Below are 113273 nucleotides of genomic sequence, written 5' to 3' on the forward strand. Positions count from 1 at the left end.
TGTCCAGCGTCGGCTGGTCGCCGGTGTAGGAATGGATCGTCGTCATCATGCCCTTTTCGATGCCGACCGTCTCGTGCAGCACGGCGGCCAGCGGCGCCGGGCAGTTGGTGGTGCAGGAGGCATTCGAGATGACGATGTGGTCCTTGGTCAGCTTGTCGTGGTTGATGCCGTAGACGACGGTGAGGTCGGCGCCGTCCGACGGAGCCGAGACAAGCACGCGCTTGGCGCCGGCGGTCAGGTGCGCGGCGGCCTTGTCGCGGGCGGTGAAGATGCCGGTGCATTCAAGCGCGATGTCGACGCCCAGTTCCTTCCACGGCAGCTGCGTTGGGTCCTTGATCGCGGTGACCTTGAACTTCTCCTTGCCGACGGTGATCTGGTCGCCGGAAACCGAAACCTCATGCGGGAAGCGGCCGTGCACGCTGTCGAAGCGCAAGAGGTGGGCGTTGGTCTCGACCGGGCCGAGATCGTTGACGGCGACGACGTCGATGTCCTTGCGGCCGGATTCATGGATGGCGCGCAGGATGTTGCGGCCGATGCGGCCGAATCCGTTGATGGCAACTCTGACGGTCATTTTTCTCTCCCTGAGAGCTGGAAGGCTGACGATGGGTCCGCAGCTTCATAGCGGCGGACGGGCAAAGAATCCAGCCGCCGCGACGTGGATTTAAATCGATTAGGTTGGGCCAGTCCCGCGAAACCGCTGTGCGCGGTTTCGCGGGAGCATTCTTGTTCGTGCATGTCGTTATCCCAAAACCGCGATGCATTTTTGGGCGACATGCATGGGCCTTACTTGCCGTGCAGGCGGGCTTCCGCCGCCTTGGCCGCCGCTTCGGCAGTGATGCCGAAATGCGGATAAAGCTGTTCGATCGTGCCCGAGGCGCCGAAGCCGGTCATGCCGACGAAGATGCCGTCGGAGCCGATGAGGTGATCCCAGCCTTGGCGGATGCCGGCTTCGATCGCCATCTTCACCGGCGCGTTACCGATCGTCTTCTTGCGGTAGTCGTCGCTCTGCTTGTCGAACAGTTCGAAGCAGGGCACCGACACGACGCGGGTCGGGTGGCCGTGCTTTTCCAGCAGCTCGCGGGCAGCAAGCGCGATCTCGACCTCGGAGCCGGTGGCGAAGATCGTCACCGCCGCCTCGCCGCTGGCAGCGGCCAGTTCATAGGCGCCCTGGCTGCTCAGGTTCTTGGCAACGAACTCGGTGCGTACCGTCGGCAGGTTCTGGCGGGTCAGCGCCAGCGTCGACGGGGTCTTTTCCGACTCGAGCGCGATCTGCCAGCATTCGGCGGTCTCGACCGCGTCGGCCGGACGGAAGACATTGTGGTTGGGAATGGCGCGCAGGGCCGCCAAGTGCTCGACCGGCTGGTGGGTCGGGCCGTCTTCGCCCAGACCAATGGAATCATGGGTCATGACGAAGATCGAGCGGATGCCCATCAGCGAGGCCAACCGCATCGAGGGACGGGCATAGTCGGAGAAGCACATGAAGGTGCCGCCATAGGCGATGAGGCCGCCATGCAGTGTCAAGCCGTTGAGCGCTGCGGCCATGCCATGCTCGCGGATACCGTAGTGGACATAGCGCTGGCCATAGTCGTCGGGCGTGATGTTCTTGGTCTGGCTGGTCTTGGTGTTGTTGGAGCCGGTCAGGTCGGCGGAGCCGCCAATGGTCTCGGGCACGGCGCCGTTGATGACTTCCAGCGCCATCTCGGACGATTTGCGGGTGGCGACCTTCGGCTTGTCGGCCGAGAGCTTCTTCTTGTAGTCGGCGATGACGGCGTCGAAATTGGACGGCAGCTTGCCGGCGAGGCGACGCTCGAATTCAGCCTTCAGCTTCGCGTCGGCCTTGGCGAGGCGGCCTTCCCAGTCGGTGCGCGCCTTGACGCCGGCCTTGCCGGCCGTGCGCCAGGCGTCGAGGATGTCGGCCGGAATTTCGAAAGGCGGCGAATCCCAGTTGAAGAACTTGCGCGCACCAGCGATCTCGTCGGCGCCGAGCGGTGAACCGTGCGCCTTGTTGGTGCCGGCCTTGGTCGGCGCGCCGAAGCCGATGGTGGTCTTGCAGGCGATCATCGTCGGCTTGTCGGAGTGGCGGGCGGCTTCGATGGCATAGGCGATCGCTTCCGGATCCGTGCCGTCGATATGGCTGGCGTTCCAGCCGGAGGCCTGGAAGCGGGCAACCTGGTCGGTGTTGTCGGCAAGCGAGACCGGGCCGTCGATCGAGATGTTGTTGTTGTCCCAGAAGACGATCAGCTTGTTGAGCTTGAGGTGACCGGCAAGCGCGATGGCTTCCTGGGAGACGCCTTCCATCAGGCAGCCGTCGCCGGCCAGCACATAAGTGTAGTGATCGACGAGGTCGTTGCCGAAGGCGGCGTTCATGATGCGCTCGCCGAGCGCGAAGCCGACCGAATTGGCGAGACCCTGGCCGAGTGGGCCGGTCGTCGTCTCGATGCCGGTGGCATGGCCGTATTCGGGGTGGCCGGCGGTCTTCGAGCCCAACTGGCGGAAATGCTTGATCTGGTCGAGGGTCATGTCCTCGTAGCCGGTCAGATGCAGCAGCGAATAAAGCAGCATCGAACCATGGCCGGCCGACAGGATGAAGCGGTCGCGGTCGGCCCAGTGCGGGGCCTTGGGATCATATTTCAGGAAGCGCGTGAACAGCACCGTGGCGATGTCGGCGCAGCCCATGGGCAGGCCGGGATGGCCGGACTGAGCCTTCTCGACGGCATCCATGGAGAGAAAACGGATCGCATTGGCCATCCGGTCATGTTGTTCACGCGACGTCATGGTACCTCCGGGGTGGGGGTTTGGGGCCTTGGGAGAGGCCTTGAAAGGGGTGCGCGACACATAGCAGGCGCGGGCTTTTAGTCAACAAACCGGTGCGCATTTGCCGGCCTTGCAATGCCGCTGGCGGGTCTACATTAGCGTTAGCGGGGGACAGTCGCGAGAGCTTTGTTGACGTTGCCTTCACCCGGTGCCTAATGTTTCTCATATAACGCGTTCTGAACGCGAACGATTCGGTGATGGGCAGGGCACAGGACGAAGCCATGACCGGGGAAGCCACGCTCAAGGAAGTGATCGCCAGGCTGGGTAAAGCCATCGAGGGCCTGGAAAATGCCGTCGCGGCCAAGCTCGAGCACGAACGCGACTACTCGGAAGCCGAGGCCGAGGTGCAGCGGATGAATGCCGACCGCTCCCGGCTTGCACAGGAACTCGACAATTCCGAAGCGCGCGCCGAGCGGCTGGAAGACGCCAACAAGGAAGTGTCGCGACGGCTGGTGACCGCCATGGAAACCATCCGCGCCGTGTTGGACAGGTAGGGGCTGGACAGGTAGGCCAATGGCACAGGTCACGGTTTCAATCGACGGCAAGCAGTATCGGATGGCCTGCGACGAAGGCCAGGAAGAGCACCTGATCGACTTGGCCGAACGCTTCGATCGCTACGTCTCGCATCTGAAGGATTCTTTTGGCGAGATCGGCGACCAGCGGCTCACCGTGATGGCCGGCATCATGGTGATGGACGAACTCTCCGAGCTCCAGAAGCGCGTCAAGGGCATGGAAAGCGAAGTTCTGACACTGCGCAAGACGCGCGACGACGCGCTGACCAAGGCCGACAAGAACGACAGCGTGCTGACCACTGCGCTCGGCGCGCTGGCGCAGCGGATGGAAGACCTGACGACGACGCTGGCCGTGAAGTCCTAGGCTTCACCGCTGCCGGTAGGTAAATTTCCGCATTCTCCAGCAAAAGGCGAAAATTTTTCGCGGGCCGCGTCGCAGCCGGCGGCCTCGGCGTTTGAAGGTCGCCGCCGGAGTGGTAAAAGGGTCCGAACCCGCCAGCCGGCGGCATTTCACAGGGGTAGGGACCATGAGCCTTCGTATCAACGACATCGCACCGGATTTCACCGCCGAGACCACGCAAGGGACGATCAAGTTCCACGAATGGATCGGTGACGGCTGGGCGATCCTGTTCAGCCACCCGAAAAACTTCACGCCGGTCTGCACGACCGAGCTTGGCACGATGGCCGGGCTGGAGGGCGAATTCAAGAAACGCAACGTCAAGATCATCGGCATCTCCGTCGACCCGGTTGCGAGCCACGACAAGTGGCAGGCCGACATCAAGACGGCGACCGGCCATTCGGTGCACTATCCGCTGATCGGCGACAAGGACCTCAAGGTCGCCAAGCTCTACGACATGCTGCCCGCCGGTGCCGGCGAGACTTCGGAAGGCCGCACGCCCGCCGACAACGCCACCGTGCGCTCGGTCTACGTCATCGGGCCGGACAAGAAGATCAAGCTGGTGCTGACCTACCCGATGACCACGGGCCGCAACTTCGACGAGATCCTGCGCGCGGTCGATTCCATGCAGCTCACCGCCAAGCACCAGGTGGCGACGCCGGCAAACTGGAAGCAGGGCGAGGACGTCATCATCACCGCCGCCGTTTCAAACGAGGATGCCATCAAGCGTTTCGGCGCCTTCGAGACCATCCTGCCCTATCTCAGGAAGACCAAGCAGCCGTCCGCCTGAGCGCTTCGGAACGGTTTTTGGCTTTCTTGCCCTTGTGAGCCAAGGGATGCTTGACTGAGCCACCCGAGTGGACAACCATGCTCCTCTCGGGTGCCGCCAGAGAAAATCATTCCTGTCGGCCGGGGCGGTCCATCGTTTCGCGGAACCGTGGAACCACTCCAGCCCGTTGTTTCGACGCAATTCCGGACGGAAAACCGTTTCACGCTTTTCCTGGAATTGCCTCAGGGGTTTGGGGAAGCCGAAATTGGACGTAGCTTTGGCCAGGCCGCAGGTCAGCGGCTTCTATGACAAGCCGACCGGGGCCATCCAGTATGTCGTCGCCGACCAGGCGACGAAGCGATGCGCCATCATCGATCCGATCCTCGATTTCGACGAGAAGTCCGGTGCGACCGCTACGAAGAACGCGGACGCCTTGCTCGATTTCATCCGGGACAACGGGCTCGAGCTCGAGTGGATTCTCGACACCCATCCACATGCGGATCATTTCTCGGCGGCGCACTACCTGAAGCAGAAGACCGGGGCACCCACCGCCATCGGCGACAGGGTCGTCGAAGTCCAGAAACTATGGAAGGCGATCTACAACTGGCCGGATTTTCCCGCCGACGGCTCGCAATGGGACAGGCTGTTCGGGGAAGGCGAGACGTTCCGGATCGGAACCGTTCCAGTCAAGGTGCTTTTCTCACCCGGGCACACGCTGGCCTCGATCACCTATGTGGTCGGTGATGCCGCCTTCGTCCACGATACGCTGTTCATGCCCGACAGCGGGACGGCGAGAGCGGATTTTCCCGGCGGGAGCGCCGCGCGGCTCTGGCACTCGATCCAGGGCATCCTGGCGTTACCGGACGAGACGCGCGTCTTCGTTGGCCACGACTATCAGGCCGGTGGGCGCGAACCCCTGTGGGAAAGCACGATCGCGATGCAGAAGGCCACCAACATCCACCTCGTTGCCGCGCGTGTCGAGGCCGATTTCGTCGCCCTGCGCGAAGCCCGCGACAGGACGCTGCCGATGCCGAGGCTGATTCTGCATGCGCTGCAGGTCAACATGAATGGCGGCCGGTTGCCGGAGCCGGAAGCCAATGGCCGGCGATACCTGAAGTTCCCGCTGGATTCACTTTGAGGGTACGCCGTTGCTGAAACTGCCAATCTCACACGCAAGAGGGGGAGATCGGCTGTAGCCTCGCCTTCGCCAACCGCCAGCGCCGACGCTAAGACGCAAAAAAGCGGCGCCAGTTTCCTGACGCCGCCGTTCTGTTTCGTGCCGAAGCTGGCTTCAAGCCGCCGGCTGTGCCTCGATGGTGCGCAGCGCCTGGGTCTGGCGCTTGGCGGCGGCCTTGACCGCATCCTGCACCTTCTCGAAGGCGCGCACCTCGATCTGGCGCACGCGCTCGCGGCTGATGTCGAACTCGGCCGACAGCTCTTCCAGGGTCAGCGGCTCTTCCGCGAGGCGACGGGCCTCGAAGATGCGCCGCTCGCGCTCGTTGAGCACGGCAAGAGCGCCTGACAGCATGCCGCGCCGGTTTTCCAGCTCGTCCTGCTCGATCAGCATATCTTCCTGGCTTTCGTGGTCGTCGACCAGCCAGTCCTGCCATTCGCCGGACTCGCCCTCGCTCGCCCGGATCGGCGCGTTGAGCGAGGCGTCGCCCGATAGGCGGCGGTTCATCGACACCACTTCGGCTTCGGACACGTTGAGGCGGGTGGCGATCTCGGTGATCTGGTCGGGCTTCAGGTCGCCATCGTCGAGCGCCTGGATCTTGCCCTTCACCTTGCGCAGGTTGAAGAACAGACGCTTCTGGTTGGCGGTCGTACCCATCTTGACCAGGCTCCACGAGCGCAGGATGTACTCCTGGATCGAGGCCTTGATCCACCACATGGCATAGGTCGCGAGGCGGAAGCCGCGCTCGGGTTCGAATTTCTTGACGGCCTGCATCAGGCCGACATTGCCTTCCGAGATCACTTCGCCGATCGGCAGGCCATAGCCACGATAGCCCATGGCGATCTTGGCGACGAGCCTCAAATGGCTGGTGACGAGCTTGTGCGCAGCAGAAGTGTCTTCATGCTCGGCGTAACGCTTGGCGAGCATGTACTCTTCCTGCGGCTGCAGCATGGGAAAGCGGCGGATTTCTTCCAGGTAGCGGCTGAGGCCGCCTTCGCCGGAAACGATACTGGGTAATGACTGGGCCATGATAGCGCCCCCTCTCTATTGGAGTGATGCCCCCGAAACGCGGCGGGCATATGACACGAGCACCAAAAGGCTCGCTCGCGACGTCAGGTGTTTATACAGGAACAAAACCAGAAAAGACAGACGTTTGTTCAACACGAAACAGTGTGTCACGTTGAAGTGAACAATGCGGGTCAGGTTTTGAAGGTTAGCCTTGAAGGGTGTTGTTGACGGGGTTCAAAGCTTGCGGAAGCCGCCGACGAGTTCCTCCATGTCCCCCGGCAACGGCGCCTCGAACCTCATCGTTAGATGGGTAGCCGGGTGACGAAATGCAAGGAGCCAGGCATGCAAAGCTTGCCGGGAAAATGCCTTGACCTGGCTTTTCAGCGGTTCAGGCAGCCGGTTGGCCTTGGTGCGGAACGCCTGGCCGTAATCCGGGTCGCCGATCACGGGATGGCCGATATGCGCCATGTGGACGCGGATCTGGTGGGTGCGGCCGGTTTCCAACCGGCATTCAACCAGGCTTGCCGTGGCGAATTCCTGCTGTTTGTCGCCGAAACGCTCCTGCACGGCAAAGTGGGTGACGGCATGGCGGGCATCGTCGCGGCCTTCCGGCACCACGGCGCGGCGCACCCGGTCGGCGGCGCGGCCGAGCGGCGCGTCGACCGTTCCCGCCGGCCGCTGCGGGATGCCCCAGACCAGCGCCAGATAGGCGCGTTCGAGATCGCCGGTCAGGCCGTGATCGGCGAAGGCTTCGGACAGCGACTTGTGGGCGCGGTCGGTCTTGGCGACCACCATGACGCCGCTGGTCTCCTTGTCGAGGCGATGGACGATGCCCGGCCGCCGTACGCCGCCGATACCCGACAGGCTGTCGCCGCAGTGATGGATCAGCGCGTTGACCAGCGTGCCGGTCCAGTTGCCGGCGCCCGGGTGCACGACAAGCCCGGCCGGCTTGTTGATGACGATCAGTTCGCCGTCCTCATAGAGCACATCGAGCGGGATGTTTTCGCCTTGCGGCTCGGCCGGCTCCGGCTCCGGCATGGCGACCGACACGCTTTCGCCCGCGGTCATCTTGCGCTTGGTCTCCTCGACAGGCTTGCCGTCGACCTTGACCGCGCCCTGCCTGATCAGCATCTGCACGCGGCTGCGCGACATGTCCGGACCGAGGTTGGCCGCCAGCCACTGGTCGAGGCGCTGGCCGGCCGCATCCGCACCCGCGACCAGCACGGTGGGTACTGCCCCTATGAATTGGTCCTCTATCAATTCGGGGGCCTCTTCGCTATGAGCGCTCATCGAAAATCGTTCCGGAATGCTTTGCCATGGCCATCGCCGAGGAAGACCCAGTTGAAGGTCGGGAGAAGCCGCTCGACCCGGAGGTCGAAAAGGTGCGCAAGAAACTCGTCCGCTTCGTCGGGATCAATCTCGGCCTGCTGTTTCTTGCCCTTATGGTGGTGATCGGGGCCCTTGTCTACAAAGCGCGCAACGCACCGCCCGCGACCCCACCACTGGCCGGCGACATCCAGGCGCCTGCCGGCGAGCCGATCAGCGGCGACATCGTGCTGCCGGTCGGCGCCAAGGTGGTCAGCCAGTCGCTGTCCGGCAATCGCGTCTCGATCGACGCCGAGCTTGCCGACGGCAGCCGCACGATCTTCGTCTACGATATCGCCGAGCGCCGCCTGATCGGCCGTTTCGCGATCCGCAACAAATGAGCCGGCCGCAGCAAATGCGTGAACCTCGGGCATGACCGGGTTCGCCGAACATCGCCGGGTCGCGACGGTAGCGCTAGTCGTCGCCAGCTATGACGAGGCGATTGCCTGGTATGTCGAGCGGCTCGGCTTCCTGCTCGTCGAGGACGTCGATCTCGGCGGCGGCAAGCGCTGGGTGACGGTGGCGCCGGCCAACGGGCAAGGCGCCAGGCTGCTTCTGGCCGAGGCTTCCGACGAGGCTCAGAGCAAAAGCATCGGCAACCAGACCGGCGGCCGGGTGTTTCTGTTCCTCGAGACCGACGACTTTGCCCGCGACCATGCGGCGATGCTGGAGAAGGGCGTCGAGTTCCGCGAGGCGCCGCGCTTCGAGCCCTATGGCACGGTGGCGGTTTTCGCCGATCTGCACGGCAATCTCTGGGACCTGATCGAGCCGAAACGGTAGGCCTGCAGCCGACTTTTCCTCGATGCGGGAAAGCCGCCGAACCCCAGTTGCTTTTTCCCAGCCGTCAGCCTATATCGCCGGTTCTTGAACGCGCCCATCGTCTAGCGGTCAGGACACCGCCCTCTCACGGCGGGAACAGGGGTTCGATTCCCCTTGGGCGTACCAAGTGATTTTCTGCCAGATGTGATGCTTGCGCAGCAAGGCCTGTTGCAGCAAGTTGGCCGCATGAAACAACTGGCCTTGACCCTCCTCGTCTCCGTGTCCGTGATTGCCCAGTGTAACCCGTCGTTCTCCAAGGACAGGAAGATCGCGGGTACCATTCGAGGCTTCGAATGTGGTGACAATTGCTATCTGACCATTGTTGATCGCAAGAAGGCCGAGCAAGTTGGCCTGTGTGCTGCACCCGAGTGCGAAAGCTGGAACGAGCAGACCGTGATGCCGTCTCGCTACAAGGGAAAACGCGTGACCGTTACGGTCGGGCAAGGGCAGCAGGTCGATGACAGCGGCAACGTCATGGGAGAGATGATGGCGTTCAAGAAAATCATCTTTCTCGACTGACGATTGTGCTGCGCGGGCGAAATCAAGATTTCGCTCACGATTCGCCTATCTACCGGAGGCAATTCGCTTTCGGCGCGACCAGATGTACCGGTGCAAATGTCGAAAGAAAATGGTCGGCTCAGTGCCGGCCTTTTTGCTTTTGGTGCGCTGCGCCTTGGGCGCACCTCTTTCTCAGAACTCTCCACCAATCGTCCAACCCAGGTCGCATTCGCCGCTTCTGGCGCAGCGGGGCCGATTGGATTAGCATCGCGCGTCATGGATGCTCAGGCTGGGCTAGAGCGGCGCACAGAACGCCGTTGCCCGAGCAGATCCGGACGGGCAGTCGATGCCTCGGGAGGGAGACAATGCAGAAACTGCAATCGCAAGGCGTGCATCACATCACCCTGGTCGGCGCCGGGCGCCAGACATCGATCGATTTCTGGGAAGGCGTGCTCGGCATGCCGTTCGTCTTCGAGCAGCCCAATCTCGACAAGGCGAGTGAAAGCCACCTCTATTTCGATCCCGGTGACGGCCGGCTGATCACCATCTTCACCGACGAGAGCCGCACGCCGGAGAAACGGCGCACGCCGACCGACCCGGGTTGCGTCCACCACATCGCCTTTTCGGTGTCGCGCGTCACCTTCCTGCAGGCGGTCGCCCGGCTCGACGAGCGCGCCATCAAGCACAGCGGCGTCAAGGATCGCGGCTTCATGGATTCGATCTATTTCGAGGACCCGCTCGGCCTGCTGATAGAGCTCGCCTCCTACCGCTTCGAGCCGCCGGCGGGCTTCACCCATGCCGACGTGCTGATGGAAGCGCACGGACTGCGTGTCGCGCGCGGCGACTATAACATCGCGGAAGTGCATCTCGCCGATGCGATCCAGGCGCTTGTCGAGCGTTCCCGCGCAACCTTGTCGGACGACCGGGCGCCGAAGAACCCATACTGACGATAGCCAAAACAAAAGGGAGGAACACAATGGCAAAGACAGCGATCAAGGGTGTGAAGAAGCCGGCGGCCAAGGCAGCCGCAAAGCCGGTGGGAAAGGCTGCGAAGCCAGCAGCCAAGCCAGCGCCACAAGCTGCCGCGAAGGCGGCGGCAAAGCCTGCGGCCAAGGGTTCCACCAAGACGTCCGCACCGAAGGCGAAGGCGAAGTCGGCGAAGAAGCCGGTGCTGAAGCTCAGCATGCTGAAGCCGAGCGTCAACAACATGACCGTTCGTGTGTTTGCGAGAGCGGCCGGGTTCGATCATGCCGAGACCGACGCCTGGGGCAACACGCGCTCGCCCGAATACATGGCGCGCAACCCGGCGCATCTGACGCCAATGATCGAGGACAAGAGCCTGCCACGCGGCGTTCTGTGGGAAAGCTGCGCCATCATGCAGTATCTCGCCAACAAGCATGGGCTGGAGAAGTTCTACCCGAAGGCACCGGCCAAGCGGGCCATGATCGACAGCGCCATGTTCTATCTGATCGGAACGCTCTACCCCTATGTCGCACGCGCCACCTATCCGGCGCTTGGCTTCCCGCAATATGCCGGCGAGGTCGGCCATAGCGACGCCCACCCCGACAAGAAGTCCGAAGCCCAGAAAGCAGCCATGGCCGCGATCGCCGAGCCGCTGGAGGTGTTCCACAGCTTCTTCAGGGACGGCAAGCCGTTCATCGGCGGCTCGAACCCTTCGATCGCCGACATCCGCCTGGCGGCGACGCTCGAATTCCTGGCCGTCATCGACTACCCCTTGCCCAAATGGGCGAAGGATTATGTGGAGGCGATCGAGAAGAAGCTCGGCAAGGCCTACGCCGAGCCGGCCGCCGACGTGCGCGGCTACATCGCCTATGTGAGGTCGCAGGCCAAGGCCTGAGGTTAAGGATTCGTTAACCAATACCCTGTCTACTGCCGGTAATTCACCCCGCGACCACGGATGTACTGGCGCCGAGGTGAAAGGAAAGGTCGGCGCAATGCCGGCCTTTTTGCTTTTCACACGCCATCGCCGGCGGTGAGACGAGCAGGCGGTGCAAGCGTTTTTCGGCATCAACTTTTTATCGAGAGATATTGTCATTGCCGGTGTTGGCCTTACCATCCATTCCGGCAGTCCGGCAGGGATTGTCGGTTGACGGTGAAGACGTGGGGATTGCGATGAAAAGCGTGGCCAAGCTTGCGATTGCGGGCGTGATGTCGGCAGGCATCGCCTGCCCGTCGTTTGCCGCGCCGCTCAACACCATGAACGAAGTGAGGGCCGCGATCCAGGCATGCTGGACGCCGCCGGCCGACGCCGGAAATGCCAGTGTCACCTTGAGCTTCAGCTTGAAGCGCGACGGCACGCTGATCGGTCCACCGAGGCCGACGGCAATCAAGGTGGACGGCGACGCCAAGGCCAAGAAATCATTCGTCGATGCCGCCACCACGGCCTTGCAGAACTGTCTGCCCTTATCCTTTTCGCCGACGCTGGCGCAAGGCATGGCAGGCAACGTGTTCACGTTGCAATTCACCTCTCCAAAAAAATAGGCCGAAGCCGGCATGCACCGGTGGGCAGGCGCGACCCTTTGACCCATTCGGGCTCGGTGATGACTACGCGGGCTCAGTGATGACTGCGCCTGGCATCTGCATGGCGCGCAAGATCGGGCGTCTCGAAGACATAGTCATTCCAGGCCGATTCCGGAATCTGGCCAGCCAGATAGCATTCCAGCAGCAGCTTGTGCTCGGGGCTGAGAGGCCTTGGCGCGCGTTCGTGATCCAGCCCAAGCGAGTGAAACAGGTTTCTTGTCAGGTCCGAGACCGTGAAATGGATCGACATCTGCGTTCTCCTTCGACCATCAACGCCGAAGGCCGGGCAAAGGTTTCGGGAGGGCAGCCGGTAACGATGGTTTGATCGCGGCTTCGTGGCACTGCCAGCCACCGGCTCTGTGTGGTCGGCGCGGCCTTCTTCCTAAAGCCGTTCCGAAGTCGACGGCTGACCGGTATCGGCAAGCCTGCCGGAAGCGGGCACGCGATACGCCTGGAACGCAGGGGCGCTCGCAGCGTTGTCATCGACATCAGCCAGGAGAAACGCCATGGCCACATTCAGGGAAATGAGGGTGCTGGAGATCGTCGAGGACGATGCCCTGACATCCGAGCAGAAGATCGCTGGGCTGCGCGAGATCGAGTCCGAGGCGCGGGGATTGCAGCGAGCCGCGTCGGAAAGCCCGATGAACGACGATGACGGCTGGCAGGACGATTTGCGCCAGGTTCGGCTTGCGCTCGACAAGCTCGGTGCGGCAGAGCCCAAAAAGGGTGCGGCCTCGCTGTAAGGCAATTGCCTTGAAAGGGCTTTTCCGGGCGTCAGTCGCAGACCATGCGAATTCTCTTGCCGGGTTCGCTGACATTCCTGCATGCCAGCGGCTTCGCCGGGGCGGAAGACAGCGAGGGCGGCGTCGAAACCCTGGTCTGGTGCCGTCTCGGCGCGGTGCCCTCGGAAAAGCGCCTCGGCGGCTGCGGCGCCACCGGAAAAGCGCCGCTTTCAGCCTGCGGCTGGGCGTATTCGACATTTGGTGGCGGCCGATCCCAGAAACGCCGGACATCGAGCGGCCTCGGGATGACGACGGTGCCATCATAGGTGCGCGAGCAGCCACTGCCAGAAAGCAGCGACACGCCCACGAAAAAAGGCAAAATCCGTCCGAACATTAGCAACACCCCTGGGTGCTTATATAGCGGCTACGAGCTCGCCGACAACCGGGCGGAATAACGCAGGCCGGACCGGCCGATCGCTCTCTAACCAGCCGTTAAGGTTAGCGGATCGTTAATGCTTCTCGGGCACATTCCGCCGACGAACCACGGAGGGGGTTCGACCTTGGTTTTCGGGGTGGGATGGCATGGCGGAAGCGGACGAAGCAACGCGCGGCAAACGTGGGACTCGCAAATCGACGTCGCATGGCGACGGTGCACCATCGTGCGCCGCCGACATGGATTCGGCCGACGCGCTTCGCCAACTGGTCGAAGCCAGTTCGGACTGGGTCTGGGAGACCGACGCCGAGCTGCGATTCTCCTGGCTGTCGCAAAACTACCAGGCAGCCACCGGCATCGATCCGGCCGATGTGCTTGGCCGATTCCGCTTCGATTTCCTCAAGCAGGTCCTGAACGGCGACCGCAGTGCCGCCGCACATCTGGAGGATCTGCAGGCGCACCGGCCGTTTCGCGACTTCGTCTATGAACTGAAAGGTGGCCGCGCCGATTGCCGTTGGGTGTTGACCACCGGTTTTCCGAGGTTTGACGACACGGGACAATTCATCGGCTATCGCGGCATCGGCCGCAACGTCACGGCGCTGGCCGGCGCCTTCGAGAAGCTGGAGCAGGGGCCGCCGGCAAGCGGCGAGCCGGCCCAGCTTCTTGCCGATCTCGAGCGCACGATGGACGCCATGCACATGGGGGTCGTGTTGCTTGACGCCGTGCTCGACACGTTGATCGTCAACAAGGCCTATCGCGACCTCTCCAGGATTCCGGAAGGCGCAGTGACCGTCGGCGCTCCGTTCAGCCTGTTAATGGAACTCAACCGCCGCAACGGCATCTACGGCGACCTCGACGAACAGCAATGGCAGCGCTACCTCGCCACCCGCATCGAGGAGATTCGCGCCGGCTCCGTCGCGCCACGCGAGTTTTCCCATGCCAATGGCAGGACGATGATGTTCTCGGTGACGGCGCTGTCCGGGGGCAAGCGGCTATTGACCTATTATGAGGTCACCGAGGTCAAGCGTCGCGATGCCGAGATCGAGAGCGCCAACGCCAAGATCGCCGAAACCTTCGCCAATCTCCGCACCATGGTCGATCAGATGCCGATCGGCGTCCTCGTCCTCGATGCCGACATGCGCGCCGAAGTCATCAACCGTGCTTTCTATGATTTCTGGCAGATCGACGCCCGGCGCGCCGAGATCGGCTGCAACTTCCGCGATCTGATGAACGCCAGCCGCGACGTCGACCCGTACGGCTCCGAGGACGCGACTTGGCAGCAGCATATCGCCGATCGCGAGGCGGAAATCAGGGCCGGCACGGCCGGATCGCGGCAGTTCCCGCGCAATGACGGCCGCACGCTGATTTCGTCGATGGCACCGCTGGCCGGGGGCAGGCGGCTGATTTCCTATGTCGACGTCACCGACATGAAGAACCGCGAAGCCGAACTTGCCGACGCGCTGGAGAAAGCGCGGCTGGCGGAAGCGGTCATCAACGCCGTCAAGGATCCGATCTTCGTCAAGGACGACAATCTGCGCTTCGTGTTCGTCAACGAGGCGTTCGCCACCTTGTTCGGCCAGACGCCTCGGGCCATGCTCGGCAAGCCCGGCGGCGATTTCCTCACGCTGAACGATGTCGCGCTTTTCGAACAGAGCGAACGGGACGTGCTGGCCACCGGACGGCCCTACGAAGTGGAAGAAAATTTCGAGGCCGAGGGCGCCAGCCGCTCGCGCATCGTCAGGAAGAGCCGCGTCGGCATGGCCAGCGGCCGCAACTATGTCGCCGGCTTCATCTTCGACATTTCCGACATGAAGCGCCGCGAGACGGAAGCCGAGGACGCACGCAAGAACCTCGCGACCGTGCTGGAATCGCTGCCGGCCGCCGTCATCATCTATGACCGTGACGACAAGTTCGTCTTCGCCAACCGCAAGCTGCAGGACACGCTGCCCGAACTGAAGCCCGTGTGGCAGGCAGGCCGCACCTTCCGCGAGGCCTTGGCGCTTGGCCATTCGGTCGGCTATTTCCGCCTTAGTGGCGACCCCGAAGTCGACAAACTGTACGACAGCGATCCCGAGCGCTGGCTCGACGGCATTCTTGCCCGCTACCGTTTGCCCAACTCATCCTATGAGCGTCTCAATCCCGATGGCCGCTGGTATCAGGTCTACGACATGCGGACCGAGGATGGCACCTTCATCGGCGTGCGCGTCGACATCTCCGAGATCAAGAGCCGCGAAAAGGCGCTGCAGGAAAGCATGCGCCAGATCGATCTGTTCCGGCACGTCATGGACGAGCTGCCGGTGGCCGCCTTCATCAAGGCGCAGGATCTGAGCATCGAATTCGTCAACAAGGCCTGGTGCGCGCTGACCGGCATTGCCAAGGAAGACGTCATCGGCCTCACCGACCGCCAGCTGTTCGGTGCCGAAGAGGCCGAAAGCTACAGCCACGACGACACCGAGGTCGTCGTCACCGGTCGCGTCAGGGAGATCGAGGAGCCCGTCACCCATCGCGACGGCACGCTGCGGCAGTTGATGACGCGCAAGAGCCGCCTGGTGGCGCTGGACGGATCGGTGCATCTGGTCGGTTCGAGCACGGACATCACCGAGGTCAAGGCGCGCGAGCGTGCGCTGGAAGAGAGCATGCGCGAGAACGAGGTGTTCCGCAGCCTGATCGACAACGTGCCGGTCTCGATCTACGCCAAGCGCTCGGACCTCAGGCAGTTCTACGTTAACAAGGGCTGGTGCGATCTCACCGGTCTCAGCAGGGAAGATGCGCTCGGCAAGACCGACATCGAGATTTTCGGACAGGATGGCGAAGCCTTCGTCAACAGCGATCTCGCCGTGCTGCGCACCGGCGAAACGCAGGAGGTCGAGGAAACCGTGACGCTCGCCGACGGCAGCGTGCGCCACCAGTTCGCCCGCAAGGGGGCGATGATCGCGTCCGACGGCTCGCTCTACCTGATCGGGTCGACCACCGACATCACCGAGTTGAAGCTGCGCGAGGCCGAACTGCGCGAGGCGCGTCAGCGCGCCGTGCTCGCCGACCGCGCCAAGTCGGAATTCCTCGCCAATATGAGCCATGAAATCCGCACGCCGATGAACGGCGTGCTCGGCATGGCCGAACTGCTGGCCAAATCGAACCTCGACCCGAAGCAGAAGACGTTCACCGACATCATCGTGAAATCGGGCAACGCGCTGCTCACCATCATCAACGACATCCTGGATTTCTCCAAGATCGATGCCGGCCAGCTGGTGCTCGATCCGGCGCCCTTCAACCTTGCCGAGGCGATCGAGGATGTGGCGACGCTGGTTTCGACCCGCGCCAAGGAGAAGGACCTCGAGCTCATCGTGCGCGTCGAGCCTCGTCTCGAAAGCATGTTCATCGGCGATGTCGGCCGTATCAGGCAGATCGTCACCAATCTTGTCGGCAACGCGGTGAAGTTCACCGACGAAGGCCATGTGCTGGTCGACGTCACCGGCGAACGGGTTCCGACGGGAACGAAACTGACGATCTCGGTTACCGATACCGGCATCGGTATCCCCGAGGAGAAGCTGAAACTCGTGTTTGAAAAGTTCAGCCAGGTCGACACCTCCTCGACAAGACGGCACGAGGGAACCGGCCTCGGCCTCGCCATCACCTCGCGGCTCGTCGATCTGATGGGCGGCGACATTGGTGTCGAGAGCGCCGAGGGCAAGGGCTCGACCTTCTGGTTCACGGTCACGTTGCCAAGGGCCGGGCAGCAGGACGGGCAACGCATCATGCCCGTGGACGTGACCGGCGCGCGCGTGCTGATCGTCGACGACAATGCCGTGAACCGCGCTATCTTGACCGAGCAGATGACATCGTGGACCTTCGATTCCTGCGCGGCCGAAAGCGGCGCCGAGGGCCTCAAGGTGCTGTTCGCCGCCGCCGCCTATGACGTGCCGGTCGACTGTGTCGTGCTCGACTATCAGATGCCGGGCATGAGCGGCGCCGAAATGGCACGGATCGTGCGCAACACCGCCGGCCTTGCCGACACGCCGATCATCATGCTGACCTCGGTCGACCAGTCGCTCGCCAACACCAGCTATCGCGATCTCGGCATAGATGCCCAGCTGATCAAGCCGGCGCGGTCGTCGGTGCTGCTGGAGACGCTGGTCGCCACCATCCAGCGGCATCGCCACGCGACCGGCAGCGAGGCGGAGCCGCTCGCCACCGATGGCGCTCGAAACGACGTTCCGCAGCCACAGCGGTCGACGCCATCGGCACAACGGGCGCTGCTGCAGCCGCCAGCGGTTCGCCCCCGGTTGCCGGCGACCGGCGGTGGCGGGGACAGGCTGGACATACTGGTGGCCGAGGACAATGAGGTGAACCAGATGGTCTTCACCCAGATCCTGGGCGAGACCGGTTATGGTTTCGAGATCGTCGGCAATGGCCGCAAGGCGCTCGACGCTTTCGGCAGGCTCAATCCATGCATGATCCTGATGGATGTCTCGATGCCGGAGATGAACGGGCTTGAGGCGACCGCCGCCATTCGCCGGCTGGAGGAAGAAACCGGCACCCATGTGCCGATCGTCGGGGTCACCGCGCATGCGCTGAAGGGCGATCGCGAACGCTGCCTGGAGGCCGGCATGGACGATTATCTGCCCAAGCCGATCAGTCCCAGGGCCCTACTCGAGAAGGTCGAGCGCTGGATCGGCGCTGGTCGCCAGGTTCAGCGCAACGCCGGCTAGCATCGCATCCGCTCGTTCTGGGGGAATCAACCGGGATTCGCCGCAACCCCTGGAGGCAAGACTATGGTGCGATCGCACCATAGCAAAGGCGGCGCCCAGTCGAGACAATGGCCATATTCGAATTCCGCTCTTCCAGTTACGGGCGGGAGCAGCGACCGCCGGCATGAAACAGCGTCAATCTACCCCAACGGACCTGTTTTCGGCGATGGCCCGGCCAAGACATCCTCTGGCTGAGAGCAACGCGCTCCCGTCCGGATTTTCTTTACCAGGGCAGCGATCCGGAAACGGCAGGCCGGCTTCGGTCTGAAACGGCGCAAGTGCCTGATTCCGGGAGCAAAGCTAGGCTCCCCGGCGAGCGCCGGTTGGCTGGCGCCTTCCCTTCCCCAGTGACGCGTTACCGGGGTGACATCAAACTGTCATGCGACTGTAATAATCGAAGGCTATTGGCCTCAGCGGGCGCCGAGAGGAATGGCGCCGAGAGACCATCTTCCGAACAGGAGCAGGCCACATGAGACATTTCATCCGCTCGGCGGCCGTTGCGATTGCAATGGCTACGGCGTCTACCTTCACCCTTTCCGCGGCAATGGCAGCTGATCTTTCCGGCGCCGGCTCGACCTTCATCTATCCGGTGTTCGCCAAGTGGGCCGACACCTACAAGAAAGACACCAACGTTGGCCTCAACTACCAGTCGATCGGCTCGGGCGGCGGCATCAAGCAGGTTATCGCCAAGACCGTGACCTTCGGCGCCACAGACAAGCCGATGTCCGATGCGGACCTGGAAAAGAACGGCCTCGTCCAGTTTCCGATGGTGATGGGCGGCATCGTGCCGATCGTCAACCTCACCGGCATCAAGCCGGGCGAACTGGTTCTCGACGGCAAGACGTTGGCCCAGATCTACCTGGGCGCCATCACCACCTGGGACGATGCCGCGATCAAGGCGCTGAACCCCACGCTCACCCTGCCGTCGACCGCGATCGCCGTCGTGCATCGCTCGGACGGCTCGGGCACGACCTTCAACTTCACCAACTACCTGGTCAAGCTGTCGCCCGACTGGAAGGACAAGATCGGTTCCGATACGGCGGTCGAATGGCCGGTCGGCGTCGGCGCCAAGGGCAGCGAAGGCGTTGCCAACACCGTCAAGCAGACCGACGGCGGCATCGGCTACGTCGAGTATGCCTACGCGTCCCAGAACAACCTGTCCTACTCCAAGATGTTGAACGCTGCCGGCAAGGTTGTCGAGCCGTCGCTCGAATCCTTCGGTTCGGCTGCTTCGAACGCCGACTGGAAGGGTGCGAAGAACTTCAACGTCATCATCACCAACGAGCCCGGCGACGCCACCTGGCCGATCGCCGCGTCGACCTGGGTGCTGATCCACAAGACTCCCGAGGATGTCGCCGCCACTGGTGAAGCGCTGAAGTTCTTCGCCTGGGCCTACAAGGACGGCAAGGACATCGCCAAGGGCCTCGACTACGTTTCGATCCCCGACAACGTCGTCGACCTGATCAAGGCTTCGTGGAAGTCGGATATCGTCACCGACGGCAAGCCCGTCTACGCCGGCGAGTAACATCCTCCAAAGGAGCGCCGCGCCGCGGCGCTCCTTTTTCCTCAACACAAAGAGCCGAGCTTCACATGAGCGCTGTCCAGGAAGCCTTGCCAGCCATTCGAGGTTCGCGCGATGCCACTGTCAGGCGGTTCGCGTTGACCGACGCGATCTTCCACGGGCTTACCCGCGCCGCCGCCATATTGGTGCTGGTCCTGCTCGGCGGTGTCGCGATCTCGCTGTTTGCCGGTTCCTGGCAGGCGCTGTCGACCTTCGGCTTCTCCTTCCTGACCAGTGAAAGCTGGAATCCGGTCACCGAAAAATTCGGCGCGCTGGCGCCGATCTACGGCACCATCGTCACCTCGGCGATCGCCATCCTGATCGCCGTTCCGCTCGGCATCGGCATTGCCATCTTCCTCACCGAACTTTGCCCGCGCCCGCTTCGGCGCCCGATCGGCATGGCGGTGGAACTGCTCGCCGGCATCCCCTCGATCATCTACGGCATCTGGGGCCTGTTCGTGCTGGCGCCGTTCCTGCAGACGACCGTGCAGCCCTTCATCATCGGCGCGTTCCACGGCATTCCCGGCCTCAACAGCCTGTTTGCCGGCCCGCCCTATGGCATCGGTCTTTTGACCTCGTCGCTGATCCTGGCCATCATGGTGCTGCCCTTCATCACCTCGATCACCAAGGACGTCTTCGACACGGTGCCGCCGGTGCTGAAGGAATCCGCCTACGGTATTGGCTGCACGACCTGGGAAGTGACCCGCCGCGTTGTCATTCCCTACACAAGGATCGGCATCATGGGCGGCGTCATGCTTGGCCTTGGCCGTGCGCTCGGCGAAACCATGGCGGTGACCTTCGTCATCGGCAACGCGCATCGGATCAGCACCTCGCTGTTCGCACCGGCGACGACGATCTCCGCGACCATCGCCAATGAATTCACCGAAGCCGTCGGCGATCTCTACACGTCTTCGCTGGTGGCGCTCGGCCTGATCCTGTTCGTCATCACCTTCCTGATCCTTGCCATCGCACGTTACATGCTGATGCGCATCGACGCCCGCACGGGAGCCTGACCGATGTCGACAGCCTCATCGCTTCACCAGAGCCGCAAGAGGAAGAATGCCGTGATGATGACGCTGTGCGTCATCGCCGCGGGCATCGGACTTGCCTGGCTGGCGCTCATCCTCGGCGCGCTGGTCTACAAGGGCACCGCCGGCCTGTCCCTCGACGTCTTCACGCAGATGACGCCGCCGCCCGGCGACGCCGGTGGGTTGCTCAACGCCATCTACGGCAGCGTGGTGATGACGGTCATCGCCGTCATCGTCGGCACGCCGATCGGCGTGCTTGCAGGAACCTACATGGCCGAATACGGCCGCTTCTCAAAACTCACCACGGTGGTGCGTTTCATCAACGACATCCTGCTGTCGGCGCCGTCGATCATCATCGGCCTGTTCGTCTACGAGCTGATGGTGCGGCCGATGGGGCATTTCTCGGCCCTTGCCGGTTCTGTCGCACTCGCCATCCTGGTCATTCCGGTCGTCGTGCGCACCACCGAAGACATGCTCAACCTGGTGCCGAACGCCTTGCGCGAAGCCGGCACTGCGATCGGCGCGCCGCGCTGGGTTGTCATCAAGTCGGTGGCCTACCGCGCCGCTCTTTCCGGTATCGTCACAGGCATATTGCTGTCGATCGCCCGTATTTCGGGCGAGACCGCGCCACTGCTCTTTACGGCGCTCAACAACCAGTTCTGGTCGAGCAATCTCAACGCGCCGATGGCCAGCCTGCCGGTGACCATCTTCCAGTTCGCTCTCAGTCCTTACGAGGAATGGCAGCAACTGGCCTGGACCGGCGCACTCATAATCACATTGACGGTTCTCGCGCTCAGCATCTTTGCTCGCAGCCTGACCGGACGCAGAGAGGACAAATGAGTCAGATGTTGTCTCCAGACATGACGATCGCCGCCGAGGCAACCGCCAAAGCCAAGATCGAGGTCAAGAACCTCAACTTTTACTACGGTCAGAGCAAGGCGCTCAAGGGTATCACCCTGTCGCTGCCCGAGCGCAGCGTCACCGCCTTCATCGGGCCCTCGGGCTGCGGAAAGTCGACGCTGCTGCGCGTCTTCAACCGCATCTACGAGCTCTACCCGAAACAGACCGCCGAGGGCCAGGTGCTGCTCGACGGCCAGAATATCCTTGACCGGTCGCAGGATCTCAACCTGCTGCGGACCAAGATCGGCATGGTGTTCCAGAAGCCGACGCCATTTCCGATGTCGATCTATGAGAACATCGCTTTCGGCGTCAGGCTCTATGAGAAGATCAGCAAGTCCGAGATGGACGGCCGTGTCGAGCAGGCGCTCAAGCGCGCCGCGCTGTGGACCGAGGTCAAGGACAAGCTCAACGCCAGCGGCCTCAGTCTTTCGGGCGGCCAGCAGCAGCGGCTCTGCATCGCCCGCACCGTGGCGGTGAAGCCGGAAGTCATCCTGCTCGACGAGCCGGCTTCGGCGCTCGATCCGCTGTCGACCGCCAAGATCGAAGAGCTGATCGACGAGTTGCAGGCCGACTACACGATCGTCATCGTCACCCACAACATGCAGCAGGCGGCACGCGTCTCGAAGCAGACCGCCTTCATGTATCTGGGCGAACTGGTCGAATTCGACCGCACCGAGAAGATCTTCACGTCGCCCCGCGAGAAGCGCACGCAGGACTACATCACCGGCCGCTTCGGCTGAGCTCAGACATACGAGGACTAAGATCATGGGCGAACATACAGTCGCTTCTTTCGACGAGGATCTCGGACAGATCAGCAGGCTCATCAGCGATATGGGCGATCTCGCCGGCTCGATGGTCGGCGGCGCGACCAAGGCGCTTTTGAATTCCGACAACGCCCTGGCACAGCGCGTTGTCTCCGACGACGCGATCATGGACGCGCGCCAGCGCGAACTCGACGACCGCGCCATCACATTGATCGCCAAGCGTCAGCCGATGGCCGACGATCTGCGCCATGTCGTCGGTTCGATCCGCATGGCCGGCGACCTCGAACGCATCGGCGATCTTGCCAAGAACATAGCCAAACGCGTCGGCACCGTTGGCCTCAGCGTCACGCCTCGCGACCTTTCGCACTCGATCGATGCGATGGCGCAACTGGTGCTGATCCAGGTGCAGGGCGTGATCGAGGAATATGCTGCCGCCGACGCGGCGGCGCTGGCCAAGCTCAGGAACGACGACGAACGCATCGACGTCAAGTACACGTCCGTGTTCCGCGAACTCCTGACCTACATGATGGAGGATCCGCGCAACATCACCGCGTGCACGCATCTGTTGTTCTGCGCCAAGAACCTCGAACGCATCGGCGATCACGTGACCAACATCGCCGAGAATGCGTATTATGTTTTGACCGGCACACAGCTGCCCGCCAATCGCCCGAAGCAGGACGAGACGGCAATGTCCGCGCCGGCGGCATGACGACAGGGGTGAGCAGCCGATGATCGCGCCACGCATCATGGTGGTGGAGGATGAGGAGCCGCTGGGTGTGCTGCTCCGCTACAATCTGGAGTCCGAGGGCTATCAGGTCGAGGTGGTGACGCGCGGCGACGAGGCCGAGATCCGGCTGCAGGAGAACGTTCCCGACCTTCTGGTGCTGGACTGGATGGTGCCGGCGGTTTCCGGCATCGAACTCTGCCGGCGGCTGAGAATGCGCCCCGAGACCGAGCGGCTGCCGATCATCATGCTGACCGCGCGTGGCGAGGAGAGCGACCGCGTGCGCGGCCTTTCCACAGGCGCCGACGATTATCTGGTCAAGCCGTTCTCGACACCGGAGTTCATGGCCAGGGTCAAGGCGCTGCTGCGCCGCGCCAAGCCGGAAGTGCTGTCCAGCGTGCTCAAGGTTGGCGACATCGTGCTCGATCGTGAGTCGCACCGGGTCTATCGCAAGAAGAGCGAGATCCGGCTCGGACCGACCGAATTCCGCCTGCTGGAATTCATGATGCGCCACCCTGGCCGCGTTTTCTCGCGCAGCCAGCTGCTCGACAATGTCTGGGGCGAGACGATCTATATCGATGAGCGCACGGTGGACGTGCATGTCGGCCGGTTGCGCAAGGCGGTCAACAATGGCCGCATGCCCGATGTCATCCGCACGATCCGCGGGGCGGGTTACGCGATCAGGGAAGACTAGGGACAGTCCGGGCTCAAACCTGCCGGACGACGGTGCCGATCACATTGACGAGAAGGCGCGCCGCGGTCAGGGCCGACAGGCCGTCAATGTCGGCGGGAGGATAGAGCTCGACAAGGTCGAATCCTGCGATCCTGGCCCGCCTGCCGAGGCCCGCGATCAGATCGATCACCTGGGTGTAGGCGAGGCCGCCGGGCGAACGCGCCGCCACGCCCGGCATGATGCCGGGATCGAGGCCGTCGCAGTCGAGGGTTACGACGACCCGCGCCCCTTCCGGAATATGCCGGAGAGCGGCTTCGACGCCCTGGGCGTGAACCTCGCGGGCCGTTACAAGGCGGCTACCATAGCGCCGTGCCGCTTCGATTTCGGTGAGGCGCGCGCTGCCAACGCCACGGATGCCGACCTGCACGATGCCGGCGACATGCGGCATCTCGCTCGCGCGGCGCATCGGGTTCGAATAGCCGTAGCGCTCGCCATGCACCTCGTCGCGCCAGTCGATATGGGCGTCGATCTGCAGGATCCAGACCGGCCCGTGATCCGCAAAGCCGGCGAGGAAGGGGATGGGCACGGAATCGTCGCCGCCGAGCAGGATCGGTACGGCCGGCAATGCCAGAACCTGACGCGTTTTCGCCTCGATCCGCGCCCTGTTGCCGGTATTGTCATGCATGGTGGTCGGGATGTCGCCGGTGTCGATGCAGCAGACCGGCTTGCCGTCGAACAGCGGGCCGCCGAGATCGAAATCCCAGTGCTCGACGAGTGTGGCATCGCCCTGACTCGCAACGCGGATGGCGTCGGCGGCCAAGGCATAGCCGCGGCTGTCCTCGCCGGGATAGGTGCTGCCGTGGCCGGCTCCGAAGATCACCGCGCGCGGGATACGGCCATCGGCAAGCCGATCGGGAAAGCCGAGAAAGGGAGGCGAGGCGGTCATTTCTTGGTGGTCCTGATGATGGTTTAGCTGAAATTTCAGTGTTGAGGGTGCGGGATGATGAGCATTGGCTGGGCGCGTCGAATTAGACAGCATCCTAACAGTTGGCGCGCCTAACTGACATCATACCCATCGTGAGGCCCGGTTCAGGTCGACCGGTCGTTCAGAATATGCGCTGATCCTCAGGCAACGTTCTTTCCGGCGCCCGTTCGTGCTTGCGCGCCCGGTGCGAAAATCTCCTGGTCGACGAAGGTCAGCGCGCGCATGGCGCAGCCTTCGCGGATCAGCGGCAGTTCGTTCGGCTCGGTGTCGAAGGAAATCGATTCCGAATGCTGGCCGCCGGCGGTCTGGGCTATGGCCTCGCGCAATGCCGGCTCGATCAGGTCGAAGGCCGCGGCGCTGACACCGACCATGGCGACGGGTGCCGGATCGATCAGCGCGAACAGGCTGCCGAGGCCGTAGCCGAGCGCTTCGCCGGCCTTGCGATAGGCTTCACGCTCGGGCCCCGCGCTGTCGCGGGCCGCGGCTGCCAGAGCGCGCATGTCTGCGTCGCTGACATCGGCAACCGGCTCGGTGTCCTCGCCCAGCTGCCTTGCGTTGCGCCAGATGGCGTAGTTGCCGGCATAGGCCTCGACGCAGCCGCGTCGCCCACAACGGCAGAGCGCGCCCCTCGGCTGGTGGATCATGTGACCGAACTCGCCGCCCGAGGAATGGGTGCCGGTGAACAACTGACCCTTCAGCACCAGTCCCATGCCGATGCCGTGCGAGAGCAGGATGGCGATGAAATCATCACGGTAGCGCTGCGGATCGCGCCAGCGCAACGCCACCGCCATCATGTTGCAGTCGTTCTCCATGGTGGCGGGGATGCCGAACTCGTCCTCGAGGATGTCGGCGAAGGCGATGTCGGTGTGCGGCGTGATCGGCGACCACAGCATGGCGCGAGCACGGGTGTCGGTAATGCCTTGGATGGCCAGCGCGATGCGGGCGACGCTGCGGACATCAAGATCGGGGTCTTCGAGACGGCGTCGCACGATGGCGACGCATTCACCGATAAGCGCGTCGCGCGACATCGTCAGCGTCTCCAGCCGGCGCTGTTCCTCTGATATCACCTGGCCGGCATAGTCGATGACGGCGACGGACAGGAAGTTCAGAGACAGCACCACGGTCATCACCGCCGCGGCTTCCGGATTGAGGCTGAGGCCGACCTGCGGCCGGCCGCGTTTCAGCGAAGCGGGCTCGCTCGGCTTGCTCTCGGCCAGGATGCCTTCGCCGATCAGGTCGGAGGAAATCGCCGATATGGTCGAGTGGGAGAGGCCCGTGGTCGCGGCGATCTCGGTGCGTGACGGCTGTCCGGCGCGGCGCACGGCCGCAATCACCATTGCCCGGTTGCGCCGGCGCAAATCGTCGTGGCGGATTCCGACCGACATGCTTTCTCACATCCTCCCGGTCGCCGCGGCCTTTCGTGCCCTCCGAAGGCGTCGGCGAAGCCTGAAGCGCGTCGCGCCCCAGGTCGTCATTCCCGCGCCTGTCGTTGTCCCGAAACCGCTGCCCACCCTTGGGCGACATGCGCCAGCCAAATACTGGCAGAAGCGAATTATCCTGTCATTATTTATTCCGAGGCTCGAAAAAAATTCAGAGAGACATCAAAATCCATCAGAATCGATGTTGACAGCGTTCCGGTGTTGGATCAGTATTTTTTCGAGGCTCGAAAAAAGAGCCTGTGTGCCGGCCTTCGGGTCAGTTTGGTCGCGCCATACGCGGCGCAGGGAGGATAACATGAAGAGATTCACAGCCGCCATCCTGGCGGGTGTCGCCATGTCGCTGACGCTCGCGTCGGTCGCGCAGGCGAAGGACAAGGTCATCGGCGTTTCGTGGTCCAACTTCCAGGAAGAGCGCTGGAAGACAGACGAGGCCGCCATGAAGGCGGCGATCGCGGCCGCCGGCGACAAGTATATCTCCGCCGACGCGCAGTCCAATCCCGGCAAGCAGCTTACCGATGTCGAAAGCCTGATCTCGCAGGGCGCCAACTCGCTGATCATCCTGGCGCAGGATGCCTCGGCCATCGGCCCGGCGGTGCAGAAGGCACTGGACGAAGGCATTCCGGTCGTCGGCTATGACCGTCTGATCGAGAACAAGGATGTCTTCTACCTGACCTTCGACAACAAGGAAGTTGGCCGCATGCAGGCCCGCGAAGTGTTCAAGGTCAAGCCGGAAGGCAACTATGTCTTCATCAAGGGCTCCGGTGCCGATCCGAATGCCGACTTCCTGTTCTCGGGCTCGATGGAAGTGCTCAAGGAAGCCATCGACAGCGGCAAGATCAAGAATGTCGGCGAGGCCTATACGGACGGCTGGCTGCCCGCCAACGCCCAGAAGAACATGGAACAGTTCCTCACCGCCAACGACAACAAGGTCGATGCCGTGGTCGCGGCCAATGACGGCACCGCCGGCGGCGTCGTCGCGGCGCTGACGGCGCAGGGTCTGGCCGGCACCGTGCCGGTGTCGGGTCAGGACGGCGACCACGCCGCGCTGAACCGTATCGCGCTCGGCACCCAGACCGTGTCGGTCTGGAAGGACGCGCGCGAGCTCGGCAAGAACGCCGCCGAGATCGCATCGCAGCTGGCCGACGGCAAGAAGATGACCGACATCGCCGGCGTGAAGGATTTCACGACGCCGGGCGGCAACACCGTCAAGTCGCTGTTCCTGACCCCGGTTGCCATCACCAAGGACAATCTCAACGTTGTCATCGACGCCGGCTGGATCAAGAAGGATGAGGTCTGCGCGGGCGTTGCCGCCGGCACCGTCGCTGCCTGCAATTAAGCCGGGCCTGTTCCTGCTCGATATCAACGCCGCGGCCCAAAGCCGCGGCGTTTTCTCAAAAAGATTTGTGTTTCCGCATCGTGCGGATAGCTTCTAGGCTGCTTACGGCATCCGCGTCAGACGGCCAGCCGGTGGGAGGAAATCATGACCGACACGACGTCCAACCCGCAGGCCGACATCGCGCGTGCGTCGGAGCTCGGCGTGGTCGCCCGGTTTCTCAAGGCAACCGAGATCGACACCCGCATGCTCGGCATGATCGGCGCCCTGCTGCTGATCTGGACCGGGCTGCATGTCATTTCCAGCCTGCGCCTCGGCGTCAATCCGCTCGATTTCGACAGCCGTACCTTTCTCACGCCGCGCAATCTGTGGAACCTGTCGGTGCAGACATCGGCGGTCGCCATCATGGCCTGCGGCATGGTGCTGGTCATCGTCATGCGTAACATCGACCTGTCGGTCGGCTCCGCCGAGGGCCTGATCGGCATGGTGATGGGCTTTGCACAGGTGCATTTCCTGGTGCGTTTTGTCGGGCTCGAACTCGGCAATCCCTGGATATGGGTCCTGGCGCTGGTCATCGGCCTGGCGCTCGGCCTGCTGATCGGGGCCTTCCAGGGTTTCATAATCGCCTATCTCGAGGTGCCGGCCTTCATCGTCACGCTGGGCGGCCTGCTGGTCTGGCGCGGTGCCGCCTGGTGGGTCACCAGCGGCCAGACGGTGGCGCCGCTTGACGCCACCTTCCAGCTGATGGGCGGCGGTCCGGCGGGATCGATCGGCGCGACCTGGAGCTGGATCGTCGGCATCGTCGCGTGCCTTGCGGTGGTGTTTGCGCTGTTCAACGGGCGGGTGCAGCGCAAGCGGTTTCGTTTTCCGCTGCGTCCGATCTGGGCCGAGACGCTGCTTGGCGTGGTCACCTGCGCCGTCATCATGGGCGCCGTGTGGCTCGCCAATTCCTATCCCTGGCCGATCGGCATCGTGAACAGATACGCGGCCGCCAACAACATCACCGTTCCCGAAGGCGGCCTGTTCATCGCCCATGGCATCGCCATACCGGTGCTGATGGCGATCGCCGTCGGCCTGATCATGACCTTCATCACCAACCGCACCCGTTTCGGCCGCTATGTCTTTGCCATCGGCGGCAATCCCGAGGCCGCCAACCTCGCCGGCATCAACACGCGCTGGATCACTATGAAGGTTTTCATGATCATGGGTGTGCTGGCGACGGTTGCCGCGGCGATCTCCTCGGCGCGACAGAATTCATCGACCAACGTGCTCGGCACGCTCGACGAACTGCTGGTCATCGCCGCTGCCGTCATTGGCGGCACGTCGCTTGCCGGCGGTTCGGGAACGATCATCGGCGCCATGCTTGGCGCGCTGCTGATGCAGTCGCTGCAGTCCGGCATGGTGTTGCTTGGCGTCGACTCGCCGCTGCAGAGCATCGTCGTCGGCGCCGTGCTGGTCATCGCCGTCTGGCTCGACACCGTCTATCGCAAACGCGTTTAGGGAGGAGAAGCGACCATGGACAAGACCGCTCCCGCCGGCACGCCGCTGATCGATATGCGCAACATCTCGATCGCCTTTGGCGGCATTCGCGCCGTCGACGACGCCTCGATCGATCTTTTCCCCGGCGAGGTCGTGGCGCTGCTCGGCCACAACGGCGCCGGCAAGTCGACATTGATCAAGATCCTGTCCGGCGCCTACAAGCGCGACTCAGGGCATATCTTCGTCAATGGCGAGGAGGCATCGATCTCCAACCCGCGCGACGCCAAGAGATACGGCATCGAGACGATCTACCAGACGCTGGCGCTGGCCGACAATGTCGACGCCGCCGCCAATCTGTTCCTTGGCCGCGAGCTGATGACCGCCTGGGGCACGCTCGACGACGTTGCCATGGAAGCCGAGGCGCGCAAGGTGATGGGCCGGCTCAATCCCCGCTTCCAGCGCTTCAAGGAGCCGGTCATCAAGCTGTCGGGCGGACAGCGGCAGTCGGTGGCGATCGCGCGCGCGATCCTGTTCAACGCGCGCATCCTGATCATGGACGAACCGACGGCGGCACTCGGTCCGCAGGAAACCGCGCAGGTCGGCGAACTGGTCAAGCAGCTCAAGTCCGACGGCATCGGCATCTTCCTGATCAGTCACGACATCCACGATGTGTTCGACCTTGCCGACCGGGTTTGCGTCATGAAGAACGGCCAGGTCGTCGGCACCGCCCGCACCACCGACGTGACCCAGGACGAGGTGCTTGGCATGATCATTCTGGGCAAATGCCCTCCCGGCGCCATTCCCGGACCGGGCGCGTTGAAGATCGCCGCCTAGAGCCGGTCCCATCCGCGGCCGGCCGATGGTTGCCGCACACGTGATGTGCCAGCCGTCAGGATGGCTTGGCCCTGCCATTGTGTTGGCAGGACGACTTGCCCATAAAGGTCCGATATTGCTCAGGGACCGCGTCATCCGTTGAAGAAGCTTTTCCCAATCGTCGCGTTCATCGCCGTTGCGCTGATCAGCATGACGATGGCGGGGTTTGCCTATTTCGCGACGCAGGAGGCCGCCCGCATCAAGTTCGAAGCGGCGGCCGACGACGCACTCAACCGGATCGAGAGCCGAATTGACCTGCACCTGTCACTGCTGCGTTCGACGCAGGCCCTGTTCGACGCCCGCAACGGCGACATCTCGCAGAACGAGTTCAAGGCGTTCTTCAACGCGCTGGATGTCGACAACAATTTTGCCGGCTTGCGTGGCATCGGCTTTCTCAGACTCGTCAAGGCGGGCGACGAGGCGGCGATCGAACGCGACATGCTGCACGACCATGGCGTCAGCCATCCGGTCTATCCGGACACGACCCAGCCCTGGCGCGCACCCATCGTGCTTTTCGAGCCGCTTGATCCGTCCAACCAGACCAGTATCGGCTACGACATGTTCACCGAACCGGTGCGGCGCGAAGCGATCGAAAAGGCAATGTCCGACGATCAGCAGCACGCCAGCGGGCTGGTGCAACTGGGCCAGGGTACGGGCGCCGCACAGACCTTCACCGGCTTCCTGGTTTTCGTGCGGCTCAATGTCGAAACCGCACCCGATGTCATCAATGCGTCGAGATCCTCCACTGCCGGCTTTCTCTACGCGGCGTTTCGGGCCCGTGACCTGTTCCAGATCGCGCTCAGCCGCTCGCCGCTGCTGCCGGTCAACACCGAAATCTATGACGGCGCGGCGGATGGCGACAAGCTCTTGTTCCGCTCGGAGACGCCGCCGGCTTCCTCCTTCGGCGACAGATTGCTCGTCACCCGCAAGATCGTGGTGGCCGGCCGGCCGTGGACCGTCCTGTTCCGGCCGACAAGCGCCTTCTCGCAGCCGTCGTCGCGTGCCATTCCGGTGATGCTGGGACTGTTCGGCCTGCTGCTGGCGGGCGCCATCGCGCTGGTGGCGCGCTATCAGGAGCGAGCCTATGAGGCGGCCTCGCGCCTGCACGAAACGACAGAAAAGAGCCTGATCGAAAAAGACCTCATGCTGCAGGAGATGAAGCATCGCATCAAGAATTCGATCACCCGGGTGCTGGCGATCGCGCGCCAGACGGCTTCGCGGGCCACAGACGTCAACGAGTTTTCATCATCCTTCTCGGCCAGGCTGCAGGCGATGGCGGCGTCCCAGGACATGCTGACGCGCTCGCGCTGGCAGAAGGCCGATCTCGGCGATCTGCTGCGCATCGAACTTGGTCAGGTGTTCGGCAAGGAACTGCCCGAAGGGCTGTTGTCGGGGCCGGAGGTGCTGCTCGACGAAACCACGACGCAGGCGCTCGGCCTCACGTTCCACGAACTGGCGACGAATGCGTTGAAATATGGCGAAGCCGGCAATTCGGTTGGCGCGCTCAAGGTCGACTGGTCACTCGAAGGGCGCGGAAGCGAGAGGGTTCTTGCTCTCAACTGGCGGGAAACCGGGCACAAGAAACTCGAAGCGCCGGCCAATACCGGCTTCGGCACCAAGCTGATCGACCTGAACGTTACGCGCGAGCTGCGCGGCACGATCAAGCGCGATTTTCAAGCCAATGGGCTGAACGTGGAAATAAGAATTCCACTAACGGGTTGAAACCTGTTAGCCGGCATTGACGACTATGGCGTCCGGCCGTGAAAACCCGGAGACGGCAAGGCCGGTCTCCGGGTCGACGTTTCGATGATCGCTGAACTAGTTGCAGCGGGCTCGGTAGGTTCCCCTGCCGTCGCGGTAGCGATACACGCAATAGCCATTGCGCAGGTTGCGCACCAGCAGACCGGACCCGGCACCGACAGCCGCTCCGATCAGCGCGCCCTTGCCGCCGCCGACCAGGCCGCCGACACCGGCGCCGATCAAGCCGCCGCCAACCACGTCCTGCTCGGTCGTGGTGCAGCCGCTGAGAGCGGCCACCGCAACCATGGCAATAATCATCTTCCGCATAGAGTCACTCCTCACTTTGTGTCCTCACTTTAGCAAGTGCCAGCCGCCATTTAGCACGAAATATCGGCCTTTGCTGCTGGAATTTATTGTTGGCGAAGATAGTCTTTTTCTGGGCGCGCTCCGTTCGACGCCATCACCAGGTCGGAAATTGCCAGAGAAGCGTCGAGCGTGCCGTCCGGACGCACGTTCCAGACGATCTGATCGTAGTCGTCTTCCAGCGCCGGATCGACGGCAAGGCATTTGGCGATGATGCGCTCAGCCTGCCCTTGCACGTCGCCCATGGCGAACGGCCGCTCGGCGACGCATTGGTCGGCTGTTGCGAAAACGCTTACAGGCACCGGCAATTCGTGGCACTCGGCCATCGTGTTCGAGCAACCGATGACCAGCAACAATGCAGCGATGTGTTCCATGGCGACATGTCCTCTCGCCATAGTAACGGTCCATGGTCGCCAAAGTTCCTGTGCCATCGGGCTGTCCAGCGAATTAAGAGGTGCGCCGGGCCGTGGGCGCCGCCGCCACCGCAGGGTGGCGGATTGGACCTTCAGTAGGCCAGCGGGAGAAGGATGACCGCGACGATCACCGCGGCCAGAACCAAAGCGACAAGGCGCAGCGAGACGGGAGGAGCAGGAGCTAGCGGCGGCGCGGATGCTTCAGGGTCCTGAAACTCGCCCATCGAAACACGAGCGGCCTGCTCCAGTCTGTTCATGTCGCCAACCGTCAAGGCATTCCTCCCACACCATCATGCAAGTCCTGCTGCGGCAATGTTCGGCGACGCTGCAGGTTCCAGCGGTCTCTGGGAAAAACAGCATCTGCTTTCATGGTGAACAGCCGGTTAACCAACTGGCGAGCGCCGACGCTCATTCCGTCTCGAAATTGCCGTGCGGAACGACAAGGCGGTATTCGAGGCGGCCCGGCTCTATCTCAAGGGTCGCCGTTCCGTTCAGGGACGCGGGCACGACACGCTCGAGCGCGACGCTGCCGAAGCGCTTCTGGTTGCGCTCGGTGTCGTTGGCTCCTATCGCTTCGGCCCATGTCAACGCCAGCGCGGTGCCGCCGGCCGCGGCCGTCAGATCGGCCGTCACTTCGACGAAGCCGTTCGCCCGCGACAGGGCGCCATAGCTGACCGAATTGACGGCGAGCTCATGCATGGCAAGGCCGATATGGAGAGCGGCGTTGGGGTTGAGATAGGGATTTGCCCCGCGGAAGCGCAGGCCGTGCGACGGATCCACCCCGTTCCGGCCGACTTGGCCCGACACCAGTTCGTGAAGTGCCGCGCCTCGCCAGTTGGAGGAGGTTACCAGATCCTGGGACGAGGCCAGCGATTGCAGCCGGCCGCGAAAGCGTGTCAGGAAATCAGTGATGCCGTCGGAGTAGCGCCCGGTCTGGGTGGCTATGCTCTGAATGATCGCCAACAGGTTCTTCGAACGATGACTGACTTCGCGCAACAGCGTCGTCAGGGTCTGCTCACGGCGTTTCTGCTCGGTTGTTTCGACCATGGTGGTGACGACACCTTGCACCGAGCCGCCATCGCCGTGGTCGGCGTCGACCCACACTTGAAACCAGCGAAAGCCGTCTTCGGCGGGAACACTGATTTCGAGGCGTTGCGGGTTGCCGGATGCGATGACATCGCGCTTGGCGGCGCCGATGCGATCGGCCTGCGCCGCCGGCAAGGCGCCGCTGCCGTCTGCGGTTTCGGAAACCCAGGGCGCGCGCATGTTGCGCGCCCATACCGTTTTCATCTCGCGATCCTGATAGAGAACGGAAATGGCGGCATTGTGCAGCGCGTGGAGCAGAGCCCGGCCAAGCTGCATGCCAGTCTCGGCGGGATGCAGGGCGATGACGTCATTGCCCTGCGCGTCGTCCTTCACGTCTCCGGTCTTGGAATGCATCGGTCAACCTGTCCACCCAGTCAGGCTGAACGGCTCACCGTCAAATGGGTTCCCAAAAGAGGTTTCCCGAAAACCCGCCCGCAAAAAGCAGTCCGCCGAGCGGTGCCCTTTGCAGGATACCGCCCGGCGGTGGCTGGAAGCCGTTTGAGGGGTGCGGCTTCCAGTGTTCGGTCGCCCTCTCGTTATGACGCCCGCTTGAACAGGCCGGCGAGAAGCGAGATGATCAGGAAGGCGAGAAAGATGAAGAACAGTATCTGGGCTATACCGGCCGACGTGCCGGCGATGCCGCCGAAACCAAGCGCGCCGGCGATGATCGCCACGACGAGAAATACGAGCGCCCAGTAGAGCATGATCCATCTCCTTCGAATGGTGCGATAAAAACGTGGATAGATGCGGTTTGTTCCACCATTTGCCGAAAAAGACGACCCCCGAGGAGCCGTCGCGCCGAGATAAAGATCATACGCGGGTTCGCACGACCACACCGCCACCCGCTGCCTGGCTTCGGCTGCGTGGCTCGCTGTTACGGGTGGCCGGCAAACGGGGGCGTTGCGGCGGGCAACGCCCTGCGCGCTATGCGGCGGCTTTCGCCTGGCGATCGAAGAAAAGCGCCTGGCTGATCAGCGCCTTGACCATATCGGGATTGAACGGCTTGGTGACCAGGAAGGCCGGTTCTGGGCGCTCACCGGTCAAGAGACGCTCGGGGAACGCGGTGATGAAGATGACCGGGACCGATGTCGACGACAGGATTTCGTTCACGGCCTCGATGCCCGAACTGCCGTCGGCAAGCTGGATGTCGGCCAGCACCATCTTTGGCCGCATCTTGCCGAACATCGTCACCGCCTCGGCATGGGTGCGCGCCGTGCCGACGACGCGATGGCCGAGGCTCTCGACCATCTCTTCTATGTCCATGGCGATCAGCGGTTCATCCTCGATGATCAGCACGTCGGTTGCCACCTGACGGGAAATCTCGTTGCTTGCCTGGGCAAGCAGCTCAGAAAACTCCTGGTCGCCGACATCGAGGATCTCGGCTGCCTCGTCCTCCGTGAAACCCTCGACGGCCACCAGCAGGAAGGCCTGGCGGGGCCGCGGCGCGAGCGCATTCAGATTGGCAGCGGCGCGCTGTTCCCATGCCGATTGCGCCTGCTCCTGCGGAACGCGAATGGCCACCGATGTAAAAAGCTTGGCGAAAACCTTGTATAACGCGATGCGGTCGTTCGATGCCTCGGGAAAAATGTCGACATCGGCGATGATGGCTTCGAGCATCGCGGCGACCAGCGCGTCACCACTCTCCTGCGATCCGGAAACAGCCCGCGAGAAGCGGCGCAGAAACGGCAGGTTTGGTGCGATGGTGGCGGATAAGCTCATGGTAAGACGTCTCCCTCAGAATGACGTGATTGCATAGGTTGCAGGTCAAGCTGATTGCAAGCCCCGAGCAAACAACGCGGATTGCGCGAGAAAGTTCCGGCCTTGCATGGAACTAATGCGCCGGGACGGCGTTTGAGGTCGGGATGGGCGACCAGACGATGATGCCGCTGGCGTTGTGTTGAGTAATGATATGAGCGGCTTGGGTGCTGGGAATACAAGGGCGAAATGAAGGATATGACGAAAGATATTCTGGCTGGCGTCGCGGGCAGGCGCCGGGATGGTTCCGGCGACCCACTTGGGCCGAACTCCGAAATCGGACGCAAACTCAAACAATACTACGACGAGCTGGTCTCCGACGATGTGCCGGATCGCTTTGCCCAGTTGCTCAGCCAACTGGAACAGGCCGAACCCGCACAGAAGAAGGACTGAGGCATGGCAGCGGTCTCCCAAGGCTTCAAGACCGATCTGCTTGGGGCAATCCCGAGCCTGCGCGCCTTTGCCGTCTCGCTGGCGCAGAATGCCGACAAGGCCGACGACCTAGTCCAGGAAACGCTGGTCAAGGCCTGGGACAAGCATGAGAGCTTCCAGCCCGGCACCAATATCAAGGCATGGCTTTTCACCATCCTGCGCAATGAATTCTATTCGCAGATGCGCAAGCGCGGACGCGAGGTGCAGGACAGTGATGGCATCATGACGGCCAGGCTCGCCGTTCATCCGGCCCAGCACGGTCAACTCGACCTGAAGGATTTTCGCGGCGCCCTCGAACAATTGCCGGAAGACCAGCGCGAAGCCATCATCCTCATCGGAGCGTCGGGCTTCTCCTACGAGGAGGCGGCCGAGATCTGCGGTTGCGCTGTCGGGACGATCAAGAGCCGTGTCAGCCGGGCTCGCACGCGATTGCAGGAGATCCTGAAGATCTCCGGCGAGGATGAGTATGGTCCGGATGCGATTTCGGCCCAGGTAACGGGATCGCCGGCTCACTGAGCTGGGAGGCGGATCAGGTTTCAATCAGCGGAGCTTAGCCTGCAGGCGGTCGCGACCGCTTGCACGAGGTCTTCACCCGAATAGGGCTTGCCGACCAGCCTGACGCCCGGAAAGGATGCCTTGATCTCATCGGCATCCGAATAGCCCGAAGCAAACACGAACGGGACGCCCGCCGCGCGCAGCCCTGAGGCGAAATCGAGTGTCGAGGTGCCGCCCACCATGAGGTCGACGATGGCCGCGTCGAATTGCGTGGCGACCTGCCGGTCATCGATCTCGGCCAGATCGCGGGCGATCACCACCTCGCCCGCGCCATGGTCGCGGCAAAGCTGCTCGACATCCATGGCGATGAGAAATTCATCCTCCAGGACCAGAATCCGCAATCCGTCAAGCAAAGGGGGCACAGGCAAGGACTCCTTGAAACACACGGAGTCATGATCGTTATTCGGCGAGCTGTCATTTAAAAAAGACATGTGGTCGAGAGCGGAACCTCGATCCTTGCAACGCGTTTGAAACTCAGCCCTTCTCTGTTCCAAAGAGCGGGCTTTCGAAGAGGGGTCGAAATGTCGGGCCAGAACGGTCGCGCTGTCTCCAGCCGCCAGTATCCTTGCGAGAAATGCCCGTTGCGGCCATTGCCGGTTTTCCGCGAGTTCGAAAAACAGGAACTGGCCTTCATCAGCACATTCAAGAAGGGCGAACTCTCCGTCGACAAGGGTGCCACGGTGCTGGTGGAGGGCAGCCATAGCGCCCATCTCTACACCGTGCTCTCCGGCTGGGCGTTCCGCTACAAGCTGTTGCGGGATGGTCGCCGCCAGATCCTCAACTATCTCATGCCCGGCGATCTGATCGGCCTGCAAGGCAGCGTGATGGGCGAGATGCAGCATTCCGTCGAAGCCCTGTCGCCGATGCTGCTTTGCGTTTTCGAACGCGAGCATCTCCACGAGCTTTACCGCAATCACCCCGGGCTGGCCTACGACATCACCTGGATCGCATCGCGCGAGGAGCGCATGCTGGACGAGAACCTGCTCAGCATCGGTCGCCGCAGCGCGATCGAGCGTGCCGCCTATCTCATCGCCTTCATCAGCAGTCGGGCCAAGGTCGTCGGGCTGAACGGCAAGCAATCCATTCAGATACCGGTCACCCAGCAACACATCGCCGATACGCTTGGCCTGTCGCTGGTTCACACCAACAAGACGATCCGCAAGCTGATGGATCGCAAGCTGGTCGTCTGGCGTGACGGCGGTTGCGAGGTCATCGACAATGAAGGGCTCAAGAGGCTCGCCGGCTGGGACGGGCTGGGCGAGGTGCGCCGGCCGCTGATCTGACGAAGCACCCTTTTTTGCCAAGGGGTTGGCGCATCAGGTGCGCGCGCTCGCGTTTTCAGCTACTTTGTCCTGGTCTCGGAACCTTGAGACGTGCGGTGCGTTTGAAATCAAGCAATCACAAGGAGTTAAGCAATGGCAGCTACCGCAGGGAAGACCGCAAGCGAAGGCCAGGCGAGTGCGGATCTCGAAGCCGATATCAGGCAGTTGAAGGCAGATATCGAAAAGCTCACCAAGCAACTGGCCAAGACCAGCGAGCACGGTTATGGCACTGCCCGGCGCGCGGCCACCGAAGGGGTCGAGCAGTTGCGTGCCCAGGGCGAAGCCGCGTTTGACAGCCTGCGCAGCAACGCCAAGGATATCGAAGCACAGATGATGGCAAGCGTGCGCGAAAAGCCGGTAACGTCACTGGCAATCGCCGCCGGCGTCGGCTTCCTCTTCGCGCTTCTCGCTCGTCGCTAGTCCCGCCGATGGGACTGCTGGTATCCCTGATCTCGGGTTTCGCCTCGGGTGAAACCGCAGCCGCCATGCGCCGTGCGCGCACGGCGGCCCTCATCTATGTGCTGGCCACGCTGGCAGCGCTCTGCGGTCTCGGCTTTCTGGTCGGCGCGGCCTATATCTGGGCGGCGGCCCGCTACGGATCGCTGGCGACGGCGCTTGGCTTCGGCGCCGGCTTTCTGATCATCGCCGGGCTGATCCTGTTGATCCATCAGTTGATGTCTGGCGCCCGCGCCCGCCGCGAGGCGAGACGACGCAACGCCGACATGAAGATGATCGGCATCACGGCCGCGCTCGCCGTGCTGCCGGCGCTGCTCAAGGGAAAAGCCGGTCTCGGCCTCATTCTGGGGCCGGCGGCGGCGCTCGTGGCCTACGCCATCTACCGCGAAAACGTGAAACCCGATGATCCGGATGACGGCGAACGGAGATAAAGCCACCAGCTTCTTCGTTGACCACGATCTTTCCCGAAAGCCGGTTTCCACTTTTCGGGATGAAGGTCTGTCATTTCGACAGATCTTCCAACGGCATGGATATTTCGGCAAATACGCCTTCCGGCCGGAACTCATGCGTCACTTCGCTCGAGATGACCTTGGCAAGGCTGCGGCGGATCAGGATCGAGCCGAAGCCGTGTCGCTCGGGCGGGGCAACCTCAGGGCCCCCGCTTTCGCGCCACGTCAGCACAAGGCGTCTGTCCCCCTTCCTGCCTTGCGTCTTCCAGTTTAGATCAACCTTGCCGGACGCCACCGACAGCGAGCCATATTGCAGCGCATTGCTGGCCAGTTCATGCAGGATCAGGCCAAGTCCGACGGCCTGGTCGGGCGACAGCAACAGGTCGGCGCCGGAGATCGTCATGCGCGGCTGCTCGGCGGTGTCGAAAGGCTTCACCTCGATCTGGACGAGTTCGCGGATGCCGATGCCGCGCCACTCGCGGTCGGACAAGAGGTTGTGGGCGATGCCGAGGGCCTGAAGCCGGCCGCTGAAGGCCTCGAGGAACTCCTTCGGTTGGCGGGCATGGCGCACGGTCTGCGTCGCCAGCGCCTGGACGGTCGCCAGCGTGTTCTTGACGCGGTGGTTGAGCTCACGCAGCAGCAGCCGTTGTCGCTCGTCGCCAAGCTTGCGCTCGGTGATGTCATAGTTGACGCCGAAAATCAGCGTCGGCTTGCCGTCGCCATCGCGCTCGATGACACGGCCGCGCGTGGCGAGCCACCGCGGCGGATGAAAGCCCTTCACCCGGTATTCGCCGAAATAATCGTCGCTGCCGCTCAAGGCATCGCGAAAGCGTGTTTCGGTCTGGTAGACGTCGCGAGGATCGATGGCGGTGAGGATGTCGCGCGCCCGCAGCCGGTTCGAGCGCGGCAGGTTGAACAGCTCCGGCAGCAAGGTGTCGCATTCGATGACGTCGCCGCGGATATCCCATGCCCAGCTGGCCAACGACGCCGCATCGAGCGCGATGGCGCGCCGTTTCTCCTCGCGCGCCAGCGCCGCCTCGGCGATGGCGCCACTGCGGGTCGCGTCCTTCAAGGTGAACAGGCTGCTTGCAAGGCCGGCGAGCGCCTTCAACTGGTCCAACTTCGCGCGGGATGGAAAGGCATGCGGCTTGCGGTCGAGCACGCACAGCGTGCCGATCCGGACGCCGGCCACGATCATCGGCGCGCCCGCGTAGAAGCGGACATGGTGCTTGCCGGTGACCAGCGGGTTGGCCTTGAAACGTGGGTCGATCGTTGCATCCGCCACCACCATGGGCTCGTCGCCAGCGGCGATCGCATGGGCGCAGAAGGAGATGTTGGTCGCGGTTTCAGTCTCGTCCAGGCCGATGCAAGACTTGAACCACTGCCGTCCTACGTCGACGAGCGTGACCAGAGCGACAGGTGCCCGCATCACCGCGGCGGCAAGGCTGCCTATGCGGTCGAAATCCGGGTCGGCCGCCGTGTCCAGCATCTGCAGCCCGTGCAACACGGCCAGCCGGTCCTCGTCCTTTACCGCGCGTGCAACTTCGGCCGGCAAACCCGGCGCTGTCTGCGTCCTGCTATTCACCCAAGTCCCCAATGCCCCGTCGTGGTGTTCGCCGCCGCCTCGCGGGTCCGCCAGCCCCGAGCCGCCCGCTGGCCCGGAACCATCGTAGCGAGGAACCGTTACCCGACCATGTTGTTTTGCCGGACGCGCCAGCTGGCGCGAAACGATGCGAGGGCCAGCCATGACCAAGATCATTCCTGAGGACAAAGCCCGTCAGGGACGTTGGGGCCGACACGGCCTGCGCATTCTGATCGCGGCGTTGCTGCTGGCCTTCGTCGCTTGGGGCGGCGCCGAGATTTATGGCGAGTTGATCAAGAAGGACACGACCCAGCAGGGCAATGCTCCCAGCAACTAGGGTATCGGCCGCGATGGGTTCGGATCGCATCAGGCAGCCTTTGCCTCGGCGACGCTGGCCGGCACCAGGACATTCAATGCTCCAGGCTGGATCTCGATCGTCGTCTCACGGTCAAGCTTGACCAGTTCACCGTCCATGACGGCGCGGAATTTCCTGATGCCTGAATGGATTTTCAGGACTGTTCGGTCAGCCTGATGGATTTCGACATGCTCGTTGTCGCGCCACTTGCCGCGCGCCACGTTGAAGACGAATTTGACCAGTTCGGCGCGCTGCCGCGCCACCGTGACATAGACGCCAAGCACGCCACCCGCCGGGTTGTCGGCGTAAGGCAAGTGGCCTTCGCCGAACAGATTGTTGGTGACGCCGATGCCGGTTATGCGGGCCGTCATCTCGGCTTCGCCGATGCGGAGCGTCACGTTCATCGCCGGTGGATTGTTGATCGTCGCCCAGGCTGCCTTGGCCGAAGCGCGGATCTTTCCGAGACGCGAACCGAATTCCATTCCCTGGCGCAGTTGCACCATCCTGGCATGCATGCCGATCGAGAACTGGTGGACGAAGGGCCGGCCGTTGGCCGTGGCCATGTCGACCGCGATGATCTCGCCATCGGCAAAAGATTTCAGCGCGGCATCGAGGGATTGCGGAATGCCGAGCCCGCGCGCGAACAGGTTCATGGTGCCGGCCGGCAATATGGCAAGCGCCTTCTTCTTGCCCATCAGCCGGGCGGCTGCCGCGGAAATGGTTCCGTCTCCGCCACCGGCCAGCACGACATCTACGGAACGGCGCGAAGCAGCATTGTCGAGCGCTTCGACCACGTCCTTGCCGGTAACAATATCAATGGCGAGGGAGTGGCCCGCCGTCTCCAGGGTCTGATGCATCCTGTCGGAGAAAGCGGCAAGGTCGGTGGTGCGCAAGGTGCCGCCGTCCCGGTTCAGCACCGCTGCAAATTTCATGCCCCGCTCCGCTTTGTCAGCCCAATTCGGGCCGGGACGCGCCCAGCCGCAGGCTGAAACGCGGCAAAGGAGGAAAAGTTCCGAGGCGGCCCTGCAATTCGGCGGCGTGTATTTCGGCCGGCGCTCAACTGCCGCGCGTTCTCGTCGCGAAACCGGCAGCGTTTTTGTCGGAACAACAGCATGGTCACGACGTTGTGAACTCGTACAAGATGCCGCGTCCGATAGCGCTGGTCGCGACCGGGGCCCATGCGCAGAACGCGACCACTCCGGCGCCGGCGCAGACCCCTGCCGTTCAGGAGCCGGCCGCTGCTCCAGTAACGCGCGCCGAAGGCAGCATCGTCACCAACATCATCGGCGAATCCGTCTACAATGGCACCGGCGATGACGCTGAGGACATCGGCAAGGTCAGCGACGTCGTCTTCGATAAGGATGGTATGGCGAAATCCGTCGTCATCGGTGTCGGCGGCTTTCTGGGTGTGGGAGCGAAGAATGTCGCTTTCGACTATGACAAGTTGCAGTGGGCCGAGAAGAACGGCGACCGCTGGCTGGTTGCCCGGACGACCAAGGATGAGTTGACGGCGCAGCCCGAGTTCGACAGCAAGCCGTACGGCCCGGCGCCAGCGCCCGCGGCGTCGACTGATGCAACGGCTCCGACGGCGCCAGCGACAACGGACACCGCACAGAAGCCCGTCGACATGAATGCCGCCACGGCCGAGCCCGTCAAGCGTGCGGATGGCAATCTGGCCACCAACATCATCGGCGAAACCGTCTACAACGGCGCAGGCGATGACGCGCAGAATATCGGCAGCGTCAACGACATCGTGCTGACGAGGGAAGGCAAGGCGCAATCGCTGGTCATAGGGGTCGGCGGCTTCCTTGGCCTCGGCGCCAAGAACGTCGCCTATGATTTCGACAAAGCTCAGTGGGCCGAGAAAAAAGGTGACCGTTGGCTGGTGGCACAGACCACCAAGGAAGAATTGCAGGCGCAGCCGGACTTCAACCGCAAGGCCTATGATCCGGTGCCGGCAACGACGGCGTCCAATGAGCCTGCAGCAACCGCACCGGCTGCTGCACCCTTGGACACCACGGGTCCCGCCGGCAAGACGGCTGAGGCTCCGGCTGCCCCTGATGCCTCGGCTCCCGACCAGACGCAGACGGCAGCGATCGACAAGTCGACCTTGACCGAGATGCCTGTTGGTGAGATTCGCGGCGATGACCTGAAGGGCACGACTGTCTATGGCGCCAATGACGCCAAGGTCGGCGAGATCGGTGATGTCGTACTGACGCCCGACAAGAAGACCGATGCGGTGATCGTCGATGTCGGCGGATTCCTCGGCATCGGCGAGAAGGAGGTCGCGGTCGGCATGGACAACCTCAAATTCATGACCGACAAGGAGGGCAACAAGTACCTCTATACGACCTTCACCAAGGAGCAGCTGGAGGCTCAGGCCGCCTACGACAAGGGCAGCTATGCGCAGGAGCGCGACCAGCAGCGCTTGATCGTTCGGTAGGCAGTAGGCAGTAGGCAGTAGGCAGTAGGCAGTAGGCAGTAGGCAGTAGGCAGTAGGCAGTAGGCAGTAGGCAGTAGGCAGTAGGGTAACCCTCTAGCTGCCTACTGCCTAAATCCCTATTGCCTTACTGACATAGCCGGCAACCCCATGTTCGGTCAGTTCGGTGAGCGCCAGCGACTGGTCGAGATGTTCGGCCCGCCAGGCCAGCAGCCGCTCGGCGAATTCCAGCCGCACGGCGAGATGCGCGGGGTCGGCGGCGAGATTGTTCAGTTCACCCGCGTCTCTTTCCAGATCGAACAGCAGCGGCGGCAGGCCGCCGCCGAAATGCACATATTTGAACTTTTCGGTGCGCACGACGGCGAGGTTGCACTGGCGTGATGCGATGCCGAAATGCCGCTCGGCCTCGCCGTCGGCGACCGAGCGGAAGTCGAACTCCCAATGCGCGGCGTCGCGCCAGCCTTCCGGTTTCTCACCCTCGATGAACGGCTTCAGCGAGCGTCCGTCGAGGTGCGGCGCAGGATCCTCGCCGAGCAGGTCGAGCAGTGTCGGCACTATGTCCACCGCTTCGGTGAAGCGATCGATGCTGGCGCCGCCGGTATTGCCGTGGCGCGGGTCGCGGACGATCAGCGGAATGTGGTAGCTGCCGTCGAAATAACCGCCCTTGCCGAGCATGAAATGGTCGCCCATCATCTCGGCATGGTCGGAGGTCAGCACGATGATGGTGTCGTCCCACGCGCCAGCGGCCTTGACCACTTGCCAGATGCGGCCGAGCTGCGCGTCCATTTCGGAGATCATGCCGTAATAGATCGCGCGGATGCGGCGAAAGTCGTCGTCGCTCCAATCATGCACCTTGCCCGCGACACCAGGCCGGAACTTCGCACGCTTCTGCAGGCCGAGGTCATAGGCGAGATAGGGATGGCTCTTCGCCTCTGCCTGCCAACTTGCCGCGCGCCGGAAGGCGGGACCGTCGGCGGGATCATAAAGGGTGTTGTATGGCTCAGGCACGATGAAGGGCGGGTGCGGGCTGATGAAGGAAAGATGGGCGAACCACGGTGCAGCCCGCTCCTGCTCGCCGAGCCAGCGAGAGAATTCGCCGGTCAGAAAAGCGGCCGGGGTCTCGTCCCCGGAATAGACGGGCGGTGAGTTGCTGATCCTATCGTCGGCCTTGCCGCCGTCGTTCACCGGGCGATGGATGTCGGGAGATCCAGCGCTGGTATCGATGCCCCGCTGCTTCAGCCAGGACAGCCACTGCTTCTGATGCTCGGGGAGCAACTGGCGCACCGTGAATCCAGGCAGCACGCCTTCATAGCTTTGCAGCCGAGGGTCGCCCGGCGCCAGCAGGCGCGGGTCGAGCGACACATCGGTGTAGCCGAACAGCGTCGGATCATAGCCGAGGCTCCGGGCATGCAGCGCGATGTTGCCGTGGCGGGCATCGAGCGGCGTGCCGTTGCGGCAGACGCGGTTGTTCATCTGGTAGAGGCCGGTGTAGAGGCAGGCGCGGGCCGGCGAGCAGGGCGCGGCGCCACCATAGTGCCGCCTGAACAGCACACCCTCGGCGGCCAGCGCGTCGGCATTCGGCGTCTTCACAACCGGATGGCCGGCGACCGACAGGCAATCGCCGCGCCACTGGTCGCATGTGATCAGGAGAACATTCGGGCGCCTGCCATTTCCAGTCACTCGCGATACCTTTATCCCTGCATGGTCGAACGCCGCTCATGGAACCGAATTCTAGCGCCGGCGCAAGCCTGGACCTGTTAGTCGAATGGTGAACAAATTCATGCTGACTGTTCACTTTCTGAGCACAGTCCATTCTGTGTTTGCCGCCTTTGCCGCAAGCTGTCGCGTTCTCATATTGGCGTTGACAGCGGCGAGGGCCGCACAAGCACCAAGGGAAGGAGCAAGACAATGCTCGACCAGATCAAGGGCCTGCATCACGTGACCTCAATGGCCAGGGATGCGCGCCAGAACAACGAATTCTTCACCAGAAAACTCGGCCAGCGCCGGGTCAAAAAGACGGTCAATTTCGACGCGCCCGACGTCTACCACCTCTACTATGGCGACGAGGCCGGCACGCCGGGTTCGGTGATGACGTATTTTCCGTTTCCGAACATCGGCAAGGGCCGTCATGGCGTCGGCGAAGTCGGCACCACGGTCTACTCCGTGCCTGAAGGCACGCTGGCCTATTGGGAAAAGCGTTTCGCCGATGAAGGCGTCACCGGCCTGTCGCGCGGAGAGGCGTTCGGCGAGCAGCGCCTGGCCTTTGCCGGTCCCGACGGCGATGGCTTCGCGCTGGTCGAGGACAAGGCCGACAGCAGAGTGCCGTGGGCCAAGGGCGGCATTCCCGCCGACGAGGCGATCCGCGGCTTTCATTCCGTGTCGCTCCGGCTGAAGGACGGCGGCGCCACGGAAGAGCTGCTGAAGTTCATGGGCTACCAGGAGGTCGACAAGTCAGGCAATGTCAGGCGGCTGGCGGTGAAGAACGGCAACGGCGCCGATATCGTCGACATCGAATCGCTGCCGGGTGCGGCCTTCGCCGGTCTCGGCGCCGGCTCCGTCCACCATGTCGCCTTCGCCGTCGAGAACCGCGCCAAGCAGCTCGAAGTGCGCAAGGCGTTGATGGACACCGGCTACCAGGTGACGCCGGTGATCGATCGCGATTATTTCTGGGCGATCTATTTCCGCACGCCGGGCGGCGTGCTGTTCGAGGTCGCCACCAACGAGCCGGGTTTCGACCGCGATGAGGATACCGCTCATCTCGGCGAGGCGCTGAAACTGCCGACGCAGCACCAGCATCTGCGGCCCTACCTCGAGCAGCATCTGCAGAAGCTGGAAGGCTGAAGCCATGAGCAAGGACGCTTACATCCACAAGCTGCTGCCCGGTTCGCCGGGCGGTCCGCTGCTCTTCGTCTTCCATGGCACCGGGGCCGACGAGAACCAGCTTCTGTCGCTGGGGCGCGATCTCGCGCCCCAAGCCACCATCATCTCGCCGCGCGGCGATGTTTCCGAACATGGCGCCGCGCGCTTCTTCCGCCGCACCGGCGAGGGCGTCTACGACATGGGCGATCTGGCGCGGGCGACGGACAAGATGGCGGGCTTCGTCAAGGCGCATGTCGAGGCGGCGAAGCCGTCGGCGGTGCTGGGCCTTGGCTATTCCAACGGCGCCAACGTCCTGGCCTCGGTGGTGTTTGCCGCGCCATTGCTGTTCGACGCCACGGTGCTGATGCATCCGCTGATCCCGTTCGAGCCGCAGGTCAAGGGCAGCCTCGCCGGCCGCCATATCCTGGTGACCGCCGGCAAGCGCGATCCGATCTGCCCGCCGAACCTGACCACGCGGCTCGAAGCCTATTTGCGTGCCGACGGCGCCGATGTCACAGTGGAGTGGCATGAAGGCGGGCACGAGGTGCGGCCAAACGAGATCGAAGCGGCACGGCGGCTTTTTGCCGGTGCCACCCAAGGAGTGTAGCGATGCCGGATCAACTGCCCGAGGTCGAACTGGAGGATCGCGGTTCCAAGGGTCGCTACGTCCTGCGCGGGCCCAATGGCGCCGAGGCCGAGATGACCTTCACCAAGATCGGCGAGCACCAGATCATCATCGACCATACCGAAGTGCCGGACGCATTTCGTGGCCAGGGTGCCGGGCTTCGGCTCGTCACCCGCGCCGTCGAGGATGCACGTGCGGCGGGCAAGAAGATCATCCCGCTCTGCCCGTTCGCCAACGCCCAGTTCCGACGTCACCCGGAATGGGCCGACGTGCTGAAGCAATAGGGATCGGCCGGAATTTGTCCGACAGGAAACGGCACGACAAGTGACTGTCATCATGCCGGCATGGCTTTGTCATTTGCGCGGCTCGCGCATCTTGCCTAAGTAGGTATGATAGATCGCAGCGCCGACAAACGAACCGAATGATCCCCCATGACCGAATCCGACCTCGTTCCCGTCTTCGACGGCCACAACGATACGTTGCTCAGGCTCTATCAGTCGAAGGACACGGACGCCGAAAAGCTGTTCATTGAGGGGAAATCGGGCGGCCATATCGACCTGCCGCGCGCCAAGGCCGGGGGCTTTGCCGGCGGCATGTTCGCCATCTTTCCGCCACCTGTCGAGAAAACCAGGCGCAGTGCCGTGCCCTTGGCGCCGAGCGACACCGAGCCGTTGCCACCCGAGGTTCCGCGCGCCGATGCGCTCAACTCGACGATCGCGATGGCCTCCATCCTGTTCAGGCTGGAACGGGCCGGTGCGCTGACCGTCTGCCGCAGCGCCGGCGATGTGCGCGACGCGATGGCGCAAGGGTCGATCGCGGCGGTGTTCCACATCGAGGGGGTCGAGGCGATCGATCCCGAACTCACCATGCTCGACGTGCTGCATGCCGCCGGCCTGCGCTCGCTCGGCATCGTCTGGAGCCGGCCGAACGCTTTCGGCCATGGCGTGCCGTTCCGCTTTCCGTCCTCGCCCGACACCGGACCAGGCCTGACCGATGCCGGCAAGGCACTGGTCAAGGCCTGCAACCAGCTAAAGATCATGATCGACCTCTCGCATCTCAACGAAAAGGGTTTCCGCGATGTCGCCGCGCTCAGCGATGCGCCGCTGGTGGCTACCCATTCGAACGTGCATGCGATCTGCGGTCATTCGCGCAATCTCACCGACTGGCAGCTCGGTGCGATCCGCGAGACCGGCGGCATGGTCGGGCTGAACTTCGCCACCGGCTTCCTGCGCGAGGACGGCCGCATGAATGCCGACACCAGCCTCGACATCATGGTGCGTCATGTCGATTCGCTGCTGCAGGCGCTGGGTGAAGACGGCGTCGGCCTCGGCTCGGATTTCGACGGCGCCATGATCCCGGCTGTCATCGGCGACGTCGCCGGCCTGCCGAAGCTCATCGACGCATTGGCGGCGCGCGGTTTTGGCCGCGCGCTGATCGAGAAGATCGCCTACCGCAACTGGTTGAGCATGCTGGAAAGAACGATCGGCTAGGGTCGCCGGTCCGGCCTTTTTCGCCCGGACCGATCGGCGGCCGTCAAGGCAGTCTTTCTAAGCACTGCGCTGGTTCGCTGAGTCAATCTCTTGCCAAACCTTGTGGCACTGAAGCAACACTGGGTTGCATTCCGGTCATTGGCAAGAGGTTACCAGTTCACAATCCTATCAAGCGCATCTAGGATTTTGCAATTGCTGGGGGCTCTGACGATGAAATCGGTTCTTTTCGCAACTGCGGTTCTGCTGGCCGCAAGTGGCAGCGCTTTTGCGGCGGACGCAGTGAGCGAACTTCCCGTCGCATCGACCTACAACTGGTCCGGTGCCTATGTCGGCCTGACAGCGGGCTACGGCTGGGGCGACAGCAAGTTCAATGACGGTGTTGATTCGGATCCATTCGATATCAAAGGCTTCATTGGCGGTATAACGGTTGGCTACAATTACCAGTTTCATCAGAACTGGGTCGCGGGCGTCGAAGCTGACTTGTCCTATTCCGCCATCAAGGGAAGTTTCGGACCCGGCAACCTGGGGCAGCCCGACGGTAGCAGCTGGAACTGCGGCTCCGGTGCTTGTGTCACCAAGGTCGAATGGTTTTCGACGGTGCGAGGCAGGATCGGCTACGCACTCGACAACGTGCTCATCTATGGCACTGGCGGTCTGGCTTTTGGCCGAGTCAAGTCGGGCATCGACAACTCTTCCAGCTACCAGGCAAGCAGCACCAACGTAGGATGGTCCGCGGGCGGCGGCGTCGAGTACGCATTCAATCAGAATTGGACTGCCAAGGCAGAGTACCTGCATGTCGATCTGGGATGGACGGCCGTTTCAAACGGCTTCTTCAAGTCGGATGCCAAGTTTGACGCCGTCCGTATCGGTCTGAACTACAAGTTCTGACCGCTGAGGGCGTCCCGCCGGCAACGGTTTTCAGGTCTACTATTCGAAGCCCATGCGCTTCAGCCAGTCCCTGCCGACGCCGCGATCGCGGATGATCGGCAGCGGATTTTCCGAATCGAGCCGCGCGCAGATGCGATAGACTTCGAGCGTTTCGGCGCTCATCTCGCCGCGCTTGTAAAAGAACATGGCGGCGGCATAGCGCGTGCGGCCAGACCATTTCTCGCCGAGCGGGGTGTTGACCAGCTCCCACTGTTCGCCGGCTTCGCCATCTTCTTGCTGCCCATCTTCCTGCTGCTTGTCGGCTTCCTCGGCCATGATCAGAAATCCGCCGGCGGATTGGCGGTGCGGCGCTCAAGCCTGATGAAGGGTCGCGCCACCACCTTGGCCCGCTTCATCAGCTTCTGATATTGCAGCTCGCGCATGGCGTAGATCTCGACCCAGAGGTCCTCGACAATGGTATCACCATACGGCCGCTCCAGCGAGGCGATGGCGATGTTGCGCTTGGCCATCGGTGACCACATGGCGGCGCTGACCAGACCGACCTCCTGGCTTTTCTTGTAGTAGACGATGGCGTGTTCGGCCGGGATATTGCCTTCGATCTCCAGCCCAACCAGCACGTGGCGCAGCTTGCGTCTGGCGCGAGCCTCGAGGATGGCGCGGCGGCCGTTGAAATGGCCTTTCTCCGGATCGATCATGAAGCCGAGACCGATTTCGTCAGGCATGCGCAGGCGGTCGGCGCGGATGGCGTGCTCGGCGGTGGTGAAGTCGGCATTGGCGACGATCAGCCCGGCTTCGAGCCGGGCGCGGTTGAGCGCGGTGTAGCCGATGGCGCGGATGCCGCGCAGTTCGCCCGCAATCATCAGCCGGTCCCACAGGCTCAGCGCCTTGTCGGCCGAAACGAACAGTTCGTAGCCGAGATCGCCGGTGAAGCCGGTGCGTGAAATGGTGACGGTGCCACCGTCATGCGGGAAATCGGCGAGGTCGAATATTCTGAGCTTCTCGACGGCGACGAAACCGGCATCCCGCAGCACGGCGAAGGATGTCGGCCCTTGCAGGGCGAGTCCGGCGACGGCCTCGGTTTCCTCTTCGACCGTCACATCGAAGCCAATGGCGCTGTCGAGGAGCCAGGGCAGATGCCGTTCCTGCGAGCACAGCCGGAAGCGTGTCGGCGAAAGCCGGAACAGCGTGCCGTCGTCGAGGACGAAACCCTCGTCGTCGCACCACGCCGTATAGTGGACTCGGCCGGGCTTGAGCTTGGTGACATCGCGCAAGGTGACACGGTTGAGCAAGGCCTCGGCGTCCGGCCCCTCGATGCGGTATTTGGTCATCGGCGAAATGTCGAACAGGCCGGCCTGGCTGCGGATGGCGAAGTATTCGAGTTCCTCGTCCCAGAGCGAATGCGGCGCGCGGTAGCCGGCCCAATTGTACCAGTCCTGGGTCTTGGCCAGCGCGTCGATGCGCGGCTGGAATGGTGTGCCGAGACGCAAGGTGCGGAAATGGGATTGCGCTGCGACGCGGGCGGAAACGGCTGCGTCGGCTGTCTTTGCAATGGACTTCTTTTTGGTTGCCTGAGCCATGGCTTACCCCTTCATCGCGATGATGCGTCGCGCGGCGTTGAGGCCAGGTGCACCGGAAACACCGCCGCCCGGATGCGAGCCGGCCCCGGCAAGAAACAACCCTTCGATCGGTGTGTCATAGCCGGACCAACCGGAGACCGGCCGCGAGATCAGCATCTGGTCGGCCTGCAATTCGCCATGGTGCCAGTGGCCTCCCGGCATGCGGTAACGCGTCTCGATATCGGCCGGCGTCAGCAACTCGGCATGGACAACGCTCTTGCCGAGGCCGGGTGCATAGGCTTCGAGCTGCGCCATGACCGCCTGGAGGAATTTCGGCTTGCCGGCGTCCCAGCCTTCCTTCAACGCGTAGGGCGCGTATTGCACCACCGCCGACAACACGCAGGCGCCGCTCGGCGCAAGCGACGGGTCGGCAAGACTGGGCAGCGTGATCTCCATCACCGGTTCGGGCGAGAACTCACCGTATTTGCATGGGTTGAAAGCGCGCTCGACGTGATCGGGCGAGGGGGCGATGACCAGCCGGCCCCTGTGGCCGGCGGCATCGACGCCAGTGAATTGCGGTGGCCGGTCGAGCGCCAGATTGAGCTTGGCCGCATCGCCCTTCATGCGGATGTTCTTCACCTTGCGCATGAACCCGGTGTCGATCTCGCGCGGCCCGACAAGGTCGAGGAAGGTAGTCGCCGGATTGATTGCCGAGACGATGGTCCTGGCGCGCAGCACTTCGCCATTGTCGAGCGCGACGCCGACGGCGCGGCTTTTCTCGATGATGATCTTTGCCACCGGAGCCGATGCGTGGATCACCACGCCGGCGTTTTCCGCCGCGGCACGAATGGCGGCGACGACCGCACCCATGCCGCCTTGCGGCAGTGCCTCCGCTCCGGCCGCACCGGCGGTCTCGCCGGCCAGGCGATGGTAGAGGCCGAGCAGCGAGGTCGGCGAGCGCGGGCCGAGATGGCTGCCAAGCGTCGCATCGAAGGCGAGCAGGCCTTTCAGCCTGACATCGGCAAGCTGCTCGTCGAGCAAGTCGGCAACGTTCATCAACAGCACGCGCAGGAAGTCGCGCATGTCTTCCTTGCCGAGTTTCTTCAGCGCCAGCGCGGTCTGGCCGAGTGAAGCAGACTCGAGCAGCGACATGCCGGCGAGATCGGGCGGACGGCGGGACAGGAAAGGTTTCAATATGCCGGCATAGCGCAGCAATTGCGCGCGCAATTGCTTCCAGGCCGATTGCTCGGACGCGCTGGCGCCGGTCAGCACCTCGCCATAGGCGCCATGCAGGACAAGCGGCGGGCCGTCCTTCGACAGCGCAACCGACGGCAGGAAGTCGGCGCGGGTGAACCGCAGTCCGTATTTCTCCAGCTCCAGCGTCTTCACCATTTCGGGGTGCAGCCGGTTCAGCAGATGGGCGACTGAGGAGACGCGAAAGCCCGGCGCGAATTCTTCGGTGCGCGCGGCGCCGCCGACTTCGCCACCGGCTTCCAGAACCAGCACCTTGCGGCCGGCTTTGGCCAGCGTGGCAGCAGTGACGAGACCGTTGTGGCCGCCGCCGATGACGATGGCATCAAATGACGTCATGGGCCGGGCTCATATGCGAGGTGGACTTGGCGAGGTCGCGCAGGATCTCGGCGGCGGCATTGCGGCCGGGCGCACCCATGACGCCGCCGCCGGGATGGGTCGAGGAGCCGCACATATAGAGGCCACCGACCGGTGAACGATATTGTGCGTAGCCCGGCACAGGGCGGTTGAACAGAAGCTGGTCGAAGGTCAGTTCACCCTGAAAGATGTTGCCTTCGGTGAGGCCGACCTCGGCCTCAATCTCGCGTGGCGTGCGCACTTCCATATGGACGATGCGGTCGCGGAAGCCCGGTGAGTATTCGGCGATCTGCGCGATCACGCTTTCGGCGAAGCCGTCGCGGTCGGCATCGGTCCACTCGCGGCCGTTCACCTTTGGCGGCGCGTATTGCACGAAGCAGCTCATGAAGTGTTTGCCAGGCGGCGCCATGGTCGGGTCGAGCGTCGTCGGGATGACCATGTCGAGGAACGGATCGGCCGACCAGCGCCCGGCTTTCCAATCGTCATAGGCGCGCTCCATGCGCTCCATCGAATCGGTGAAATGCATGTCGCCGCGATAGACCGGCGAATCCTTCGGTAGCGCCGGGAATTCCGGCAGCGAATCGAGCGCGATGTTGACCTTGCCGGACGAGCCGCGGATCTTGAAGTTCCTGACCCGGCGCAGGAAGATGTCGGGCAGTTCCTTTTCCTCGACCAGCTTCAGGAAGGTGCGCTTCACGTCGGCATTGGAGACGACGAGCTTGCCACGGATCTCCTCGCCGCCGGCCAGCACCACGCCCCTGGCCTTGCCCCTGCCGACCAGCACATGGTCGACCTCGGCGCCTGTGCGGATGGTTCCGCCCGACGCCTTGAAGGACGCGGCCAGCGCCTTGGTCACCGCGCCCATGCCGCCGCGCGCATAGCCCCAGGCGCCGACCGAGCCATCGACCTCGCCCATGTAGTGGTGCAGCAGCACGTAGGCGGTGCCGGGTGACATCGGCCCGAGCGCGGTGCCGATGATGCCTGACAAAGCGAAGTTCGCCTTGATCACGTCGGTCTCGAAATACTCGTCGAGGAATTCCGAGATCGACATGGTCCAGAAGCGTAGCGTCAGCGCCATCTCCTGCGCCGACAGTCCGGCGAATTTCTTGCCAAGATAGAGAAGCTCGCCGAGGTCGCGCGGCCGCAAGCTGGTCGGGTCGGGAGCGGTGCGCATCAGGAGAGGCTGGATGAAGCGGCACTGCCGCGTCACGTCGCGGGCGTAGCGGTCATAGGCTTCGGCATCGCGCTTGGAAAAGCGGGCGAATTCGCGCCGGTGCGCATCGTGATCGCGGTAGTTGGCGAGGTAGTCGCCGTCGCGCGTGAACACCGCGCCGCCCTCATAGGCGATGACCTGCAGGCCGAAGCGCGGCAATTCAAGGTCGCGCATGATCTCGGGGCGGAACAACGAACAGACATAGGAGCAGTTGGAGTAGAGGAAGCCGGGCGTCAGTTCCCTGCTGGTGGCGGCGCCGCCGACCCAGTCGTTCTTCTCGACGACCAGCACATCGAGCCCGGCGCGCTGCAGATAGCAGGCGTTGACCAGGCCGTTATGTCCGCCGCCGATGATGATCGCATCCCAAGCTTTCATTCTGGCTCGCTCATTCTATCCGCCGCCACTTCATTTTTGCGTGATCTGATTTCCCGGGTATGCGCTACGCTTTGCCGGCATTCGACAATGCGCAATTCGGCGATTGGGGACCGAGGGCCGATGATCGAAACGGCAGATGCCGAGCCGGAGTATGACGACACCGCTATCCGCTTCCTCGAAGCGCTGTGGGGCGATGGTTATTTGTCGCCGGGCGGGCCGGACGAGGTCGACCGGGTGCTTGAAGGGCTTTCGCTCGAGGGCAAGACGATCCTCGACATCGGCTGTGGATCCGGCGGCATCACCCTGCATCTGGTCGAACGCCATGGCGCTGCCCACGTCACTGGCTTCGATGTCGAACAGCCTGTGATCGAGACAGCGAGGCAGCGCGCCGCCGTGCGTGGGCTCACGGATCGCACCAGTTTCATCCAGGCGGCGCCCGGACCCCTGCCTTTCGCCGACCACGCCTTCGATGCCGTCTTCTCCAAGGATGCGCTGTTGCACGTGCCTGACAAGGACGCGCTGTTCGCCGAGATCTTCCGGGTGCTGAAGCCGGGCGGCGTTTTCGCTGCCTCCAACTGGATGATCTCGCATGACGGCGAACCGTCGCCTGACATGAAGGCCTATGTCGCCGCCGAAGGCCTGTCCTTCGCCATGGCGTCACCGGCACGCTACGCGCAGGCGATGCGCCGGGCGGGCTTTGCCGACGTCACGGTCAGGGATCGCAATCCGTGGTATCGCGACGTCGCGCGCGGCGAACTGGAAAGGCTGAAGGGACCGCTCTACCCAACGGTCGCGGCCGCGGTTGGCGCGGCCTATGTCGACAAGAACATACGAACCTGGGAAGCCATGCAGAAGGTGCTTGACAGTGGCGAGCACCGTCCCACTCATCTTCGCGGTCGAAAGCCGGTTGGATAGCTGGCGATGCTGGAGACCATCAGACCCATGAAGACAGCAGAGGTCAGGCAAGCCCGCCTCGAACCGGCGCGGAAAAACGAATCCGAAAAGCGTGGCCGCAAGGCCTCGAAGGAGGTCAGGCAGCTTCAGCTCATCGAGGCGACGATCGATTCGCTGGCCAAGCGTGGCTATTCGGAGACGACGATGGCCGATGTCGCCGACGGCGCGGGTCTGTCGCGCGGTATCGTCAACTTTCATTTCGAGAGCAAGGAAAAGCTGCTCATCGCGACCTTGCAGCATATGTATGACGAGTACTCGGCGCACTGGCGCAATGCCCTGCAAAAGGCAGGCGATGATCCCGCCCATCAGCTTCACGCGCTGGTCTCTGCCGATTTCGACCGGTCGATCTGCAACAAGCGCAAGCTGGCAGCCTGGTGCGCCTTCTGGGGCGAGGCCAAGTCGCGGCCGACCTACCAGGCGCTGAGCAGCGCGCGAGATGCCGTCTATCAGACCATCTTCATCGACCTGTGCGCGACGCTCAAGCAGAGCGGCGGCTACGCCTATGAACCGCAAGTCATGGCGCTGGTGCTCAGCGCCATGCTGGAAGGTTTGTGGCTGCGATTGATGATGGGGACCGAAGACACGACCCGCGAGACCGCCTTGCAGGCGGCGAACGAATTCCTGGCGGCGGCATTCCCGAAACACTATCCGTCGAAGGCCGCCGGCGCGGCGGAGCCATAACAAAATCAGAACAAGACAGAGGATGGAACAGCAATGAAGACATTGACTCGACGCCTGACGCTGACACTGGCTTTGGCGGGAACATTGGCGGCCTCGGCCACCGCACTGGCGATCGCCGCCGACAAGGACCTGATCGTGTTCGACTGGTCCGGTTATGAAGATCCCAGCTTCCATCCGAAATATGTCGAGAAGAACGGCGACTCGCCGACCTTCGCCTTCTTCGGCGATGAGGACGAGGCGTTCGAAAAGGTTCGCTCCGGCTTCAAGGCCGATCTTGGCCATCCCTGTTCGCAGAGCGTGGTGAAATGGCGCGAGGCAGGCCTGCTGCAGCCGCTCGACACCTCTAAGATATCAGGCTGGAAGGACCTCAATCCCGGCATCATGGCGATGAAGGATCTCGCCACCACGTCGGACGGCAAGGCGTGGTTCATGCCGTGGGACTGGGGCAACACGCAGCTCACCTACAACTCTTCCAAGATCGACGCCAAGGATGTGCAGTCGCTGAAGGCGTTCGCCGATCCCAAGTTCAAGGGCCGGGTGTCGATCGGCGACAATGTCGACGACGCCTACGCGCTGGCGAGCCTTGCCATCGGCCTCAAGGACTGGACCAAGATGACGGACGACCAGTTCAAGCAGGCGTCGGATTTCCTGCGCCAGGTGCACAAGAACGTGCGCTCCTACTGGACCGATACCACGGACGTCGTGCAGCTGTTGAGCGGCGGCGAGGTCGATCTCGCCTGGGCATGGAACGATGCAACGGTCCAGTCGGTTGCCGCCGGCGTGCCGATCAAGGCCAAGAAGGACACCGACGAAGGCATCTCGACCTGGGTCTGCGGCTATGTGCTGTTCAAGGATGCGCCCGGCAATGTCGACAAGGCCTATGACTATCTGAACGCGGTCAACGATCCGGAGACCGCCAAGGTGCTGGTCAAGGACTGGGGCTATGGTCAGGCCAACGCCAAGGGCATGGCCGGCGTCGACCAGGCGGTGCTGAAGGAAAAGGGCTATGACGACGTGCAGAAATTCATCGACAAGACGCTGTTCCAGTCGCCGGTGCCTTCCGATCTCAAGCTCAAGATGATCGCCGAATTCGAGAAGATCAAAGCCGGCTATTGAGCCCTCTCTGGAATGCCATCCGCCCGCCGGTCTGGTGGGCGGACGGGCTCGCCAAGTGAGTGGAATTCTCCTAACCTCGCAGCAGCTTTTTTTCGCGATGGGGAATTTCGCGCCATGAAGTCAGTGCTACGCCGCCTTGCCCTTGCAGCCGTGTGCATGATCGGCGCCGGCGCGGTCTATGCCTTCGCGGAAGGCGGTGGGGATCTCGTGGTGTTCGACTGGTCGGGCTATGAGGACCCGCTGCTGCATCCGGCCTACACCGCCAAATATGGCGCCGAGCCGACCTTCGCCTTCTTCGGCGACGAGGATGAAGCGTTCGAAAAGATGCGGGCGGGTTTCAAGGCCGATATCGCCCACCCCTGTTCGCAAAGCGTGGTCAAATGGCGCGAGGCCGGCATGCTGCAGCCGCTCGACACCGCCCGGATCGCCGGCTGGAAGGACCTCAATCCGGGCATCATGGCGATGAAGGATCTCGCCACGACCGCCGACGGCAAGGCCTGGTTCATGCCGTTCGACTGGGGCAACACCTCGCTGCTCTACCGCACCGACAAGGTCACGGCTGACCAGGCGCAATCGCTCAGGATCTTCGCCGATCCGAAATTCAAGGGCCGCGTCACCATCGGCGACAATGTCGACGACGCCTACGCGCTGGCAAGCCTCGTCATCGGGCTGAAGGACTGGACCAAGATGACGGACGCGCAGTTCCAGGAGGCGTCGGCCTTCCTGCGCGATGTGCACAAGAACATCCGCTTCTACTGGACCGACGACACCGACCTCAACCAGGCTTTCATCGGCAATGAGGTCGACCTCGTCTGGGGCTGGAACGAGACCTTCGTCACGCTGAAGGGGCAAGGCATGCCGATCGCCATGAACCGCGACACCAAGGAGGGCATTTCGACCTGGGTGTGCGGCTATGCGCTGATGAAGGATGCGCCGGGCAAGCTCGATGAAGCCTATGATTTCCTCAGCGCGGTCAATGCGCCTGGCGTGTCGGACTACATGGTCAAGACCTTCGGCTACGGCCACGGCAATGGCGCCGGCATGGCAGCAATCGACCACAAGGTGCTGGTCGACCGTGGCTTCGACAATCTCGACAAGTTCCTCGACAAGACGCTGTTCCAGCAGCCGGTGGCACCGGAACTCAAGCAGCGGATGGTCGCCGAGTTCGAGAAGATCAAGGCCGGCTATTGACGAGCGAACCGGAAAGAACCGACGTCGTCATCGTCGGTGCCGGCTTTACCGGCCTGTCGGCAGCGCTTGAGTTGAAGGCAGCCGGCATCGATTTCGTCCTGCTCGAAGCGCGCGACCGTGTCGGCGGGCGCGTCGAGGCGACATCAAACGGCCTTGGCGAGCGCGTCGACAGCGGCGGTCAGTTCCTGTGCGAGGATATGCCGGAGCTGATGGCGCTACTGCGGGCGCGTGGCAAGACGCTGGTCGAGACTTTTGTCGACGGCGAATTCGTCTCCCAGCCAATCCTGTCCGCGAGAGAGGCCGAGCGCACCTATCTCGCCTCGATGGCGATCCGCGACCGCATGAATGCGATCGCACCGGACGATCCGACCATTGCCGGCTTGACCGTCGCCGCATGGCTCGATGGTCAGAGCGACCCTGAAGCGGCCAAGGCGGCGTTTCGCTCGATGATCGAAGGCCTGTGGTGCCAGGCACTGGAAAAGATGCCGCTCTGGCACCTTATCGACAATGATCGCCGCATCACCAATGAGGTGTCTGAACTGCAGTATTTCGTGCGCGAAACCATGCATTCGCTGGCCGACGATCTGGCCCGCGATCTCGGCGATCGGCTGCGGCTGAGCGCCGCGGTCACGGTGATCGGACACGGGCCGGGAAGGGTTCGTCTCGCCTCGACGGCGGGCACCATCGAGGCTCGGACGGTGTTGATCGCCGTGCCGCCGGTGATGGCCGCGAAACTGGATTTTTCGCCACCGCTGCCGGCGGCCTTGGCCGGGTCGCTCGGCGTCTGGGAAAGCGGCGCCGTGATCAAGGTGCTGGTGCGCTATCCCACAGCCTTCTGGCGCGACCACGGCCTGAGCGGCATGGTGATGTGGCGTGACCTGCCCGGGCTTTTTGCCTGCGATGTCGGCAAGGACGATGGCCATGCGGCGCTGGTGGTCTTCATCGGCGGGCCGCTCGCCTTGCGCTGGCGCGAACTTGGCGATGCTGGACTGCGCGTCGAAGTGACGGCGAGGCTGGTCGAAGCTCTTGGCGCGCAAGCGGCTGGCATCCTCGATTTCAGCTGTCGCGACTGGACGCATGACCGTTGGAGCGGCGGCGCGTACGGCGATCTCATCGTCGATGCGACGGCGACCGACGCCGAGCGCACGCTCCTGGCAGGCGCTGCGCCGGTCCACTTCGCCAGTTCGGAACTGTCGCCGTCATTTCCAGGCTATGTCGAAGGCGCGATCGTTGCCGGACGCATCGCCGCGCGCAAGGTCATGGCAGAGTTTCAGTCCGCCATCGCCACCAGCGCTTCTGGATCATAGGCGAGGCGGATCGAGGTGCCGACCGGGATGTCGTCGGCGCCGAAGTCGTTGGTCTCGGTCACCGACAGCGGCTTTTCCAGTCCCGGTATCTCGACGATCAGATGGGTGATCTCGCCGAAATAGTGGCGTTCGACCACCTTGCCGGCGACCTCGAACTTGGCTGTCGCATTGTCCCACAGCACGCGCAGGCGTTCAGGCCTGATGCCGAGCGTGGCGGCGGCGCCGTTACGCACAAAGGCCTTCGGCTTGTCGGTCTTGACGCGACCGAAGCCCAGCGTGTCGACGACCAGTGAGGCGCCGTTCTCCTCGACGATCTCAGCCTTGACGAAATTCATGCCGCCGAGGAAGTCGGCGACCTGGCGGTTGACAGGCCGCTGGTAGATCTCCTTGGGCGAGGCGACCTGCGCGATCCTGCCGCCGAACATCACGGCGATGCGGTCGGACATGGCCAGCGCCTCATACTGGTCGTGGGTGACAAGGACGAAGGTGATGCCAACCGCCTGCTGCAGGCGGCGCAGTTCGACCTGCATCTGTTCACGCAGCTTCTTGTCGAGCGCCGACAGCGGTTCGTCAAGCAGCAGAACCTTGGGACGCATCACCAGCGCGCGGGCGAGCGCGACGCGCTGCCGCTGGCCGCCAGAAAGCTCGGTGGCAAGGCGCTTGCCGAGCCCGGTCAGCGAGACCTGCGCCAGCGCCTCCTCGACACGGCGCTTCTCTTCGCCGCCCTGCAGCCTCAGCCGCTTCAGTCCGTAGGCGACGTTCTGCTCTACATTGAGATGCGGGAAGATCGCATAGCTCTGGAACACCATGTTGGTCGGCCGGCGATTGGCCGGGATGCCTTCCATCGGTTGCCCGCCAACCGAGATCGAGCCACTGGTGGGATTGTCGAATCCGGCGATCATCCGCAGCAGCGTGGTCTTGCCGCAGCCGGATGGGCCGAGCAGGGAGAAGAATTCGCCCTCCTTGATGGTCAGCGAAGCGTCGTCCAGCGCCTTGAACGCCCCATAGCTGCGGGTGACGTTGCGGATCTCGATCATCGGTCGATCGGATTGGGGCCGCTCGGTCTGGGGCTGCTCAGGCATAAAGGCCTCCCTCGTTCTGGGTGCGTCTGGCGGCACGGCGACGCAGGATTTCGGCGACTGTCATCAACAGGAAGGAGGCAACCAGCAACAGTGTACCCAGCGCCAGCACGCCAGGCAGTTTCGCCGCGAAACGCAGCTGGCCCCAGATGTAGATCGGCAGCGTCGCTTCGGTGCCGGTCAGGAAGAAAGCGATAATGAATTCGTCGAGCGAGATGGTGAAGCAGACCAGCAGGCTGGAGATGATGGCCGGCGCCACCATCGGCAACGTCACGCGCCGGAAGGTGCCGAAGGCACTCTCGCCGAGATCGGCGGAGGCTTCCTCCAGGCTGCGGTCGAAGCCTTCGAAGCCGGAGGTCAGCACGGTCATCGAATAGGGGATGCAGACCAGCACGTGGCCAAGCACCACAGTAAAGAGCGACAGGCTCAAGCCCAGTTGCAGCATCACCAGCAGCATCGAGATGGCGACGATCACCTCGGGCAGCACCAGTGGCGCCATGATCAGGCCGTTGATGGCGCGGCGGCCGGGGTAGCGGTAGCGGGTGATCGAACGGGCGGCGAGGATGCCGAGCACGGTGGAGAGGATCGCGGCAGACACGCCGACGATCAGGCTGTTCCAGGCGGCGTCGAGCAGGGCCGGGGTGCGTGGCAGGTCCTCGTACCAATGCAATGTGAAGCCGGTGAGCGGAAATTTCGGCGTCGCCGCCGTGTTGATCGAGAAGATCGGCAGGAAGATCACAGGCAGATAGAGAAAGACCACATAGAGGAACGCGTAGGCCGGCAGCCAGCCGCCGGCCAGGAAGCGCCGCGCCGCCGTCATCGCGCCAGCCTCTGCAGGGCGCGGATGATCAGCACCGTGGCGCCCGCCATCAGCGTCACGATCACCATGGTGGTGACGGAAAGGGCGGCGCCCAGCGGCCAGTTGGAGGCCTTGCCGAACTGCGCCTGGATGGCATTGGCGATCATGACGCCGTCCTTGCCGCCGACGAGTTTCGGCGTGACATAGTCGCCGACGGTCGGGATCATGACGATCAGTGCCGCCGAGATGACGCCGGGTGCGGACAGCGGCAAGGTCACGCGCAGGAACGAACGCAAGGGGCCGTCGCCAAGGTCCTTGGCCGCCTCGACCAGCGTGCGATCGACCTTTTCCAGCGAAACGAAGATCGGCAGGATGGCGAAGGCCGCCCAGGCATGGGTGAGCGTGATGATAACGGCGCTGGAATTGTAAAGCAGCGCCGTCGACGGCTCGTCGATGATGCCAAGGCCCATCAGGCTGGAATTGAGGACGCCGTTGTAGCCGAGGATGACCTTCCATGACATGACGCGCAAGAGATAGCTGGTCCAGAACGGGATGGTGATGAGGAACAGCCACAGGCTCTTGTGACGGCCGCCATGGAAGGAAATGAAATAAGCGATCGGATAGGCCAGCAGGACGGTGAGCAGACTGACCGTCAGCGAGATGTAGAGCGAGCGCCACAACAGATCTCGGTAGATCGGCTCGGTCAGCGCAATGCGGTAGTTCTCCAGTGTGAAGCTGCGGTCGATGGTCAGGTAGTGCTGCGTCCAGAAGGAATGGGCGATGACCACCAGGATCGGCAGGACCACAAGGATGAGCGCGTAGACAAGGGTCGGACTGATCAGGGCAAGACCCTGCACGGGTTCGGACTGCAGAAGGGCATTTCGTCTGGCCCGCGTCATGCGCAACGGGGGCGACCCTTCCGCGGCCGCCGTCATTGCAGGGCTCCGGGTGTGATCGCGGTTGCTGGCCTGGACTGTCCCGCCATGCGGCATCCCATTGTGCTGGTGCCGGCTCTCTGTTCCCCTTGCCGGCTTTCTTTCATCATGCGCGCATACGCGGATTGAAATCAAGCGCTATTTCTGCGATATTGATTGAACGGACATTCAAAATTTGATGAAGAAAGTCGGCATTTCCGGCCTTTGACGCTGAATTTCATGCCCGAGAAGAATTCGTCGAAATGATGCGAGGCAATGATGGCTGCTGCTAGGGACATGAAGGTGCCGGAAATGGCCCGGGCCGCGGAGGACGATGCGGTCGAACTGGCCAAGCGCCATCTCATCCAGCCCTGGCCGTTCGCCGGCTCGGTCGGTGCCGAGGCGCGCGCGCTGATCGGCGAAGGCGATGGCATCTACATCACCGACAGCACCGGCAAACGGTTGATCGACGGGCCTGCCGGCATGTGGTGCGTCAATGTCGGCCACCGCCGCGAGGAGCTTGCCAAGGTGATGTACGACCAGGCTATGGCGCTGTCCTACAACACGCCCTGGTACACGATGAACGCGCCTTCGGCCGAACTTGCCATGCGCATAGCCGGCCATGCGCCGGGCGATCTCAGCCACGTCTTCTACACCACCGGAGGCTCTTCGGCCGTCGAGACAGCGCTGCGCTTCATGCAGTTCTACAACAATGTGCGTGGCCGGCCGGAAAAGAAGCTGATCCTGAGCCGGGGCGGCGCCTATCACGGCTCGACCTATCTGTCGGCCTCGCTCAACGGCCGCCCGCGCGACCGCGACTGGATGGACGGCGCCGACGAGCTGGTGATCAAGCTGTCTTCGCCGGATCCGTTCCGCCGTCCACAAGGCATGAGCCTTGCCGCCTTCACCGATTTTCTCGTCGACCAGTTCCGCGACACGGTCGCCCGCGTCGGCGCCGACAGGATCGGCGCTTTCGTTGGCGAGCCGGTGCAGGCATCCGGTGGCGTCATCGTGCCGCCCGACAGCTATCTCAAGCGCATCCGCGAGATCTGCCGCGACAACGACATCCTCTATGTTTCAGACGAGGTAGTGACGGCTTTCGGCCGGCTAGGCCATGTCTTCGCCTCTGGCGACGTGTTCGGCATCGATCCGGACATGATCACCTTCGCCAAGGGCGTCACCTCGGGTTACTTCCCGCTTGGGGGCGTCATCATCTCGGAGCGTCTGCTGGAGGAACTGCGGCGTTCGAACCATCCGGACGCGATGTTCGGCCATGGCCTGACCTACACCAGCCATCCCATAGGCTGCGCCGTGGCGCTGAAAAACCTCGATCTGCTGGAGGAGAGTGTGCTTGCCCGCACGCAAGAGGTCGCGCCCTATTTCCAGGCGCAACTGAAGACCTTGGAAGAGCTGCCGCTGGTCGGCGAGGTGCGAGGCGTGGGGCTGATGGGCTGCGTCGAATGCGTCGCCGACCGCGAAAGCAAGGATCCGCTGCAGCTCGACAAGGATGTCGGCAAGCGCATCGATGCGCATTGCCATGAGCTTGGCCTTTTGGTCCGGCCGCTGATCAACATGTGCGTGATGTCGCCACCGCTGATCATTTCGCGAGAGCAGATCGACGACATGGTCGGCATCTTGCGCGAAGGCATTTCACGCACGATGGATGATCTCAGGAAAGAAGGGGTGTGGCGGGGATGACGGCCGATCTCCCTCACGTGGGGAGATCGCCATCTCTGCCTTCGTGCCTACGACCGCGACCTGAGCGCGTCGTTCAAATTCCACATGTCCTTCTCCTCGGGCGCGGTCTCCAGCCCCAGCACCGGCAGCATCTTGCGCAGATGGTCGTGATGGGTGCGCACGCCATATTCGAGATCCGAGAGGTAGAAGCCCTCGAAGGCTTCGGACAGCATGGATTCGTTCGACCACACCGAGAGCTGCACGTCTTCCGACATCGTGTCGCGGTCGATGCGGAAGGAGAGGTAGCGGGCGGCGGCCTGCTCGCGGCTTTCGTCGCGGTAGCGGTAGATGGCGCCGCGCAGCAGCGTCTCACCCGTCGACAGCGGAAACTCCTGATAGAACTGCACCGATTCCGGCATCACCGAAATGACCGCATTGGGGAAGATGCCGTAGTAGACCCAGGCCTTCTTCAAATAGTCCGGCAGATGCGCCGGCTCCGGCGCGATCTTGACATAGTTCCTGACGCTCCAGCGGCGGCCGGCATGCGGGTTGTAGGTAGCGAAGGAGCGTGACACGCCATTGATGAAGGGTTCGTCGAAATAGGTGGCGCCATAGAGATCCTGCAAGGCGGGGTGCGCCATGGCGACATGGTAACCTTCATTGTCGACGTCGCGCACCGACTTCCAGTTGACCGGGGTCTTCTGGGTCCAGATACCCCAGGAAGGCACCATGTCGGCGGCCTTGTAATGCGCGAATTCGGGCTCGATCGGCTTCATTAGCTCGGCGACCGACGGCTGCGGGCCACCGTTGCGGAAGCGGATGAAGACGAAGCCCATCCAGACTTCGAGATCGAGCGGCATCAGGCCGAACTCGGTCTTGTCGAGATCGGGGAAGGAGCGCGGGCGCGCCGCACCGCGCAGCGTGCCGTCGAGATTGTAGACCCAGCCGTGGAAAGGGCAGACCAGGGCGTTCTTGCAATTGCCCTGGCTGTCGGCGACGACGCGGCTGCCGCGATGGCGGCACATATTGTTGAAGCCGCGCACCACGCCGTCCTTGCCGCGCACGATCAATGCCCGCTCCCCAACCACGTCCATGGTCAGATAGTCGCCGGCATTCGGCAGGTCGGAGACGTGGCCGACGATCTGCCAGTGATTGCGGAAGACATGCTCTTTCTCGAGCTCGAGAAGGGCATCGGAGTGATAACTCCAGCCCGGCAGGCCTCGCCTGTCCCAATCATTGGGGATCGCCACGTCACGGAGGTGCGGGTTCATGGGCGGGTCTTCTTTTTATTGAATGACTGTTCAATAAAATCATATTTTTCATTGAAATGCAATGGCTTGTAGAAATACGAGGCTCGCATGAACCCTCATTGGAGCCGCCCTGAAACCGGTGCGGCCGAAGAAAACCCCGGGAATTCCGAGCCTTAACATGGGTTGTGGAGCGCGCTTTCCGCGTCGGCATCAACGCTTGATGCGGGAGAAATCTTGCCCGTTTCCCGCAGAAAAAATGTGCCCCGCTGGCCGGAGTGTGAGGTCGCTCATAGTTCGACTGGCTGCGTTTGAGCTTTGCTGCCTAAAATAGATAGCTCAGCAACATCCTGATCGCGCACATGAAACGGCTTCGCAAACGAACCAATGCATCGGAAAGTGACCGATTTTGCCCGGATATGCCCGTATCCGTTGTTTCGGAGCTGTTACACGGGCATCCATCACGTATCATTCGCCCGTTACCTAGTGCGGTTAAATTCGTTTTATAGAAAAAAGAAAATCGACGAAGGGAACGACGATGCATGAGAAAGTCCAGATTGCCAGCGCCGAGCGCCGCCTCCAGGCTCCAGAGCGCTCTGACCGCCGCCCGAAACTGGCACTGCGCCAGCGCGCCAGCGACCACCCCATGGCGATGTTCATGGCGCTGGCTGCTTGCGCCTTCGCCGGCATGGCGTTCACCCCGACGGTCGGGCCAGCCTTCGCTTCCTTGAATCCGCCAGCCAACATCGTCGAAGGCGCATCGACAACGACCAAGACCGCGCGCCTGCCGGTGCCGACGATCGACTTCGCCTGCAAGGGGCAGTCCTGGGGCGCCGAGAGCGTGGATTGCCTGCGCGCCATCGCCGAGCAGTCCGGGACGCACAAGGCCCGCGCTATCCGCATGATCGCCAACGCCGCGCCGCTGACCAACACGCCGAACATTTTCTGATTTTTGTCGAAGCATGATCTCGAAATTCGGTTCCCACTTCGGGACCATGCTCTGACCTCCCCGAGCGCTTCCTCCAGCGCTCCCTTCGGCTCCCGCCCGCATGTCGGCCGGGAGCCTTTTTTATCCTTTGAATGTCGCCTGTTCGGCAATGGCCGACAGCACGCTGCGCACATCCAGCGTGCTGAACGGCTTTTCCAGGATCTGCGGCCGCTGCTGCGCCGGCAGGGCCTCGATTTCGGCTTTCGCGCCGATCAGGTCGCCGGTGACCAGCACGAAACGCCGGGCCAATCCAGGCCTTTCGGCAAGCAGCTCCCGATAGATTGCAATGCCGCTGGTGCCGGGCATGCGCAGGTCCGAAAAGACGATGTCCGGCGGCATATGGCCGTCTAGGGTGGCAGCCCCGGATTCCCAGACGGGTGCGACCCGCGACTTGATGCCCATCAATTCGAGAATGTCGGAGAGCGAGCCGGCGACATCGGGCTCGTCATCGATGATCAAGGCATGGCGCAAGCCGCTCGAGCGCGGCTGGTTCTCGCCGGCAATGGCGATGCCAGCCGAAATGGCCGGCAGCTGGACGACGAAACGCGCCCCTCTCGGCAGCACTTCCTCGAACCAGACATTGCCATTGTGCCGTTCGATGATCGATTTCGAGATCGACAGGCCGATGCCGGTGCCGACGCCGACCGGCTTGGTGGTGAAATAGGATTCGAAGATGCGGTTGCGGATCGCTTCCGGCACGCCAGGGCCATTGTCCTCGACCGAGAAGCCGGGTTTGCCCAGTTCGCTGCGGAAGGTCCGCACCTTGATCAGCCGGTCGCCGGCTACGTCGGCCAGCGCATGCTGGCTGTTGATGAGGAAATTGGCCGCCACCTGTGTCACATGATCGGCGTCGGCCATCGCCAGCAGCGGACCGGCAGCGAAATCGGTGTCGATGATGATGCCGCTCGATCGCGCGCCATAGGCGGTCACCTCGAGTGCCGCGCGGATCACCTGGTTGAGATCGGTCTCGGCTTGTGCCGCGGGATGCAGGCGGACCATCGACAGGAAGCTCTTGACGATGCGGCCGCAGCGCTCGGCGGCGGCACGCACTTTCTCGGCGCGGACCTTGGTCTGCGGATCCGAGGCGAATTCGTGCAGCAGCGTCGATTGCGCCACCACCACGGCCAGCGGGTTGTTGAGCTCGTGCGAGACGCCGGCCAGAAGCGAGCCCATCGCCGCCATCTTCTCGTTCTGATGTAGCTTCTCGCGCTGCCGGTTGATCTCCTCCTCGGCGCGCAGCCTGTCGCGCAGGTCGCGGATCGAGCCGAAGATCAGGCGGCGGTCGGCGACGCGCATCTCGGTCGCCGTCAGCTCGATCGGAAACACCTCGCCGGCGGCATTCTGCGTCACCGTCTCGAGTCGCTGGCCGACCATCGGCGCGCCGCGGCCCGACATATAGTCGGCGCCCGACGAATAGCCCTTGCGGTAGTATTCCGGCACGACGGTATCGAGCAGGTCCTTGCCGAGGATGTCGCTGCGCTGAAAGCCGAACATCTTTTCGGCGGCCGGGTTAAATTCGATGATCGATCCGGCCTCATCAATGACGATGATGGCGTCGAGCGAGGCCTGCAGCATGGTGCGGCGGATGACCTCGCTGGCATGAGCATCGGAGGGCGAGCGTTCGATGGCGTCGCCGATGGCGAGCGCGATGATGTGCAGCGTCGCCTCTTCCTCGTCGGTCCACTCCCGCTCGTCGACGCAATCGTTGACCGCCAGTGTGCCCCAGAGATGGCCATGCGCGAAGACGGACACCGACAGGAACGACTTGATGTTCTGCTTTTCGAAATCGGTTCTCAGAAAGCCCTCGAGGTTGCGCGTATGGCCGGCGAAGACCTTGCCTTGCCGTTCGTCCTCGGCCAACCGCTCCAGCAGCGGATCCGAATTGACGATCGATTGCATGATAACGGTGGGCGACGCCAGCTCGCCGCCGAAATCGGGGTCGATCCAGTAGGCGGCGACCGACTGGGCGAAACCCTGGCCGGGCAGCTCGCGCAAGCGGAACAGGATGCCGCGCTGGCATTCCATGGCGCGGCACAGCGTTTCGAGGATGCCCTCCATCTCGCGCTGCCAGTCGCCGGCCTCGCGCAGCCGGCGAACGACACGCACGGCCGCCATCGCCGCGCCCTGGCGATCGCCGTGCATGTCCGTGTGTGCTGCGTCAGTGGTCATGGTCAGCAGTCATGGTCGGCTGTCATCGAGATCCACATTAGCAAATTTTGGAATTTGGTGGGTCTGGATTTGAAAATTCACGGCGCGGGGACCACCAAGGTAGCCCGAACGCCGAACCTTCTCACCAGGCCGTTGCGCGGCTCAGTTGCCGTCGCCGGCCGGCAACGAGAAGATATAGCCTTCACCGCGCACCGTGCGCAGGAATTTCGGGTTGGCCGGGTCGGTCTCGATCTTCTTCCTCAGGCGCATGATGCGAATGTCGACCGCGCGCGATGATTCAGGATCCTCGGTGAAGCCGATCGCCTCGGAGATCGCGGCACGCGTCAGCAGCCGGTTGGCGCGGGTCAGGAAAACCTCCAGCACGTCGAATTCGCTCTTGGCCATGTCGATCACCGCCCCGTTGGCGCCGGTGACCAGCCTGCCGTCGAGATCGGCCTGGAAGGGACCGAAAGCAACGGAACGGCGGTCCGTCCTGGCCTTCTTGTCCTGCGGCTCCGTCGGCTGCGGGACGCGGCGCAGCACACTGCGTACTCTCGCCAGCACCTCGCGCAATTCATATGGCTTGACGATGTAGTCGTCGGCGCCGAGTTCCAGCCCGACGATGCGGTCGAGCGCGGTGCCGGCGGCGGTCGCGTAGATGATGCCGATCGGCATCCGCGAGCGCAGCCAGCGGCCGAGCGAGAGGCCATCCTCGCCCGGCATGGCGATGTCGAGAATGGCGAGATGGAACGACTGCGTTTCCAGCAGGGTTCGTGCCGCTGCAGCGCTTTCAGCGGTGACCGTGTCAAAGCCGGCGGCGCCGAGATATTCGGCGACCGCGTCCCTAAGGTCGGGCTCGTCCTCGACGATGATTATTCTTGCCCGCACGATGCTCTCGCTCCCACTTTCAGTGGAAAGTAGATTGGGTATAAACATGATGTCCAGCACTCATATCTGGTTGCCAGGGAACGGTTGGAAAACATGGCCGCACGATCCGTCATCGCGCTTGTTTCCGTAGCCGAAGTGGTCGCGACCGAACTCGCCGACCATCTCGAGCGGCGTGGCCACGATGTGCGTCAGGCGCGGCAGCCGTGGGAGGCCGAATCGCTGCTCTCGGGGAAGGGAATCGAGGTCGTCGTCGTTGGCGACAGCCTCAGCCAGGCGGAAGGGCGTGATCTGCTGCGGCGCCATGGCGGCGAGGACGGGCCGGATTTCATCCTGATTTGCCGGCCGGCCGATCTTGTCGACAAGGTGCTGGCGCTCGAGCTCGGTGCGGCCGATGTCGTCGAAAGCCCGCTCAATGTCAGGGAGCTCGCCGCCCGTGTTGGCGGCCTGCTGGCGCGGCGCGGCAGGCCGGCCCGAGGAGTTGATTGTGCTGGAAAATGCGACCGTCGATCTGAGGTCGGCCATGGTCATGCATCGCTCCGGCACGGAGGAGCAGCTTTCGCCGGGTCAGGTCGCGCTGCTCAGGCTGTTCCTGGCCAGTCCGCGCAAGGTGTTGACGCGTGACGACATCATCGCCGCGGCGCCAGCCGAAAACGCCGACGCCTTTGACCGCTCGATCGATTCGCGCATCGTGCGGCTGCGCCGCAAGCTCGATACCGAGACCATCATCACCATACGCGGCGCCGGTTACCGGTTCGATCCACCGCGGCAATTCGACGACTGACGGCCGGGCGCTCGCGCTATCTCCTTGGCTGAGCATCGGATTTTCCACTTGGCCCGATGCCGCCGGAGCTTAACGCACCACGAGAAGCGATGGCCCCATGGGCGTGTCGTTGCCCATGGTTAGTTCGCTGGCATGGGCGCGGTCCCTGAGGAGCACGGTGGCGAGGCCAGCAAAGCCGAGCAGGCCCTGCGCGTAAAGCAGTGCGGAAAGCACTGAAGCTGCGAATTTCGTTTTCATCGTGGCAATTCCCCAAAAAAATCAATGTGTTGCAGGTCGCTTCAGGAAACCTCCGAAGTGCCCGCGCCGCCGGTGGAGCCCCCCATCGCGGCGCGGGCACTCGGTCCTCTCGGCAGCAAGTAGCCGGAGGGGCCGCGCATTCTCATCAGCCGAAGGCCGACCCGCCAGAGGGCCTTGAGCCGGGTGATGCGCAGGCTGGAAACAATCCAGACCGTGACGAAAAACAGGATGGCGTGGAGGGTTGAAACTTCGCTCGAGGTCATCGCCGCGAGCTTGCCAGTCGGGCTGCCGGCGATCGTGCCGACGCCGCCGATGGCTGCTGCCGTGATGCTGATCCTGAGAAACCAGGACTGCGTGTTCGTTTTCGTTCCCATGGTCGTTGCCGTCTGCTTTCGTTACGTCAACCCTGACGGCGCGCTGTTTCCGGATCATGCCGCCTGAAGCCGCGCTTTGTTGCAGTTTGGTTTCGAAACTGATGGCGATTCTTTCGTATGCAGGAAATTCGCACTTTCGTTTAAGGGCAAGTCACTATGTTCCTGGCTAGGCTGCTCATTAGAGATGGTGTCCATTCTCTCTTTTCCACGCCGCGAACAGTTCCGTTTGTTAACCACGGGAAACATATTCGAAACACAAACGAGCATTTTGCGAAATCTGCCCGAAACATGACGCAGGGATAAGCGGCCATCGAATTGGAGCCGGCCAAGTCCGGCAGAGAGAGGGACATCATGCACACCGCCATTTCCGCCAAGCTCATCCACATCACCGCCGCCGCCCTGACGGGTGCTGCACTTCTGTTCGGCGCCGGCTCAGGCGCCGCCCACGCCGCCAACAAGATCGTGGCGCGCGTTTCGCTTTCACAGCAGATCATGGAAGTCTCGGTCGATGGCCGGCCGACCTTTGCGTGGAAGGTTTCCACGGGCGACAAGGCGCATGTGACGCCGACCGGCTCGTTCAAGCCGACGCGCATGCACGAGATGTGGTATTCGAAGAAGTACGACAACGCGCCGATGCCGCACTCGGTCTTCTTCAGCGGCGGCTATGCGGTGCATGCCACCTACGCGATCAAGCGTCTCGGCCAGCCGGCTTCGCATGGCTGCGTGCGGCTGCATCCCGACAACGCCGCCGATTTCTATCAGCTTGTCGAAACGTTCGGGCCGACCAACACCAGCATCGTCATCGTCAAGTAGCGGGCTGCGAAGGCCGGCTTACCGCCGTGCGCTTCTCACAGCTCCCGCCGGAAAGTGTCCTGCGGTATTGAGTACAGCTCAACCGGCGGTATCGAGCGCAGCCAAAAAAAGAGGCCGGAATTTTCCGGCCTCTTTTTTCTGTCGTCTGTCCTTGCGCAATTGCGGACGGAAAAACCGCTACACACTTTTCCTGAGATTGCCCTAGTTCGGCAGTGCCGGCATCAGCTTGGGATCCGGCTTCTCGGCCAGATGAGGCAGGTCCTTGCTGGCGATGAAAGTGTAGAACATGGGCACGACGAAGAGCGTGAAGACGGTGCCGACCAGGATGCCGGTGAAGATGACCAGGCCCATCGAATAGCGGGCCGCGGCACCCGCGCCACTGGAAACGATCAGCGGCACCACGCCAAGCGCCATCGCGGCCGTCGTCATCAGGATCGGCCGCAGTCGCACCTTGGCCGAGGCGATGATGGCGTCGCGCCGCCGCATGCCATGGATTTCGCGCTGCTGGTTGGCGAACTCGACCAGCAGGATGCCGTGCTTGGTGATCAGGCCGATCAGCGTGATCAGGCCAACCTGCGTGTAGATGTTGAGCGTGCCCAGACCCAGATTGAGCGGCACGATCGCACCGAAGATGGACAGCGGCACCGCCATCATGATGATCAGCGGGTCGCGGAAGCTTTCGAACTGCGCCGCCAGCACCAGATAGATGACGAGAACGGCGGCGGCAAAGGCGATCAGGATGGTGTTGCCCTGTTCCTTCTCCTGCCGGGACTGGCCCGAGTAGTCGATGAAGAAGGTGTCGGGCAGGCTCTCCTTGGCGATGTCCTCGAGGGCTTTCAATCCATCGCCGGTGGTGACACCGGGGAGCGGAAGCGCGGAAATCGTCGCCGAATTCAGCTGGTTGAACTGCTCGATCGCGGCCGGCGACGCATTGGTCGAAATCTTCACCACCGCCGACAGCGGCACCATCTCGCCTGTCACGCTGCGCACGAAGTATTGGCCCAGCTTTTCGGGATTGTCGCGGAACTCCTGCGGCACCTGCGGGATGATGTCGTAGCTGTTGGAGTCGCGGTCGAACTGCGCCACTTCGGCGCCGCCGACCAGCAAAGTCAGCGTCCGCCCGATATCGGCGATCGGCAGGTTCAGCGCCGCGGCGCGGTCCCGGTCGATAGTTACCGTCACCTGCGGCGCGTCATAGGCCATCGAATTCTGCACGACGATGAAGCGGCCGGAGGCTTGCGCCTTGTTCTTGATCTGCTCGGCCGCCTCGTAGACCTCGGAAGCATCGCCGGTCGAACGCACCACCATTGCGATGGGCAGGCCGCCACCGGAGCCCGGCAGCGTCGGCGGCGCAAAGACGAAGGCCTGGACTCCCGCCACCTTGGCGATACGAGCCGTTATGTCGGCCTGCAATTCCTTCGAACTGCGCTTGCGCTCAGCCCAGTCCTTGAAGGCAAAGCCAACGAAGGCGCTGTTTGTCTGACCACCGAAGGCGACGGCCGAGAACTGCGCCCGCGTCTCCGGAATGTCCTTCACCAGGCCAAGTATCTGGTTGACGTACGTCTCGGTGTAATCGGACGTCGCATAGCGCGGCGCTGTCACGATCGAGAGCAGAAAGCCCTGATCCTCTTCCGGCGCCAGCTCGGTCGAGGTCTTGGTGAACATGAAGCCGGTGACGCCGACAAGCGCAAGCACGATGATCAGGGTCAACGGACGATAGTTCAGCGAACCGGTTACGGCCCGCTCATAGACACGCTCGACCCGTGCGAAGGTGCCGTCGACAATGCGCTGGAAACGGCCGGGCGTGCCGGCCTTCAAGAGGCGTGCCGACATCATTGGGGTGATGGTGATGGCGATGACGCCCGACAGCACCACCGAGCCAGCGAGTGTAACCGCGAATTCGCGGAACAGCGCGCCGGTCAGGCCGCCGGTGAAGGCCAGGGGCGCGAACACGGCAGCCAGCGTCATCGTCATGGCGACGATGGCCGACGCGATTTCGCGCATGCCGCTGAATGCCGCCTGCATCGGCGACATGTGGTCTTCCTCCATGTGGCGATGGATGTTCTCCACCACCACGATGGCATCGTCGACGACAAGGCCGATCGCCAGCACCATGGCCAGCAGGGAGAGAAGGTTAATCGAATAACCCACCGCAAACAAAAGGAAGCAGACGCCGATCAGCGACAGCGGGATGGTGATGATCGGCATCATCACCGATCGGAAAGAGCCGAGGAAGAGCAGGATGACGACGACGACGATGGCAACCGCTTCGGCGATGGTCTTGAACACTTCTTCGATCGAGGCGCTGATCTGCCCGGTCGCATCGTAGACGACCTCGATCGTCATGCCTTTCGGCAGTGTCTCCTGAATTTGCGGCACGAGCTTGGTGAGTGCCGCCGCCGTGGTCAGCGGATTTGCCGCCGGGGTCGGGAAGATGGCGAGGAAGGTACCGGGCTTGCCGTTGAAGCTGACCCTGGTGTCGGTGTTCGCTGCGGCGAGTTCGACGCGAGCCACGTCGCGCAGGCGCACCACATTGCCGTCGGTCGAGCGCAGCGGCAGCTCGGCGAACGCCTCCGGCGTCTGCAGCGTCGAGCGGACGGTGACCGAGGAGACGACATATTCGTTCTGGGTGTTGCCGGGCGCGGAGAGGAAGTTGGAATTGTTGATCGCCGTCAGCACGTCCGATGCCGTCACGCCCCGCGCGGCAAGCTTGACCGGATCGATCCAGACACGCATCGAGTATTCCTGCGCGCCGAAGATCTGCACGTCGGCGACGCCTTCGACCGTCGACATGCGTGGCCTGATGACGCGTTCGATATACTCGGTCAGCTGCTCCTTCGTCATGTTCGGATTCTGCATCGAGATGTACATCATCGCGAATTGCTGGCCGGTGCCCTTGACGATGACCGGGTCCTTGGAGGCGTCCGGCAAGGTGCCGCGCACGCCCTGGACCTTGGACAGCACTTCGGTGAGCGCGACGTCCGGGTTAGAGCCGAGCTTCATCTGCACCGTCACGGTGCTGGAGGACGGTCGGCTCGACGAGGTGACGTAGTCGATGTTCTCGGTCGAGGCGACGGCGCGCGCGATCGGGGCGGAAATGAAGCCCTGGATCAGGTCGGCGCTGGCGCCCGGATAGGCCGTGGTGATGGTAATCGCCGTCTCGTCAACCTTCGGATACTGCCGGATCGACAGGTTGAAGATGCCCTGGAAACCCAGGAGCAGGATCATGCAGGCAAGGACCGTCGACAGGACAGGCCGGCGAATGAAGAGATCGGAAAAGCTCATTGCTGGTCGGCCTGCTTGTTCGCCGATTTGGTCGGGTCGATGGTGTTGTCGACGGCGACGGACATGCCGTTGAAGAGACGGTTCTGTCCGGCGGTGACGACCTCGTCGCCGGCCTTCAGCCCCTCGATGATCTCGACCATGCCTTCATTGCGGCGGCCAGGCTTGACGAACACCTGCGACAGCACCAGGGCAGGCTTGTCACCCTCCGCCGCCGGCTTGGCCGCATCTGCGGCCGCCTTGTCGGCGGGCTTGGTCGCGTCGGCTGCCGGTTTCATGGCGTCGGCCGGCTTGGTATCTGCTGGCTTGGTGTCCGCCGATTTGTCGGCTGCCGACGCGGCAGGCTTTTCTTCCGGCTTGGCTGTCTGCGCAGCCGGCGCCGCGGCTGGCTTTGCCGGCTGCACCACGAATATGTAGTCGCCATAGAGGCTCGTGGTCAGTGCCGTCTGCGGCAGCGTCAGCACGTTCTGCTCTTCGGGCAGCTCGACACGCACCTGCACGAACTGGCCAGGGGTCAGCTTGCCGTCGGGATTGGCGACTTCCGCCCTGACATTCACCAGCCGGCTGGTCGCGTCGATTTTCGGGTCGATGCCGCGAATGGCGCCGGCAAACGGCATATCCCCACCGCCGAGGCCCAATCGAACCGTCTGGCCGATCTTGAGCAGCGGCAGCTGTTGTTCGGGGACCGAGAAATCGACACGCATCGTGTCGAGATCCTGCAGCGTCACCACGGCGGTACCGGGCGCCAGATACTGGCCGATGTCGATTTTCGGAATGCCCACCGTGCCACCGAAAGGCGCCGTCAACTGCTTCTGTTCGAGCACCGCCTGCAGCTTGGTGACCTGAGACGCCGAGGCCGAGGCCGCCGCGCGCGCGGTGTCCAGCGTGCTGTCGGAACCGACGCCACGCTTGGTCAGTTCGATGGCGCGGGCCAGCGATGTCTGATCGAGCGCGGCCTGCGCCTTCTGCGCGTCGAGATCGGCACGCTCGACGGCGTCGTCAAGCTGCAGCAGGGTCGCGTTGGCCGCCACCTTCTGGTTGGCATGGAAAAGGATGTCCTTGACGATGCCGGTGGTCTCAACCGTCAGGTCGACACCGCGCACCGCCTTGACCGTACCGATCGCCTCGACGCCCGGCGTCCAGCTCGACGGCTTGGCGATCGTCGTCGACACGGTCGCCGCCGGCGGTTTCATCGAGGCGAAATACTGCTTGATGCCGTTGTCGCGCAGGAAGTTGAAGCCGACAATGCCTCCGACCACGACGATGAGCACGGCTAGGACCAGAACGATGAGAAAGATACGGAGTATGCGCTTAAACAAGGAATTCCCCTCGGTCGAAATCCGGCGCAAAGCGCGGATATCGGGACACATATCGACTGCGGGTCCCGATTTCAAATGACGGCGGTCTTACTGTACCGTCTGGACGGTCTTGTCAATTGGGCCTAAGCTTGCGATGGGAGGCGCCATGAGAGTCCGAAGATCGAATTCGCGCGAGAAAATTCTTGCCGCGGCGGCCGATGTTGCTCGGGAAACCGGGCCCGGCAGCCTGTCGCTGGATGCGGTCGCCAGCCGCGCCGGCGTATCGAAAGGCGGCCTCCTCTATAATTTCCCGACCAAGGCCAAATTGATGCAGGGGTTGGTCGAGGAGTATCTGCGCGAGTTCGAGCAGGCGCTCGAATCCGCCCGCACCAACGACAGGGGCGAAAACCCGCTCGCCGTCTATATCAGGCTGTCGGCCAATGACTGCGAGGAAACGCAACCGTCCGCATCCTGGATCTTTTCGGCTATCGCCGAGGATCCCGATTTCATGACACCGATAAAGACATTCAAGCGGCAGCTGTTCGAGCGGCTGAAGGGAGAGACGCCGGACCTCAAGTCGCTGCTGGTCTGCTATCTCGCCATCGAGGGCTTGCGCAGCATGAACCTCTTCGATTCGGATGTCCTGTCGAAAGACGAACGCCAGTTGCTCGTCTCGTCCTTGCTGGAAATCGCCGGCTCGATGTCGCCGGTGCTTCCCTGAAGCGCTCCTGACGGCCCATCGCCACCGGCTCTCGCCCGCCCCGCATTGCCGAGCCGCCTGCCCATGCCGTGATCTTCATCGACGTGGATGGCGTGGTCGTGCATTTCCACGATTTCCCAACCGGCGCCGCCTTTACGCATTGACAGTCCAGCGAACCGAGCCACGGCTGTCCTTGCCGGGAAGGGCGGCAACGCCTGACTTCATGTCGGCCGCGCGCTTTCCAGCGAACCGTTGGGCTGCGCGAGATCGGGCTCTCCCAGCCACTTTTTTTCGCACCCGGACCGGGCTGCTGGAAAGGGTCCTAACCGCATGCAAATTGGACATTAGTCTTGACAGAAATACAGATGTTCAATACCCGTCAAGCAATTGAACAGCCTGCAATGTGGGAGGAATGAGCGGTATGGCTTCCAATGTTTCGTTGACGGGCCTTGCCCGTGATCTCGAGGATCGCGCCAAGTCGGGCAAGCCCATCCGCATCGGCCTGATCGGCTCCGGCGAGATGGGGACCGATATCGTCACCCGCGTCGCCCATATGTCCGGCATCGAGATCGGCGCCATTTCCGAGCTGAACCTGCCCGCCGCCAGCAGGGCGGTGGATATCGCCTTCCAGGAAACCGGTCACGCGCGCGAGGTGTCGAACGCTTCGGCGATGACGGCGGCGATGGAGGCCGGCAAGATTGCGGTAACCAACGACGCCAGCCTGGTCATCAACAACGACCTCATCGATGTGGTGATCGATGCCACCGGCGTCCCTGCCGTCGGCGCCGAGATTGGCCTGCGCGCCATGGAGCATGGCAAGCATCTGGTGATGATGAATGTCGAGGCCGACGTCACCATCGGCGCCTATCTGAAGAGCGAAGCCGACCGGCTTGGCGTCACCTATTCGCTGGGTGCTGGCGACGAGCCGTCCTCCTGCATGGAACTGATCGAGTTCGTTTCGGCGATGGGCCATCCGATCGTCGCCGCCGGCAAGGGCAAGAACAATCCACTCAACATCGATGCCACGCCGCCCGACTATGAAGAGGAAGCGAAGCGGCGGCATATGAATGTGCGCATGCTGGTCGAATTCGTCGACGGGTCGAAGACCATGGTCGAGATGGCGGCGATCGCCAACGCCACCGGGCTGGTTCCCGACAAGGCCGGCATGCACGGACCGGCAGCGACGCTTGGCGAATTGTCCAAGGTCCTGGTGCCGCAGAAGGACGGCGGCGTGCTGTCGAGGGTCGGCGTCGTCGACTACTCGATCGGCAAGGGTGTGGCGCCCGGCGTGTTCGTCGTCGCCGACATGTCGCATCCGCGTATCTCGGAGCGCATGGAAGATCTGAAGATGGGCAAGGGCCCGTACTTCACCTTCCACCGTCCCTATCATCTGACCTCGCTCGAAGTGCCGCTGACCTGCGCCCGCGTCGTGCTCTACGGCAAGGCCGACATGGTGCCGCTGGCGAAGCCCGTGGCCGAAGTCTGCGCGGTGGCCAAGAAGGACATGAAGCCCGGCGAGAAGCTCGATGCGATCGGCGAATATTGCTACCGCGCCTGGATCATGACGGCGCCGGAGGCGCGTGCCGCCAAGGCCATTCCTTGCGGCCTGCTGCAAGGCGGCTCGGTGACCGCGTCGATCAAGAAGGGCGAGCTCATCACCTATGCGAACGCCGCCCCCGCGGCGGGCTCCAAGATCGCCGAACTGCGCGCCCGCCAGGACAAACTCGTCTACGGCACCGTGGGAGCGTGATCATGGCCGGAGCCAGCAAAGCCGTCGCGGACAGTCGTGCCAACCTGCCCTTTGTCTATCGCCAGTACAGCGCCGAGCAGCTCAAGCAGGTGCTCCACAAGATGTACCTCATCCGCCGCTTCGAAGAGGGCGCGGAGGAGTGCTACACGCGCGGCCTCATTCACGGCACCATGCATCTGTCGATCGGCCAGGAAGCCAGCGCGATGGGCATCTGCATGCCGCTTGCCGAGGATGACCAGATCACCTCGACGCATCGCGGCCACGGCCACTGCATCGCCAAGGGCGCCGAGGTCAAGCGCATGTTCGCCGAGTTCTTCGGCAAGACCACCGGCTATTGCAAGGGGCGCGGCGGATCGATGCACATTGCCGATGTCGCCAAGGGCAATCTCGGCGCCAATGGCATCGTTGCCGGCGGCATCCCGATCGCCGTCGGCGCGGGGCTGTCCTCCAAGATGATGAAGACCGGCAAGGTCGTGGTCTCCTTCTTCGGCGATGGTGCCAACAATGAAGGCGCCTTCCACGAGGCGTTGAACATGGCCGCGATCTGGAAGCTGCCGGTGATCTTCGTGTGCGAGAACAACGGCTACGGCATGTCGACATCGACGGCCCGTTCGACCGCCGTCAAGAACATAGCCGACCGCGCCGCCGCTTATTCGATGCCCGGCGTCATCGTCAACGGCAACATCTTCTCCGAAGTCGCCGAGGCATCGCACCAGGCTGTCGCCCGAGCCCGCGCGGGCGAGGGGCCGACGCTGATCGAATCCAAGACCTATCGCCATCGCGGTCATTCCAAGAGCGACCGCAATCGCTATCGCACCAAGGAAGAGATCGAGGACTGGATGTCGAACCGCGATCCGATCACCCTGTTCGAAAGCGAGCTGCGCGAATTCGGCTTCATCGACGACAAGGGCATCGAGGCCATTCGCGGCGCGGTGGCGCAGGAGATCGCCGACGGCATCGAGTTCGCCAAGGCGAGCCCGTCTCCGGATATCGGCACCATTCAGGATTATGTTTATACGGAGCAGGCTTGATGGACGCGATGGTGCGTGAACTGAGCTACGCCCAGGCGATCCAGGAAGCCATGGCGATCGCCATGGACATGGATGAACGCGTCTTCCTGATGGGCGAGGATATCGGCGTCTATGGCGGCGCCTTCCAGGTAACCGGCGACCTGGTCGAGCGTTACGGCACCGAGCGTGTGATCGACACGCCGATTTCGGAGCTGGGCGGCGCCGGCGTCGCGGTGGGTGCCGCCGTCACCGGCATGCGGCCGATCTTCGAGTTCCAGTTCTCCGATTTCGCCACGCTCGCCATGGAGCAGATCGTCAACCAGGCGGCGAAGATGCGTTTCATGCTGGGGGGCGAGGTTTCGGTTCCCGTGGTGATGCGGTTTCCCGCCGGCTCCGGCACCGGTGCGGCGGCCCAGCACAGCCAGAGCCTCGAGGCCTGGCTCGGCCATGTGCCCGGGCTCAAGGTCATCCAGCCAGCGACGCCCCATGATGCCAAGGGCATGCTTCTGGCGGCCGTTGCCGATCCTGACCCGGTGATGATCTTCGAGCACAAGCTGCTCTACAAGATGAAGGGCCCGGTGCCGGAAGGCTACTACACGGTGCCGATCGGCAAGGCCGACATCCGTCGCGAGGGCCGGGATCTCACCATCGTCGCCACCTCGATCATGGTGCACAAGGCGCTCGAAGCCGCTGCGGCTCTCGAGGCCGAAGGCATCGACATCGAAGTCGTCGATCTCAGGACCATCCGGCCGATGGACAAGCAGACCGTCATCGACAGCGTGAAGAAGACGTCGCGGCTGATGTGCGTCTACGAAGCGGTCAAGACGCTGGGCATTGGCGCCGAGGTCAGCGCCATGATCGCCGAGAGCGAGGCGTTCGATTACCTCGACGCGCCGATCGTGCGGCTGGGCGGCGCCGAGACGCCGATCCCCTACAATCCCGAACTGGAGAAGGCGACGGTGCCGCAGGTTCCCGACATCATTGCCGCCGCGCGCGACCTCGTGAAAGGGGTTCGCTGAGCGATGCCGACCGAAGTCATTCTTCCCAAGGTCGACATGGACATGGCGACCGGACAGATCTCGCGCTGGTTTGCCGAGGAAGGCGCCAGGGTCAAGAAGGGCGATGTGCTGTTCGAGATCGAGACCGACAAGGCGGCGATGGAGATCGACGCGCCGGCCAGTGGCGTCCTGCGCGATGTCACCGGCAAGGAGGGTGTCGACATTGCCGTTGGCGCGGCGGTGGCGTGGATTTATGCCGACGGCGAGGCTTATGGGACCAAGCAGGACGCGGCGCCGATCTCCCCCCTTGTGGGGGAGATGCCGGCGAAGCCGACAGAGGGGGGCGCTGTCCCGCCAACGTCGCACTCTGTCACGCCCCCCTCTGCCCTGCCGGGCATCTCCCCCACAGGGGGGAGATCGGCCAATCGCCGTCGGGTACACGTGCCACGCCTCTGGCCCGACGGCTGGCTCGGGAAGCAGGACTGACCCTTTCAGCCATATCGGGCACCGGCCCGCATGGCCGTGTGGTGAAGGCCGATGTCGACGCGGCGATTGCCGGCGGCGGTGCCAAGCCTGCCGCGAAGGCTGCGCCCGCGGGAGCGCCGGCCGCTGCTCCTGCCGCGCCAGTAAAGGCGATGTCGGACGATCAGGTGCTGAAACTGTTCGAGGAAGGCTCCTACGAACTCGTCCCGCATGACAATATGCGCAAGACCATCGCGCGGCGCCTGGTCGAGGCCAAGACCACCATCCCGCATTTCTACCTGACGCTCGACTGCGAACTCGATGCGCTGCTGGCACTGCGCACGCAGATCAATGCGGCGGCGCCGGTGAAGAAGACCGAAAAGGGCGATGTGCCGGCCTACAAGCTGTCGGTCAACGACATGGTCATCAAGGCGATGGCGATGGCGCTGAAGGCGGTGCCGGATGCCAATGCCTCGTGGACCGAAAGCGCCATGGTCAAGCACAAGCATGCCGATGTCGGCGTTGCGGTGTCGATCCCCGGCGGCCTGATCACCCCGATCATTCGGCATGCGGACGAAAAGACGCTATCCACCATCTCCAACGAGATGAAGGATCTGGCCAGCCGCGCCCGCAGCCGCAAGCTGAAGCCGGAAGAGTATCAGGGCGGCACCACGGCGGTGTCGAACCTCGGCATGTTCGGCATCAGGGACTTCGCCGCCGTCATCAATCCGCCGCACGCGACCATCCTGGCCGTTGGCGCCGGCGAGGAGCGGGCGGTGGTCAAGAACGGCGAGATCAAGATTGCCACCGTGATGTCGGTGACGCTGTCGACCGATCATCGTGCCGTCGACGGTGCGCTGGGTGCCGAACTGCTGGTCGCCTTCAAGCGGCTGATCGAGAACCCGATGGGCATCCTGGTGTAGGGCCTCCTGTCGCGAGCCGGCGCCAAATGATGCGCCGGCTTACAACAGAAACGACTTGTCAGGTGCGAACCCTTGACCCATCTTCCAGGTGGATTGCGATCCAGGGAGGCCAAACATGCCAGCATTCGACCCGTCCGACGTCAGAACATTGTTCAGCAAGGTCATGGGCGCGTCGCCGTCCGACATCAAGCTGGTGGCGCAGCGCCTGCACGATCACGCCTTCGAGCCGCGCATGTCGGCGGAGGAAACCAGGCAACTCGTCGTCGGCCTCGGCTATGACAGCCTGGATGCGTTCTGCGCCGATATCGGCCTGCCGGTGCATATCGCCGAGCGGTGGAGCCGTTTTGGCGTTTCCGGCGAGATGAAGCAGGTGTTCACGCTGCTGGCGGCCCAGCGCAAGCGGGTGGCCGAAGCGATCGCCGAGTTCGAATCCATGACCCATGTCGGCGTCGAGGATTTCTTGCGCGAGCGCGGCCTGATCTGACCACGCCGCCGAGTCTCAGCCAGCCTTGGCCAGCAGCGCCGTGGCCGTATCGCTGTCGGTGATCAGTACATTGGTGCTGACGGCTTTCAGCGCGGCGAGGATCGCCGCGACCTTGCGCTTGCCGCCTGCGGCCAGCACCACGTTCGGCACCTGGCCGACCACATCGAGATCGATGGCCATGACGCGTCCATTGACCTCGTGATCGACCAGCCTGCCGGCGGCGTCGACGAAATAGCACAGGATGTTGGCGACCGCGCCCTTTGCCTTCAGCGAGGGGATCAGCGATGACGGCACGATGCCGTGACGGAAGATGGTGGCATCGGGAGACATGTCGCCGACCGTCAGCAGCGCGATGTCGGCCGCAGCCGCTCGCTGGCGCACGTCCTGCAAGGTCGGCTGCGCCCAGAGGAGATCGCGAAGCGAGGGATTGTCGACCGTCACCGGCGCGGTGATCTGATAGCTGTCGACCTCGAAGACATCGGCGACCTTGGCGGCGACGATCGACGGATTGATCCATTGCGAATGCGGCAGGCTGCCGACCAGCGCCACCACTGAAGCGCGCTTCAGTTGCCGGCGGGCGAGGAAGCCGAGGCTGGCATGCAGCGTCGCGCCGCCGCCGATCGCCAGCGTCATGCCGTCCCGCATCTGCTCGCCGAGATAGGCCGCGACGGCATGGCCGATCGCCTTCTCCAGATGCTCGTGCGCCGAAGGCGTCGGGATGACGACGGCGGCGTTGAGATTCCAGCGCTTCTCCAATGCCCGTTCGAGCGAGACCTGCTCGGCGGTCGGCGCGTTGATCATGGTGACGACGATGCCCTCGGCGGCGCAGGCGGCCAATGTGCGCATGACTTTCACCCGGCTGACATCGAGCTTTTCGGCGATCTGCTCCTGCGTGAACCCTTCGACATAGTAGAGCCAGGCGGTCTTGACGTTGAGGTCCGACGACACCATCGGCAGGCGAGCCGGTCTGGGTTTTTCCGTGGGCATCGGTTCTCGTCCCTCATGAGCCATGGCCTGGCCGCATTCCCTCTTCGGAGAAACGCCGGCCGGATGTCAACTGATGCCGGATCACCGGCCCGTCGATTGTCGCACAATCCTGTTCATTTGTAATTGACAATGTACATATGAACATATTTTGTGGGTTTCACGCGCTGTGTCATCCACCAGTCATATGCGCCGTGCAGGGAGGAAGAGACGGGGAACTGGCCTGGGGCCGGACCGGTCGTGCACAGACAAGACAGGAGGTCTCATGAAGACGCTATTCATCAAGCTGCTGGCCAGCCAGATTGCGCTCGCGGCAACTTTGTTTGCCGGCTCGGCCGGCGCCGAAACACTGACGCTCTATACATCCCAGCCGGAAGCCGACGCGGCCAAGACCGTGGATGCCTTCAAGAAGGCGCAGCCCGGCATCGACGTGACCATCTATCGCTCCGGAACCAGCGACATCCTCACCAAGATGGCAGCCGAGTTCGCCGCCGGCAGCCCGCAGCCCGACGTGCTCTTGATCGCCGACGCGGTCAGCATGGAACTGCTGAAGAAGGACGACCGGCTGCTGCCTTATCCCGAGGCCAAGCTCGACGGCATCGAGGCGGATGCCTATGACGCCGACAAGACCTATTTCGGCAGCAAGCTGATCACCACCGGCATCGTCTACAACACCGCGGCGGCGCAAAAGCCGGAGCATTGGGCCGATCTCGCCAAGCCGGCCTATGCCGATGGCCTGGTCATGCCGAGCCCGCTCTATTCGGGCGCGGCCGCCTACCTGCTCTCGGGCTTCGTCGGTGACGCCAACTATGGCTGGGATTTCTTCCAGAAGCTGAAGACCAACAACACCGTCAGCGTGCGCGGCAATGGCGCCGTGCTGAAGTCTGTGGCATCAGGCGAGAAGCCCTATGGCATCCTGGTCGACTTCATGGCGATGAACGCCAAGAAGAAGGGCTCGCCGGTCGAATTCGTGTTCCCCAGCGAAGGCGTGCCGGCGGTGACCGAACCGGTCGCCATCATGAAGACGGCCAAGAATGTCGATGGCGCCAAGAAGTTTGTCGACTTCATTCTTTCGGACGAAGGCCAGAAGCTGGCGCTGTCCATGGGCTACCTGCCGGCGCGGGCCTCGGTTGGCCGCCCCGAATGGCTGCCAGAAGGCGTCAAGGTCAAGGTGATGCCGTTCGACACCAAGGCGATCGTCGCCGGGACCGACGCCGACAAGGCGAAATTCTCGGAGCTGTTCGGCGGTTGAGCCGGCAATCGCGGCGGGATGCTGTCTCACCAGCATCCCGGCCGCTTCGGGCGAAACTCGATCGCATCGGCGGATCGATCTCAGGAAAAGCAATCATGTCAACATCGATCAGGGAAAGTCGGGGCCAAGAGATGGCCCTGACGGCGGCCGTAGCCGTCGTCATCGTGCTGCTTTCCTTGCTGCCGATGCTGCGGCTCATCAAGGAGATCGTAGCGCCTGGCGGCACGCTGTCGACCGTGGCGATAAAAGCCGGGCTCGCCAGCCCGGCCACCTGGATCGCGACCTGGCACACGCTGGTGGTCGGCATCGGCGGCACCATCCTTGCGGTGCTGTCGGGGACGCTGGTGGCCGTCCTCATCACACTGACCGACATTCGCGGCCGCAGCGCGTTGGTGCTCTGCTACGTCATGCCGCTGATGATCGCGCCGCAGGTGACGGCGCTGGCCTGGCTGCAATTGTTCGGCCCGGCAAGCCCGTTCCTCAAGCTGTTCGGCGCAGCACCTCCACTAGGCACGAAGAACCCGCTCTATTCCACATCAGGCATCATCCTGCTGCTCGGCGTGCAGTATGGCCCGCTGGTCTTCCTGCTGGTGCGCGCCGGCCTGCGCAAGCTGCCGCGCGAACTGGTCGAGGCGGCGCGTGCCGGCGGCGCCGGCTGGTTCACCGTGCTGGTCACCATCGTGTTGCCGCTGATGACGCCGTCGATCATGGCGGCCGCCGCACTCGCCTTCGTGTCCTGCGTCGGCAATTTCGGCATTCCCGCTTTCCTCGGCATTCCCGCCAATTATCTCGTGCTTCCGACCTTGATCTACCAGCGGCTGGCAGGCGGTGGCCCCGCCGTGCTCGGCGAGGCGGCGTTCCTGTCGGTGCTGATCGGCGTCATCGCCATGGCCGGCATTTTCGCCCAGGAGGTCATGAGCCGCCGTCGCGACTATCGCATCAGCTCGACATCGCTGCCCGCCGATCCCTACGAACTCGGCCGCTGGCGGCCCGCGGTCCAGGCCGGTATGTGGCTGCTGATCGTCCTGGTGCTGTTCCTGCCGCTGTTCGGGCTCGTACTGACATCGCTGGTGCCGGGTTACGGCATTGCGCTCAACGCCAGGACGGCAACGCTCGACAATTATCGCTTCGTGCTGTTCGAGCATGACGCGGCCAGCCGCGCCTTCTTCAACAGTTTCTGGCTGTCGATCGCGGCCGCCTTCTTCGCGGTCCTGGTCGCCGTGCCGATCGGCTATCTGATCGCCTGGGGCAAGCAGCGCTGGGTGAGGCTGCTCAACCTGTCGGTCGAACTGCCCTACGCCTTGCCCGGCGTGGTGCTGGCGATCGCCTCGTTGCTGTTGTTCCTGCGGCCGATCCCGCTGACTGGCATCCAGCTCTACAACACCGTCTGGATCATTCTCTATGCCTACCTGGCCCGCTTCCTGGTGCTGGCGCTGCGGCCGACCATCAGCGGCTATCACCAGATCGACCGGGCGCTGGAGGAAGCAGCGCAGGTGGCGGGCGCCGGTCTGTTCACGCGCATGCGCACGATCATCTTTCCCCTGGTCGCACCGGCGGCGATCGCCGGCGGCCTGCTGATCTTCATGACGGCGCTCAGCGAGCTGACCGTTTCGGCGTTGTTGTGGTCCTCGGGTTCCGAGACGATCGGCGTCGTGATGTTTTCCTTCGAGCAGGGCGGCGATTCCAACTACGCGGCGGCGATGTCCGTCATCACCGTGGCGGTCACCTTCGTGCTGATGCTGGTGACCAATTTGCTTGCCCCTTATCTTCCGGCCGGAGTTCTGCCATGGCGCGATTGAGCCTGGACCATGTGACCAAGAGCTTCGCCGACTTCGATGCGGTGAAGGATGTGTCGATCGACGTCGCCGACGGCGAGTTCCTGGCGGTGCTTGGGCCCTCCGGTTGCGGCAAGACGACGTTGCTGCGGCTGATTGCCGGATTCGAGAAGGTGACATCAGGCGAGATACGCATCGGCAGCGAGACCGTGTCGGGCAAGGGCGGCAGTGTCGCGCCTGAAAAGCGGCGCGTCGGCATCGTTTTCCAGAACTATGCACTATGGCCGCACATGACGGTCGCCGAGAACATCGGCTATTCGCTGAAGGTGGCCAAGCTGGACAAGGCCGTCGCCCGCCAGAAGGTTGAAGACGCGCTCGCGCTGGTCAATCTGCAGGGGCTGGGTGACCGCAGGCCGGCCAATCTGTCCGGCGGCCAGCGCCAGCGCGTGGCGCTGGCGCGCTGCCTTGTCGCGGCACCCTCGCTGGTACTGTTCGACGAGCCACTGGCCAATCTGGACGTGCATCTGAGAGCCTCGATGGAAGACGAGTTCGCCGCCTTTCACAAGCGCACGGGAACGACCATCGTCTACATCACCCACGACCAGGCTGAAGCGATGGCGCTGGCCGACAGGATCGCGGTGATGGATGGCGGTCGCCTGGCGCAGTTGGCGACGCCGCGCGAGCTCTATCATGAGCCGGCAAATGAAATGGTGGCCTCCTTCATTTCGCAAGGCATTCTGCTCCCGGCCGATGTCTTGACGGGCGAAGACGGCGGCCATTGCAAGGTCAGGGTTCTCGGAACCGAGCTGGTGGTCCGCTGCCGCCCCGGCGAGCGGCCTCGGAGCGGTGCCAGGATCTGCTGCCGGTCCGCGGATCTCGATATGTCGCCCGACGGCCCCGGCTTCGACGGGCTGGTCAAGAGGGTGATCTACCAAGGCGGCGCGGCGCGCATCGAATTCGCACCTTTCGCCGCCCCCGACCTCACCTTGCATTTCGAACAGCCCGACCCGGTCGTGCTGGAGAGCGGAGCGCAGGCGCGCCTGCGGATACGATCCGGCTGGCTCATCCCGGCGGCGGGAGCGGCATCGTGATGATGCTCGATTTGCTTGGCGGCTTTGGTGAAAAGGGCCGCACCAGCCTCGCTATCAGCAGCGGCAGCGACCGCATCCTGCTCGACGCCGGCATCAAGGTGGGGGCCTCGGGGGCGGAATACTATCCGGCGCTGAATGGTTCGCTCGCCGACATTGACGCGCTCTTTGTCTCGCATGCTCATGAGGATCATGTCGGCGCGCTGAGCTGGCTGTTGTCTCGCGGATATGATGGACCGATCTTCATGACCGCCGAGACCTACGATGAGGCTCCGGCCACGCTTGCCGCCTATGCCGATCCCGGGGACCTCAGGAAGTTCCCCTTTCCGAGCGATCGCATCACGCTTTTCGAACCCGGCGACACGCTGAGGAGCGGGGGTCTCGCGATCAGGACGGGGCGGTCTGGGCATGTCGTGGGCGGCGTCTGGTTTGCCGTCGATGACGGGAAAAGCCGCGTTGCCTATTCGGCCGACGTCGTGCCGGACAGCAACGTGTTCGTCATGGACACGATTCCGCGCTGCGATCTGCTTGTACTCGATGCTTCCTACGGCGCCGATCCCGTACCTGGGGCGGCGCGGGCGCGAGAAATTTCGCGTTGGGTGGCGAGACATTCAAACGGATGCCTGTTGCCGACGCCGTTGTCGGGCCGGTCGCTGGAGCTGATCGCGGCCTTGCCGGGGCCGTTTGCCATCCATGCCGGCATGCGTTCATCGCTCGAAACGCAGATCGGCGCCACGACGGCCTTGTTGCCAGGTGTTTCCGAACTGCTGCGGCGCCGCTTGCTGGACGCGGCCGACTGGACCGATGCCGACCCGTTGCCGCCGATGCCGTTGCTGGCCGATGACGGCATGGGTGAGGCCGGCCCGTCATCGCGCCTTCTGCCGCGCGCCGACGAGGCCGGTTTTCCGGTGCTGCTCACCGGACATCTGCCAATGGGTTCCCCGGGTGATCTCTTGCACAAGGCCGGCCGGGCGGACTGGGTGCGCATGCCGACACATCCGACGCTGTCGGGCAATGTCGATATCTGGGAGAAAGCGGGGCGACCCGCAGCGCTCGGTCATTCCTGCGCGAGCGATCTTCTCGGTGACCTGCAAAACCACATTCCGTCGCTGCGCACGCAATGCCGTACCGGCCAGCGCATCATCGTGCCGCAAGGAAGCAAATAATGAGAATTCTGATCTGCAACGATGACGGCATCGACGCGCCGGGCCTTGCCCGGCTGGTCAACGCCGCCAGCGGTTTGAGCGACGATGTGTGGGTGGTCGCGCCCGACGGCAAGCGCACCGCCGCCGGCGCGTCGCTGACGATCGCCAGGCCGTTGACGATGCGGCACGTCAAGGTGAACTGGTATTCCTGTTCCGGCACGCCGGCCGATTGTGTGGTCAGCGCGATGACATGGCTGTTTGCTGACGCGCAGAAGCCGGACCTGGTGCTGTCGGGCGTCAATGACGGCCGCAATGTCGCCGAGGACCTTGCCTATTCCGGCACGCTGGGCATTGCCCGGGAAGCGACCTTCTGGGGCGTGCCGGCGATGGGTTTTTCGCGCGTGAAAAACCCGGATTTCACGGATGCCGACGACGCGTGGCTGGGCGCGCTGATCGCCTCATTATGGCAATCGCGCGCCGACTGGGCAACGGAAGGCCACTGGCTGAGTGTCAATCTACCGACCGCGTTGCCAGCCGAGATCCGGCAGCCGCGCATCGGCCGTGACAAAATCGGCCGCACGGCGGAGGTGGTGGAAAGCGACGGAGATCGCACGGTCATCACGGTTCCGCGCGGGCGGGCTCATGCCAGCCAGCCGGGCGACGAAAACGCGGTGATCGACGCCGGCTTCGCCAGCATCAACCGGCTGAACTGGTTTGGAGAAACGCGGCTGGACGAACGGTTTGTGGGCGAGATTCTGGGCTGACCTTCTGCGCGTAATCAGCCAGATCACCAAGCTGTCAGCGGTCAAATTGCGCCAATCCTATCCTTATGCTTGAAGCCGCCGCTATTTCATTCCACATCGGGCGCAATGAACGGCAAGATACGAGAGTGGTTTCGCAATTGGCGATGGGCCTTGGCCGCATCGCTGATCCTGCATGCCTTGATCGCAGCGTTCTTGTTCTTTGGCGTGCCGAGATCCGAGCAGCAGCCGGATCAACAGGAACAGCCCGTCAATGTCGCGATCGTGCCGCCGCCCGAGAAGCCCAAGCCGAAACCTGCTCCAAAGCCGCCGGAGCCGACACCTGAAAAGAAGGTTGAAAAGCCGCCCGAACAAAAGTCGCCTCCGAAGCCGCCGAAACCGTCAGACGACCAGGTTCTGAAGCGCGTTTTCCAGTACGGCCAGAAAGATACGGGGCCGGAGAAATCGCTCGACGGAAGCAGCGCTGAGCTCAACACGCCGTCACCGGCCAAAGATGAGGCGGCGAAGCCGCCTATGACACCGACACCCGCGCCGACCCAGCCCGCCCCGGCCGCAACGCCACAGCAGAAGGCAGAGCCCAGCAAGCCCGACGAGAAGCCGGCCACCATTGCGCCGGACGAAAAGCCCGCGCAAGGCGAGGAAAAGCAGGACGCCGCCGCGCCGGACGCCAAACCCGCGCAAAACGAGGAGAAGCAGGCGGTTGTGACGCCAAAGCCATTGGCGGCTGAGACCGGTGGTAAGCCGGCGCCTCCAGCCTCAACTGGAAAGGCAAAGCCCAAACCTGCCAAGACGTTGACGTTCAAACCCGCAAGAGCCTTCAAAGCACCGATCGGGAATGCTGGAAGGTCAAATCCCACCACCAACGACGTTGCAGGATCACCAATCTATTCCGGCCTTCCGGGTGTCAGAAAGCTTTACTCGCAGGGAGCGACCGGCAATGCCTTCGCCACAAGCTCCATGGAGAATGTGCCACGCGGTCAGCGCGTGGCCACCCTTTGCGGCAATGTTCTGAGCCAGGAACTGCAAAGTGCCGACTTTCCGGTCAAATGGGTGCCAACCATTACGCTGGACAAAGGCAATGTTCTCAATCCTGCTCAGGCGGCCTTCAGCACCAGAAACACCTGGTATAATCTAAACTTCCGATGTGAAGTCGACCCCGATGCGACGAGGGTCCTATCCTTCAACTTCCGTGTGGGGTCATTAGTCCCGCCTGGCGAATGGGCCAGCCGTGGATTCACTAAGTATCCGCTAAACTAGGCCGGCACGCCGATCCTGGCCAATTGCCGGCTAACTTCGTGCCAGTCGGCGCAGACGAAATCGGCACCGGCCGCTCTCAGTCGCGCTGCATGCTCGGCATAGGTATGCCCGCCACCGGTGTAGCCGATGGCCGTCATGCCGGCGGCAACCGCACCCTGGATGCCGAAGGGCGAATCCTCGATGACGATGCAGTCGGCGGGATTGGCGCCCATCTTGTCGGCGGCGAACAGGAAGATGTCGGGCGCGGGCTTGCCGTTCTTGACCATGGAGGAGCTGTAGATCGCGTCGCCGAAGAAGCGCGCCAGTCCGGTCACCGCAAGGCTGTGGTTTATGCGCTCGACGGAGGATGACGAGGCAACGCAGCGGTCGCCGGCAAGCGTCTCCAGAAACGCGGTGATCCCTGGCGTCGGCTTCAGTTCCTCCGAGAACAGGATCTTGGTCTCGGCCCAGATATCGCCGCCCGCCGCCGATGGAAACTGATGGCCGGTCAATTCCCTGATCCTGACGATGATGTCGGACTGTTTCATGCCGATGCACTGGGCGATGATGCCGCCATGGACGCCGGGCATGCCATGCTTTTCATAGACACGTTCATAGGCCCTGGCGGCCAAAGGCTCGCTGTCGACGAGAACGCCGTCGCAATCGAAAATGATAGGCCTTGATCGCGCCACGCGCATCTCCCCGGAGTCAATTTCGCACATCGCTATCGACAAAAAGTCAAATGTTCAATAGCGCGGTGTTTCGGTGGAGCGAGACCGGCGAGACTCAAAGCTGGCGCAGCGCATCGCTCGCGCGCGAGGATCCAAGCGCCCTTTGCATGGCTTGCCGGGACTGCGCCCGGTCCGGCGTGATCCAGTTTGGCTCCGCGCCAAGGAAGCGATCGAGGAAAGCCACCGCATAAGCCGGCATCTCGGTCACATTCTCACGATAGGACCACCAGGTGCGCAGGTCGTCGGCGCATTTGTCGATGCTCGGCGCGCTGCCGAATTCCTGCTCATAAATCGCCGAAATCACCGACACGCAGTAATTGGTATAGAGGAATCCTTCCGGCCAGAAGCGGACGATTTCCAGCGTTCCGGAATTCGAATCCGTTTCAATCAGCTGGGTAAGGCCGGAGACCTCCCTGGCCGGTGCCTGTCTTATCAGTTCGCGCAGCACTAGGCCGGCGGCAAAGACGATGAAGTCGGCGCGGTCGATCGCGGCGAAGCGTTTCTGCGCCTCCATGATCTCGACCCAGTCGAGAAAGGCCCTGGTGAGCTTGGCCTCATCGATTTCGAAGCGCACGCCGAACGTGTCGGACACCACTTTGGCGCTGCCGCGAAAGGTGGCGCGAAACCAGCGCAACTGCCGCAACCGGTGGCGAAGGTCGGGCATAAGGGCCAGTTCGTCCCTGAAGGGCAGATCCATGTTCCTCGTTTCCTGTTTCCCGGCAAGACTAGCACAACAGCGCCGCCGCCGAAATCGATCAGCGTCCCCTGTGGATGACGACAGCAACGTCAATATCATACATATTGACATTCTCGGAAACAAATGTTCTCACTTTGCTGTTGTCACGCGCCGGGCCAAGGTGCGGTGCGACGGAGGCTTCGGGAGGAAACCGAATGGCGATTTGGCAGTGGGGACTGCTTCTGCTTGTTATTGTCTGGGCGCTGCAATCGCTCGGCGTCTGGCTGCAGATGCGGCACTATTCGGATGTCTTCCGCGGTGTAACCGATCAGTACAAGGACGGCTTCGTCGGCGCCGGCAATTTTCGCGGTCGATTCGCCAAGGGAACCATCGCGCTGGTCGTGGTGACGCCTGACCTGATCGTGCGCCGCCTGATGGTGATGAGCGGCCGGTCCGTCTTCACCAAGTTCAAACAACATCAACAATTCGAGGGCGTTCCCCTCGATCGACTCCGGTCCAATCCTGCAATCATGGGAGAGGGGGAACCCGGTGTGGCCGAGGCCGTGAAGCGGGCGATCGAACAGATCGACAAAGCACGGTCGGAGCCGGGGAAGAGGCCGGGCCTGTCCGGCTTGAACGTAGCAAGGGCCTAGAGTCGGATGATTTCAGGTCGAATCGAGCTGAAATCTGAATCCGCCTCTAAATCAAAGGGTTAGAGCATGATGTCGCCCGAAAACCGCTTCACACTTTTCGGCATCATGCTCTAGAGGACGCCGTGCGCCGACTGGGATAACCGGCGGGACGGCATAAGGAGGAGAAATGTCTGTATTTTCGTTGTTGGCGCAGCATGCCGACATGGCCGTGCACAATCTGCATGTTGCAGGTACCATGGTCTCGGATGCCGCATTGCATGGCAAGCTCGCCGTCGAGCATGCCTCTGACCATCTCGTTGTCCTGGCGCAAGCGGACAGCGGGCCGATCACCGTCGATCAATTCAAGGAAAAGCTGAAAGAGGTCCAGCAGGAGGAGCAGCTCGGCTGGCTGACCGCCATCGGCAAATATTTCATCGGCATTTTCCAGAAGGGCGGCGAGGTTTTCGCCGGCTTTGTCACCGGCATCATTCCGACGCTGGTGGTGCTGATGACGGCCTTCTATGCCGTCACCGAACTGGTCGGTGAAGAGCGTGTCCACGGTCTGGCGCGTGGCGCCGGCCGGATCGCGCTGACGCGCTACACGCTGCTGCCGTTGTTGGCGGTGTTCTTCCTCACCAACCCGATGGCCTACACGTTTGGATCGTTCCTGGAAGAAAAGCACAAGCCGGCCTTCTATGACGCGGCCGTGTCCTACGTCCACCCCCCGCTCGGCCTGTTCCCGCACATCAATCCCGGCGAATACTTCGTCTGGGGCGGCATTCTGGTCGCTCTGCTGGAGCTGGAAAAGAAGGGTGCCGTCGTCGCCGGCTACCACGTCAAGGTGGCGATCTGGTACGCCATCGTCGGTCTCGTCGTCATCCTGCTCAAGGGCATGCTGACCGAGCGCATCACCGCCATCATGGCACGCCGCCAGGGCGTCGAGCTGTAAGGGCGGGGAGGACATCATGGCCAAGACATACAAAGCCGTCCGTATCTCCAGGGGCAACACAGGCTGGGGCGGTCCGCTCGTCATCGAGCCGACCGAACAGCGCAGCAAGGTCGTGTCCGTCACCGGTGGTGGCATTCACCCGGTGGCACAGCTCATCGCCGACATGACCGGCGCCGAAGCCGTCGACGGCTTCAGGGCGCCGCCGATCGAAAGCGAGATGGCGGTGGTCGTCGTCGACTGCGGCGGCACCGCACGATGCGGCGTCTATCCGCGCAAGCGTATCCCGACCGTCAATCTGACGCCGGTCGGACAGGCTGGGCCGCTCGCCCAGTTCATCACCGAGGACATCTACGTTTCGGGCGTGAAGCCGGCCAATGTCACAATGGCGGACGGATCCGAGGCGGTCACCACTGCGGGGGGAGCAGCATCGATGAGTTCAAGCAACAACAATGCGCCCGCGGCGCCACAGGCGCTGCCAAGCGAGGGCGGCGTGATCGGGCTGATCAGTTCGATCGGCCGCGTCATGGGTCGTGTCGTCGGCATCTTCTTCAATGCCGGCCGCCGCACCATCGACCAGGTCGTGCGCAACGTGCTGCCGTTCATGGCCTTCGTGACCATGCTCATCGGTCTGATCCTGTACACCGGCATCGGCGATGTGCTGGCGCAGCCGATGGGTCCGCTGGCCAACAACATCGTCGGCCTGCTGATCATCTCGGCCATCTGCGGCCTGCCGTTCCTGTCGCCCATATTGGGACCGGGCGCGGTCATCGCGCAGGTTATCGGCGTGGCCATCATCGGTCCGCAGATCGCCAATGGCACGATTTCGCCTGCGATGGCGCTGCCGGCGCTGTTTGCCTACAATACCCAGGTGGGCTGCGACTTCGTTCCTGTCGGCCTGGCGCTCGGTGAGGCCAAGCCGAAGACGATCGAGATCGGCGTTCCGGCGGTGCTCATCAGCCGCCAGATCATGGGGCCGATCTCGGTGCTGATCGCCTGGGTCGTCAGCCTGATCGTTTTCTAGAGAAAGCACGAAATGAGGTTCGCCATATGACGGTTCTATTGAGAACACGGGTCACTGCCATCGGGCCCGAAGTGGCGGACCTTGCCGAAGGGGGCGTGGTCATCCTGTTCGCGGATGGCTCGCCGCCGGAGCTTGCCGAGGTTTCCGTGCTCCACAAGACGGAGCACGGACCCAGTGACGGCGCGCCCGACAAGGGCGCGTCGATCACCCTTGGACCGGTTTCCGCAACCATCACAGCGGTCGGCTCCAGCGCCTGGAGCAAGGTGCTCGAAATGGGCCATGTCGTCATTTCGTTCAACGGCGCCACCGAGGCCGAGAGGCCGGGCGAGATCTGCGCATCGCAAGTCGACAGCCAAGCGCTCGTGGCCGCGCTGAAGACGGGTGCGATCATCACCATCGCCGCCTGACAGCATTCGTGCCGCAGCCTATGTTGGGAGCGGCGCCCAAAACCAGAGTATTGCCATGGAACGCTCGACCATCGTCAGAGTGCATGAAGGTTTGCACGCCCGTCCCGCCACGCGGTTCGTCAAGCTCGCCAAGGGTTTCGAATCCGAGGTCGAACTGGTCAAGGACGGCAAGGCGGTCAGCGCCAAAAGCTCCGTCAAGCTGATGCTGCTGGCGGTCAAGGAAAACCAGGAGGTCACGGTGCGGGCGAACGGCGCCGACGCCATCGAGGCCATCGAGGCGCTGATCGGCTATCTCGAGAATCCGAAGGCGGGCCTCGACGATGAAGCCGAGGCGCAGGGCCCAGCGAATGACACCGGGCAGAAAACAGCACCCGCACCAGTGCCCGAAGCCGCGCCGCCTGCACCTGGTGGAGCAAGCGGCCTGCGCGGCGTGGCGGCAAGCGAAGGGTTCGCCATCGGGCCGGCCTTCGCGCATTTCCCGCCGGATATCGCCGGACAAGGCCGCCTGCTGCAGGCTGAGGAGATCGCGGGCGAGGTCGACAGGTTCCGCGCCGCCGTCGCCGCCGTCCAGGCGCGCATGGACCGGGCGTTGGCGCAGGACACCCTGTCGGCGGGAGACCGTGGCATCGTCGCGGCACTCAGGGATATTGCCGCCGACGACAGCCTGACCAGCGAGGCCGAGGGGCTGATCAAGGGCGGCAACGACGCGGTCTCGGCCGTCATCACCGCCTCCTCCACCATCGCCGCCGATTTCAGCGCCGTCGACGATCACTATCTCAATGCGCGGGCGGACGACGTCCATGCGGTCGGACGCCAGATCTGCCTCGTGCTGCTCGGGCAGGACGACGTCAGCCTCGAAAACATCCCCGAAGGGGCCATCCTGATCGCCGACGACATCGGCGCCTGGGATCTGGCGCGTGCGCCGCTGAAACGCATCGGCGGCGTGGTGTGCGGCCATGGCGGCGCCACCTCGCACATCGCCATCATCGCCCGCTCGCACGGCATTCCGGCGGTGCTTGGCCTCGGCGATCAGGTCAATGCCTTGCGCACGGCGCGCGAGGTGGCACTCGACGGCAATGCCGGCCATGTCATCATCGATCCCGATGCGGCGACCCGAGCCGATTTCGCCAACCGCGTTGAAGCGGCCGCAAAGGAGCGCGCCGGGCTGACCGTCTTCAAGACGGTGACGCCGAAGCTCGCCGATGGCACGATCATCGAGGTCGCCGCCAATATCGGCTCGCTAGAGGAAATCGAGGCGGCGCAGGAAGCCGGCGCCATGGGCGTCGGCCTGTTCCGCACCGAGCTTCTGTTCATGCGCCATATGCATCTTCCCTCGGAAGACATGCAGGCTGAAACCTACGCGGCGCTGGCCAAGGCATTCGCCCCATACCCGGTCATCGTGCGCACGCTCGATATTGGTGGTGACAAGCCGATTGCTGGCATCGAGTTTCCCGACGAGGAAAACCCCTTCCTCGGCTGGCGCGGCATTCGCATGTGCCTCGACCGGCCCGACATCTTCAAGCAGCAGTTGCGGGCACTGCTGAGGGCGGCCGTCCATGGCAACATCAAGGTGATGCTGCCGATGGTGTCCGACATATCGGAAGTGAGGCGGACGCACGGCCTGGTCGAGGAATGCGCGGCGGAACTGAAAGCCGAAGGCGTGCCGCACGCGACTTTCGATCTCGGCGTGATGATCGAAACTCCGGCCGCCGTGCTGATTGCTCCGGCGCTGGCCAAGGAGGTGGCGTTCTTCTCGATCGGCACCAACGACCTGACCCAATACATCATGGCCGCCGACCGGCTCAACCCGACCGTGGCCAAGCTCAATGACGTCACCAATCCGGCCGTCATGATGGCGATCGAAATGACGGCCAGAGCAGGCGTCGCCGCCGGCATCATGGTCGGCATGTGCGGTGAGGCCGCCGGTCGGCCCGATCTCATCGCAACATTCGTCAAGATGGGGCTGACCGAGCTCAGCATGAGCCCGGCCTCGATCCCGCGCGCCAAGAAGACGATCATGGCGATGGCGGCCGGGGACTGAATCCCCGCCGCTGGCTGAGCCTATGGCAAGTGCGCAAGCAAGGTGGTGAAGACGGAGGTCAGTTCATCGATGGCATTCGCCTTGGCGCAGGCCTGAGCAATGCGATCGTGACGGATATCCGCCGCCAGGATCGCGATCTCGAGCATATCTGGCTCGGGCGAACCGTCCCGGCTGGTGGTCGCTAGGCCGCAGGCCAGAACGAGCGGCGCCAGGCAGCTTATGTCGAGCGCCCGGCCACTCAGCGCCGCCGGTGTTTCCAACGCGGTTTCGGCAAAACGGACAGGGCGCTGGTTGAGGCACTCGACCAGCAGCGCCGAACAGGTGGCCGCAATCGCCCGCAGCCCGGCGTCAGGCGCGGTCAGTGCGGCCAGCAGGTCGCCGTGCCGCTTGCGCATCGTGGCATGGACGGCGGCAAAGTCGGCTTCGTGAATACGGGCATTGTCGATGTTCAGGCCGGCAAGCACCGCCTTGGTCAGATAGTACATATCGCGCCGGAACAGCCGCTCCGCGCTCAACTGGCGGTCCTCGTTGCCGACCGGGAAATAGGTGCCGAGGCCTTTTGCGGTCGTGCCGTCCACCTTTACCGGACGCTCATGCGGAACAAACGATTCGGCAATCGACAGCGCTTCGTCGACGGCGCTCGCGGCATGGCTGAGCAGGCCTTCGATGCCCTTGCCCGGAAACGGCGGCAGATGGCTGGTTGCTTCGCGCAAGACACTGGCGTCGCCAGTGCCGTCGTGGCGGCTCTGGCGGATGACATCGCGGACTTCCCGCAACCGGTCCTTCAGGTTGACGCGGACATCTTCGGAGATTTGTCGGAGCATCGCGGATCGCCTCGAATTCATGCGGCTGGCCGCCAGCAGGAGGCCAGTCGCCTACTCTACATTGTTCCTATCGATTGGTAGATCAATAGGGGATATTAGACCAGCAGGCAGAATCGGCGACGGCGGGCGCGTCCATCGCCGCGGGGGAGGGTAGATTTGGCCAGGCGGCGACAGAGCGAAAGCGACGACGGTCGGGCGGGAACCGGGGCAACCGAGCAGGTTGTCAACGAAAGCCGGACGGATCGCCTCAGGATTCGCGCCGCGTGGATGTATTTCGTCGAGCAGATGACGCAAAACGAGATCGCCGACGTGCTCGGCGTCGGCCGCGTCACCATCGTGCGCATGCTGGCGGAGGCCCGCTCGCGCAACGAGGTGAAGATCAGCATCGAGAGCGAATTGTCGGAAATCGTGCGGCTGGAGCGGGCGCTTGAAAAGACGTTCGGGCTGCAGCAGGCGCTGGTGGCGCCGCTTTCCGCGCCCGACGCCGATCCGCTAGCGGCAATCAGTGCCAAAACCGGCAGTTTCCTGTCCGACACGATGAAATCCGGTATGCGCGTCGGCGTTGGCTGGGGCCGGACGCTGTTCTCGAGCCTGCCCTTCATCAGCGCCAAATCGCTCACCGACTTCAAGGTCATTTCGCTGCTTGGCGGTGTCGGCGTCGTGCGCCGGTTCAACCCGGCCGAGTTCGCCTGGCGCTTCGCCCAAATCTTCCAGGGCGACGGCTATCTGATCCCGACGCCGGCGGTCGTCGACAGCGTCGAGACCAAGATCGCGCTGGTCGAGCGCTGCGGCCTGCAGGAGGTTTTTGAAATGGCCAACGTGCTCGATGCCGTTTTGCTGAGCGTCGGCGGCATCGCTTCGGCCACGACCTTCTCTCGCGGCGGCTTTCTCAGGGAAGCGGATCGGGAGGCCCTGCTTGCGCGTGGCGCCGTCGGCGACCTTCTGTTTCATTTCTTCGACCGCAATGGCGATCTGGTCGACCATCCGATCAACAGCCTGGTGATGTCGGTGGATGTCGACCGGCTGCGCAAGGCGCCGATCCGGATCCTGACCTCCGGCGGCGAGGAGAAGATCGAAGCGCTGCTCGGCGCCATGACCCTCGTCGCGCCGACGATCCTGATCACCGACGAGGAAAGCGCAAGGCGCATGCTCGAGGCGGTCAGCGCAGGCTGAAGGAAGCCGTGATATAGTCCGGCCAGGCCTTCTCTTCGTCGAAAACGATGGAGAGATCGGGCGTGTCCGCCAATATTCCACTCAGCACCAGCGCCGTGGCGATGCCGGCGCCATTTCCCCCTGCTATGTCGTGCTCGACGCTGTCGCCGACGCAGACCACGGTGTCGCGGTCCGGCTTGCCGGCCAGCGCAAGGGCCGCGTCGTAGATCGCCGGGTAGGGCTTGCCGATGCGGGTGACGGTGCCGCCGAGGTTTTCGTAGAGATCGGCGATCTCGCCCGCACCGAAGCGAGGTCCGACCGCCGTCAGCATGATCCTGTCGGGATTGGTGCAGAAGCACGGCACTTGCCGCGCCGCCGCCGGGGCAAGCAGCCGGCGATAGTGGCCGAGGTCGTAGCGGTCACCTTCGCTGGCCGAGATCAGCACCAGTTCGGCCTTATCGCCAGCCTCGGTCAGGACAAAGGGCAAGCCTTCGATCGCCGTGCGGTCGTTGTCGCGGCTGATCAGCAGGCAGTTCGTATCGGGACGCAACGCTCCGGTTGCCGCCATTCCGTGGAAGGATCGCCACGCCACCTCGCCGGAGGAGACGAAATGGTCCCAGCTTCCGGTTGCGAAGCCGAGCTTCAGCAGGCGGTCCTCGTTGGGCCTTGCGCGCTTGCCGGAATTGGAAATCAGCACCACGGTCTTGCCGGCGCGCTTCAGCGCCGACAACGCCGCAACCGCGCCTGGATAAGGGGCCGAGCCGTCATGCAGTACGCCGAACTGGTCGAGTAGGAAGACCTCGTAGCGCTCCGCCAGCGGCCCGATGTCATCGAGGCGCACGACCTTTCTGGCGCTCATAGAAGCCCCGCCTTGCCTGCGCCGATCAGCGCCAGCCGCGCCGTCCCGGCGGCGGCCTCGTCGGAAAGTGCTGGCAGGAAATCGACCCCAAGCTTGCGCTGTCGGATCGCCGTCCAGACCGGGTTTGCCGCGCCGCCACCGACGCTCCTGACCGATGTCAGGGCAGGGGCGCCAAGCTCGGCAAGCCTGTGATAGCCAAGAGCTTCAATCGCGGCGATGCCCTCGAACATCGCTTTCAGATAGTCGGCGTCATCCACTGGCCGTGGTTCAAGGCGTGGCGGCAGCGCCGGATCGGCGATCGGAAAACGCTCCCCGTTCGCGCTGAGCGGATAGTAGTCGAGGCCGGTTTCCGTCGTGGGGTCGATCGTGGCGCTGAGCTCGATGATCCGCGCCAGCGAAAAATGCTGTGCCAGAACCTTGCCGCCGGAATTCGATGCGCCACCGGCCAGCCAGGCGTTGCCGAGCCGATGGCTGTAGATGCCGAAGCGCGGCGCCGAGATCGGCCGGTGGGACAGGATCTTGATGGTCAGCGAGGAGCCCAGCGCGGTGACGCCGTCGCCGGCTGTCACAGCGCCCGTCGCCAGGAACGAGGCACAACCATCCGTGGTGCCGGCGACCACGATCACATCGCGCGGTAAGCCGAACATATCCGCGACGGCCGCGGTCAGGGCGCCGGTCACATCGCCCGGCTCGACGACGCGCGGCAGCAAGTCCATGCGCATTCCGGTCGCCGCGATCCAGTCCGGCCAGCGGCGGGCCCCGACGTCATAGCCTGTCTTCAGAGCATTGTTCTCGTCGCTGACATCGAAACGGCCGGAAAGGTTTCCGGCGATCCAGTCGGCCTGGTGCAGCACCGCCGCAATGCCGGGAAGATGCTGGAACCGTAAGGCCTTGGCGAGGCCGGATGTCGCTCCGTGTGCGGCGCTCGCGGCCGGCGCCTCGCGGGCGATCACGGCCAGGATGCCGTCATCGTCCACCTTGTCGTTGTACATTAGCGGTTCGGCAAGGGGCCGCCCGGCACCGTCGACCGGCAGCAGCGTGCCGGATGTGCCATCGACGGCGATCGCGCGGACCGAGGCGCGGTCGATTGCTGAAAGCAGCTCCGTCAGCGCGGCGCCAACGGCTGCCCACCAGACCGCGGGATCGCAGGGATTCTGGCCGAACCTGTCGAGCGGAACGGCGGAACGCGCGGCAATGGAAAAATCCGGACGCATGGCGACGGCGCGCGCGCCCGACGTGCCGATATCGATGCCGATGACAAGTGGCATCATGTGATCTGTCCTTTGCTAGCCGCCCGCGGCATTCAGTTTCTGGCGATACTGCTCGGCATCCCAGTTGACCAGCTCGTCGTTCTCCGCGTCGGTGAGATAGTTCAACGTCGCTGTAACATTCACCCGCGCCGTCACGTCGGCAAGGCAGCGTTGCATGGCGTCGGCGCCGGCACTGGCGTCGCCGCGCATCAGGACGCCGGCGCCGGGAAACAGGATCGCCGCTGGCGCCGCGCCCAGCCGTGCGATGATATCAGCCACATCCTCGCCAGGCCTTGCCACGACGGAGCCCTGCCCGAGGAAGATGACGTGGTCCGGGTAGAGGCTGCCGGCCTCCGCCATGCGCCGGCTTTCCGGATCGAGCGCAGCCGCATGCGCTTCGATATCCACCGGCAATCGGTAGCTGTCGCCGGCGAGCGCCGTCAAGGCCGCGATGTCGGGCGCCGGAGTCGCGCGCGCCGGCCGTGCCAGCAGCGACCGGACGCGGCGCAGCAGAAGCTCCGCTTCGGCGACGGTTTCGGCCGCGACGACCAGCCCATGATTGCCAAGGATCAACACGTCGACATCCGGCCGAAGTCTTTCGGCAATGCCGCGCGCAAGCGGCAGGCCCGGCCGGAAATAGGGGACATAGGCCCATTCGATCCCGTCGAGCCGCCTGGCAACCTCGGTCTCGCCGTTAGCCTGTACGGCAAGCGAGATCGTGTCGACACAGTGGACATGCAGAACCACGCGCTGCGGCATCAAGGCGTGCACCGTGGTCTCGATCGACGGGCGCAGCCCGCGCGGGTTGAGCGCGGCAATGGTGAAGGCCTGCGGCTGGTCGGCGGCGCGGTCGCGCTGTTCGACGGCCTTGAGCAGCGGCGACATTGCCACCGGCACCATGATGTCCTCGGTGAGCGCGTCCTTCAACCAGGTGCCGGAGGCCTTGATCCATAGAGTGTCGCCGGCTTTCAGCGACGTGTTGCCGCCCGCCGCCTGGGTCAGGTGCGGGCTCTGCCCGATGCTGGCCGAAAGCGTCCGCAAGGCAGCCAGTTCCTGCGCGTCAGCTTGGATCGCCATGGTGCCTTTCCTTCCAACGGCTAGGTCGTGTCTCGCACGAAATCCCGTCACCGGGATCGATGTCGGCGCTGATATCGCAGATACGAGCGATCTACGTCAACTGTGATCTACTATCGTCAAAACTGGCTTGCAATCTGACCGATGTTGAGTAAGTTGCGCCAATTGCCGTGAAAAATGGCATCTGGGAGGGAAGAGTTGAGCGAATCCGGCCGCCAGCGTCAGATCGTCGAACTGTTGCGGGACCGCCCGTTCGCCTCGGTGCGCGAGCTGCAGGAGCGGCTTGGCGTTTCGGCCGCGACGGTCAGGCGCGACATCGACAAGATCGACGAGGCCGGCGAAGCGCGGAAGGTTTATGGCGGCATCTCGGCGCTTGATGGCGCCTCACAGGCCGGCGTCGCCTACGCAAAGCCCTATGATGAGAACCGCGATCTCGCGGTCGAGGCCAAGCGGCAGATCGCCGCCCTTGCCGCGACCATGGTGCGCGACGGCGACGCGGTCATCGTCCATGGCGGCTCGACCTGCTTCCACCTTGGGGTCAAGCTCGCCGAGCGCAACATCCGCCTCTATACCAACTCAATGCCGCTCGCGGCCTATCTGAGCGATCACGGCCACTGCAGCCTGACGGTTGCCGGCGGCGAGTTGCATCGCGAACCCGGCATCATCCACTCGCTCACCCAGGGCATCCCCTTCTATGCCTCGAAATTCTTTCTCGGCGCGCAGGGCCTTAGCCAGGAAGGCGTGCTGGAATCGCATCCGCTGCTGGTGCGCTCCATCGTCGAGCTCAGCCTATGCGCCGACCAGATCGTGGTGCTGGCCGACAGCCGCAAACTGTCGATCCACGCCCGCAATGTCGCGCTGCCGCTCTCCCGCATCGGTACGCTGGTGACCGATGACGGCCTCTCCGACATCGATGCGCGCATGCTGGAGGACGCCGGTGTCATGGTGCGCATCGCTCCTTCCTCGGGAGTAGTCCAGTGAAAATGGCGGTGCTCGACTTCGGCAAGACCAACTCGAAGCTGTTTGTCTTCGGTCAGGACGGACGCATCCTCGACGAGCGCCGGACGCAGCCGAAATGGGTGCGCCAAGGCGGTTTCAGCGTGCTCGACGAGGCCGAACTCCGCGACTGGGCGCTCAGTGCCGTCGCCGAAGCGGTCGACAGCCACGGGGTAGAAGGGCTGATGGTGTCAGGCCATGGCTGTACCTTTGCCCTGATCGACGAGACGGCGCTGACGCATCCGATCCTCGACTACGAACAGGAGCCGCCGGCCGAGATTGCCGCGCGGATCGATCGCCGCATTCCGGATTTCACCGAAACCTTCTCGCCGCGACTGCCGCTCGGCTTCAATTATGGCCGGCATATGCTGTGGCTGCAGGAGGTCGAGCCCGACGCTTTCGCGGCGGCGAAAGCGATTCTCGGCTACCCGCAATATTGGAGCTGGCGCCTTGGCGGCCGGCCGGTCTCGGAAGTGTCCTATCTCGGCTGCCATTCGCATTTGTGGGCGCCCCGCAAGCGTGATTTCTCCTCGCTGGTCGATGCCCAGGGATGGCGCGGCAGGATGCCTTCCTTCGAACGTGCCGGCACCGTCATCGGCGAGCAGCGCCTCGGCGATACGGCACGACCGATCGCCATCCACAACGGCGTCCATGACTCGAATGCGGCGCTGCATGCCTATCGCCGGCAAGAACTTGGCCCGGTCACCGTCGTTTCGACCGGCACCTGGGTCATCGTGCTCAATCCCGATTGCCCGCTCGACGCGCTCGACCGCGACCGCGACATGCTGGTCAATGTCGATGTCGATGGCGGGCCCGTGCCGACCATCCGCTTCATGGGCGGCCGCGAATTCGCTGTCATCAGCGGCGGCTGGCAAGACGCGATCGCGCTGCCGGCGATCCAGCGGGTGATAGACGCCCGCATCATGGCGCTGCCGAGCTTTGCGCCGGGCGGCCCGATGTCCGGCCGCTCCGGCGAAATCATCGGCGCCACGCCCAACTCCGAGGAACGGGCGGCCGTGGCCTTGCTCTACGTGGTGCTGATGGTCGACCTGTCGCTCGACCTCATCCATTCGAACAACACCGTCATCGTCGATGGCGGGCTGAACAATGGCGGCCTGCTCGCCAGCCTGCTGGCGCAGCTGCGTCCGGGCCAGGCCTTCCTGCAGGGTGCCACGCTGGAAGGCAGCGCCACGGGTGCCGCGGCGCTCGCCTTCGAGAGCGTCGGGCGCGAATTCGCCGCCGAGGCGCCGGAGCCGGTGCGCGCTTCGGGTTTCACGGGGTTGGCTGGCTATCGCGATGACTGGCGCGCTCTCGCCATGGATCGCGACATCGCCGGCGCGGCAGCGGGAGGCGTGCGATGAGCGCCGCCGCCGAGACCGAGACGGCGCGCCGGCCGGTGCTGGAGATGCGGCACATCTCGAAGACGTTCGGCGCAATCCGCGCCTTGCAGGATGTCTCGCTCAGCGTCCATGCCGGTGAAGTCCACGCGTTGATGGGCGAAAACGGCGCCGGCAAGTCGACCTTGATGAAGGTGCTGTCTGGCGCCTATCGGCCGGATTCCGGTGGCGAGATCCTGATCGATGGCATGCCGGCCGCGACCGGTGATCCGATCAAGGCGCGTGCCAGCGGCGTCGCGGTGATCTATCAGGAGCTGTCGCTGGCGCCCAATTTGACGGTGGCGCAGAACATCTTCCTCGGCAACGAGCCGCGACGCTTCGGCATCGTCGACCGCGACCAGTGCGACCGGCGCGCCCGGGAGATCATCGCGCGGCTCGGTGTCTCCTTCTCGGCCCGCGATGCGGTCTCCAGCCTGTCGCTTGGCGAGCGCCAGCTGGTCGAGATCGCCCGCGCGCTGTCGACCAATGCGCGCATCATCGTCATGGACGAGCCGACCACGTCGCTGACCTCGCGCGAGACCGACCGGCTGTTCGAGGTCATCGCGACGCTGAAGTCGCAAGGCATCGCCATCATCTACATCAGCCACCGCATGGAAGAGGTCTACCAGCTCGCCGACCGCGTCAGCGTGCTGCGCGACAGCGGTTATGTCGGCACGCTCGAGCGCGCAGATCTCAGTGCCTCGCGGCTGGTGTCGATGATGGTTGGCCGCGATCTGTCGGCTTTCTACAAGAAGGACCATCGCCCGCCGGACGAAAAGCGCGCGGTGGCGCTGTCGGTGCGCGGCATGTCCGACGGACGTCTGCTGAAGAACTGTTCCTTCGACCTGCACAAGGGCGAGGTGCTGGCGCTGGCAGGTCTGGTTGGCTCTGGTCGCACCGAGCTTGCGCGGCTGATCTTCGGCGCCGACAGGCGCACATCGGGCACGCTGGAACTCGACGGCAAGGCGATCTCGATCGGTTCGCCGCGCGAGGCGTTGGATGCCGGCATCGCCTATCTCACCGAGGACCGCAAGGAACTCGGCCTGTTCCTCGACATGTCGATCTCAGACAACATCAGCATGGGTGTGCTCGCCGGGGACGCACGGGCAGGGGGGCTGCGCGATTTCGCCGCCGCGGGGCGGCGTGCCGCCGGGGCCATCGCCGATCTGTCCATCCGCGCCCGGTCCGTACAGGCCAATGCGGGCTCGCTGTCGGGCGGCAACCAGCAGAAGGTGCTGCTCGCCCGCTTGCTCGAGACCGAGCCGCAAGTCGTCATCCTCGACGAGCCGACCCGTGGCGTCGATGTCGGTGCGAAGTCGGAAATCTACCGGCTGATCGACAATCTCGCCAAGAAGGGCATCGCCATCCTGATGATCTCCAGCGAGTTGCCGGAGGTGATTGGCGTTGCCGACCGCGTTCTGGTGATGCGCGACGGCACCATCGCCGGCGAGGTGACGGCATCGCAGGACCAACCGCTCAGCCAGGAAGCGATCATGGAATTTGCAACGGGAGCAGCTCAGCGATGACCGACAAGTCGATCGAGACCGGGGCGATCGGGACGACGAGCGCGGGTGAGCAGGCGGCCGGGCGAAGCCGGCGGCTGCGCACCGCCTTCGCCGCGCTCGGCATGCTGCCGATCCTGATCCTGCTGGCAGCCGGCTTCCAGTTCCTCAATCCGCGCTTCCTCACCGAGACCAACCTGTTGATCGTCACCCAGCAGTCGTCGATCAACATCGTGCTGGCGGCCGGCATGACCTTCGTCATCCTGACCGGCGGCATCGACCTGTCGGTCGGCTCGATCCTGGCGGCTTCGGCGATGGTGGCGGTGATGGTGTCGCTGGTGCCGGACTGGGGATTGCTCGGCGTTCCGGCCGCCATTCTGGCCGGTCTCGGCTTCGGCCTCATCAACGGGCTGCTCATCGCCTACATCAAGCTGCCGCCCTTCATCGTCACGCTGGGTTCGCTGACAGCGGTGCGCGGCGTTGCCCGCCTGCTCGGGCAGGACACGACGGTGTTCAATTCGGACCTGCCGTTCGACTTCATCGGCAACGGTTCGCTGTTCGGCATTCCGTGGCTGGTCATCATCGCGCTGTCGGTCGTCGTGCTGTCCTGGCTGGTGCTCAAGCGCACCGTGCTCGGCACCTGGATCTATGCCGTCGGCGGCAATGCCGAGGCAGCGCGGCTGACCGGCATCAAGGTGCCGCTGGTGCTGCTCTTCGTCTATGGCGTTTCCGGTCTTCTGGCCGGCCTTGGCGGCGCCATGTCGGCGGCCCGGCTCTATGCCGCCAACGGGCTGCAGCTCGGCCAGTCCTACGAACTCGACGCCATTGCCGCGGTCATCCTCGGCGGCACCAGCTTTGTCGGCGGCGTCGGCTCGATCTGGGGCACGCTGATCGGCGGCCTGATCATCGCGGTGCTCTCCAACGGCCTCATCCTGGCCGGGGTTTCGGACATCTGGCAGTACATCATCAAGGGATTGGTCATCATCGTGGCGGTCGCCCTCGACCGCTACAGGCTCCAGGCCGGAGCAAGAACGTGATTGACCTTAGTCGCCGGTCAACGAGCCGGTTTGTGTGTAACGCACCGTGAGAGGCGCGGGGCAATCGGAGGAAGAAAATGAAGACCATCGCCAAACTGCTCTGCGGCGTCGCACTCGCGGCCGTCGCCATCGCGCCTGCTTCGGCCAAGGAGCTGAACAAGGTCGGCATCTCGGTCGGCCTGCTCGGCAACCCCTTCTTCGTCGCCACCATCAAGGGCATCGAGGACGCGGCCAAGAAGATCAATCCGAAGGTCGAGGTGACGTCGGTGTCGGCCGACTATGACCTCAACAAGCAGGTCTCGCAGGTCGATTCGTTCATCGCCGCCGGCGTCGACGTGATCATGCTCAATGCCGTCGATGCCAAGGCGATCGCGCCGGCGGTGAAGAAGGCACAGGCGGCCGGCATTATCGTTGCCGCCTTCGACGTTTCGGCGCCGGGCGCCGATGTCACCGTCATGACCAACAACGTCAAGGCCGGCGAAGAGGCCTGCCAGTATCTGGTCGACCACACCGGCGGCAAGGGCGACTACGTCATCCTCAACGGCCCGGCATCGTCGTCGATCCTGGAACGGGTCAAGGGCTGCAAGAACGTGCTTTCACAGCATCCGGACATCAAGATCCTCTCCGACGACCAGAATGCCGAAGGCTCGCGCGACGGCGGCCTGAAGGTGTTCCAGTCGCTGCTCACCCGCTTCGACAAGATCGATGCGGTGTTTGCCATCAACGATCCGACGGCGATCGGCGCCCAGCTCGCCGCCAAGCAGCTCAACCGCTCCGAGTTCATCTTCACCGCGGTCGATGGCGCCCCGGATATCGAGAAGGAACTCGCTTCCGGCACGTCGATGATCAAGGCCTCGGCCTCGCAGGATCCCTATGTGATGGCCGGCCAGTCGCTGACGATGGCGGCTGACCTGCTGGCCGGCAAGAAACCGGCCGAGGCAACCGTGCTGCTCGACCCGAAGCTGATCACCGCCGAGAACCTGAAGGACTACTAGGGCTGGACCGCGGCCCGCTGATCCGTCCAACACGGGCGCGGCCGACTTGACCCGGCCGCGCCCATTCCCATCCGCAAACCGGAGACGATCATGTCGCGCATTGGAATCCATTCTTTCGTCTGGTCGGCGAGTTCGGCGCAGGCCGAGCTCGAACGGACGCTGGCCAACACCAGGGAGGCTGGCTTCGACCTGATCGAGTTCTCCTATCTCGACCCCGCCAATGTCGATATCGGCCGGCTCGCCGGGCGCATCGCCGATCTCGGGCTCGGCGTCGCGATCAGCATCGGCCTGCCGGCCGACGGCGACATTTCCAGCCCTGACAAGGCGGTTGCCGGGCGCGGTGTCGACATCCTCAACAGAACCATCGCGCTGACGCGCGATCTCGGCGGCCAGAAGGTCGGCGGTATCCTCTCGGCCAGTCATGGACTGCAGGTCGAGGCACCGACGCGCGATCAATGGAACCGCAGCGCCGCCACGCTGGCGAAAGTCGCCGATACGGCCAAGGCGGCCGGCGTCACGCTCAACCTCGAGATCGTCAACCGCTTCGAAAGCAACCTGCTCAACACCGCCGCGCAAGGCCTGGCCTTCATCGGGGATACCGGCTCGGACAACATCTTCCTGCATCTCGATACCTTCCATATGGACATCGAGGAGGCCGATGTCGGGCTGGCCATACGCCACGCCGCAAGCAAGATCGGCTATGTCCATATCGGCGAGAGCCATCGCGGCTTCCTCGGCACCGGCAATATCGACTTCGCGGCGATCTTCGATGCGCTGACGGCCATCGGCTACAGCGACGACCTCAGCTTCGAATCCTTCTCCTCGGAAATCGTCGACGAGAACCTGTCGAAGAAAACCGCCATCTGGCGCAATCTGTGGACCGACAACATGGCGCTCGCCAAGCACGCGCGCGCCTTCATCGGCCTCGGACTGGAGACGGCGCGGCGCAAGGCCGAGCTTGTCTCGGCGCAGCACAAACCGTAACCCGCCGTCGAACCGGATGTAGCGCCGGGCCGCACGGCGCACGGCGCGCGGCGCCGCCATTGCCCGCGGCAGGGGCATCGGCTATCTGACCGTCCAGGCACATGATGCCAGCACATCGGACCAGACGGAGCCCAGGGCATGACACACGAGACGATTCTCAAATTCGGCGCCGTCGAGAACGCGGAAGCCGGCGATCTGGCCGGCTGGGTCGTGGTCGAGGGCAACCCGACCATGAAGACCGCGGTCCAGCACACGACCGAAGATGGCAAGGTGATGTCGGGCACATGGCAAGCGACGCCCGGCACCTATCATGCGACCTACACCGACTACGAGTTCGTGCACATGATCGCCGGCCGCATCATCATCACGCCCGACGGCGGCACACCGGTCGAGGTAGGCCCCGGCGATGCCTTCGTGGTGGAAGCCGATTTCAAGGGAACCTGGAAGATCGTCGAGCCGGTGACGAAGCACTTTGTCGTCAGACTTGGCTGAAAGGCCTGTTCGCGCGGGCTGCTGATGGTCGGCGCCCATGGCGGATTTTCGGCGCGATGGTCGCGCGCACTACCCGATCATCGAAGAGCTTTCCAGCGGCCATGAACGCTAGGCCGACCAGGCAGCCCAAACGCCGCATTGACCCGGCCAGGCATCGGCGGTCTTCTTGGGATCAACCTTGGCGTTCAATGGCTGATCGAGGAGACGACTGATGCATCGACGCGGTTTTCTGGCGGCAGGTCTTGCGACGGTTCTCGTCAGCAAGCGTGCCACCGCCCAGATGAAGATGGACAACATGCCCGGCATGGATATGGGCGCCGCGCCGCAAGGCGCGGCCGTGCTGCCGGAAGGAGAAGTCCTTCGCGACTTGTCCCGCCTCGCCAATGAAGCCAGCACGCCCGGCCTGTTCAAGGCGAAGCTGACGGCTGAGTCCGTCACGGTGCGTTTTGCGGAAGGGCTGGACACGCCCATCCTCGGCTACAACGGCACCAGCCCGGGGCCGCTGATCGAGGCGGTCGAGGGCGACCGCGTCGAGATCACCTTCGCCAACCGGATTGCGGACGAGGCGAGCACCATCCACTGGCATGGCATGCCGGTGCCGGCCGACCAGGACGGCAATCCCATGGACCCGGTCGCGACGGGCACCGATCGCACCTACAGCTTCGACCTGCCGGAAGGCAGCGCCGGCTCCTACTGGTATCACCCGCATCCGCACGGCAAGACGGCCGAGCAGGTCTATCGCGGCCTTGCCGGTGCGTTCGTGGTCAAGCCGAAGGCCGATCCGATCCCGGCCGCCTATGGCGACACCGTGCTGGTGTTCACCGACCTGCGTCTTGCGGCCGATGGCAGCTTGCCCGACAACACGATGACGGACCTGATGAATGGGCGCGTCGGCGACCATGTGCTGGTCAATGGACAGAAGAATCCAATTCTGACGGTCCCCTTCGGCACGAAGCGGCGCTTCCGGTTCTACAATGCGACCAACGCGCGCTTTTTGCGGCTCTCCTTCGACGGCGCGCCGATGACGATCATCGGAACGGACGGCGGTCTGCTGGAGGCGCCGGTCGCGGCCGACGACATACTGCTCAGCCCGGCGGAACGGCTTGAACTGATCGTCTCCTTCGAGAAGCCCGGCACCGCGACGCTGCAAACGCTCGACTACGATCGCGGCTGGATGGGCGCTGGACGTCCCGCCGATGCCGGGTTGACGCTGTTCACGGTCGACGTTTCGCAGACGCCGGCCGAGCCGGTCCCGCCATTGCCCGACAGGCTGCGGCCGATCGCGCAACTCGGCGCTCCTGCCGTCAGCCGCCGCTTCGTCTTCACCGAAACCATGACCATGAACGCCACCGGCATGGAGATGGGGTTCCTGATCAATGGCGCCGCTTTCGACATGAAGCGCGTCGACATCGTCGCCAAGGCTGGACAGGTCGAACTCTGGGAGATCGTCAACAAGGCGGACATGGATCATCCATTCCATGTGCATGGGACGCAGTTCCAGGTGGTCGAGCACGAACGCGGCGGCGAGATATCAAAGCCGGCCTATCGCGCCTGGAAAGACACCGTCAACGTCGCGCGCGGAGAGACGGTGCGGCTGCTGTTGCGGCAGGACCGGCCGGGGCCGAGGATGTATCACTGCCACATCCTCGAGCATGAGCAGCTCGGCATGATGGGCATTGTCGACGTGCAGGCATAGTTCCCTCGTGGTGGCGCTCTATGGCGCGCTGTTCCTCAGCGCGTTCCTCGCCGCAACCATCCTGCCGGTCTCGTCGGAAGTGGTGCTCGCTGGCCTGATCGTCGCGGGCCGCGGTGATCCGGGACTGCTCCTCGTGGTCGCCACGATCGGCAACACGCTCGGCTCCGTGGTGAACTGGGTTCTAGGGCGGGGCATCGATTCGCTCCGGAACAGGCGCTGGTTCCCCGTCACTGCCGATCGTTATGAACAGGCAAGCCGAATCTTCCGACGCTTTGGCGAATGGACACTGCTGTTTGCCTGGTTGCCGGTCGTCGGGGATGCCTTCACCATTGCGGCGGGCGCGGCACGCGTGAACCTCGGTGTGTTCGTCGTTCTTGTCGCAACAGGCAAGGCCGCACGCTATGCGGTGATCGTTGCGGGGGGATTGTGGGCGACGGCGTGAGGAGCCGCCCTCATCGTCGCCCGCAAGCGCCACGTTCTATCCCCGCGAGGCCGTGTTCGGCCGACTGAAGACCATGCTTCGCATGACGCCATCGCGCAACAGCACGAAATGCGCCAGAGCACCCAGGATGTGAACACCGGCAAGCCCAAGCATTATCCAGACCAGCTTTGCATGGACAAGCGCGAAACCCCTTGCCGACAGTGCGCCGACGGATGGCGCTAACGGCACGGGCAAGGTTCCGAAAAGCCGTGCGGGCGGCATGAAGGGCATTGGCCGGTAGCCCAGCCATCCCGTTATCAGGACGGCAAGAATCGCGACGTAGAGAGACACGTGGAAGAAAGCTGTCGCAAACCGCGCGAACCGTGAGGTTTGCCTGACAGGAGCCTGGGTGCAGACGCGCCAGCAAAGCCTGAGCACGATGATGGCAAAGATCGTCGCGCCGATCGACATGTGGAGCGGAAGCCAGTTCATCGTCGCCATACCCGGCCCGTTCATCGGTCCGAAGGCCATGGTGATTTGCGCCGCAAGCGCGATCACGGTCAGCCAATGCAGCAGACGAATGCCGAAATGCCAATGCAGGCGGGGATTCTCTCTCACCTCCGAGACCCGACAATTATCAAATGCGCGCACGCGGGCGGGATGGTTTCGTCCTCTCCAATGACTAAATCTTCGCAAAAGTGCGGCGATTCTTCGCTAAACGATCGAAAAGCATGATGATCCAGACAAGAATCGATCCCTTGACCTGCAGATTAGGAACTTCCTCCGATCATTATAGGTCAAGGCCTTGCCGTCGCCATGTCGCAGTCGCTGCAGCAGCGAGGCCTCGGTATTCGCCGGCTCTGCGGCATCATCAGTCCTCGGGAACACGTGGCCGTAGGTGTCCATGATCAACGTGATGGAACTGTGGCCCAAACGCTCTTGCACCATCTTCACCGGCAAACCCAAGCCGCCATCTTTCCTGCGATTGATCAGCCATGACACCTAGAAATGGCTCAACGCGTGAAGGCCGGTGTACTTGACCTGTAGGGCGGGCTGGCCTGCGGCGCCCTTGTCGCCTCGCGCTCCTGAGCGCCGGCAGGGCGACGCCGGCAGGCTCGTTTTTGCTGCTTGGTGGGAACCGTAATTGGGTTGCGGAGTTCACGTGGCGCGACCTTTGTAATGGAGGTAGCCATGAGGATTCAGCTTGCACCAGAGACCTGCAACGTTGCGGCTGCAGCCGACAGAATCTTGAGCGAGCCAAAGGGGGAAGTCCCCCTCTCTGTCACAGAGGCGGTTTCCCTGCTCCGACAGAAAACCGGATCGATGCGATCGGATGCCGATCTGGAGGCTCTTATCGCAAAGATGGCTGCGGCTCGAGGCGTCGCCCTGGTGATGGACAGGAAGCCTGACCAATTCGTGCCTTGGTAAATGCCCAGCCCGGCTCTCGGGCCGGGCGGGCTTTTTTGTTCCGGGAGGGATAGAGCCCATTTGACTTGGATCAAGAGTCCAAGGAGCAGCACGACCTACGCTTTCTTAAAAATGGGAGAGCGGCTCATGCCTTTCGATTCACTCGTCATCGTGATTTCTGTGTCTGCTGCATTCGTGTTCTTTTCCGCAGTCTTGGCATTTGGGCAGATCACATCCAGCGGCCGGTAAGCCCTGGCTGGCCCTCGTTAAGTCTCTGTCGCTGGCACGCTCACTCAGTGGCGGGTTTTGTCGCTCAGGTCGGCGGCCTGGCAAATTTGCGCTGCCGAACTCCTTCACTCCGCTGGCATATCAACCCTGAATCGGCACAACAACGGCACCTCAGAGCGGTCCTCTATCGTCCGGGCGGATCGGAAAATGCACCTCGTCCAGAGGCGACAACAAATCAAGCACGAGCGAGCGCAGCCAGCCTTGTTCGAGACTGGTCGTATCGCGTGAGCGCCAGTACAGGAACATTTCCACCAAAGGCATTTCGAAGGGCAGACGGAAGATTTCGAGCCCAAGCTTGTCCGCGACCGACAGGGCGAAGCGGGTCGGCAGCACTCCAATAAGATCTGTCTGCGCAACGATCCGTCCGACTCCATAGTAGCCAGGCACGGACATTTGCACATGCCTTGCCCGGCCAATCCGTGAAAGGGCAGCATCCTCGAAATGGGTGAATTCCTCGGTCACCGAAAAGATCACCTGTGGAAGCCCGCAAAACAGATCGAGTGGCAGGGTATCGCGCCGCTGCAATGATCCAAGCAGCTTATGGCCGCGCCGCGCGACCACGGAGTTAGACGCCCTGAATGCAGGGCTGCGCTCCACCCATGCCGGTGTGTCCACGCCGATCGACAACGCCATGTCGAAACGGTTCGCCGTCAGCATGACGCCAAACGTCTCTGTTTCGGCTGCCAGCAGCTTTAGCCTGACATTCGGCGCTTGCATCGAAACGATGCCGGCAAGTCTCGGCATGAGCATTTCGTGAAAAAAGTCTGATGCGCCGATCACGAAATTTCGACTGATGTGAGCAGTGTCGAAATCGCCTCCGCCCGAGAGAGCCGATTCGAGATTGTTCAGCGCCGAGCGGACGGGTTCCTGCAGCGACAGTGCGAAGTCGGTCGGCACCAGCACCTGCCCCTGGCGGACGAAAAGCGGGTCGTTCAGAACATCCCGCAAGCGCCGGAGGGCAGAACTGACCGCAGGCTGGCTGAGCCCGATCGATTCTCCC

At 63.4% G+C, this 113273-nt stretch carries 110 protein-coding genes, 1 tRNA gene and 3 pseudogenes (2 of these 114 running past the window's edge); 71 read left to right on the forward strand and 43 right to left on the reverse strand.

Translation table 11 applies throughout. From position 1 onward, the window contains the following. Nucleotides 1-571, reverse strand: the 5' portion of a protein-coding gene (gene gap / locus AC56QQ_RS05775; RefSeq protein WP_497125886.1) for a type I glyceraldehyde-3-phosphate dehydrogenase. 440 nt of this gene lie to the left of the window's left edge; the window shows 571 of its 1011 coding nt (coding positions 1-571); it begins with the start codon at nt 569-571; its stop codon lies beyond the left edge, outside the window. 212 nt (nt 572-783) lie between these two features. After that, nucleotides 784-2775 carry a transketolase gene (tkt, locus tag AC56QQ_RS05780; RefSeq protein WP_497125887.1) on the reverse strand — a complete coding sequence of 664 codons (1992 nt, stop codon included), beginning with the start codon at nt 2773-2775 and terminating at the stop codon, nt 784-786. Between the two features lie 260 nt (nt 2776-3035). Here tkt and AC56QQ_RS05785 point away from each other — a divergent pair, with 260 nt between their 5' ends. From AC56QQ_RS05785 to AC56QQ_RS05800, 4 genes are all read left to right on the forward strand, one after another. Beyond that, complete coding sequence (locus tag AC56QQ_RS05785) at nt 3036-3308, forward strand: DUF4164 domain-containing protein (RefSeq protein WP_013529251.1); 273 nt, start codon at nt 3036-3038, stop codon at nt 3306-3308. Between the two features lie 19 nt (nt 3309-3327). Then, a complete protein-coding gene (locus AC56QQ_RS05790) occupies nt 3328-3690 on the forward strand; it encodes a cell division protein ZapA (RefSeq protein WP_489858147.1) in 363 nt (120 codons plus the stop codon). Nucleotides 3691-3853: 163 nt separating this feature from the next. After that, complete coding sequence (locus AC56QQ_RS05795) at nt 3854-4513, forward strand: peroxiredoxin (protein ID WP_269907697.1); 660 nt, start codon at nt 3854-3856, stop codon at nt 4511-4513. A gap of 244 nt (nt 4514-4757) precedes the next feature. Then, a complete protein-coding gene (locus AC56QQ_RS05800) occupies nt 4758-5630 on the forward strand; it encodes an MBL fold metallo-hydrolase (RefSeq protein ID WP_497125888.1) in 873 nt (290 codons plus the stop codon). Between the two features lie 153 nt (nt 5631-5783). Here AC56QQ_RS05800 and rpoH read toward each other — a convergent pair whose 3' ends face one another. After that, nucleotides 5784-6695 carry an RNA polymerase sigma factor RpoH gene (gene rpoH, locus AC56QQ_RS05805; protein WP_027041896.1) on the reverse strand — a complete coding sequence of 304 codons (912 nt, stop codon included), beginning with the start codon at nt 6693-6695 and terminating at the stop codon, nt 5784-5786. A 213-nt stretch (nt 6696-6908) separates the two neighbouring features. Beyond that, nucleotides 6909-7964 carry an RluA family pseudouridine synthase gene (locus tag AC56QQ_RS05810; protein WP_497125889.1) on the reverse strand — a complete coding sequence of 352 codons (1056 nt, stop codon included), beginning with the start codon at nt 7962-7964 and terminating at the stop codon, nt 6909-6911. A gap of 26 nt (nt 7965-7990) precedes the next feature. Between AC56QQ_RS05810 and AC56QQ_RS05815 the strand changes: the two genes are divergently transcribed. The 7 genes from AC56QQ_RS05815 (at nt 7991) to tolA (ending at nt 11858) form a co-directional block, all read left to right on the forward strand. Further along, nucleotides 7991-8380 carry a fimbrial protein gene (locus AC56QQ_RS05815; protein ID WP_497125890.1) on the forward strand — a complete coding sequence of 130 codons (390 nt, stop codon included), beginning with the start codon at nt 7991-7993 and terminating at the stop codon, nt 8378-8380. A 31-nt stretch (nt 8381-8411) separates the two neighbouring features. Next, nucleotides 8412-8819 (forward strand): VOC family protein, encoded by a 408-nt coding sequence (locus tag AC56QQ_RS05820; protein WP_497125891.1) that lies wholly within the window; start codon nt 8412-8414, stop codon nt 8817-8819. A 90-nt stretch (nt 8820-8909) separates the two neighbouring features. Continuing rightward, nucleotides 8910-8984, forward strand: a tRNA-Glu gene (locus AC56QQ_RS05825). Continuing rightward, a complete protein-coding gene (locus tag AC56QQ_RS05830; RefSeq protein ID WP_497125892.1) occupies nt 8973-9377 on the forward strand; it encodes a hypothetical protein in 405 nt (134 codons plus the stop codon). Before AC56QQ_RS05825 ends, AC56QQ_RS05830 begins: the two co-directional genes overlap by 12 nt. Before the next feature lie 344 nt (nt 9378-9721). Beyond that, a complete protein-coding gene (locus AC56QQ_RS05835; protein ID WP_497125893.1) occupies nt 9722-10303 on the forward strand; it encodes a VOC family protein in 582 nt (193 codons plus the stop codon). Nucleotides 10304-10332: 29 nt separating this feature from the next. Next, nucleotides 10333-11214, forward strand: a complete 882-nt coding sequence (locus AC56QQ_RS05840; RefSeq protein WP_497125894.1) for a glutathione S-transferase family protein — start codon at nt 10333-10335, stop codon at nt 11212-11214. Nucleotides 11215-11489: 275 nt separating this feature from the next. Next, the gene (tolA, locus tag AC56QQ_RS05845) at nt 11490-11858 is read left to right on the forward strand and encodes a cell envelope integrity protein TolA (protein WP_497125895.1); all 369 of its coding nucleotides are present in this window, start codon (nt 11490-11492) and stop codon (nt 11856-11858) included. Nucleotides 11859-11931: 73 nt separating this feature from the next. On the opposite strand, the gene AC56QQ_RS05850 is transcribed toward tolA, so the two are convergent. Beyond that, nucleotides 11932-12147, reverse strand: coding sequence for a hypothetical protein (locus AC56QQ_RS05850; RefSeq protein WP_497125896.1), 216 nt, complete (start codon nt 12145-12147; stop codon nt 11932-11934). A gap of 256 nt (nt 12148-12403) precedes the next feature. Between AC56QQ_RS05850 and AC56QQ_RS05855 the strand changes: the two genes are divergently transcribed. Next, a complete protein-coding gene (locus AC56QQ_RS05855) occupies nt 12404-12640 on the forward strand; it encodes a hypothetical protein (protein WP_497125897.1) in 237 nt (78 codons plus the stop codon). A gap of 31 nt (nt 12641-12671) precedes the next feature. On the opposite strand, the gene AC56QQ_RS05860 is transcribed toward AC56QQ_RS05855, so the two are convergent. After that, on the reverse strand, nt 12672-13013 hold the full coding sequence (locus AC56QQ_RS05860) for a hypothetical protein (protein ID WP_497125898.1): 342 nt from the start codon (nt 13011-13013) through the stop codon (nt 12672-12674). A gap of 188 nt (nt 13014-13201) precedes the next feature. Here AC56QQ_RS05860 and AC56QQ_RS05865 point away from each other — a divergent pair, with 188 nt between their 5' ends. The 7 genes from AC56QQ_RS05865 to phoB all read left to right on the forward strand — a co-directional run bounded on the left by AC56QQ_RS05865 (nt 13202) and on the right by phoB (nt 23471). Further along, the gene (locus AC56QQ_RS05865) at nt 13202-17761 is read left to right on the forward strand and encodes a PAS domain-containing protein (RefSeq protein ID WP_497125899.1); all 4560 of its coding nucleotides are present in this window, start codon (nt 13202-13204) and stop codon (nt 17759-17761) included. 508 nt (nt 17762-18269) lie between these two features. Next, nucleotides 18270-19325 (forward strand): phosphate ABC transporter substrate-binding protein PstS, encoded by a 1056-nt coding sequence (gene pstS, locus AC56QQ_RS05870; protein WP_489858136.1) that lies wholly within the window; start codon nt 18270-18272, stop codon nt 19323-19325. A gap of 65 nt (nt 19326-19390) precedes the next feature. Beyond that, on the forward strand, nt 19391-20374 hold the full coding sequence (gene pstC / locus AC56QQ_RS05875) for a phosphate ABC transporter permease subunit PstC (protein ID WP_489858135.1): 984 nt from the start codon (nt 19391-19393) through the stop codon (nt 20372-20374). A gap of 3 nt (nt 20375-20377) precedes the next feature. Then, nucleotides 20378-21229, forward strand: a complete 852-nt coding sequence (pstA, locus tag AC56QQ_RS05880; RefSeq protein WP_489858134.1) for a phosphate ABC transporter permease PstA — start codon at nt 20378-20380, stop codon at nt 21227-21229. Further along, nucleotides 21226-22029: a phosphate ABC transporter ATP-binding protein PstB gene (pstB, locus tag AC56QQ_RS05885; RefSeq protein WP_256752622.1), complete on the forward strand. Its 804-nt coding sequence runs from the start codon at nt 21226-21228 to the stop codon at nt 22027-22029. Before pstA ends, pstB begins: the two co-directional genes overlap by 4 nt. 25 nt (nt 22030-22054) lie before the next feature. Beyond that, nucleotides 22055-22762: a phosphate signaling complex protein PhoU gene (phoU, locus tag AC56QQ_RS05890; RefSeq protein ID WP_489858133.1), complete on the forward strand. Its 708-nt coding sequence runs from the start codon at nt 22055-22057 to the stop codon at nt 22760-22762. 19 nt (nt 22763-22781) lie between these two features. Further along, complete coding sequence (gene phoB / locus AC56QQ_RS05895; RefSeq protein WP_010911896.1) at nt 22782-23471, forward strand: phosphate regulon transcriptional regulator PhoB; 690 nt, start codon at nt 22782-22784, stop codon at nt 23469-23471. Nucleotides 23472-23484: 13 nt separating this feature from the next. On the opposite strand, the gene AC56QQ_RS05900 is transcribed toward phoB, so the two are convergent. Together AC56QQ_RS05900 and AC56QQ_RS05905 are read right to left on the reverse strand one after the other, a co-directional pair. After that, nucleotides 23485-24396: an agmatinase gene (locus tag AC56QQ_RS05900; RefSeq protein ID WP_497125900.1), complete on the reverse strand. Its 912-nt coding sequence runs from the start codon at nt 24394-24396 to the stop codon at nt 23485-23487. Between the two features lie 179 nt (nt 24397-24575). After that, on the reverse strand, nt 24576-25820 hold the full coding sequence (locus tag AC56QQ_RS05905; RefSeq protein ID WP_489858131.1) for an ROK family protein: 1245 nt from the start codon (nt 25818-25820) through the stop codon (nt 24576-24578). A 349-nt stretch (nt 25821-26169) separates the two neighbouring features. Between AC56QQ_RS05905 and xylF the strand changes: the two genes are divergently transcribed. The 4 genes from xylF (at nt 26170) to AC56QQ_RS05925 (ending at nt 31281) form a co-directional block, all read left to right on the forward strand. Then, nucleotides 26170-27210: a D-xylose ABC transporter substrate-binding protein gene (xylF, locus tag AC56QQ_RS05910; protein WP_269907680.1), complete on the forward strand. Its 1041-nt coding sequence runs from the start codon at nt 26170-26172 to the stop codon at nt 27208-27210. A 144-nt stretch (nt 27211-27354) separates the two neighbouring features. After that, complete coding sequence (locus AC56QQ_RS05915; protein WP_489858130.1) at nt 27355-28707, forward strand: sugar ABC transporter permease; 1353 nt, start codon at nt 27355-27357, stop codon at nt 28705-28707. A gap of 15 nt (nt 28708-28722) precedes the next feature. Next, nucleotides 28723-29520 (forward strand): ATP-binding cassette domain-containing protein, encoded by a 798-nt coding sequence (locus AC56QQ_RS05920; RefSeq protein ID WP_256752616.1) that lies wholly within the window; start codon nt 28723-28725, stop codon nt 29518-29520. 138 nt (nt 29521-29658) lie between these two features. Next, a complete protein-coding gene (locus tag AC56QQ_RS05925) occupies nt 29659-31281 on the forward strand; it encodes a CHASE domain-containing protein (protein ID WP_497125901.1) in 1623 nt (540 codons plus the stop codon). A 96-nt stretch (nt 31282-31377) separates the two neighbouring features. Here the strand turns inward: AC56QQ_RS05925 and AC56QQ_RS05930 are convergent, their stop codons facing one another. From AC56QQ_RS05930 to AC56QQ_RS05960, 7 genes are all read right to left on the reverse strand, one after another. Next, nucleotides 31378-31626: a YMGG-like glycine zipper-containing protein gene (locus AC56QQ_RS05930; protein WP_489858128.1), complete on the reverse strand. Its 249-nt coding sequence runs from the start codon at nt 31624-31626 to the stop codon at nt 31378-31380. Between the two features lie 83 nt (nt 31627-31709). Beyond that, the gene (locus AC56QQ_RS05935) at nt 31710-32036 is read right to left on the reverse strand and encodes a hypothetical protein (protein WP_497128889.1); all 327 of its coding nucleotides are present in this window, start codon (nt 32034-32036) and stop codon (nt 31710-31712) included. Between the two features lie 131 nt (nt 32037-32167). Next, entirely contained in the window at nt 32168-32347 is a 180-nt protein-coding gene (locus AC56QQ_RS05940; protein WP_497125902.1) for a hypothetical protein, read from the reverse strand. Continuing rightward, entirely contained in the window at nt 32344-32487 is a 144-nt protein-coding gene (locus AC56QQ_RS05945) for a hypothetical protein (RefSeq protein ID WP_497125903.1), read from the reverse strand. The genes AC56QQ_RS05940 and AC56QQ_RS05945 overlap by 4 nt, the downstream gene beginning before the upstream one ends. Next, nucleotides 32484-33515, reverse strand: coding sequence for a sensor histidine kinase (locus AC56QQ_RS05950; RefSeq protein WP_497125904.1), 1032 nt, complete (start codon nt 33513-33515; stop codon nt 32484-32486). Before AC56QQ_RS05950 ends, AC56QQ_RS05945 begins: the two co-directional genes overlap by 4 nt. A 182-nt stretch (nt 33516-33697) precedes the next feature. Then, complete coding sequence (locus AC56QQ_RS05955) at nt 33698-33865, reverse strand: DUF1328 domain-containing protein (RefSeq protein WP_091578592.1); 168 nt, start codon at nt 33863-33865, stop codon at nt 33698-33700. Between the two features lie 220 nt (nt 33866-34085). Further along, the gene (locus AC56QQ_RS05960) at nt 34086-34880 is read right to left on the reverse strand and encodes a response regulator (RefSeq protein ID WP_489858124.1); all 795 of its coding nucleotides are present in this window, start codon (nt 34878-34880) and stop codon (nt 34086-34088) included. 225 nt (nt 34881-35105) lie between these two features. Between AC56QQ_RS05960 and AC56QQ_RS05965 the strand changes: the two genes are divergently transcribed. Both AC56QQ_RS05965 and AC56QQ_RS05970 read left to right on the forward strand, forming a co-directional pair. Then, nucleotides 35106-35309: a NepR family anti-sigma factor gene (locus AC56QQ_RS05965; protein WP_091578589.1), complete on the forward strand. Its 204-nt coding sequence runs from the start codon at nt 35106-35108 to the stop codon at nt 35307-35309. Nucleotides 35310-35312: 3 nt separating this feature from the next. After that, nucleotides 35313-35864 carry a sigma-70 family RNA polymerase sigma factor gene (locus AC56QQ_RS05970; protein WP_091578588.1) on the forward strand — a complete coding sequence of 184 codons (552 nt, stop codon included), beginning with the start codon at nt 35313-35315 and terminating at the stop codon, nt 35862-35864. 20 nt (nt 35865-35884) lie between these two features. Here AC56QQ_RS05970 and AC56QQ_RS05975 read toward each other — a convergent pair whose 3' ends face one another. Beyond that, entirely contained in the window at nt 35885-36265 is a 381-nt protein-coding gene (locus AC56QQ_RS05975; protein ID WP_497125905.1) for a response regulator, read from the reverse strand. Between the two features lie 159 nt (nt 36266-36424). Here AC56QQ_RS05975 and AC56QQ_RS05980 point away from each other — a divergent pair, with 159 nt between their 5' ends. The 3 genes from AC56QQ_RS05980 to AC56QQ_RS05990 all read left to right on the forward strand — a co-directional run bounded on the left by AC56QQ_RS05980 (nt 36425) and on the right by AC56QQ_RS05990 (nt 38112). Continuing rightward, entirely contained in the window at nt 36425-37186 is a 762-nt protein-coding gene (locus AC56QQ_RS05980) for a Crp/Fnr family transcriptional regulator (protein ID WP_489858122.1), read from the forward strand. 132 nt (nt 37187-37318) lie between these two features. Then, nucleotides 37319-37645, forward strand: coding sequence for an ElaB/YgaM/YqjD family protein (locus tag AC56QQ_RS05985; RefSeq protein WP_489858121.1), 327 nt, complete (start codon nt 37319-37321; stop codon nt 37643-37645). Between the two features lie 8 nt (nt 37646-37653). Then, the gene (locus AC56QQ_RS05990) at nt 37654-38112 is read left to right on the forward strand and encodes a hypothetical protein (protein ID WP_497125906.1); all 459 of its coding nucleotides are present in this window, start codon (nt 37654-37656) and stop codon (nt 38110-38112) included. Between the two features lie 70 nt (nt 38113-38182). On the opposite strand, the gene AC56QQ_RS05995 is transcribed toward AC56QQ_RS05990, so the two are convergent. Further along, a complete protein-coding gene (locus AC56QQ_RS05995) occupies nt 38183-39715 on the reverse strand; it encodes a sensor histidine kinase (protein WP_497125907.1) in 1533 nt (510 codons plus the stop codon). Between the two features lie 160 nt (nt 39716-39875). Between AC56QQ_RS05995 and AC56QQ_RS06000 the strand changes: the two genes are divergently transcribed. Next, nucleotides 39876-40049, forward strand: a complete 174-nt coding sequence (locus AC56QQ_RS06000; RefSeq protein WP_489858118.1) for a hypothetical protein — start codon at nt 39876-39878, stop codon at nt 40047-40049. Between the two features lie 29 nt (nt 40050-40078). Here AC56QQ_RS06000 and AC56QQ_RS06005 read toward each other — a convergent pair whose 3' ends face one another. Next, nucleotides 40079-40999, reverse strand: coding sequence for a diacylglycerol/lipid kinase family protein (locus AC56QQ_RS06005; protein WP_497125908.1), 921 nt, complete (start codon nt 40997-40999; stop codon nt 40079-40081). A 209-nt stretch (nt 41000-41208) separates the two neighbouring features. Between AC56QQ_RS06005 and AC56QQ_RS06010 the strand changes: the two genes are divergently transcribed. Then, nucleotides 41209-42510: a PRC-barrel domain-containing protein gene (locus AC56QQ_RS06010; protein ID WP_497125909.1), complete on the forward strand. Its 1302-nt coding sequence runs from the start codon at nt 41209-41211 to the stop codon at nt 42508-42510. A gap of 108 nt (nt 42511-42618) precedes the next feature. Here AC56QQ_RS06010 and AC56QQ_RS06015 read toward each other — a convergent pair whose 3' ends face one another. Then, nucleotides 42619-44187, reverse strand: a complete 1569-nt coding sequence (locus AC56QQ_RS06015; protein WP_497125910.1) for an alkaline phosphatase family protein — start codon at nt 44185-44187, stop codon at nt 42619-42621. A 228-nt stretch (nt 44188-44415) separates the two neighbouring features. Here AC56QQ_RS06015 and AC56QQ_RS06020 point away from each other — a divergent pair, with 228 nt between their 5' ends. From AC56QQ_RS06020 to AC56QQ_RS06040, 5 genes are all read left to right on the forward strand, one after another. Beyond that, the gene (locus AC56QQ_RS06020; protein ID WP_489858114.1) at nt 44416-45348 is read left to right on the forward strand and encodes a VOC family protein; all 933 of its coding nucleotides are present in this window, start codon (nt 44416-44418) and stop codon (nt 45346-45348) included. A 4-nt stretch (nt 45349-45352) separates the two neighbouring features. Next, nucleotides 45353-45973 (forward strand): alpha/beta hydrolase, encoded by a 621-nt coding sequence (locus AC56QQ_RS06025; RefSeq protein ID WP_489858113.1) that lies wholly within the window; start codon nt 45353-45355, stop codon nt 45971-45973. Nucleotides 45974-45975: 2 nt separating this feature from the next. Next, entirely contained in the window at nt 45976-46275 is a 300-nt protein-coding gene (locus AC56QQ_RS06030) for a GNAT family N-acetyltransferase (protein ID WP_256752599.1), read from the forward strand. A 147-nt stretch (nt 46276-46422) separates the two neighbouring features. Next, entirely contained in the window at nt 46423-47481 is a 1059-nt protein-coding gene (locus AC56QQ_RS06035) for a dipeptidase (RefSeq protein ID WP_497125911.1), read from the forward strand. 192 nt (nt 47482-47673) lie between these two features. Further along, nucleotides 47674-48369, forward strand: coding sequence for an outer membrane protein (locus tag AC56QQ_RS06040; protein ID WP_497125912.1), 696 nt, complete (start codon nt 47674-47676; stop codon nt 48367-48369). A 39-nt stretch (nt 48370-48408) separates the two neighbouring features. Here AC56QQ_RS06040 and AC56QQ_RS06045 read toward each other — a convergent pair whose 3' ends face one another. The 4 genes from AC56QQ_RS06045 to AC56QQ_RS06060 are packed head-to-tail and all read right to left on the reverse strand — an operon-like array spanning nt 48409 to nt 53121. Then, complete coding sequence (locus tag AC56QQ_RS06045) at nt 48409-48684, reverse strand: hypothetical protein (protein WP_497125913.1); 276 nt, start codon at nt 48682-48684, stop codon at nt 48409-48411. A 2-nt stretch (nt 48685-48686) separates the two neighbouring features. Next, the gene (locus AC56QQ_RS06050) at nt 48687-49946 is read right to left on the reverse strand and encodes an aminomethyl transferase family protein (RefSeq protein WP_497125914.1); all 1260 of its coding nucleotides are present in this window, start codon (nt 49944-49946) and stop codon (nt 48687-48689) included. A gap of 3 nt (nt 49947-49949) precedes the next feature. After that, the gene (locus AC56QQ_RS06055) at nt 49950-51515 is read right to left on the reverse strand and encodes a phytoene desaturase family protein (protein ID WP_497125915.1); all 1566 of its coding nucleotides are present in this window, start codon (nt 51513-51515) and stop codon (nt 49950-49952) included. Continuing rightward, complete coding sequence (locus tag AC56QQ_RS06060) at nt 51502-53121, reverse strand: phytoene desaturase family protein (protein ID WP_497125916.1); 1620 nt, start codon at nt 53119-53121, stop codon at nt 51502-51504. The genes AC56QQ_RS06055 and AC56QQ_RS06060 overlap by 14 nt, the downstream gene beginning before the upstream one ends. 120 nt (nt 53122-53241) lie before the next feature. Between AC56QQ_RS06060 and AC56QQ_RS06065 the strand changes: the two genes are divergently transcribed. From AC56QQ_RS06065 to AC56QQ_RS06085, 5 genes are all read left to right on the forward strand, one after another. After that, nucleotides 53242-54036: a class I SAM-dependent methyltransferase gene (locus tag AC56QQ_RS06065; protein WP_497125917.1), complete on the forward strand. Its 795-nt coding sequence runs from the start codon at nt 53242-53244 to the stop codon at nt 54034-54036. A gap of 6 nt (nt 54037-54042) precedes the next feature. Next, on the forward strand, nt 54043-54756 hold the full coding sequence (gene betI / locus AC56QQ_RS06070) for a transcriptional regulator BetI (RefSeq protein WP_497125918.1): 714 nt from the start codon (nt 54043-54045) through the stop codon (nt 54754-54756). A 33-nt stretch (nt 54757-54789) separates the two neighbouring features. Beyond that, nucleotides 54790-55872, forward strand: coding sequence for an ABC transporter substrate-binding protein (locus AC56QQ_RS06075; RefSeq protein WP_497125919.1), 1083 nt, complete (start codon nt 54790-54792; stop codon nt 55870-55872). Between the two features lie 114 nt (nt 55873-55986). After that, on the forward strand, nt 55987-57063 hold the full coding sequence (locus tag AC56QQ_RS06080) for an extracellular solute-binding protein (RefSeq protein ID WP_497125920.1): 1077 nt from the start codon (nt 55987-55989) through the stop codon (nt 57061-57063). Then, entirely contained in the window at nt 57060-58370 is a 1311-nt protein-coding gene (locus AC56QQ_RS06085) for a flavin monoamine oxidase family protein (RefSeq protein WP_497125921.1), read from the forward strand. The genes AC56QQ_RS06080 and AC56QQ_RS06085 overlap by 4 nt, the downstream gene beginning before the upstream one ends. Here the strand turns inward: AC56QQ_RS06085 and AC56QQ_RS06090 are convergent. Genes AC56QQ_RS06090 through AC56QQ_RS06100 form a run of 3 tightly spaced genes read right to left on the reverse strand, consistent with a single transcriptional unit; the run spans nt 58334 to nt 61183 of the window. Continuing rightward, nucleotides 58334-59407 carry an ABC transporter ATP-binding protein gene (locus AC56QQ_RS06090; protein WP_256752766.1) on the reverse strand — a complete coding sequence of 358 codons (1074 nt, stop codon included), beginning with the start codon at nt 59405-59407 and terminating at the stop codon, nt 58334-58336. The genes AC56QQ_RS06085 and AC56QQ_RS06090 overlap by 37 nt on opposite strands. 37 nt (nt 59408-59444) lie before the next feature. Continuing rightward, on the reverse strand, nt 59445-60269 hold the full coding sequence (locus tag AC56QQ_RS06095) for an ABC transporter permease (protein ID WP_497125922.1): 825 nt from the start codon (nt 60267-60269) through the stop codon (nt 59445-59447). Beyond that, nucleotides 60266-61183: an ABC transporter permease gene (locus tag AC56QQ_RS06100; RefSeq protein ID WP_497125923.1), complete on the reverse strand. Its 918-nt coding sequence runs from the start codon at nt 61181-61183 to the stop codon at nt 60266-60268. The genes AC56QQ_RS06095 and AC56QQ_RS06100 overlap by 4 nt, the downstream gene beginning before the upstream one ends. A 258-nt stretch (nt 61184-61441) precedes the next feature. Here AC56QQ_RS06100 and AC56QQ_RS06105 point away from each other — a divergent pair, with 258 nt between their 5' ends. Continuing rightward, entirely contained in the window at nt 61442-62860 is a 1419-nt protein-coding gene (locus tag AC56QQ_RS06105) for an aminotransferase (RefSeq protein ID WP_497125924.1), read from the forward strand. Between the two features lie 47 nt (nt 62861-62907). On the opposite strand, the gene AC56QQ_RS06110 is transcribed toward AC56QQ_RS06105, so the two are convergent. Beyond that, the gene (locus tag AC56QQ_RS06110) at nt 62908-64110 is read right to left on the reverse strand and encodes an aromatic ring-hydroxylating oxygenase subunit alpha (protein ID WP_497125925.1); all 1203 of its coding nucleotides are present in this window, start codon (nt 64108-64110) and stop codon (nt 62908-62910) included. A gap of 514 nt (nt 64111-64624) precedes the next feature. On the opposite strand from AC56QQ_RS06110, the gene AC56QQ_RS06115 reads away from it, so the two are divergent. Continuing rightward, nucleotides 64625-65035: a hypothetical protein gene (locus AC56QQ_RS06115; protein ID WP_489858097.1), complete on the forward strand. Its 411-nt coding sequence runs from the start codon at nt 64625-64627 to the stop codon at nt 65033-65035. A gap of 120 nt (nt 65036-65155) precedes the next feature. Here AC56QQ_RS06115 and AC56QQ_RS06120 read toward each other — a convergent pair whose 3' ends face one another. Further along, nucleotides 65156-67243, reverse strand: a complete 2088-nt coding sequence (locus AC56QQ_RS06120; protein ID WP_497125926.1) for a PAS domain S-box protein — start codon at nt 67241-67243, stop codon at nt 65156-65158. Between the two features lie 141 nt (nt 67244-67384). Beyond that, on the reverse strand, nt 67385-68158 hold the full coding sequence (locus tag AC56QQ_RS06125) for a response regulator (RefSeq protein WP_489858095.1): 774 nt from the start codon (nt 68156-68158) through the stop codon (nt 67385-67387). Between the two features lie 45 nt (nt 68159-68203). On the opposite strand from AC56QQ_RS06125, the pseudogene AC56QQ_RS06130 reads away from it, so the two are divergent. Next, nucleotides 68204-68891 (forward strand): annotated as a pseudogene (locus AC56QQ_RS06130) (winged helix-turn-helix domain-containing protein). A gap of 69 nt (nt 68892-68960) precedes the next feature. Here the strand turns inward: AC56QQ_RS06130 and AC56QQ_RS06135 are convergent. Together AC56QQ_RS06135 and AC56QQ_RS06140 are read right to left on the reverse strand one after the other, a co-directional pair. Beyond that, on the reverse strand, nt 68961-69128 hold the full coding sequence (locus AC56QQ_RS06135; RefSeq protein WP_489858093.1) for a hypothetical protein: 168 nt from the start codon (nt 69126-69128) through the stop codon (nt 68961-68963). Between the two features lie 41 nt (nt 69129-69169). Beyond that, nucleotides 69170-69502: a hypothetical protein gene (locus AC56QQ_RS06140; protein WP_497125927.1), complete on the reverse strand. Its 333-nt coding sequence runs from the start codon at nt 69500-69502 to the stop codon at nt 69170-69172. Nucleotides 69503-69853: 351 nt separating this feature from the next. Between AC56QQ_RS06140 and AC56QQ_RS06145 the strand changes: the two genes are divergently transcribed. Further along, nucleotides 69854-70315 carry a L,D-transpeptidase gene (locus AC56QQ_RS06145; RefSeq protein ID WP_269907639.1) on the forward strand — a complete coding sequence of 154 codons (462 nt, stop codon included), beginning with the start codon at nt 69854-69856 and terminating at the stop codon, nt 70313-70315. A gap of 201 nt (nt 70316-70516) precedes the next feature. Here AC56QQ_RS06145 and AC56QQ_RS06150 read toward each other — a convergent pair whose 3' ends face one another. Continuing rightward, the gene (locus AC56QQ_RS06150; RefSeq protein WP_497125928.1) at nt 70517-73600 is read right to left on the reverse strand and encodes an efflux RND transporter permease subunit; all 3084 of its coding nucleotides are present in this window, start codon (nt 73598-73600) and stop codon (nt 70517-70519) included. Then, nucleotides 73597-74916, reverse strand: coding sequence for an efflux RND transporter periplasmic adaptor subunit (locus tag AC56QQ_RS06155; RefSeq protein ID WP_497125929.1), 1320 nt, complete (start codon nt 74914-74916; stop codon nt 73597-73599). The genes AC56QQ_RS06150 and AC56QQ_RS06155 overlap by 4 nt, the downstream gene beginning before the upstream one ends. Nucleotides 74917-75061: 145 nt before the next feature. Between AC56QQ_RS06155 and AC56QQ_RS06160 the strand changes: the two genes are divergently transcribed. The 6 genes and pseudogenes from AC56QQ_RS06160 to AC56QQ_RS06185 all read left to right on the forward strand — a co-directional run bounded on the left by AC56QQ_RS06160 (nt 75062) and on the right by AC56QQ_RS06185 (nt 81222). Further along, a complete protein-coding gene (locus AC56QQ_RS06160) occupies nt 75062-75616 on the forward strand; it encodes a TetR/AcrR family transcriptional regulator (RefSeq protein WP_497125930.1) in 555 nt (184 codons plus the stop codon). A 400-nt stretch (nt 75617-76016) separates the two neighbouring features. Next, complete coding sequence (locus AC56QQ_RS06165) at nt 76017-77345, forward strand: NAD(P)H-dependent oxidoreductase (RefSeq protein WP_497125931.1); 1329 nt, start codon at nt 76017-76019, stop codon at nt 77343-77345. A 2-nt stretch (nt 77346-77347) separates the two neighbouring features. Then, nucleotides 77348-78376: a thiamine pyrophosphate-dependent dehydrogenase E1 component subunit alpha gene (locus AC56QQ_RS06170; RefSeq protein ID WP_489858086.1), complete on the forward strand. Its 1029-nt coding sequence runs from the start codon at nt 77348-77350 to the stop codon at nt 78374-78376. Then, nucleotides 78376-79374 carry an alpha-ketoacid dehydrogenase subunit beta gene (locus tag AC56QQ_RS06175; RefSeq protein WP_497125932.1) on the forward strand — a complete coding sequence of 333 codons (999 nt, stop codon included), beginning with the start codon at nt 78376-78378 and terminating at the stop codon, nt 79372-79374. The genes AC56QQ_RS06170 and AC56QQ_RS06175 overlap by 1 nt, the downstream gene beginning before the upstream one ends. Before the next feature lie 3 nt (nt 79375-79377). Continuing rightward, nucleotides 79378-80738: pseudogene (locus AC56QQ_RS06180) on the forward strand (pyruvate dehydrogenase complex dihydrolipoamide acetyltransferase). A 115-nt stretch (nt 80739-80853) separates the two neighbouring features. Next, entirely contained in the window at nt 80854-81222 is a 369-nt protein-coding gene (locus tag AC56QQ_RS06185; protein ID WP_497125933.1) for a hypothetical protein, read from the forward strand. A 15-nt stretch (nt 81223-81237) separates the two neighbouring features. Here the strand turns inward: AC56QQ_RS06185 and AC56QQ_RS06190 are convergent, their stop codons facing one another. Further along, nucleotides 81238-82209, reverse strand: a complete 972-nt coding sequence (locus AC56QQ_RS06190; protein WP_497125934.1) for a sugar-binding transcriptional regulator — start codon at nt 82207-82209, stop codon at nt 81238-81240. Nucleotides 82210-82471: 262 nt separating this feature from the next. Here AC56QQ_RS06190 and AC56QQ_RS06195 point away from each other — a divergent pair, with 262 nt between their 5' ends. The 6 genes from AC56QQ_RS06195 (at nt 82472) to AC56QQ_RS06220 (ending at nt 89484) form a co-directional block, all read left to right on the forward strand. Beyond that, the gene (locus AC56QQ_RS06195) at nt 82472-83458 is read left to right on the forward strand and encodes an ABC transporter substrate-binding protein (RefSeq protein ID WP_497125935.1); all 987 of its coding nucleotides are present in this window, start codon (nt 82472-82474) and stop codon (nt 83456-83458) included. A 95-nt stretch (nt 83459-83553) separates the two neighbouring features. Beyond that, entirely contained in the window at nt 83554-85257 is a 1704-nt protein-coding gene (locus tag AC56QQ_RS06200) for an ABC transporter permease (RefSeq protein WP_497125936.1), read from the forward strand. Continuing rightward, nucleotides 85245-86324, forward strand: coding sequence for an ABC transporter ATP-binding protein (locus AC56QQ_RS06205; protein WP_497125937.1), 1080 nt, complete (start codon nt 85245-85247; stop codon nt 86322-86324). The genes AC56QQ_RS06200 and AC56QQ_RS06205 overlap by 13 nt, the downstream gene beginning before the upstream one ends. Next, complete coding sequence (locus tag AC56QQ_RS06210) at nt 86324-87487, forward strand: MBL fold metallo-hydrolase (RefSeq protein ID WP_497128891.1); 1164 nt, start codon at nt 86324-86326, stop codon at nt 87485-87487. The genes AC56QQ_RS06205 and AC56QQ_RS06210 overlap by 1 nt, the downstream gene beginning before the upstream one ends. Further along, entirely contained in the window at nt 87487-88230 is a 744-nt protein-coding gene (locus AC56QQ_RS06215) for a 5'/3'-nucleotidase SurE (RefSeq protein WP_497125938.1), read from the forward strand. The genes AC56QQ_RS06210 and AC56QQ_RS06215 overlap by 1 nt, the downstream gene beginning before the upstream one ends. A gap of 105 nt (nt 88231-88335) precedes the next feature. Continuing rightward, the gene (locus AC56QQ_RS06220) at nt 88336-89484 is read left to right on the forward strand and encodes a DUF930 domain-containing protein (RefSeq protein ID WP_497125939.1); all 1149 of its coding nucleotides are present in this window, start codon (nt 88336-88338) and stop codon (nt 89482-89484) included. On the opposite strand, the gene AC56QQ_RS06225 is transcribed toward AC56QQ_RS06220, so the two are convergent. Together AC56QQ_RS06225 and AC56QQ_RS06230 are read right to left on the reverse strand one after the other, a co-directional pair. Beyond that, complete coding sequence (locus AC56QQ_RS06225; RefSeq protein ID WP_497125940.1) at nt 89481-90155, reverse strand: HAD family hydrolase; 675 nt, start codon at nt 90153-90155, stop codon at nt 89481-89483. The two genes, AC56QQ_RS06220 and AC56QQ_RS06225, sit on opposite strands and share 4 nt — an antisense overlap. A gap of 94 nt (nt 90156-90249) precedes the next feature. Next, on the reverse strand, nt 90250-90891 hold the full coding sequence (locus tag AC56QQ_RS06230) for a hypothetical protein (RefSeq protein ID WP_497125941.1): 642 nt from the start codon (nt 90889-90891) through the stop codon (nt 90250-90252). Nucleotides 90892-91085: 194 nt separating this feature from the next. Between AC56QQ_RS06230 and AC56QQ_RS06235 the strand changes: the two genes are divergently transcribed. From AC56QQ_RS06235 to ptsP, 5 genes are all read left to right on the forward strand, one after another. Next, nucleotides 91086-91523, forward strand: coding sequence for a transcriptional regulator GutM (locus AC56QQ_RS06235; protein ID WP_497125942.1), 438 nt, complete (start codon nt 91086-91088; stop codon nt 91521-91523). A gap of 166 nt (nt 91524-91689) precedes the next feature. Then, a complete protein-coding gene (gene srlA, locus AC56QQ_RS06240) occupies nt 91690-92451 on the forward strand; it encodes a PTS glucitol/sorbitol transporter subunit IIC (RefSeq protein ID WP_091584736.1) in 762 nt (253 codons plus the stop codon). A gap of 16 nt (nt 92452-92467) precedes the next feature. Next, nucleotides 92468-93472 carry a PTS glucitol/sorbitol transporter subunit IIB gene (gene srlE / locus AC56QQ_RS06245; RefSeq protein ID WP_497100365.1) on the forward strand — a complete coding sequence of 335 codons (1005 nt, stop codon included), beginning with the start codon at nt 92468-92470 and terminating at the stop codon, nt 93470-93472. Nucleotides 93473-93498: 26 nt separating this feature from the next. Beyond that, nucleotides 93499-93879: a PTS glucitol/sorbitol transporter subunit IIA gene (locus tag AC56QQ_RS06250; RefSeq protein ID WP_489858073.1), complete on the forward strand. Its 381-nt coding sequence runs from the start codon at nt 93499-93501 to the stop codon at nt 93877-93879. Between the two features lie 55 nt (nt 93880-93934). After that, a complete protein-coding gene (gene ptsP, locus AC56QQ_RS06255; protein WP_497125943.1) occupies nt 93935-95920 on the forward strand; it encodes a phosphoenolpyruvate--protein phosphotransferase in 1986 nt (661 codons plus the stop codon). 20 nt (nt 95921-95940) lie between these two features. On the opposite strand, the gene AC56QQ_RS06260 is transcribed toward ptsP, so the two are convergent. Further along, complete coding sequence (locus AC56QQ_RS06260) at nt 95941-96744, reverse strand: hypothetical protein (RefSeq protein ID WP_497125944.1); 804 nt, start codon at nt 96742-96744, stop codon at nt 95941-95943. Between the two features lie 156 nt (nt 96745-96900). On the opposite strand from AC56QQ_RS06260, the gene AC56QQ_RS06265 reads away from it, so the two are divergent. Beyond that, nucleotides 96901-97917, forward strand: a complete 1017-nt coding sequence (locus tag AC56QQ_RS06265) for a sugar-binding transcriptional regulator (RefSeq protein WP_489858070.1) — start codon at nt 96901-96903, stop codon at nt 97915-97917. Here the strand turns inward: AC56QQ_RS06265 and AC56QQ_RS06270 are convergent. Genes AC56QQ_RS06270 through AC56QQ_RS06280 form a run of 3 tightly spaced genes read right to left on the reverse strand, consistent with a single transcriptional unit; the run spans nt 97904 to nt 101082 of the window. Then, nucleotides 97904-98755, reverse strand: coding sequence for a TIGR01459 family HAD-type hydrolase (locus AC56QQ_RS06270; protein WP_497125945.1), 852 nt, complete (start codon nt 98753-98755; stop codon nt 97904-97906). The genes AC56QQ_RS06265 and AC56QQ_RS06270 overlap by 14 nt on opposite strands. Continuing rightward, nucleotides 98752-100026 (reverse strand): FGGY-family carbohydrate kinase, encoded by a 1275-nt coding sequence (locus AC56QQ_RS06275; protein ID WP_497125946.1) that lies wholly within the window; start codon nt 100024-100026, stop codon nt 98752-98754. Before AC56QQ_RS06275 ends, AC56QQ_RS06270 begins: the two co-directional genes overlap by 4 nt. A 15-nt stretch (nt 100027-100041) precedes the next feature. Beyond that, complete coding sequence (locus AC56QQ_RS06280) at nt 100042-101082, reverse strand: class II aldolase/adducin family protein (protein WP_497125947.1); 1041 nt, start codon at nt 101080-101082, stop codon at nt 100042-100044. Nucleotides 101083-101277: 195 nt separating this feature from the next. Here AC56QQ_RS06280 and AC56QQ_RS06285 point away from each other — a divergent pair, with 195 nt between their 5' ends. The 9 genes from AC56QQ_RS06285 to AC56QQ_RS06325 all read left to right on the forward strand — a co-directional run bounded on the left by AC56QQ_RS06285 (nt 101278) and on the right by AC56QQ_RS06325 (nt 110599). Further along, nucleotides 101278-102060 (forward strand): DeoR/GlpR family DNA-binding transcription regulator, encoded by a 783-nt coding sequence (locus AC56QQ_RS06285; RefSeq protein WP_497125948.1) that lies wholly within the window; start codon nt 101278-101280, stop codon nt 102058-102060. Continuing rightward, entirely contained in the window at nt 102057-103436 is a 1380-nt protein-coding gene (locus tag AC56QQ_RS06290; protein ID WP_497125949.1) for an FGGY-family carbohydrate kinase, read from the forward strand. Before AC56QQ_RS06285 ends, AC56QQ_RS06290 begins: the two co-directional genes overlap by 4 nt. Beyond that, on the forward strand, nt 103433-104977 hold the full coding sequence (locus AC56QQ_RS06295; RefSeq protein WP_497125950.1) for a sugar ABC transporter ATP-binding protein: 1545 nt from the start codon (nt 103433-103435) through the stop codon (nt 104975-104977). Before AC56QQ_RS06290 ends, AC56QQ_RS06295 begins: the two co-directional genes overlap by 4 nt. Next, a complete protein-coding gene (locus tag AC56QQ_RS06300) occupies nt 104974-105990 on the forward strand; it encodes an ABC transporter permease subunit (RefSeq protein ID WP_489858063.1) in 1017 nt (338 codons plus the stop codon). The genes AC56QQ_RS06295 and AC56QQ_RS06300 overlap by 4 nt, the downstream gene beginning before the upstream one ends. Before the next feature lie 77 nt (nt 105991-106067). Then, nucleotides 106068-106985: an ABC transporter substrate-binding protein gene (locus AC56QQ_RS06305; protein WP_497125951.1), complete on the forward strand. Its 918-nt coding sequence runs from the start codon at nt 106068-106070 to the stop codon at nt 106983-106985. A gap of 90 nt (nt 106986-107075) precedes the next feature. After that, on the forward strand, nt 107076-107969 hold the full coding sequence (locus AC56QQ_RS06310) for a sugar phosphate isomerase/epimerase family protein (protein ID WP_497125952.1): 894 nt from the start codon (nt 107076-107078) through the stop codon (nt 107967-107969). Nucleotides 107970-108107: 138 nt separating this feature from the next. Then, entirely contained in the window at nt 108108-108461 is a 354-nt protein-coding gene (locus AC56QQ_RS06315; RefSeq protein ID WP_497125953.1) for a cupin domain-containing protein, read from the forward strand. 211 nt (nt 108462-108672) lie between these two features. Next, nucleotides 108673-110157 (forward strand): multicopper oxidase family protein, encoded by a 1485-nt coding sequence (locus tag AC56QQ_RS06320; protein ID WP_497125954.1) that lies wholly within the window; start codon nt 108673-108675, stop codon nt 110155-110157. 7 nt (nt 110158-110164) lie between these two features. Continuing rightward, entirely contained in the window at nt 110165-110599 is a 435-nt protein-coding gene (locus AC56QQ_RS06325) for a YqaA family protein (protein WP_497125955.1), read from the forward strand. Nucleotides 110600-110635: 36 nt separating this feature from the next. Here AC56QQ_RS06325 and AC56QQ_RS06330 read toward each other — a convergent pair whose 3' ends face one another. The 3 genes and pseudogenes from AC56QQ_RS06330 to AC56QQ_RS06340 form a co-directional block, all read right to left on the reverse strand. Beyond that, nucleotides 110636-111196, reverse strand: coding sequence for a cytochrome b (locus AC56QQ_RS06330; protein WP_497125956.1), 561 nt, complete (start codon nt 111194-111196; stop codon nt 110636-110638). Nucleotides 111197-111409: 213 nt separating this feature from the next. Next, a pseudogene (locus tag AC56QQ_RS06335) lies at nt 111410-111637 on the reverse strand (site-specific integrase); the annotation flags it as partial. A 747-nt stretch (nt 111638-112384) separates the two neighbouring features. Next, nucleotides 112385-113273 carry the 3' portion of a LysR substrate-binding domain-containing protein gene (locus AC56QQ_RS06340; RefSeq protein ID WP_497125957.1) on the reverse strand. Its footprint extends 107 nt past the window's final position, so 889 of the gene's 996 nt are visible here — the last part of the coding sequence; its start codon lies beyond the right edge, outside the window; the stop codon is at nt 112385-112387.

It is taken from the genome of Mesorhizobium sp. RCAM 05099 (assembly GCF_059683685.1).

Coding starts and splice junctions, on each gene's coding strand:
- AC56QQ_RS06065 (WP_497125917.1), top strand. CDS start 53,242: ATGATCGAAACGGCAGATGCCGAGCCGGAGTATGACGACACCGCTATC.
- AC56QQ_RS05950 (WP_497125904.1), bottom strand. CDS start 33,515: ATGCATTCCAAGACCGGAGACGTGAAGGACGACGCGCAGGGCAATGAC.
- srlE (WP_497100365.1), top strand. CDS start 92,468: ATGGCCAAGACATACAAAGCCGTCCGTATCTCCAGGGGCAACACAGGC.
- AC56QQ_RS06315 (WP_497125953.1), top strand. CDS start 108,108: ATGACACACGAGACGATTCTCAAATTCGGCGCCGTCGAGAACGCGGAA.
- AC56QQ_RS05990 (WP_497125906.1), top strand. CDS start 37,654: ATGGGACTGCTGGTATCCCTGATCTCGGGTTTCGCCTCGGGTGAAACC.
- tolA (WP_497125895.1), top strand. CDS start 11,490: ATGAAAAGCGTGGCCAAGCTTGCGATTGCGGGCGTGATGTCGGCAGGC.
- AC56QQ_RS05820 (WP_497125891.1), top strand. CDS start 8,412: ATGACCGGGTTCGCCGAACATCGCCGGGTCGCGACGGTAGCGCTAGTC.
- AC56QQ_RS06235 (WP_497125942.1), top strand. CDS start 91,086: ATGGCGATTTGGCAGTGGGGACTGCTTCTGCTTGTTATTGTCTGGGCG.
- AC56QQ_RS06045 (WP_497125913.1), bottom strand. CDS start 48,684: ATGGCCGAGGAAGCCGACAAGCAGCAGGAAGATGGGCAGCAAGAAGAT.
- ptsP (WP_497125943.1), top strand. CDS start 93,935: ATGGAACGCTCGACCATCGTCAGAGTGCATGAAGGTTTGCACGCCCGT.
- AC56QQ_RS06170 (WP_489858086.1), top strand. CDS start 77,348: ATGGCCGGAGCCAGCAAAGCCGTCGCGGACAGTCGTGCCAACCTGCCC.
- AC56QQ_RS06090 (WP_256752766.1), bottom strand. CDS start 59,407: ATGATCGAGATCCGCAACGTCACCCGCAGCTATGGGGCGTTCAAGGCG.
- AC56QQ_RS06145 (WP_269907639.1), top strand. CDS start 69,854: ATGCACACCGCCATTTCCGCCAAGCTCATCCACATCACCGCCGCCGCC.
- AC56QQ_RS06175 (WP_497125932.1), top strand. CDS start 78,376: ATGGACGCGATGGTGCGTGAACTGAGCTACGCCCAGGCGATCCAGGAA.
- xylF (WP_269907680.1), top strand. CDS start 26,170: ATGAAGAGATTCACAGCCGCCATCCTGGCGGGTGTCGCCATGTCGCTG.
- AC56QQ_RS05960 (WP_489858124.1), bottom strand. CDS start 34,880: ATGAGCTTATCCGCCACCATCGCACCAAACCTGCCGTTTCTGCGCCGC.
- AC56QQ_RS06195 (WP_497125935.1), top strand. CDS start 82,472: ATGAAGACGCTATTCATCAAGCTGCTGGCCAGCCAGATTGCGCTCGCG.
- AC56QQ_RS06215 (WP_497125938.1), top strand. CDS start 87,487: ATGAGAATTCTGATCTGCAACGATGACGGCATCGACGCGCCGGGCCTT.
- AC56QQ_RS06320 (WP_497125954.1), top strand. CDS start 108,673: ATGCATCGACGCGGTTTTCTGGCGGCAGGTCTTGCGACGGTTCTCGTC.
- rpoH (WP_027041896.1), bottom strand. CDS start 6,695: ATGGCCCAGTCATTACCCAGTATCGTTTCCGGCGAAGGCGGCCTCAGC.
- AC56QQ_RS06310 (WP_497125952.1), top strand. CDS start 107,076: ATGTCGCGCATTGGAATCCATTCTTTCGTCTGGTCGGCGAGTTCGGCG.
- AC56QQ_RS05840 (WP_497125894.1), top strand. CDS start 10,333: ATGGCAAAGACAGCGATCAAGGGTGTGAAGAAGCCGGCGGCCAAGGCA.
- AC56QQ_RS05815 (WP_497125890.1), top strand. CDS start 7,991: ATGGCCATCGCCGAGGAAGACCCAGTTGAAGGTCGGGAGAAGCCGCTC.
- AC56QQ_RS05930 (WP_489858128.1), bottom strand. CDS start 31,626: ATGCGGAAGATGATTATTGCCATGGTTGCGGTGGCCGCTCTCAGCGGC.
- pstB (WP_256752622.1), top strand. CDS start 21,226: ATGAGTCAGATGTTGTCTCCAGACATGACGATCGCCGCCGAGGCAACC.
- AC56QQ_RS06160 (WP_497125930.1), top strand. CDS start 75,062: ATGAGAGTCCGAAGATCGAATTCGCGCGAGAAAATTCTTGCCGCGGCG.
- betI (WP_497125918.1), top strand. CDS start 54,043: ATGCTGGAGACCATCAGACCCATGAAGACAGCAGAGGTCAGGCAAGCC.
- AC56QQ_RS06035 (WP_497125911.1), top strand. CDS start 46,423: ATGACCGAATCCGACCTCGTTCCCGTCTTCGACGGCCACAACGATACG.
- AC56QQ_RS05855 (WP_497125897.1), top strand. CDS start 12,404: ATGGCCACATTCAGGGAAATGAGGGTGCTGGAGATCGTCGAGGACGAT.
- AC56QQ_RS06250 (WP_489858073.1), top strand. CDS start 93,499: ATGACGGTTCTATTGAGAACACGGGTCACTGCCATCGGGCCCGAAGTG.
- AC56QQ_RS05915 (WP_489858130.1), top strand. CDS start 27,355: ATGACCGACACGACGTCCAACCCGCAGGCCGACATCGCGCGTGCGTCG.
- AC56QQ_RS06060 (WP_497125916.1), bottom strand. CDS start 53,121: ATGAAAGCTTGGGATGCGATCATCATCGGCGGCGGACATAACGGCCTG.
- AC56QQ_RS05955 (WP_091578592.1), bottom strand. CDS start 33,865: ATGCTCTACTGGGCGCTCGTATTTCTCGTCGTGGCGATCATCGCCGGC.
- AC56QQ_RS06055 (WP_497125915.1), bottom strand. CDS start 51,515: ATGACGTCATTTGATGCCATCGTCATCGGCGGCGGCCACAACGGTCTC.
- AC56QQ_RS06275 (WP_497125946.1), bottom strand. CDS start 100,026: ATGATGCCACTTGTCATCGGCATCGATATCGGCACGTCGGGCGCGCGC.
- pstA (WP_489858134.1), top strand. CDS start 20,378: ATGTCGACAGCCTCATCGCTTCACCAGAGCCGCAAGAGGAAGAATGCC.
- AC56QQ_RS06075 (WP_497125919.1), top strand. CDS start 54,790: ATGAAGACATTGACTCGACGCCTGACGCTGACACTGGCTTTGGCGGGA.
- AC56QQ_RS06000 (WP_489858118.1), top strand. CDS start 39,876: ATGACCAAGATCATTCCTGAGGACAAAGCCCGTCAGGGACGTTGGGGC.
- AC56QQ_RS05900 (WP_497125900.1), bottom strand. CDS start 24,396: ATGACCGCCTCGCCTCCCTTTCTCGGCTTTCCCGATCGGCTTGCCGAT.
- AC56QQ_RS06050 (WP_497125914.1), bottom strand. CDS start 49,946: ATGGCTCAGGCAACCAAAAAGAAGTCCATTGCAAAGACAGCCGACGCA.
- AC56QQ_RS05905 (WP_489858131.1), bottom strand. CDS start 25,820: ATGTCGGTCGGAATCCGCCACGACGATTTGCGCCGGCGCAACCGGGCA.
- AC56QQ_RS06110 (WP_497125925.1), bottom strand. CDS start 64,110: ATGAACCCGCACCTCCGTGACGTGGCGATCCCCAATGATTGGGACAGG.
- AC56QQ_RS06125 (WP_489858095.1), bottom strand. CDS start 68,158: ATGTTTATACCCAATCTACTTTCCACTGAAAGTGGGAGCGAGAGCATC.
- pstS (WP_489858136.1), top strand. CDS start 18,270: ATGAGACATTTCATCCGCTCGGCGGCCGTTGCGATTGCAATGGCTACG.
- tkt (WP_497125887.1), bottom strand. CDS start 2,775: ATGACGTCGCGTGAACAACATGACCGGATGGCCAATGCGATCCGTTTT.
- AC56QQ_RS06295 (WP_497125950.1), top strand. CDS start 103,433: ATGAGCGCCGCCGCCGAGACCGAGACGGCGCGCCGGCCGGTGCTGGAG.
- AC56QQ_RS06140 (WP_497125927.1), bottom strand. CDS start 69,502: ATGGGAACGAAAACGAACACGCAGTCCTGGTTTCTCAGGATCAGCATC.
- AC56QQ_RS05850 (WP_497125896.1), bottom strand. CDS start 12,147: ATGTCGATCCATTTCACGGTCTCGGACCTGACAAGAAACCTGTTTCAC.
- AC56QQ_RS06230 (WP_497125941.1), bottom strand. CDS start 90,891: ATGGATCTGCCCTTCAGGGACGAACTGGCCCTTATGCCCGACCTTCGC.
- AC56QQ_RS05980 (WP_489858122.1), top strand. CDS start 36,425: ATGTCGGGCCAGAACGGTCGCGCTGTCTCCAGCCGCCAGTATCCTTGC.
- AC56QQ_RS05970 (WP_091578588.1), top strand. CDS start 35,313: ATGGCAGCGGTCTCCCAAGGCTTCAAGACCGATCTGCTTGGGGCAATC.
- AC56QQ_RS05785 (WP_013529251.1), top strand. CDS start 3,036: ATGACCGGGGAAGCCACGCTCAAGGAAGTGATCGCCAGGCTGGGTAAA.
- AC56QQ_RS06260 (WP_497125944.1), bottom strand. CDS start 96,744: ATGCTCCGACAAATCTCCGAAGATGTCCGCGTCAACCTGAAGGACCGG.
- AC56QQ_RS05860 (WP_497125898.1), bottom strand. CDS start 13,013: ATGTTCGGACGGATTTTGCCTTTTTTCGTGGGCGTGTCGCTGCTTTCT.
- AC56QQ_RS06210 (WP_497128891.1), top strand. CDS start 86,324: ATGATGCTCGATTTGCTTGGCGGCTTTGGTGAAAAGGGCCGCACCAGC.
- AC56QQ_RS06100 (WP_497125923.1), bottom strand. CDS start 61,183: ATGACGGCGGCCGCGGAAGGGTCGCCCCCGTTGCGCATGACGCGGGCC.
- AC56QQ_RS05835 (WP_497125893.1), top strand. CDS start 9,722: ATGCAGAAACTGCAATCGCAAGGCGTGCATCACATCACCCTGGTCGGC.
- AC56QQ_RS05920 (WP_256752616.1), top strand. CDS start 28,723: ATGGACAAGACCGCTCCCGCCGGCACGCCGCTGATCGATATGCGCAAC.
- AC56QQ_RS06205 (WP_497125937.1), top strand. CDS start 85,245: ATGGCGCGATTGAGCCTGGACCATGTGACCAAGAGCTTCGCCGACTTC.
- AC56QQ_RS05965 (WP_091578589.1), top strand. CDS start 35,106: ATGAAGGATATGACGAAAGATATTCTGGCTGGCGTCGCGGGCAGGCGC.
- AC56QQ_RS06020 (WP_489858114.1), top strand. CDS start 44,416: ATGCTCGACCAGATCAAGGGCCTGCATCACGTGACCTCAATGGCCAGG.
- AC56QQ_RS06120 (WP_497125926.1), bottom strand. CDS start 67,243: ATGACCACTGACGCAGCACACACGGACATGCACGGCGATCGCCAGGGC.
- AC56QQ_RS06115 (WP_489858097.1), top strand. CDS start 64,625: ATGCATGAGAAAGTCCAGATTGCCAGCGCCGAGCGCCGCCTCCAGGCT.
- AC56QQ_RS05935 (WP_497128889.1), bottom strand. CDS start 32,036: ATGGAACACATCGCTGCATTGTTGCTGGTCATCGGTTGCTCGAACACG.
- AC56QQ_RS06150 (WP_497125928.1), bottom strand. CDS start 73,600: ATGAGCTTTTCCGATCTCTTCATTCGCCGGCCTGTCCTGTCGACGGTC.
- AC56QQ_RS05810 (WP_497125889.1), bottom strand. CDS start 7,964: ATGAGCGCTCATAGCGAAGAGGCCCCCGAATTGATAGAGGACCAATTC.
- AC56QQ_RS05945 (WP_497125903.1), bottom strand. CDS start 32,487: ATGAGCGTCGGCGCTCGCCAGTTGGTTAACCGGCTGTTCACCATGAAA.
- AC56QQ_RS06025 (WP_489858113.1), top strand. CDS start 45,353: ATGAGCAAGGACGCTTACATCCACAAGCTGCTGCCCGGTTCGCCGGGC.
- AC56QQ_RS06305 (WP_497125951.1), top strand. CDS start 106,068: ATGAAGACCATCGCCAAACTGCTCTGCGGCGTCGCACTCGCGGCCGTC.
- phoU (WP_489858133.1), top strand. CDS start 22,055: ATGGGCGAACATACAGTCGCTTCTTTCGACGAGGATCTCGGACAGATC.
- AC56QQ_RS06010 (WP_497125909.1), top strand. CDS start 41,209: ATGCCGCGTCCGATAGCGCTGGTCGCGACCGGGGCCCATGCGCAGAAC.
- AC56QQ_RS05795 (WP_269907697.1), top strand. CDS start 3,854: ATGAGCCTTCGTATCAACGACATCGCACCGGATTTCACCGCCGAGACC.
- AC56QQ_RS06080 (WP_497125920.1), top strand. CDS start 55,987: ATGAAGTCAGTGCTACGCCGCCTTGCCCTTGCAGCCGTGTGCATGATC.
- AC56QQ_RS06200 (WP_497125936.1), top strand. CDS start 83,554: ATGTCAACATCGATCAGGGAAAGTCGGGGCCAAGAGATGGCCCTGACG.
- AC56QQ_RS06165 (WP_497125931.1), top strand. CDS start 76,017: ATGGCTTCCAATGTTTCGTTGACGGGCCTTGCCCGTGATCTCGAGGAT.
- AC56QQ_RS06135 (WP_489858093.1), bottom strand. CDS start 69,128: ATGAAAACGAAATTCGCAGCTTCAGTGCTTTCCGCACTGCTTTACGCG.
- srlA (WP_091584736.1), top strand. CDS start 91,690: ATGTCTGTATTTTCGTTGTTGGCGCAGCATGCCGACATGGCCGTGCAC.
- AC56QQ_RS05790 (WP_489858147.1), top strand. CDS start 3,328: ATGGCACAGGTCACGGTTTCAATCGACGGCAAGCAGTATCGGATGGCC.
- AC56QQ_RS06105 (WP_497125924.1), top strand. CDS start 61,442: ATGGCTGCTGCTAGGGACATGAAGGTGCCGGAAATGGCCCGGGCCGCG.
- AC56QQ_RS06280 (WP_497125947.1), bottom strand. CDS start 101,082: ATGGCGATCCAAGCTGACGCGCAGGAACTGGCTGCCTTGCGGACGCTT.
- AC56QQ_RS06220 (WP_497125939.1), top strand. CDS start 88,336: ATGAACGGCAAGATACGAGAGTGGTTTCGCAATTGGCGATGGGCCTTG.
- AC56QQ_RS05985 (WP_489858121.1), top strand. CDS start 37,319: ATGGCAGCTACCGCAGGGAAGACCGCAAGCGAAGGCCAGGCGAGTGCG.
- AC56QQ_RS06095 (WP_497125922.1), bottom strand. CDS start 60,269: ATGACGGCGGCGCGGCGCTTCCTGGCCGGCGGCTGGCTGCCGGCCTAC.
- AC56QQ_RS06190 (WP_497125934.1), bottom strand. CDS start 82,209: ATGCCCACGGAAAAACCCAGACCGGCTCGCCTGCCGATGGTGTCGTCG.
- AC56QQ_RS06300 (WP_489858063.1), top strand. CDS start 104,974: ATGACCGACAAGTCGATCGAGACCGGGGCGATCGGGACGACGAGCGCG.
- AC56QQ_RS05865 (WP_497125899.1), top strand. CDS start 13,202: ATGGCGGAAGCGGACGAAGCAACGCGCGGCAAACGTGGGACTCGCAAA.
- pstC (WP_489858135.1), top strand. CDS start 19,391: ATGAGCGCTGTCCAGGAAGCCTTGCCAGCCATTCGAGGTTCGCGCGAT.
- AC56QQ_RS06185 (WP_497125933.1), top strand. CDS start 80,854: ATGCCAGCATTCGACCCGTCCGACGTCAGAACATTGTTCAGCAAGGTC.
- AC56QQ_RS06030 (WP_256752599.1), top strand. CDS start 45,976: ATGCCGGATCAACTGCCCGAGGTCGAACTGGAGGATCGCGGTTCCAAG.
- AC56QQ_RS06270 (WP_497125945.1), bottom strand. CDS start 98,755: ATGAGCGCCAGAAAGGTCGTGCGCCTCGATGACATCGGGCCGCTGGCG.
- phoB (WP_010911896.1), top strand. CDS start 22,782: ATGATCGCGCCACGCATCATGGTGGTGGAGGATGAGGAGCCGCTGGGT.
- AC56QQ_RS06005 (WP_497125908.1), bottom strand. CDS start 40,999: ATGAAATTTGCAGCGGTGCTGAACCGGGACGGCGGCACCTTGCGCACC.